The organism is Clostridium sp. NSJ-145 (assembly GCF_021044725.1).
GTDB lineage: Bacteria > Bacillota > Clostridia > Clostridiales > Clostridiaceae > Clostridium > Clostridium disporicum_B.
The window spans coordinates 288,356-403,698 of the sequence record NZ_JAJNOS010000001.1 but is presented as its reverse complement, the minus strand read 5'-3'; the positions used below and the strand labels follow the sequence as shown (position 1 = coordinate 403,698).

Genomic DNA, 115,343 nt, shown 5'->3' with positions numbered 1-115,343 from the left:
ATTATGATTACTTAGTTCAAGATATAAGAGGACAAATAGAAGAAAATATTAGGTTAATTGATAAGGGAAACTTACCGCGAGAAGAATTATTTAAGCTAATCGAATATATTCTTAATTATTCAATTAACTGTGAGTATTATGATTTAGCCTTTATAATTATTCATAAGTTATTTTCTATATATGAAGATAGTGATAATATTGAAAATATGCAACTTATAATAGCGAAATATTATGATATTTATCAAAAAAATGAAATTAAAGAAAATACTCTAATTTATTATAAAGACATGGCAACATTTTTTATGAAAATAAAGGAGTATTATGAGGCTATAAATTATTATGACAAAATATTAAAAATATTAGAAGAAAGTAATTTCAATGATAAAGATTTGTTCGTACGTTCATCTTTTAATAAAGGAATATGTTATATGGAGCTTGGAGAAATAGAAAAGTCCTATTCAATAGTTGAAAAAATTATTTCCGATATAGACTGTATAAAAGAAATCCAAATAAAAGGGTATATTTATCACATATTTGCTTGCCTTAGTATATTAGCGAATAAAGTTAATGCAGATAATTATATTCAAATGTCTTATGAATGCTTAAAAGATGATAAAAAATCACTAGCAAAGATTAAAGATAGAATAGGAAGATTTTTTTATCAGATTGGAGATGATGAAAAAGGAAAAGAAGAGACGCTAGCTGCAAAAAATATGGCATGTGGGTATGATACAATAGAATTCATAGACGTTTTAATAGATTGTATTGAAACTTTCTATATATACAAGGAATTTGAATTAGCAGATGAAATGATAGATAAGGTACTAAATCTTTCTATTTGTTCTGAAAATACCGCTTTAATTGAAAGGGCATATTATTTTAAAGGTATGCTTCTGCAAAAGCAGGGTCAATATAGGCAAGCGGAAACATATATGAATATTTCTACAGATTATTTTTTGAAATCTGCTAGTGTTGAAGATACATATAAAAGATATAATGAAATGGCAGAGCTATATTATAATCTAGGTGAGCAAAGAGAAGCTATAAAATATTTTACTTTAGCAATGAATTTAGATAAAAATTAATATAAAATAAGGGCTATTCAATTGAATAGCCCTTTTTATTTCAAAAAATATTAATCAATAACTTTAATGAAAAAGGTTATATATTTGAATCCATAAAGACCATTTACTTTTAGACTCGCTTAATAATATTGAATTAAAGAATAAACCTCTCATACAAAACATCCTTTCAAACATCTTTATATTTATAGTATATAGGAAGGGATAAAAATATAATATTCACATCAATGTTTAAGTTAAATGTACAATGAGGTTATTCTTACTTAATGGTTATATATAGAAAAGACAAAAATAACATAAAAATAAAGTTTTAATGTGTTATTTTATATTTTTTAATAATATAAGTTTAGCACCGTACCCCTTTAATTCTGTAATTATATTTAAAACTAAACTCTTTTTACTATATTTGAATTCAATTTTAGGATATGAAGCTTTATATAAAATCTCTTTTTCTTCTTTGTTTAGCCTATCTGGAGATCCCATAGATAACCAATAATTATAAGATGAACCTATTTTTTCGTTTATCTCATAGGTTGTAATTCTTGTATCGTTTTTTAAGTTTACTATGTTAAGAGAAAATTTCTTTTCAAATGATTTTTTTAAGCCCTTGCTTGAGTAAATATCCTCATAATTAGCTAAATCATCAACATCATTTCCGTGAGAATATAAAAGTATCGCGTATTCATCGTCATTCTTAGTTACAATATAACCATCATCAAATGATACAATCTCCTTGCCTAATTTGCTTAATAAGTAATATGCATAGTAAGATGGTTTTTTTATGGCCATATCATTAATAAGTCCTGGTGCACCAATAAATACCTCATTAGTTATATTCATAGCTTTTTCAAGAACATCAAAAGCTCTTAAAAAATCTAGGGATTTCTCTTTAATAACTGTATTATGAATAATATAAGGTAACATATATGCAGTATCATAAATAGGGTTTAAAGAGTTAACTGAAAAAAATGTTTCTTCTAAAATCTCAATATCAAAATTATCATTTATAAATGATTTCAAACTATCTTTAATTTCGCAGGATAAATCAGATGCAAATTGGAAACAAAAATCAGTTATATTAAAATAATCAATTTGAGAAAAATAATCAATAAAGCTTGTAAGTATATTTTGATATTTTTCTAGTGAATACTCTGTTGAATCTAAAAGTATTAGAGGTTTAAGCGAGATATCTGTTAAAAATTCTAATACTGCTTTAGCCTTATTCCAATTGTAAAATTCTGAATCTATGAATACGCCCATATCATTATGGAACATTTTTTCAAGTCTACCATAATCGAAATGTATTTCATCTTGTATTTCCTCTAAAATATCTTTATTATCTTCTATTAATAAATCAAAAGCTTCACCTATATTAATTATATGACCAAAGTCTGGATTAAAAGTTTTTAGAGTTTCATCCATATCAATATGAATATTCCATAGTTTGTTTTCAAAGTTATATCTATTATACTTCTCTAAAGTATGAGATAAAAATTCTAAAGATTCCTCTAATGGTAAAGGATAAAGAACCTTTTCAAGTTCAAATTCTTTTTCAGTAAGAGAGAATTTCTTTCTATATTGAAGAGGAGTGCAATTATAATATTCTTTGAAATTTTTATTGTAATATCGTACATGTGAGAATCCTACTTCATCAGAAATTTCTGAAATACTTATATCACTATCTAACAAAAGTTTTATGGACTCTTCAACACGAGTTTGATTAATTAAATCTGTAAAGCTAGACCCGGTTGCATACTTTATTTCATGAGAAAGATAGTGAGGACTTAAAAATTCTTTTTTTGCTATATCTTTTAATGTTATGTTGTTATTATAATTATTAAAAATATATTTTGAAATTCTATGATATCTATCAAGCTGTTCTGTTTTCTCTTTAAGCTCTTCTTTTTCAGTAGTTAGATAGTGAAAGTTATTTATTAAATGATATAGTAAATGAATTAAAATATCTTCAATTTCTTCATCATAATCTTCAAGTTTTTGAACGTACTCACATAGTAGTTTAGCTAAAAATGCTTTAAGATCATCATATTCTTCACCTACTTGAGTGGAGTTAGAGGTAGTATAGAAAAATACATTTTTAATATCTTTATAATATTTCTCAAAAAAACTTGGATCTATATTAAAGATTAAAATTTTATTGTCTTCTTTACTATAAAATTTATGTGCTTCATCTACGTTTATAATTTCTACTTCCTTTTCATTAAGAGTAAAGGAGTCAGAATCAATAGTTATATCTATGGAACCTTTTATCACATATACGATTTCGATAGAATTATGCCAATGTATTGGATAATTTCTAATATTAAAATATGATATTTTAATTGGTAAATCTAATGGATAATTTATAAATTCCCTTCTCAAATTCTCACCTCAGATTCTTATAAGTTTACGCCTATAATATTTATTATACCAATAAGTAGGTATAAAAACAAAAGGATAAGGAATATTAATGAAATAGTTGCAAAATTATATATTAATCAATATTAAGCTTTTATTTGGTAAATAATAAAATGAAAAAAATAATAAATTTACTTTGACTTTCTTTGACTTTTGTATTATTATTTTATTAAAGATAAAAACATTAAATGAGGTGAATAGAGTATGAACGTTGAAAAAATGACATTAAGAGTACAACAAGCATTAAATGATGCTAATTTAACAGCTGTTAAGCACAATCATCAACAAATTGAAATAATTCATCTGTTTTCTGCTCTAGTAGAACAAGAAGACGGATTAATACCAAACATCTTTACAAAGATGGGAATAAATATAAAAATGATGAAGTATGATATAGATCAGGCTTTAAACAATATGCCTAAAGTAACAGGTGAAGGGGCTAATAATTCATCAGTTTATATAACAAGACAACTAGAGGAAGTTTTGGTAAAAGCAGATTCAATAGCTAAAGATTTCAAGGATTCTTATATAAGTGTAGAACATTTAATGTTAGCTATTATGGACGTAGATAAAAATGGACCAACAAAGAAAATATTAGATAAATATAATGTAAACAAAGATAGTTTTATGAAGGTTCTATCGGGAGTAAGAGGAAGTCAAAGAGTAGATACACAAGATCCCGAGGGTACTTATGATGCATTAGCAAAGTATGGTACAAATTTGGTAGAACTTGCAAGAAAACATAAACTAGATCCTGTGATAGGAAGAGATGAAGAAATAAGAAGGGCAGTTAGAATACTTTCTAGAAGAACTAAGAATAATCCTGTATTAATTGGAGAACCTGGTGTAGGTAAAACTGCTATAGTTGAAGGGTTGGCTAATAGAATAGTAAATGGAGATGTACCTGATGGATTAAAAGATAAGATTATTTTCTCATTGGATATGGGTGCATTGATAGCAGGAGCAAAATATAGAGGTGAATTCGAAGAAAGACTAAAAGCTGTTCTTAAAGAAGTTCAAAGTAGTGAAGGAAGAATAATTCTATTTATAGATGAAATTCATACTATAGTTGGAGCAGGAAAAACTGATGGCGCAATGGATGCAGGTAACTTAATTAAGCCTTTACTTGCAAGAGGAGAATTACACTGTATAGGGGCAACAACTTTTGATGAGTATAGACAATATATTGAAAAAGATAAAGCGCTTGAAAGAAGATTCCAACCTGTTATAGTTAATGAACCAACTGTTGAAGATGCTATATCAATTTTAAGAGGATTAAAAGAGAGATTTGAAATTCATCATGGTGTAAGAATTCAAGATTCAGCTATAGTTGCAGCAGCAAAACTTTCAGATAGATATATTTCTGATAGATATTTACCAGATAAAGCTATAGACTTAATTGATGAAGCAGGAGCAATGATAAGAACTGAAATTGATTCCTTACCTGCTGAATTAGATGAGGTTAGAAGAAAGCTTATACAACTAGAAATAGAAAAAGAAGCATTATCAAAAGAGAAAGATGAGGGGTCAAAGAAAAAACTTAATGCATTAGAAAAAGAGTATGCAGAGCTTAAAGCTAAAAATGATGAAATGACTGCTAAGTTCGAAAGAGAAAAAGGAGCTATTGAAAAGTTAAAAGACTTAAAGTCTAAACTTGATACTGCTAGAGGTGAACTTGAAGCAGCTCAAAGGGCTTATGATTATAACAAAGCAGCTCAAATACAATATAGTGAAATTCCTTCATTAGAAGAATCTATTAAGCAAATGGAAATAGAAGTTAAGGAAAATTATGAAGGAGCATTATTAAAAGAAGAAGTTACTGAAGAGGAAGTATCACAAATACTTTCTAAATGGACTGGAATTCCTGTAACTAATCTATTAGAAGGTGAAAGAGAAAAACTTCTAAGATTAGAAGATGAGATGAGCAAGAGAGTAATAGGGCAAGAAGAAGCTGTAACTTCTGTAACATCTGCTATTTTAAGAGCAAGGGCAGGACTTAAAGATGAAAATAGACCAATAGGTTCATTTATATTCTTAGGACCAACTGGGGTTGGTAAGACAGAACTTGCAAAAACATTAGCTAGAAACCTATTTGATTCTGAAGATAATATTATAAGAATTGATATGTCTGAATATATGGAAAAGCATACTGTATCTAGATTAGTCGGAGCGCCTCCAGGATATGTAGGATATGATGAAGGTGGTCAATTAACAGAGGCTGTTAGAAGAAAACCATATAGTGTTATTCTGTTTGATGAGATTGAAAAAGCTCATGAAGATGTATTTAATATATTCTTACAAATCTTAGATGATGGTAGATTAACAGACAATAAAGGTAAAACTGTAGATTTTAAAAATACTATAATTATAATGACATCTAATATAGGAAGTAACTATCTTCTAGAAAATACATCAGAAGATTATATAGAACCTTCTATAAGAGATTCTGTAATGAATGAAATGAAGATGAGATTTAAACCAGAATTCTTAAACAGAGTTGATGATATAATTATGTTTAAGCCTTTAAGTGAAACTGGTATAACTAAAATTATTGATATATTCTTAAAAGAAGTGTCTACAAGATTAAAGGATAGAAATATTACTTTAGAAATTACACCGGAAGCTAAACATGTTATGGCTACAGAAGGATATGATCCTGTTTATGGTGCAAGACCACTTAAGAGATATATTCAAAATACTCTTGAAAATAAACTTGCTAGAAAGATAATAGCTGGTGAAATAACTTATGGTTCTAATGTTATTATAGATGGCGAGAATGAAGAGATTGTAATAAGAACGAATTAGTATTATGTAGGGAGCTGATGAATAAATCAGCTCCTTATTTATTTGCGATGAAATATATTTATGAAAAAGAGGTTGTTATTATATTCTAGAATAAAATCATGACAATAAATTAAAATAGAAATATGCAAAATTAGTATACACTGTAGAAATACTATATGTTAAAATGATTTTTAGATTAAATCACTTGAGAGGAATTATTAAGTTGGGGGATGCGATGGTTAAGAATGAAAAAGTAGAAAATTTAAAAAAATATGGAACTATAGTAGCAGGGGCATTTCTTTTTTGTTTAGGAATAAATTTGTTTGTTGTACCTGTAGGACTATATAATGGAGGAGTAGTAGGAATATCTCAAATTATACGTACTTTAGTTAATGATTATTTGTCATTACCAGCAAATTTTGATATATCAGGTATTATAAATTTCCTTTTAAATATACCACTATTATTGTTAGCTTATAAAAGTATATCAAGAAAGTTTTTTACTGGAACGGTAGTTAGTATAGTATTTCAGACTATATTCTTTTCTATTATAGCTATTCCTAATGTACCTATAATAGATGATAGATTAGCAGCTTGCTTAATCGGCGGTATTATTACTGGGACAGGTATAGGTATAACTCTAAAAGCTGGTGGTTCTGGTGGTGGAATAGATATATTAGGCGTATACTTTGCTAAAAAATATTCTGATTTTAGTGTTGGAAAATTAGGAATTATTATTAATGCATTTATTTATGGAGGATGTGCAATATTATTTGAATTACCAATAGCTATATACTCTATTATTTATACAGCATTTTTTGGTTTAATAGTGGACAGGATACATTATCAAAATATTAATACAACAGCTACGATTTTTACTAAGAAGCAAAACATAGAAAAAAGTATTATGTCTGAAATGGGAAGAGGGGTTACTTGCTGGAAGGGATATGGTGCTTATACTGGAGAGGATACATTAGTATTAGTTACTGTAATATCTAAATATGAAATAAACCAATTAAAGAAAATAGTATATGATATTGATGATAAGGCATTCGTTATATTTAATGAAGGGATGAATGTTACAGGAAATTTTGAAAAGAGATTATAGAGAAGAGTGATTTGATTACTTGTATAAGGCATTGTTAAGCTTGAATGTTTAACAATGCCTTATTTATATGAAAATATTTAAGAATTATTATGAAACTTATTAATATTATTGCATATTATGTACTGTGAAGTAACAGATGATGTGAACTTTTATGAAGAAATTTACAAAAGATTATTTTGATTAGTTATGAAGTGGCTTTGAAAGAAGTGTGCATCATCAATTAAAAATATAAAATACGGAGGATAAATTTATGAGTAATTCATGTAATGAATATTATAGTGAAGAGTATAATGAAAATACCAATGATAATTGTAACGAAAATTATAATGATAAACACGTACACGAATTCACAGGAAGTGTAAAATTGGCAGAAACAGGAGATGATAGGCATAATCATCGTACTGCAGGAATTACAAGTGAGCCTATATATTGTGAAAATGGACGTCACTATCACTTAATAAAAGCACAAACTGATTCAGCTCCAGATGATCATCATCATCCTATAATTATTAGAACAGGATTAGATATAAAAATTAGAGGAACTAATAAACACGTTCATGCTATAAAAGGAGCAACTAGGGTTGTGGATCAACATTGTCATAATTTTGAGTTTGCTACTTTAACTGAAAGACCTTTGAAATAGTAAAATTGGGAGTTATATCCACGTTGTTTTAATTACTGGTGGAGGTAACTCCTTTGAGTAAAAAGTCTAATATAGAGTTACATCTATATTAGACTTTTTTATATTAGCAGTTCAGTTATAGTTTTATAAATAAAAAAATATAAAAAATGTTGACAAATGATGATAAAGATAATATACTAAATGACGTGGTCGAGAGGTGGACAAATTTACTACACTTAATCACGATGAGGTTAGTATGTTAAGTAGATTGCTTAATTAGAATCTTATAACATTATTTATGCGGGTATCGTATATCGGTAATACTCCAGCCTTCCAAGCTGGAAAGGTGGGTTCGATTCCCACTACCCGCTCCATTATGCGTGTTTAGCTCAGCTGGATAGAGCAACGCCCTTCTAAGGCGTGGGCCAGGAGTTCGAATCTCTTAACACGCACCAGATGCAGGGATATCGCCAAGCGGTAAGGCACCGCACTTTGACTGCGGTATTCGTAGGTTCAAATCCTGCTATCCCTGCCACTTATGGTTTACTAGCTCAGTCGGTAGAGCACTTGACTTTTAATCAAGGTGTCCGGGGTTCGATTCCCCGGTAAGCCACCAAATATTTTGGAAAACTTAAAGGATGATATCATATGATATCATCCTTTAATTATTTTGAGAAACTATTTGTTATTTCATACCTTGTTCATATTGTTGAACCATTCTCTTAACCATTTCTCCGCCGACGCTTCCGTTTTGTTTTGCTGTTAAGTCGCCGTTATAATCGCTTAGTGGAACTCCTAGTTCACTTGCTACTTCTTTTTTGAATTGAGCTAATCCGTTTTTTGCTTCTGGAACTAATTTTTGTGCCATAATATTATCTCCTTTTATTTTTATTATTTGTAAAGTGTATCTTCACTTTACAGTATTATTTTACGTAGTTTAATTCTTAATAAACTATAATATTAAAGGGAAAAAAGGCAAAAGAAATAAGAAAGGGTACAATATGGCAATGAGTTATATTATAAAAAAATAAGATATCCTTTTTGGGGATATCTTATTTTTTTATTATTTAGTTTTTTTACTTCATGCCTTGTTCGTATTGTTCAACCATTCTCTTAACCATTTCTCCACCAACGCTACCGCATTGTTTTGAAGTAAGATCACCGTTGTAATCTGTAAAAGGAACGCCCATTTCATTTGCTACTTCGTTCTTAAATTTTGCTAATCCGTTTTTTGCTTCTGGAACTAATTTTTGTGCCATATTAGACCCTCCTTAATAAATTAAAAGTTTATTTATGTAAAGCTTCTTTGCTTTACAATAGTATTTTGCGTAGAAATGGTTTTAATAAACTATAAAAATGAGACCAAAATAGGAAAAATAAATATCGAAATGAATAAAATTACTTATAATCTAATTGTTCCAAGAAGAGGATAAGCTAGTAAATTTATTTTAGTTGTAAAAATAAATTTGTAGTATTTCGTTATTGAAAAAATATAAATGCTGTTATATATTTTATATAACAAATAAATTGAGAGGTGAAGTAATGCTACTTAAAATAGATTTCGATTCTGATATACCTATATATAATCAGATAAAGACAGAAATAATAAAAGGAATTGCTAGAGGAGAAATAGAAGAAGGTGAGATATTACCTTCGGTAAGAGGTTTAGCTTCAGATATAGAAGTTAATATGCATACTGTTAATAAGACTTATAGTATCTTAAAAGATGAGGGCTATATAAAGATTGATAGGAGAAAAGGAGCTTTTATAAGTTTAAATTTAGATGAATCAAATAATAAGTTTAGAAGAAGTTTTGAAGAAGAGTTAGAGTATTATATAGCGGAGTGCTGTAATAGAGGTATATCAAAAGATGAAGTGTATAAAATCATAGAGAAAAAATATAGTTTATTTAAGGAGAAAGAATAAAATGGAGGAATTAGTTAAATATTTTATATTCCCGTTTATTACAATTATATTATATATTCAAGTATTTAATTTAAATAGATTTTCTAATAATGGAATATATTTCGGTATTAGAGTGCCGTTAGAATATAAAGATGATAAAGATATATTAGAATTAGAAAAAATATATAAGAAGCAAAATATTATCTTAATATTGCCGATAATAATATTAGTAAATATAATATACTTTTTAAATATGAAGATGTGGCTATTTTTAACATACATATTTATATTGATTGGGATCATTAATATACTACCTATAATTTATTGGATAAAGATGAGAAATCTTAAAAATAAAAAAGGTTGGAAAGTTTTAAGTAAAAATGTTGTTATTGTAGAAACCGGGTTAAGACAACCACAGAAGAATTCAAGAGTTAAGGCTGTAGATACAAGATATTATTTAATTCTTTTGATTATACCATTAATTATATCTATATTAACGTTGATTAATTATAATAGTATACCACAATTAATTCCTGTTCATTATAATGTTTCAGGAGTTGTAGATAAAGTAGTAGAAAAAGGGACAATTGCTGCTTATATGAATTTAGCAGGGATACCTTTCATGCTTGTTTTAATGATATTTTTCTTTATGTTTATAAACAATATTACAGTAAAATCTAAATCAGATTTATTTAGTGGAAAGATTAAAGAAACAATTGAGAAGAAGTTGTTATTTAAAAAGTATGTTTCAATATTTACATGGATTTTAGCCTTAGAAACATTAATTATAATGGCTATTCCGCAAATTTGTATAATTTTTAATTTAAGTATAGAAATAATGACTATTCCGATGATAATATTGTTTATTAGCATAGTAATATTTTTAGTGATGAGCTATTATTTGGGTCAAGGTGGACGAAATATAAAAACAAATGAAGAGGGGGAAGAGAATTATAGAGATGATGATGATAAGTATATTCTTGGAGCATTATACTATAATAAAAAAGATCCTGCGTTGATGGTTGAAAAACGTATAGGAGTTGGATGGACAGTAAATTTAGCGCATCCGTTAGGCAAAATAGTAATGATATTACCATTTATAATAATAGTAGGTATGATAATATTTATGTACTTTTACGAGAAGACTAATCCGATATTTTAAAATATTAAGCTATGAGTATGCATAGCTTTTATTTATAGAGAAAAAACAAAAATATCTTGATGAAAAATAAGGAAATGATATACAATTAAAAAGAACAAAAGAGAAAAAGGAGAAATGAAGTATGGAATTGTTTAAAATTAAAGATTTAGAATTTAAAAGTGAGGAATTTTTAGATAATATTGACGAATATGAAGATTTAATACCTATAATACAAGATTTGCAAGAAAGTTTAAGTTATGAAGAGATTAATTGTGTAGGTGAAAATGATTGCTGTAATAGTACTGATAAAAATTATATTGTAGAAATTCAAGGGTACTTAGATAGCGAAGATGAATTTTACACAAAAGAAGAATTAATTCAACATGGGACTAATCTAGAAAATGGTAACCTAGATCCGTTTATAATAAGAATTTATAAATGTGTAGAATGTGGAAAGTGGATAATTGATATTTTAGAATAGGTGTAAAATAATGAGAGACAGGTTTATAGAGAAGATATCTATATTTAATGATAGTTTTAGAGAGAAAATAAATAAATTTATGAATTTGAGTATAGAGAAGAGAATAACCATTATTTCTATGCTTATATTGATACTTTCTATATTTGTTATGATATCCATGTCCAGTGGTATATCTACGAAGGAAGAAGTAATAAGCAATTTTAAGACAGCCATTGAAAATAAAGATGTAAAATTGTTATCAAAAACTTTAAAAGTTGGTAACAAAAGAGTAAATTATGAAAATTTAATACCGATTATGAATTATTATCATGATAAGATGGATACATTACTTGATGTAACTAAAAAATTAAGAGCTGATAATAAAAGTGGTATGTTACAGATTGAAAGCAAAAAAAATATATTAGCTGAAGAGTACTACCTAAATATTAACAAGGTATCTGTGGAAGTAAAGTCGAATTTTAATGACACTGAAGTAACTATAGATAATAAAACTATTAAATCAGGTGAAATATTGGAGAATATTATACCAGGAAATTATGTAGCTAGTTATAAATTAAAAACGGATTTTGGTTTTGTAACTGGAGAGAATGAAGTAACCATTACTGATCAGGATGTTATCAATATAAGTGTTGATGCTGGGAATATAACTATATATTCAGATTACAAAGATGCTGATGTTTTTATAGGTAATAAAAATATTGGTAAAAAGGTAGAAAGTGTAGTTAATTTTGGGCCTATTCCACTAAATAGAGATATTAGCATATATATAGAGAAGGAGTTTCCTTGGGGAAAAATAAAAAGCGAAACACTATATATAAATGATAGTGGAACTATTAAGTTAAATATTGATATGGTAAATGAAAAGCTAATGAGTGATATTGATATATTGTTAAATGATTTCTTTGACTCAGTTTTTAATGCACTCAATGAAGAAGATGAAAGTTTAATTATAAATGCGAATGAAGATACTAAAGATAAAATATATGATGATATTTTTAAGAAAACTTTATTTTTTACAAATAATTATAGAATTTCAGATATGAATTTAAATATAGAAAAAAGTGACTTTGAATATGAGGATAAGATTTATAAAGGTAATGTAGTTGTTAAAGTGAATTATGACATTTATAAGAAGTTATTACCCTTTATAAAAGAAAGTCATGAAGAGATGTTTTTAGTTAATTTACAATATGAAAATGATACTTGGATTGCTTGTGGCATTCAAAGATTTAACCTATATGAAGAAGATGATGAGAGTCTGTAAGTATTTGTATAGAAAAATAGGCTTTGAAGAATGACAAAATATTTATTCTTTAAAGTCTTTTTGTTACTTAAATTAAATAGATTTTGTTTGAGGGTAAAAAAAACCTGCACTATTGTGCAGGTTAAAGGGTTTATGTTCATTTAAGAAAGGGAATAAACGAACATATGTGGGGTTTTATTATAACTCTCTAATAAAATTATTAAAGAGTGGTATGGGCTTTTTTTATGTAATTTGTGTTACAATGACATTATATATCATATTTCAACAAATTCCAATAGTTTTTTGAAAAAAATTAATAAAATTCATATTTTTATGACAAAGATGTGTAAAAACACATATAAGTATATAATAGAAAGAAGAAAAGGGAGGCTAATTTATATGGATAAATATAAAGAAATTCTAAAAAATACACCAGATTATGAAGAGTATACAGCTAATGAAGCTAAGCTGTCAATTGATGAAATGAGGGAATTAGGGCTATTGAAATGTGGAGGGTGTTGTAGTTCAAAAAATGGATGTTCAAAGAAAACTAAGTGTTGTAAGGCAAAAAAATAAAATGTCGAAAAAACACGAGGTAAATAGTTACAGTGTAAATAAATAGAAATTATAAGTCGGATTTTGGAGGTGGATATGAGAAAGCCAAGTATATTTAGTAGAGATTACGAAAGAATAATGAGAAGACGTAAGAGGATATTTGTAACCTCAATTTCTTTAATAATTATATCTGTGGTTTTAACTGTTACTTTTATAAGCAGATATAAATTTACGAATATTGAAAGCTACTTAACAACTTGGATTAAAGATAAAGAAAAGAGTGAAAAAGAACAAAAAGAAGAAATCTTAAATGAAGAGAAAGAAATAGATATTTTAGAAACATACAAGAATATAAATATATTATTAAACGAAAATGAATTCGAATTAAAGTTATCTGATAATAATGGAGAAAAGTTTATTGAAGGTGTTGAAAATTTAGAAAAAGATAAATATTGTATAGATAGCTTAGGTAAAAAAGTTATTATATTAGATAAAAATCAAAATATATTTTTGGCTGATATAGAGGGAAATGTAATAAATTAACCTTAAATAAGTATGTATCTCCTTATGGTGAAGTTTTTGAGAAAGATGAAGTTTTATCTATTTATAATGATTATATATGGCATTCTCAAGTTAAATTTTTAGATAATAATAAGCTTGCTTATGTAAGTAATTTACCTTACTTTGGTTATGAGTTAAGTCAATATGTAAATTTGATAGATTTAGACACAAAGGAACATGTTACGATATGGGAACTTAAGGGTGGTAATATTATTTTAAAAGAAATTATAGATGGTGGATTAGAAGCTGTAATAGATGGAAATATTAAGTATGTAAAGTAAAATTAATATAATAACATTGGGAAATTTAATTTTGTGAAACAAATATTTGAAAATATTTAAATGTTTATGTTATAATAACTTAGTCGAAATAAGCATACAATAGCTTAGTTTTAGGAGGAATATATACAATGGAAGCTAAAATGGAAAAAAAAGACGTTAATGTTGTTAAGTTTGAAGTAAAAGTAGAAGCACAAAAATTCAACGAAGCTTTAACTAGATCTTATAAGAAGAACATGAATAAATTTAATGTACCAGGATTCAGAAAAGGTAAAGTGCCAATGGCAGTAGTTAAGAAGTACTACGGAATAGAAGTGCTTTTAGAAGATGCTATAAACTTTGCAATCGATAGTTCATATAAAGAAGTATTAAAAGAAAACAATATAATACCTGTAGACTATCCACAAATCGATGTTGTTGAAGTTGGAGAAGGTAAAGATTTCATATATACTGCTGAAGTTACTGTTTATCCAGAAGTTAAGCTAGGTGAATACAAAGGATTAAAAGTTGAAAAGAATTCTTATGAAGTAACTGAAGAAGAAGTAAATAAGAAGTTAGTAGAAATGCAAGAAAGAAATGCTAGAGTTGAAACTAAAGAAGAAGGTAGCGTTGAAAATGGAAACATAGCTGTTATCGACTTTAAAGGATTCATTGATGGTGAAGCATTCCAAGGTGGAGAAGGAACTGATTATGAATTAGAAATAGGTTCAGGAACTTTCATCGGAAACTTTGAAGAGCAATTAGTTGGAAAGAATGTTAATGACAATGTAGAAGTAAATGTAACATTCCCAGAAAACTATGGAAGAGAAGAATTAAATGGTAAGCCAGCTAAATTCGAAGTTACAATAAAAGGAATCAAGGTTAAAGAATTACCAGCATTAGATGACGAATTTGCTAAAGAAGTATCTGAATTTGATACATTAGCTGATTTAAAGGCTGATATTACTAAAAAATTAGAAGAAACAAATGCTTCAAGAATTGAAAGAGAATTTGAAGAAGCAGTTATTTTAGCAGCAACTGAAAATGCAAATGTTGAAATTCCAGCTGTAATGATTGAAAAAGAAATAGATAAAATGGTTCAAAATCTTGAGCAAAGATTACAATACCAAGGTTTAACTTTAGAACAATATTTCCAATTCACAGGTAGTGATGCTGAAAAAATGAGAGAATACATGAAAGAAAATGCTGAAAGAAAAGTTAAGACAGACTTAGTATTAGAAGCTATTGAAAAAGCAGAAAATATAGATGCTACTGAAGAAGAAATAAGAGCTAAAGCTGAAGAAGTTGCTAAAATGTATTCAGCAAACAGCGATGAAAAAATGGTTGATTTATTAATCAACAGCCAAAGAGAAGCTTTAAAGAGTGATGTTATCACAGCTAAAGCTGTTAAATTATTAATCGAAAATAATTAATAAGTATTAAGTTAATTGCCAGAAAAGTTTTTTCTGGCAATTATTTAAAATATTTCTTTAACAAAATAATGTAGATTAGATATAATTTAAGTATAATTACTTTTGTCTATTTGGATATATTATTAAAGAAGGGTTTAAAGAGAAAGAGGAGGGAGTTTTACATGAGTAATTACGTTCCAATGGTTGTCGAACAAACAGGAAGAGGAGAAAGATCTTATGACATCTTTTCTAGACTTTTAAAGGATAGAATTGTAATGTTAAGTGGTGAAGTAAATGATGTTACATCAAACTTAATAGTAGCTCAATTACTTTTCTTAGAAAGTGAAGACCCAGATAAGGATATATATTTATATATTAATAGTCCAGGTGGGTCAATTACTGCAGGAATGGCTATTTTTGATACTATGAATTATATAAAACCTGATGTTAGTACTATATGTATAGGTATGGCTGCATCTATGGGAGCATTTTTACTTTCTGCGGGAGCACCAGGAAAAAGATTTGCGTTACCAAATAGTGAAGTTATGATTCATCAACCACTAGGAGGATTCCAAGGGCAAGCAACAGATATTGATATACATGCAAGAAGAATTTTAAAAATTAAAGAAACATTAACTAGAGCTATGGCTGAATCAACAAATGGAAAAGTTGACTACGAAACTATGGTTAAAATGTGTGAAAGAGATAACTTTATGTCTGCACAAGAAGCTAAAGAAATAGGATTAATAGATGATGTTATAGTTAGAAATGATATAAAGAAAAGCTAAAAGAGTCCAGAGCTAAAGTGAGGTGAAGTTATGGCTAAATTTGATGATAAAAAACAGTTAAAATGCTCTTTCTGTGGTAAAAATCAAGACCAAGTAAAGAGATTAATTGCTGGGCCAGGTGTGTATATATGTGATGAATGTATAGATTTATGTTCAGAGATTATACAAGATGAATTTGAGGAAAGCGTAGAAATAGATACAACTTCATTACCAAAACCAGCAGAAATAAAAAATTATTTAGATCAATATGTAATAGGTCAAGATAAGGCTAAAAAGGCGTTATCTGTTGCTGTGTATAATCATTATAAAAGAATTCAATCAAATATGATTGAAGATGATGTAGAGCTACAAAAAAGTAATATTTTACTTTTAGGACCAACTGGTTCAGGAAAGACACTTTTAGCTCAAACTTTAGCAAAGTTTTTAAATGTTCCATTTGCTATTGCTGATGCTACTACATTAACTGAAGCTGGATATGTTGGAGAAGATGTAGAAAATATACTTTTAAAATTAATTCAAAATGCTGATTATGATGTTGAAAAGGCTGAAAAAGGAATAATTTATATTGATGAAATAGATAAAATTGCTAGAAAGTCAGAAAATCCTTCTATCACTAGAGATGTATCTGGTGAAGGCGTTCAACAAGCTTTATTAAAGATATTAGAGGGAACTACAGCCTCTGTACCACCACAAGGTGGAAGAAAACATCCACATCAAGAGTTTATTCAAATAAATACTTCAAATATATTATTTATATGTGGAGGAGCTTTTGATGGTGTTGATAAAATAATAGAAAAGAGAACTCAATCTAGCTCAATGGGATTTGGTGCTGATATTAAATCTAAAGCTAATAAAGATGTTGGAACTCTTTTAAAATCTATTTTACCTGGAGACTTATTAAAGTTTGGATTAATTCCTGAATTCGTAGGTAGATTACCTATAGTAGTTACTTTAGAATCTCTAGATCAAAATGCTTTAATCAATATATTAAGTAAGCCAAAAAATGCTTTAGTTAAGCAATATTCAAAATTATTTGAGATGGATAATGTTGAGTTAGAGTTTACTGAAGATGCACTTAAAGCTATTGCTGATGAAGCTATAGCAAGAAAAACTGGTGCTAGAGGTTTAAGATCTATAGTTGAAGATATGATGATAGAAATTATGTTTGATATACCTTCTGATGAAAATATATCAAAGATAATTATTAATGAGGATACTGTAAAGAATAAAGAATTGCCTGAAGTTGTTAGATTACCTGAAAATGAAAAGCGTTTGGTTTTAAAACCTAAAAAAGCTAAAAAGAAAAAGGGTATGGAAACAGCCTAAAAAAAATCACCCATGATTTAGGGTGATTTTTTTTGTTAAAAATATTAAAAATATAAATTACTTCTGGAATATAACTATTTGAATAAGTCAATAATACAAATAGTTTTATTAAAGGGAGGGATAGTCTTTTAGGTAGCTAAAAGGAATAAGATATGAATGAAATAATGATGATATTACAATTAATAATGATAGTTCTTTTTATTGTATATTTATTTAACAATAATAAGGCTAATAGGTCAAAAACTGTAGTAATAGATAAAGAGAATAAAAAAGAAATGGATAAATTATTAAAATTAAGATCAATAAAATTAACTGAACCATTAACTGAGAAAAGTAGACCAAAAGAGTTTGAGGAGATAATAGGTCAAGAAGAAGGAATTAAAGCATTACAGGCAGCTATATGTGGACCTAATCCTCAACATGTAATAATTTATGGACCTCCTGGTGTAGGGAAGACTGCAGCTGCTAGGTTGGTTTTAGACAAAGCAAAGAAACAAGCAAATTCACCATTTAGAAGTGAAGCTAAATTTGTAGAGATAGATGCAACTACAATACGTTTTGATGAAAGAGGCATAGCAGATCCTCTTATAGGTTCTGTACATGATCCGATATATCAAGGAGCAGGATCTTTAGGTATAGCAGGGATTCCACAACCTAAACCAGGTGCGGTTACTAAAGCGCATGGAGGAATACTTTTTATTGATGAAATTGGGGAGTTACATCCAATAGAATTAAATAAACTTTTAAAAGTTTTAGAAGATAGAAAAGTATTTTTAGACAGTGCATATTATAGTTCAGAAGATAGTAATATGCCAACCTATATCAGAGAAATTTTTGAAAATGGATTGCCTGCTGATTTTAGACTCATAGGGGCTACGACTAGAAGTCCTGAAGAAATTATTCCAGCTATAAGATCTAGATGTGTAGAAATATTTTTTAGATCACTTCATACAGATGAAATTAAGAAAATAGCTGAAAATTCAATTAATAAAATTGGCTTAACTGTTTCTGATAAAGGTTTAGATATAATAAGTAGATATTGCAGTAATGGAAGAGAAGTTGTAAATCTAATTCAATTATGCTCTGGAATAGCAATAAATGATAATAGAAGTGAAATTTCAGAAGATGATATAAAATGGGTAATTGAAAATGGGCAATATTCAGAGATTCCAGATGTAAAGTTAAAAGAAAACCATAATAGAATTGGAGTTGTAAATGGGTTAGCTGTATATGGAGCAAATATAGGAATGATTATGTCTTTAGAAGCAACTGCTAAAAAAATTACAAATAGAAAAGGTGAGATAAAGATATCTGGTATTATTGAAGAAGAAGAAATTACTTCTAATAATAGAAAGATAAAAAGAAAAAGTACAGCTTATTCTTCAGTGCATAATGTATTAACTGCATTAAATAATGTATTTAATATAAATAGTGATAGCTATGACCTTCATATTAATATACCAGGAGGTGTTCCTGTAGATGGTCCATCCGCTGGTATTACAATAGCTACAGCTATATATAGCTGTATAATGAAAGAACCAGTAGATAATATGATTGCCATGACAGGAGAGATAACACTATTAGGTGATGTTAAGCCTATTGGTGGAGTTAGTGCTAAAATATTAGCAGCGAAAAAAGCTGGAGCGACAAAAGTTATAATTCCAGAAGAAAATTGGAGTGATAGTTTCGAAAACTATGAAGGAATAGAGATAGTACCTGTAAAAAATATAAAAGAAGTAATAGAGTTAGCTATTATATCTCAAAAGCTAAATGGAAATATAGATGTTTTATCAGCGAAAGCAGAATAAATTTTTTAGACCACCCTTTGGGTGGTTTTGTATTTTTTACATAAATAGAAAAGTTGAAAAAATATATATTTATGTGTATACTAAATTGGTTAGATAAATTTTAACAGTAAAGAAGAATGGAGGGGGAAAATGGAAAGAAGTCAAATAACTTTAGCTGTTATTCCGTTAAGAGGCATTACGATTTTTCCCAATATGATTATACATTTTGATGTTGGTAGGGAAAAATCCATAGCAGCTTTAGAAGAAGCAATGAAAGAAAATGGGGAGATTTTTTTAGTATCACAAGTAGATCCTGAGATAGAAAATCCGACTAAGGATGATGTTTACTTCATTGGAACTATATCAAAAGTTAAGCAAATATTAAAAATGCCTAAAGGTATTACAAGAGTATTAGTTGAAGGTATTGAAAGAGCTGAAATTGTTGATATATTAGATGAAGAAAAATTTATGAAAGCTAATATTGTTAAAATAGAAAATGAATATGTTAAAGGAGACGATGCTAAGGAATCAGCATATAGAAACCTTTTAACAAAGTCATTTAATCAATATATAGAAGCGGCTGATGTTGAAGGGAATAAAGCACCATTAGCAATAACTAAAGAAGAAAGCTTAAGTAAAGTAACTGATTTAGTGGCATCTTTTATTGAACTTGAAGATGATAAAAAGCAAGAAATTCTTGAAACACTTGATGTTTACGAAAGAATTGAAAAGTTAATTCTTTATATTACAGAAGAAATAGAAATTATTAATATTGAAAAAGAAATAGGGAATAAGGTTAAGGATAAAGTTGACAAGGCTAATAAGGAGTACTTCTTACGAGAACAGGTTAAAGTAATTCAAGAAGAACTTGGTGAAGATGAAGAGAAAAATGAAATAGAAAACTATAAAGAAAAAATAGCCAAGTTAAAAATGCCTAAGGATGTAAAAGAAAAGGTTGAATATGAACTTTCTAGATTAAAAACATCTAATTCTGGAGATGGTAATAATATAAGAACTTATCTAGATTGGATTATAGCCCTTCCTTGGAATAAGAGTACAAGGGATACTTTTAATATAGAAAAGGCAGAAGAAGTGTTAAATGCAGAACATTATGGTTTAGATGAAGTAAAAGAGAGAATATTAGAATATCTTGCTATAAAACAATATACAAAAAGTATAAAAGGACCTATTTTATGTTTAGTTGGTCCACCAGGAGTTGGGAAAAGCTCTATAGCAAAATCAGTAGCAAATGCAGTAAATCGTAAATTTGCAAGAATTTCTCTTGGAGGAGTCAAAGACGAAGCAGAAGTTAGAGGGCATAGAAGAACTTATATTGGAGCAATTCCAGGTAGAATTGTATATGCTTTAAAAGAAGCTGGATCTAATAATCCATTAATTTTACTAGATGAGATAGATAAGTTAAGTTCAGATCATAAAGGAAGCCCTGCAGATGCTTTGTTAGAAGTATTAGATCCTAATCAAAATATGAACTTTAGAGATAGCTTTATGGAAGTAGATATTGATTTATCTAATGTATTGTTTATTACTACAGCGAACTCTTTAGACACTATACCTAGACCATTATTAGATAGAATGGAAATTATAGAGATATCAGGCTATACTTATGAAGAAAAGTTTAATATAGCTAAAAATCATCTTATACCTAAGACTTTAAAAGAGCATAACTTAGACAAAGATACCATCAAAATTTCTGATAATGTAATAAAAGAAATAGTAAATAGTTATACTATGGAGTCTGGAGTTAGAACACTTGAAAGACAAATAAATAAAATTGTTCGTAAAGCTATAACTGATCTTATAAAGAACAATAATAAGAGTATTACTATATCAGCTAATAAAGTTGAAAAGTATCTAGGTCCTAAAATATTTGAATATGAAAAAATAGATAGAGAAGATAAGGTTGGAGTTGTAACAGGTTTAGCATGGACAGCTTATGGTGGAGATACTTTACCGGTGGAAGTTAGTGTTATGAAAGGATCTGGTAAATTAGATCTTACAGGACAATTAGGTGATGTTATGAAAGAATCTGCAAAAGCATCATATAGTTATGTAAGAGCTAATGCAAAGAAATATGGAATACCAGAAGACTTTTATAAGGAAAATGATATTCATATACACGTTCCAGAAGGTGCAGTACCAAAAGATGGTCCTTCAGCTGGCGTTACTATGACTACAGCACTTGTTTCAGCTTTATCAAATAAAAAGGTTAAGAGCAATGTTGCTATGACTGGGGAGATAACATTAACTGGAAGAGTACTAGCTATTGGGGGAGTTAAGGAAAAATGCTTAGCTGCTCATAGAATAGGAATAGATACTATAATATTACCAAAAGAAAATGAAAAACATGTAGATAAAATACCTAAATCAGTTAAATCTAAATTAAACTTAGTTTTTGCTGATAGAATTGATAAGGTATTAGAGAATGCATTAATTGGAGTTGAAAATAATGATAATTAAAACATCAGAATTTATTACATCAGCAGTGAAAAGAAATCAATACCCTGTAGATGTAAGACCAGAAGTTGCCTTTGTTGGAAGATCAAACGTAGGTAAAAGTTCTATAATAAATGCCTTAACTAATAGAAGAAAGCTAGCTAAGGTTTCTCAAACGCCTGGTAAAACTAGACTTATAAATTTCTTTTTAATAAATGATGAAATGTATTTAGTTGATTTACCTGGATATGGATATGCGAAAGTATCTAAAAAGGAAAAAGAGAGTTGGGGAAAAACAATTGAAACTTATCTAATGGAAAGAGAACAATTGAAAAAAGTAGTTTTATTAGTTGACTCTAGGCATAAACCTACTGCAGACGATATTCTTATGCATGAATGGATAAAACATTTTGGATATAAGGTTATAGTAATTGCAACAAAAAGTGATAAACTATCTAATAATGAAATTGGGAAAAGTAAGAAATTAATTAAAGAAACGCTGAAGCTAGGACCTGAAGACGAGTTCTATTTATTCTCATCAGTAAAGAAAAATGGGAAAGAAGAGTTAATAGATAATATCTTTGGAGATTTAGTAGAAGAATAAATAAAAAAACTGCCAAAAAGGCAGTTTTTTTTGTTATAAAATTTTTTATCAAAAATAAAACTAGTGTCAAATTATAAAAATTAGAATAGTATATAGTATAAAAATAAAAAAACAAAATCCTTAGGAGGAAGTAAGTATGCAAATGAATGACATTATTGATGGATTAAATTCTTGTGATTGTCCAACAGGCTTACAAGGTACAAATTTCAATAGCGTATCAGGTTGTGGTTTTGGAAGCTGGATATGGATATTGTTAATTTTATTCTACACTAATCAAGGAGCTAATTATGGTGGCGGAGGATGCTGCTGTAAGCCACGTAAAAATGATTGCTGTTGCTGTGGAAATAGTGGATACAATAACGCTGGATATGGTAGCGGATGTGGAGGATATTTATTCTTATTAGTTATCTTATTCTTATGTGGCGGTTGTGGTAATAACTTTGGAGGATGTAATACTTTTGGAAGTGGATTCGATCAAGGCTTTGATGCTTTGGGCGGATGCTGCTAGGTTATAGGAAGGAGGAGAGTATAAATGTCAAAGAAAAAAAATAGATGTTGTTGTGAAGAAGTATGCTGTTGCCCAAGTAATAATGCTGGTTATGGCGGAAATGGATGCTGTGGAAGTCAATTTGCAGGATTAAACAGCTGTGTTTCTCCAATTATATTCCTATTGATAGCATGTGGATCAGGTCTTTTAAGAAACAATAGATCTTTCTTGATAATACTATTATTCTTACTATGCGGAGGCTGTTTCGGTAATTTATTTGGAACAAATAATGCCGGTGGAAACGGATGTTGCTGCGAAAGCGATTGTTGCTGCTAGTATAGAGGATGGAGGGCCTTATGGGCCCTCCAAAAAAATATCTAAAATTATAACATAAATAATTAAAATACATATAATGAAAGTAAAGAAATCTCTAGGAGGAGGGCTTATGTCTAAAAAAAGACATAGAAAGAGGCAAGAAGTAAGTAGCACAAATAATAGTAATAACAATAATAATAGGCAACAGCAGATGAATTATAATAATCCTTTTGGAATTAATCCAAATCAATTACTAAGTATGTTTGGTAATATAGATATGAATCAAATAAATAGCATGTTACAATCTATGGGAGCAGATGGGTTTGATTTCAATAATTTTAATTTAGGATCTTTACAAAATTTAATGAATGGTATGGGAAGAAGCCCAGCACAACAACAAGGTCAACAAAATAGTAAACAAAGTCAGACAAATGCGCAAAGCAATAATAGAGTTGATAACCAGAATCAAAGCTTTGATGATTTAAAAGATTTAGAGTATGAAGATGATAACATACAATTACTAAATTCCTTTAGAAATATAGTAGGGGAAGAGAAAAAAGAGTTTATAGATAAAATTATAAAACTATATAATGATGGTGCATTTGAAGATTAATTTATTTAAAATGTATAAAAGCAGGGAATAGGGTTAATAATATAATTGTACCGGAGAAGTATTCTCCTATAGCAAATGAAGATTACATCTTCATTAAAGCTAAACCCCCCCATCCCCCTTTTAGGCCGCGTTGAGCGGCCTTTTAATTTTCTTTCTTTATACTAGATATCTTATATTCTCCGTATTGATTAATATCTGTTTTTACATTAAAAATAATTTCTTCTTTAGGTTTCGTAGAATCAGAAGAATTGACTTTTTCGAAAGATAGTCGCCAAATAATAGAGGAAGGGAGAGCGTTTTTATCCCAATTTATATCATAGAAATACCCATTTTGGAATGAATACCTATAATTTTCTTTGCTTAGATTCCAAAGAATTCCTAGTTCATCAGAGTTTATATATTCGGTGAAAATTCCAGGAGCATCTTCAATTTCATAATCTAGTTGAATCAAATCAATGAATTTTTGTATAACTCCTAATCCAGGAATTTGAAGTTTTGAAAATGTTATATCTTTAATTGTTTTACCATTAAAAATAAAAGATTCTGTTGACTCATCTCCTTTTTCTGAAAGTGCATATAAAATTTTAGGTGTTCTAGAATTTTCAGAGTCTACAATTCCAAAAATATTTTTTGAACAAGAGAAAACTTCTTTAAACTCATCATCGCACCATTGATAAATATAAGTTATAGGTTTTTGATTTTTAAAGCCAGTTAAAATTATTTCTGGAATACCATCTCTAGATAGGTCTAAGGATGTAATTTTTATAGATACAGAATCATATAAATCGATTAAAGCATCTCCATATAAGTCATTTTTTAGCACATATTCATTTTTAGAGGTTTTTACTTTTATAATATAATGTGAATTTTTTTTATCAACTACTATACTATCTAAAATTCCATCACCGTTATAGTCCTTATCATTTGAATTATGTATAGTTGATGAGATAAAAGATTCGAGAGAATCATTTTTAAAGAAAATTGAAAAAAATATAATTAAGAAGAGTGCTAAAAGAATAATTATAAAAAGCCATCTAAAGATTTTCTTTTTTTCTAATACAATAAACTTTACCATAATATCACCTCAATAAATTATATGAGAGGATATAAATATAAATTCATAATAAAAAAACAGTAAGTATTAAATAATACTTACTGACAACTTTCACAAACACCGTAAAAGAAAAGTTTATTCCATTTTATTTCGTACTTAGAATTTTCGGCTGCTATCTGATTTAAATTTGGGAATGAATCAATTTCTAAATCATCAACTCTACTACATTTTAAGCATTGAATATGGGCATGATCATTTACTGTAGCATCGTATCTAAAATTACCTTCACCTACATTAATTTCTTGTACTAAACCAACTTCAACTAAAGTTTTAAGTGCCTTATAAACTGTAGCTAAGCTCATTGTAGGATATATAGGTTGAAGAGCTTTGTAAATCGCTTCTGCAGAAGGATGATCCTTAGTTCCCATTAAGTATTGATATACAGCAAGTCTTTGAGGTGTAAGTTTAAGCTTCTTTTCTTTAAATATAGAAGTAATATTATCCATGTATATACTTCCACCTTTCTATTTTATTTAATTATATTATATGTTGGGAAATAGATATTTGTCAATAATTAATATTAATAGAGAGTAGTTTATAGAGTAGAAAATAATTAAATAATATTTTAAAAATTATTAATTATACGAATATGTTTAAGTAAAAATAATATTTATTATTATATAGATATATTTATAGGAGGAAGTATTATGTCAAAGTATAAGGTCGGAGATGAATTAATAATAGTAAATGATCCAAATGAAGAAAGACAAAAACTTAAAAATATGACTAAGCTTGTTGTAGATGGTGAATATGCAGAAATATCTTGGGGATTAAGAATAGTAAGTGTAGATTATGATAAACCGTATGTTACATTAACTTATAGGAATATAGATGGAAAATTAAATAAAGTTTTTGCTGAATGCTTAGATGCAGATAATTTTGATGCTGAAATGGTATTAGAAAAGGCATTATTAAAGGCTTTTCAAAATGAAATTATAAATATATCAGTATCAAAAAATACATTTAGAGTTAATAAGTAATTATTAATAAATTGTAAAATGTTAAAAATTTTATATTTTTGCTAAAAAATGCTTTATTTTTGTTAAAAAATAGATTATAATGGCCTTGTGATTTCGATTACAATTATTGGGGGTGGGGTTTGTGAGTAAATGTCCATTTTGGTCTTCAAAAAAAGAGAAAGTAAACTGTTATAACGAGTGCCCAATGTACCCTGTATCTAAAGATGACGAGGTATGTCCGTTTATAGAGCACTTAAATCACAATAAAGTAAGTATAAATGATTTTGATGATTTTGAGTATTCTCAAAATAATATTTATGATTTGTCTTATATGGGTATTAAAAATTATGATTAATGGATAATTAAGGAGTTGCTGATAATAGCAACTCCTTTTTCTTATTTTGACTGATTTAATAATAGTTTTTGTTTTAAAGACCATAGCTTAGTTGAAAGATCTACATAATATGTATGAGGATTTTCAAATCTTAATATTTCAGGCCATAATTTATTAGTTTCTACTTTCGCAAATTCCTTTATTTCTAGAACAGAAGGAGAAGTATATACTAGTGTACCTTTATCAAAGATTTTAACTAATAAATCTTTAACATAGAAATTAGTAACTTTTTTTCTTTTCCAAGTATGGATAGGATCAAAGATTTCATACTCTTTACTGTCATCTATAACTTCATCACTTAATGCTAATACGTCAGCTATAGCTATATTAGTATCCCTATCAAATAATCTGTAAATCTTTTTAAAACCTGGATTTGTTATTTTTTCATTGTTTTCTGAAATTTTAATTTTAGGAATTATAACATCTTCTTTTTCAACAGCAACTAATTTATAAACACCACCAAAAACAGGCTCAGATTTTGCTGTTATAAGTCTTTCACCAACACCAAAAGAATCTATACAAGCGCCTTGATTTATAACATCTCTGATAATATGTTCATCAAGGGAGTTAGAAATAATTATTTTACAGTCAGAATATCCAGCCTCATCAAGAATTTTTCTACACTTTTTAGTTAAGTAAGTAATATCACCTGAATCTATTCTTATTCCCGTTGGTCTCTTACCAAGTGGTTTTAATACTTCATCAAATACTTTTATTGCATTTGGTAAACCAGATTTTAATACATTATAAGTATCGATAAGAAGAGAGCAATTATCTGGATAAGTTTCAGCCCAAGCTTTAAATGCTTCAAATTCTGTATCAAAAAGTTGTACCCAACTATGTGCCATAGTACCAACTGCAGGAACATTGAAGTATTTATCTGCAATTGTACAAGCAGTTGAATCACATCCACCTATTATTGAAGCTCTAGCACCATAGATAGCACCATCATAACCTTGAGCTCTTCTTGAACCAAACTCCATAACAGTTTTACCTTCAGCTGCTCTACATATTCTATTAGCTTTTGTAGCAATTAAAGTTTGGTGATTTATTGTTAAGAGAATCATTGTTTCCACAAATTGCGCTTGAACCACAGGACCTCTTACTATTACTAGAGGTTCATTTGGGAATACTGGATTACCTTCAGGAATTGCCCATACATCACAGCAGAACTTGAAATCCTCTAAATACTCTAAAAATTCTTCTGAAAAAATATTTTTACTTCTTAAATAATCTATATCAGATGATGTGAATTTTAGATTGCTTAAGTATTGAATTAATTGTTCAACACCAGCCATTATGCAGTATCCACCACCATCAGGAACTCTTCTAAAATACATATCGAAGTAGGCTATTCTGTTTTCAACACCTTTATTAAAGTAGCCATTTGCCATTGTTAGTTCATAGAAGTCAACTAGCATTGTTAGATTTCTTTCGTTCTGAACATCAAATTTAATTAAAGTTTCCATAATTAGTCTCCTTTTTGAATTCTTAAAAATATTGTACATCTATATAGAAATTATTACAATATAGTAGTTAATAGAAAAAAGATTAAAGGTAATACTTTAGATAAATATAATGTTAAGAAGGAGAATATATTTTGAAAATAACCTTAGATAAATATCAGCAAGAAGCTGTTTATACAAAATATAAAAATGCTTTAATAGTTGCGGCTCCAGGATCAGGAAAAACTACTGTAATTATAAATAGGGTAAATCATCTTATAGAAGTTAGAAAAGTTAAGGTTGGAAATATTATAGTTATAACTTTTACCAGAGCTGCAGCTGAAAATATGAAAAATAGATACAAAAATACGTTTAATAAAGATATTGCACCATTCTTTGGAACATTTCATGGATTGTTTTATAAGATACTTTTAAGAGAAGGCTATGAGATAAATATAATTAATGATAATAAATGTAGCAATATAGTTAAAGGTGTATTAGGAAAATATTTTGATGATGTAAATGAAGATAAGGTTAAAGAAGTAGTTAATAATATATCAGGATTTAAAACTTCAGGAAAAAGCATAGAAGAATTTAAGTGTAGTATTTCTAAAGATATATTTATGGAATGCTTTAATGCCTATGAAAATTATAAAAAAAGAGAAAATTTGTGGGATTTTGATGACTTATCTATTAATGCTCTTCAACTTTTAAAAGGTAATAAAGAAATATTGATGAAATATAAAAATATTTTTAAATATGTACTAGTAGACGAGTTCCAAGATTGTGATGAATTACAAATAGAGTTTTTAAGGTTAGTAAACGGGGAAAATGAATTATTTGCTGTTGGTGATGAGGACCAATGTATTTATTCTTTTAGAGGATCTAAGCCACAGTATATGGTTGATTTCTGTAATACTTTTATAGATGGAAAAAAACTTTATTTATCTATAAATTATAGAAGTAGTAAAAATATAGTTAATATTTCTAAAAAAATAATATTAAATAATGAGAATAGAAATATTAAAAAGATTGAAGAATTTCATAACAAAGATGGGATAGTAAGATATTTAACTCCATATAACGAATTTATGCAAGGCGAGGAAATTGCTAATATAATAAGCGGTTTTAAAGAAGGTCAATATATGGATAATGCAGTTTTATATAGAACTAATATGGAAGCTAGAAGCTTAATAGATACTTTTACGCGAAGAAAAATACCTTTTGTGCTCTTAGATAAAGGATATAACTTTTTCAATCATTTCATATCAAAAGATATAATAAATTATCTTAAGCTATCTATAGATATAAAAAATAAAGAGTTGTTTTTAAGTATTATAAATAAACCGTTTAGATATATAAGTAAAGCTAATGTAAGTTATATAAATAATTTTAAAGAACATATGGATCCATTTGAGATACTTATAAACAAAGAGGATACTCCACCTTTTCAGTGTAAAAAGTTAGATGAGTTAAGAAGAGAAATTTTATATTTAAATAAGATATCTTTAGGTAGTGCAATTCAATATGTAATTTCAAGCTTAGGATATATAGATTATTTAAGGGAGTATGCAAATAAATATGGGCAGAATTTTGAAGAACTTGAGGATATGTTAGAAGAGTTTAAAGGAGCAGCTGAAGGGTTTAAAACTATAACAGAGTTTTTAGTTCATGTAAAAAATGTTGAAGAAGAGATAGAAAAATCAAAGGGAGATAAAAATGGGGTAATTCTTAGTACCATTCATGGTGTAAAAGGTATGGAATTTAAAAATGTATTTATTATAAATTGTGATGAAGAAACTATACCACATAAATCATCAATTGATGAAAACCTTGAAGAGGAGCGTAGATTGTTCTACGTGGCGGTTACAAGAGCTATACATAATCTTTATATATTTTCTCCTAAAACTATTAGAGGGAAGTTTTACGAGGCTTCTAGGTTTATTGCAGAAGGAGGATTTACTGAAGAAAGTCTTAAAGTAGAATATGGAGTAAAAAAAGGAGATTCTATATACCATAGAGCTTACGGAGAGGGTATAGTTAAAAGTTTAAAAGATGATAAGATAAGTATAAAGTTTAAAGATGGAGAAGAGAGAGCATTTTCTATTAGAGTATTAATGGAAAATAATTTGATAATAATTATGAAATAGAAGACGTAAAAATTATTTAATCAAAAATATAATTATTTTATCAAAATTTAGACATACTAATAATAGTTACAGTATGTGTGGAGGTATACAATGATAAAAGGTATTATATTTTTAATAATGTTATTAAATTTTTGTAATGTTCCATATACTTCAGAATATGAGGAGAAAGTCGAAAGTAGTTTTAATATGAATGAATATTATTCTCCAAAAGAAGTAATAAAGATTGATGAGATATTAGAAGATAAATCTGGTTCGTTGTCTGAGCAAGAAAAAGAAGCCTTAATAGAGTTAAAGGATAAACTTAATAGTTATCAAGCCTTAAGTCAAGAGGATATAGATTTTATAAGAGATTGTGATTTGAAAATTATAAGAAGTAAGCTAGGGGATGCAAAATTTGAAGAATATTTTAAGCTTATAAGTAAGAGAGCTACAAAAGAAGAATTTAGTCAGGATGAAAGATTAAGACTATTTCAATTAGAAAAAGAAATAAAAGGAATAAATTAATGCTGAATATTATTATAGTATAGTAGGGCTTTTTGACCTGCTATACTATTTTTATTTGGAGGAAGTTATGGATTTTAAAAATGATATAATAGACATTAAAGACGAGATTGTAAGGTTGAGGAGAATGTTTCATATGAAGCCAGAGTTAGGATTTGAAGAATATGAAACATCAAAAGAAATTAAAAAGTATCTCAATCAAGAAGGAATAGCTTATGAGAGTTATGCGAAAACTGGAGTCTGTGGAATTATTAGAGGGAATTTAGAAATTAATAAAGAAAGAGTTATAGGATTAAGAAGTGATATAGACGCATTACCAATAGATGAAAATAATAAATGTAGCTATAAATCTACTGTAAAAGGGAAAATGCATGCATGTGGCCATGATGGACATATGGCAATACTTTTAGGTGTTGCAAAAATTTTAAATAAAAATAGAGATTTATTTGGAGGAACAGTAAAATTAATATTTGAACCAGCAGAAGAAACAAAAGGTGGCTCTAGATTTATGATAAAAGAAGGAGTTTTAAAAAATCCAGATGTAGATATTATGTGTGGCTTACATGTAGATGAAAATATAAATTCTGGCCAAATAGAAATAAAGCATGGAGCTGTAAATGCTGCATCGAATCCGTTTAAAATAGAGGTAATAGGCATAGGAGGGCATGGTGCTTATCCAGCTGCTTCTATAGACCCAATAGTAATTGCAAGTAATATAGTAACTGCGTTACAAAGTATAGTAAGTAGAGAAGTAAATCCGTTAAATCCAGCTGTAATTACAGTAGGTAGTATAAATGGTGGGACAGCTGCTAATATTATTCCAGAGAAGGTTACCTTAACAGGTATAATTAGGACTTTAAATAAGAATGATAGACAATTAGTTACAAGAAGAGTAAAAGAAATAGCAGAAGGTATAGGTTTAACATTAAGAGGAAAGGTAAATATAGAAATAGAAGAATCTTACCCTATGTTAATAAATGATAAAAATGCTGTAAGTAAGTTGAAGAATGCTGCCATAAAGATAATTGGAGAAGAAAATGTTTTAGAACAAGAATATCCTCATATGGGTGTTGAAAGTTTTGCTTACTTTGCAAATGAAGTGCCATCAGTATTTTATTTTTTAGGATGTAGAAATGAAAAAAAAGGAATAATACACCCTGCGCATAGTAGTCTCTTTGATATAGACGAAGATGCCTTAGTGATAGGGGTAGCTATTCAGTGTCAAATAGTATTAGATTATTTGACAAGTTGACGAAATAATATTAATCTAATAAGATGGGGAAATTAAATTAAACACAAAAGAAGGAGTTGTTTTTTTGAAGATAGAAATAGGTGCTAATGAAGCAGGGCAAAGATTAGATAAATTTTTAAGAAAGTATTTAAAAGATGTGCCACTAAGTGCAATATTTAAAGCTATGAGAAAAGGTGATATAAGAGTTAATGGATCAAAGAAAAAAGAAAATTATAAATTAGAGCTTGATGATGTTATCGAAATTAGATATATCCAAAGTAAAAAGGAAAAGAAAGATGATAGCTTCATAAAAGTTAATGCTGGATCATTAATGATTACTTATGAAGATGATAATATAGTTGTTGTTGAGAAGTGGCCAGGAGTATTGGTTCATCCAGATCAAAAGGGTGCAGAACCATCACTTACAGATTATGTACTTTCATACTTAAATGGAAAAGGAGACTATATTCCAGAAAAAGAAATTACATTTACACCAGCACCATGTAATAGATTAGATAGAAATACATCTGGTGTTGTAATATTTGGTAAGAACTTTGAAGCGCTAAGAGGCGTTAATGAGATGATAAGAGAAGGTAAAGTTAAAAAATATTACCAAGCTCTTGTAAAAGGCAGAATAAAAGATGGATTATATAAAGGTTATATTTCTAAGGATGAAAATGAAAATATATCTAAAGTATATGATAAACAAGTGCCTAATACTAAAGAAATATCTATGGAAGTTAAAACACTACAAAGTAATGGTGCATTCTCACTTTTAGAGATAGATTTAATTACTGGTAGAAGTCATCAGATAAGAGCTCATCTTTCACATTTAGGAAATCCTATTATAGGAGATTTTAAATATGGAGATAAGAAGATAAATTCATATTTTGATAATAAGTTCGGGTTAAATTATCAATTTTTATATGCATATAAACTTATATTTAGAGGCGGAGAAGGAAAACTTGAATATTTAAAGAATAAGACTATAGTTGAAGCACTTCCACCAATGTTTAAAAAGGTAAAGAACGAAGTATTTAAATTTACGATATAGTATAAAAGGGGAAAGTTATGGAAGAGAAGTCAGTGGGACGAAGTTTTTTAATCTTATCATTAGCAGGGGTGCTAGTGAAGGTATTATCAGCTGTATATATACCACTTTTAACTTTAATAATAGGTTCTGCAGGATATGGTATATATTCTAGTAGTTATAGTGCTTTTGTTTTCATATTAGCTGTAACTAGTATGGGAGCACAGCCAGCTATAACTAAGGTAGTTGCTGAATTAAAAGCTCTAGGATACCATAAGGATGCCTATAATGCTATGAAAATAGCTAGAAATTATCTAGCTATTTTTGGCTTTGCATTTATGGTTATTTTTATAGCCTTTGGAGATGGTATTGCTAATGGAATGAACTCACCTTCATCTGCACTATCACTAAAGTTTTTAGCACCGACTATATTATTATCTGCAATGCTTGCGGCATATCGTGGATATATGCAAGGTGTAGATTCAATGAAGGAAATAGCAATTTCTCAAGTTGTTGAACAGATTTTTAATGTAGTATTTAGTTTGATTTTTGCATTTTTATTAAAGAATATTAGTCTAGAATGGGGAAGTGCTGGAGGAACTGTTGGTACAACCATAGGGGCACTAATAGCAATAGTTTATATTATTTATATTTTTAATAAAAATAATTATTATGATGACGCGGTTAAAAACAATGAAGAAAATAAGAGAATAAGCAGAAAGAGGATTATTAAAAAGTTAATTCAGTATGGATTACCAATAACTATGGTTGCAGCAGTACAAAACTCTGCAGGATTATTAGATGCAATAATAGTAAAAGGTAGACTTTTAGCAGCTGGATTTGAACAAATGAGAGTAGATGAGTTATTTGGTACTTTAAATTATTTTAATACATTGATTTATGTACCATTAACTATTGTTACTGCATTATGTACAGCTATCTTCCCAAGAATAATTGCATCGTATGTTCAGAAGAATAGAAAAGAACTTAAAAACCAAATAAGTTATTCTTATAGATTAACTTATTTGATTACTATTCCTGCAGCTGTAGGTCTTGCTGTATTAAGTAGAGAAATCTTTCTATTCTTACTAAATGATTCTTATGGATATCAAATGCTTACATACGGATCGATAGTACTTATATTTATGTCAATTACATCAATACAAAATACTATACTACAAGGTGTTAATAAATTATACTTAGTATTAACTACAGCAAGTATAGGTATTTTAATAAAATTTGTAGTTAATTTTATTTTAGTAGGAATAAAAGATATAAATATCTTTGGAGCAGTAATAGGAACAGTATTTGCATTTTTAATACCTGCTATAATAAATCATAAAAGAATTCAAACGTTATTTAAGATAAGAATTCCTATAATTAGACAAGGGATGATTCCACTAATATCATCAATAATTATGGGAGTAGCAGTAGTTTTATGCAAAGGGCCACTTTTAAGATTAGTAAATATATTTGAAGGTGGAAGAATTGCTATAGGTTTAGTAGTTATTGTTTCTGTAGCAATAGGTGGATTAGTATATTTAATATCAATGATTCTTCTTCAAGGATTAAAAAAAGAAGACTTAGATTTAATATCACCAAGATTATATGAACTTATGCCAAGAATTTTACGTAAAAAAATTAAATAATTTTTAAAAAGACAACTAAAACTAAAGAGGATAAGTTGTCTTTTTTTTATTTACTAATTTTAGAGATTGTGAATAGAAAAGATAAAAAATAAACACCCTATTGTTATGGGTAAACGTAAGATGAGGTGAAAAAAATGGGAATCAAATTAGATAAACTTGTAGTGAAATTTGGTGATTTTACTGCTATAAATAATGTTACTTTGGAAATTCCAAAAGGAAAATTGGTTTCGCTATTAGGACCATCAGGATCAGGTAAATCAACAACTTTATTTACTATATCTGGAATTCATAAAGTGCATTCAGGGAAAATATATTTTGGAGATAGAGATGTAACGGGATTAGAACCAGAAAAATTGGGAATAGGACTTGTGTTTCAAAATTATGCATTATATCCACATATGACAGTAAGAGAAAATATAATGTTTCCACTGAAAAATTTAAAATGGGATAAGAAGAAGGCTGAAGATAGAGTAATAGAAGTGGCTAAGATAGTAAAAATAGATGCCCTTTTAGATAGAAAGCCAGCTCAATTATCAGGAGGTCAACAACAAAGAGTAGCTATTGCAAGAGCAATTGCTAAAAAACCAGATATATTGCTTTTAGATGAACCTTTATCTAATTTAGATACAAAGTTAAGAGTTGAAACTAGGCAAGAGATTAGAAGAATACAAAAGGAAACAGGAGTTACTGCAATATTTGTAACTCATGATCAAGAAGAAGCGATGAGTATATCAGATGAAATAGTACTTATGAAAGATGGAGCAATTCAGCAAGTATCTACTCCAAGTGAGATATACTTAAATCCGGTAAATAAATTTGTAGCTTCTTTTATAGGAAGTCCAGAGATGAATTTTATAGATGTTGATGTTATAGATGGAGAAGCATTTTTAGACAATCATAAAATAAGTAATTTGCCAGAAAATAAGAAAAAAGTTACTTTAGGTTTTAGGGCAGAGGATCTTGAATTATGTGATGATGGACTTGAAGTTGAAGTGATTACTGTAGAAATATTAGGAAGAGAAAGATTATTAACTTTAAAACATAGAGAGAATACGTATAAAATGCTGGTTGAAAACACTTGTGATATTGCAGAAGGAGAAAAGATAAGAATACGTCCTAAAGAGGGAAAAGCTTATGTTTTTGATTTAGATAGTGAGGAGTTTTTAAAGAAATGTTAAAGAAAAATTATAAGGGATATTTATATCTATTACCAGCATTAATAATACTAGGAGTTTTTGTGTTTTATCCAATAATAAATACTATAATTTTTAGTTTTGATGAAACTAAGGCAAGCGGTTTTAAGTTTGGATTTGGATCTTATAAATATCTATTTACAGATAAGAGATTTTTAACATCTTTATTTAACACTGTTATTTATGCTGCTATAGTACCAATAATATCTGTAGTTATTTCACTACTATTAGCCAATACACTAGTAAATTTGAAAAGTGAAAAGATAAGAGGAATGTTTCAAAGCATATATTTTTTACCATACGTAACATCTCTAGTTGCAATAGGAATAGTATGGTCATGGTTATTTAATAGTGAATATGGAGTAATAAACTACTTGTTAAGTTTTATAGGTATAAATCCTATAAATTGGTTAGGCAATCCTAAATGGGCTATGACAGCGCTTATAATATTTGCAGTATGGAAGAGCTTAGCTTTTAATACTTTGATACTAACAACAGGAATAGCATCCATAAATCCACAGTATTATCAAGCAGCTAAATTAGATCAGGCATCTAAGGGAACCATATTTAGAGAGATAACAGTTAAACTAGTATCGCCTATAATAGCATACACTTATATGATAAGCTTGATAGCTGGATTTAAAGTTTATACTGAAGTATATGTTTTATTTGGAGGACGAACTTTAGATGGGGCTGTATCTACAGTTGTAAGATATATAATAGATAGATTCTATGGAGATCAAGACTTTCCATTAGCTTTTGCAGCAGCAGTCGTATTATTGATAGTAATATTGACTGTAACAATGGTTCAAAGAGTTGTTTCCAGAAATAAAATTCATTATTAGGAGGTGAAATAATGAATAAGAATAGTTTAGGTTCAGTATTAAAGTATTTAGTGTTAATATTATTTGCTATAGTAACTTTATTTCCTTTTTATTGGATGATAGCATCATCATTAAAATCATCCTTTGAGGTAATTCAAACACCTCCTACATTATTTCCAAGTAAAATAATGTGGCATAATTATAGTGTTGCTTTAAAAATGGCACCTTTTGCAAGATATTTCTTTAATACAATTATAGTTACTATTTTAAGTATTATTAGCACAGTAATAATAGCTATTTTAACTGCATTTGCATTCTCGCACTTAGAGTTTCCTGGAAGAGATATGATTTTTTCAATCTTTTTAGCATCTATGATGATTCCAGGAGAAGTTTTAATAGTTACAAACTTTAAAACTATTTCTGCTCTAGGATGGATTGATACGTACCAAGCACTCTTTGTGCCATATATGGCAAATGTACTGTATATTTACATGCTTAGAGAGTTTTTCTTTAAAATACCAAAGCAATTATATTATGCAGCCAAAGTTGATGGAGCAAGTGATTGGAAGTTTCTATGGAAAATTGTAGTTCCTATGGCAAAACCATCAATTATAACTATTTGTATTTTAGTAGGTATTAATTCTTGGAATGCTTTTTTATGGCCACTACTTGTAACAAATAGTGAAAAAATGAGATTACTAGCAAATGGACTAACTGCCTTCCAGTCTGATGCAGGAAATCAATATGAGTTATTAATGGCTGCATCAACAATAATTACTATGCCAATAGTTATAGTATATATTTTCCTACATAAAAAAATTATGAGTGGAGTTTCTATTGGAGGTATTAAAGGATAAACTTTAATAAAAACTAAAGATAAATAAATTTTAAGAGGTGAAAATATGAACAAAAGAATTTTAGCTACAATTTTAACAGCTACTTTAGGAGTAGGTATGTTTGTTGGATGTGGTAAAAAAAATAATGCTACAGCTGAAATAGTAAAAGAATTAAATAATCCTGTTTCTATAGAAATGTGGCACTATTTAAATGGAAAACAAGCAGAGGTACTAGACTCAATAATACAAGATTTTAATAGCAACAATAATATGGGAATTACTGTTACTGCAGTAAATCAAGGTAATATTGGAGATTTGAATAAAAAGGTAATTACAGCATCACAATCAAATTCTTTACCTGCAATAATAAATGTATATCCAGATATAGCGACCGGCTTAATAAATCAAAATAAAATAATAGATTTATCACCATATGTTAACGATTCAACTGTAGGAATGAAAAGTGATATAGAAAATGATTTCTATAAAACTTTTATAGACGAAGTATCTCAATGGGGTAAAGATGCTGTTTATGGTATTCCTATGACTAAGTCTACTGAAGTTTTATATGTTAATAAAACTATGCTAGAAAAGTTAGGATATACTATGGATGATTTGAAAGATTTAACAGTAGAAAAGTTAGCTGAGATATCTAAAAAGTGTAAGGATGAATTAGGGGTTGTTGGATTTGGATTTGACTCAAGTTCCAATGCATTTATTTCTTCTTTAAAGATGGATGGTAAGGATTTCGTAACTATTGATGGAAAAATAAATGTTGATAATGATTGGGTAAAAACATTTATGAACTATTATAAAGACGAAGTAGGTTCAGGTTATTTCCGTATTCCTGGTGAAGATACATATCTTTCAGGACCATTTTCAAATCAAAAGTTATTAATGTACCAAGGTTCATCAGCAGGTGCAGCACATATTAAAACAGATGGAGCATTTGAAGTTGGTGTAGTAGAAGTTCCTGTATTCCAAGGAAAAGATAAAGCTGTAATTCAACAAGGGGCATCATTATTTGTAACAAGTGATGTTTCTCCAGAGGCACAATTTGCAGCTTATGAATTTATAAAATATGCAACAAATACAGAAAATACAGCTAAGTTTGCAGTAGCAACAGGATATTTACCAGTACGTAAATCAGCAGCAGATACTCAAATAATGAAGGATGCATTGAATGATCCAGAAGCATTATTTACAAAGATTTATCCAGTAGCTCAAAATAGTTTAGAATATGCATACTATACTCCAGCAGTTAATAATGCACAATCAGCTAGAACAATAATACAAGAAAAGTATGATGCATATGTAAGTGGAAGTATAAAAGATATAGATACATTCATTAAAGATACAACTTCTCAAGTTGAAACTTCAATACAACGTCAATAAAATAATGTAAATATAATTTAATATAAAAAATCAGAATAAACATAATGGTTTATTCTGATTTTTTATTTATCCAAATTAAATTAAATCAATTTTTTTAAGGAAATTTCCTATTATCTCATCGTATTTATCTGGATTTGATGTTAAAGCTTCTGCATGTTTAGCATTTTTAGCAATATATAGCTCCTTAAATCCAGTAGTTTTTGAATTGAATAAATCATATACCATATATGTAGGTACATAATCATCCATATCACCATGGATAAAGAGTATTGGAATATCAATATTTTTTATATATGTTAATGGAGAAGCGGATTTAAAACTCCATTTATACCTAACTTTCATAATTATATCAGCTATAAACAATAGAGGTAAAAAGTTTATTTTATAATCTTCTTTAAGTCGATGTTTAAATAATTCAAAAACATCAGAGTATCCGCAATCTTCAATACAAAAAGAAACTCTATTATCTATAGCACAATATTGAAGTACAGTAGCAGCTCCCATTGACTCGCCTAATACTCCTAAATTAATATCAGGTCCTAATTTATTGAAAAGAAAATTAGCACAAGTTTTAAGGTCATACTTTTCAAAATATCCCATGGAAGTATAGGTTCCACCACTTAATCCATGATTTCTATGGTCATACATAAAAACTGAGAATCCACGATTATAAAAAAGTTTTATATATTTAACAGAATAGTTTGTATTTACTGTAATCCCATGGCAAAGTATAATACATTTCTTTGAATTAGAGTTTGGAATAAATATTCCTTTAATATCATAACCATAATCTGATTTTAGTGTTATGTGTTCCTTTTCTAAGTTATTATAAAAGTCTTCAAGGTTTAATTTTTTTATTTGATTTTCATATCCATCTTCATAACTTTTTTTCTTAGGATAAATTACTATTTTACATAATTTGTTTGCATAAATAATTAAAATAAATAATGCAATAATAATTAAAACTATAAATATATAACCAAGCATAAAATCTCCTTTAAAATATTATTAATTATATTGTATCATATGAAATTTATATACGCTAAAGCTAATTAAAATGTTGTTTGATTATTATTTAAAATAGAAAATCCAGCTAGTGCTGGATTTGTTCTTAAGCTATTAACTTTTAATTAATTTACTCTTCCTCTATTCCAAAGCCACTAAAGTATGCAAATAATCCGAATGTTAGTATAATAATTATAATATTTTTAACTATAAATAAATCACTTAATATTGTGTTAGTTAATAATCTTAAAAGAAGGTAAGTTAGTAGACCAATAAGTGAAAAAATTATAATATTTATAGATGATAATGATATATCTATATGTTTTTTTATTTCATGTAGATTTATTATTAAACTTATAATAGATGTAATAAATAGAGTTATAGCAGTTGAAAATACATTTATACTTTTTATCCCTGTAAGTATATATAAAGAAATAAGTTCTATTGAAGAAGTTATAAGAGAGTTTCTTAATATTATGCTTTGTCTATTTAATCCATTTAGAATTCCAAACATAGTACTTGAAGTAAAAAATAATGGAGCAGATAAAGCACAAACTTTAATATACAAACCTAGGTCATCTCTACCGTAAAACATTTTCCCTAAAGAGTCAGGAATAAGTAGACAAATTATACAAGTAGCAATACCAAGTAAAAAAGCAATTTTCAAAACTTTACGTATTCTAACTGATGCACTATAATATTCACCTTTGCTTAAAGTTTCAGAAAGATCAGGCATTAAAAGCGTACTAATAGAATTAACAACTATAAGTGGAAAAGTAACTATTGTTAACGCCATACCATTAAACTTACCTATCATAGCAATTGCAGTTGAATATTCAAGTCCAATTGATACAAGCCTTCGTGGAACTACTAAAGTAGACATAGCTGAAAATATATTTCCCATAAATCCATTTAAACATAATGGGAATGATACTGCTAAAACATTAAAAAGTAATTGAGCTTTGCGCTCAGGCTTTTCATAAGAAGGAGGAATCTTTTTTACTATGTGCTTATAATAAGCGTAAAGTAATAAAAGGCTTTGAAGTTCTCCAATAGCTAATGAAACATAAGCAAGGGTAACTAAAGATGATAGTGTATTAGCTTTAAATATAAATATAAGTAAGGCAATTGTTATTATTCTCATAGCTTTTTCTAATATATCTATAAATGCAGGAACTGTGATTTTTGATGTACCATAAAAAAAGCCTTTTAGTATATTAGATAAGGCTATAAATACCATTGCAGGACAAGTTACTCTTATAGCATTTAATGTTCTCATATCTTTAACACCGTATTCACTTATGTATGGAGCTAATATAAAAACTAAAACACCTATTGCTACCGACCAGATAATATTAAAAAAAGCTACAGTATTTATAGTTTTAAAAAGGTTATTATATTCTCTTTTAGAAGTATATATGGCAGCTCTTTGAGAAATAGCAGCTATAATTCCAGCTGTCATAAGGCTTATAAATAAATTGTATATAGGCATTACTAGCCCATATAGTCCTATACCTTCTGGACCTATCAACTTGGATAAATATATGGAGAATATAAATCCTAAGATACCAGTTGTGATATTTGCTGCTGTTAAGAAAAACGAATTTTTAAAGAAATTATCTTTTTCCAATTAATTCACCTCTTCGATTTACATTAAACGAAACTCAAAATCTAAGATTTGTTTAAAGTGAAATTATGTCTATAAACAAATATGGTAGTGAGTTTCCTTAATACATATTCTGGAAAAATAATAATTATGTTATATATAGAGTTTCTTTAATAGAAAAAATAATAATATTATTCAAAATATTAAGAAAATTGTTACAATAACTGGAAAATATATACTGTATTGTGATAAAATTAACGTATATTAAATTTATAATAATGAAGGGAGGCAAAAAGTATGTGTATTTCTAATGTTAACAAAGAAAAATTTAATGAGTTAGGCGATTATATTGAAAAAAATGATTTAAAGGAGAATGACTTAATAGCAGTACTTCACAAAGCACAAGAATTGTTTGGATACTTAGGAGAAGAGGTACAGTTATTTGTATCAGAAAAGTTAGGGGTACCAGTATCAAAAGTTTATGGAGTAATTACGTTTTATTCATTTTTTACTACTGAACCAAAAGGTAAATATGTAATAAATGTATGTGCTGGAACAGCTTGCTTTGTTAGAGGCGCTGGAGAGATAATAGAGGAGTTTAAAAAGAACCTCAATATCGAAGTAGGTGAAACTACTGAAGATGGATTATTTACTCTAGATACATTAAGATGTGTAGGGGCTTGTGGACTTGCACCAGTAGTTATGGTAAATAATAGGGTTTATGGACATTTTACTAAGAAAAATGTTGAAGAAGTTATAAACGAACATAAACGTTTGGAGGTTTAATATGAGAAAAATTTCATCTTATGAGGAGTTATTAGATAAAGCTGAAAAATATAAAAAGTATATAAATTTAAGAGTAGATAAAAGTTGCGTAAATGATAACGGAGAAAAACATATACTTATTTGTGGAGGGACTGGATGTAAATCAGCTAATGCAGATAAAATTTTGAGTGAATTAAATAAGTTTATTGACAAATATAGTTTAAAAGATAAGGTAAAAGTTATTATGGCAGGATGCTTTGGATTTTGCGCTAAAGGCCCTATAGTCAAAATAGAACCAGATGATACTTTCTATGTTCAAGTAACTCCAGAAGATGCTGAAGATATAATTAAAAATCATATTATTGATGGAAATGTTGTAGAAAGATTATTATTTACTGATCCAAGTGAAAATATAAAAATAAAATCACAGCATAATATACCTTTTTATAAAAAGCAGATGAGAATAGCTTTAAGAAATTGTGGAGTTATAGATCCAGAAAATATAAAAGAGTATATTGCAGTAGAGGGATATAAGGCCTTAGGAAATGTCCTTAAGAATTATGAACCTATTGAAGTTATTAATGAAATAACTAAATCAGGATTAAGAGGAAGAGGGGGCGGAGGATTCCCAACAGGAGTTAAGTGGAAGTTTGCACGTGAAAGTAAGAGCGATGTTAAGTATATAATTTGTAATGCAGATGAGGGAGATCCAGGTGCATTTATGGATAGATCTATATTAGAAGGAGATCCTCACTCAGTTTTAGAAGCTATGGCAATAGCAGGATATTCTATAGGAGCTTCTAATGGATATATTTATATTAGAGCAGAATATCCTTTGGCAGTAAGTAGATTATTAATTGCTATAAAGCAAGCAAAAGAAGTTGGTCTTTTAGGTGAAAATATTTTAAATTCAGGGTTTAATTTTGATATAGAAATAAAATATGGGGCAGGAGCATTTGTATGTGGAGAAGAAACAGCTCTTATAAAATCAATAGAAGGGTCAAGAGGAGAGCCAACTAATAAACCACCATTCCCAGCAGTATCTGGACTATGGAGTAAGCCAACATCAGTTAATAACGTAGAGACATTTGCAAATATTCCAGCAATAATTAATAGAGGGGCTGATTGGTATAGTTCTATAGGAACAGAAAAATCAAAAGGGACTAAGGTTTTTGCTTTAGCAGGAAAGATTAATAATGTTGGGCTTGTAGAAGTTCCTATGGGAATTACATTAAGAGAAATCATTTATGAAATAGGTGAAGGTGTAAAAGATGGTAAAAAGCTAAAAGCAGTTCAAACAGGTGGACCATCTGGAGGATGTATTCCAGCTGAATTATTAGATGTTCCAATAGATTACGATTCATTGCTAAATATCGGATCTATGATGGGATCAGGTGGAATGATAGTAATGGATGAAGATAACTGTATGGTAGATATAGCTAAGTTCTATATGGAGTTTATAGTAGATGAGAGCTGTGGAAAATGTACACCTTGTAGAGTAGGATGTAAGAGATTACTTGAAATGTTGCAAAAGATAACTGAAGGAAAAGCTACACTAGTAGATTTGAAAAAACTTCAAGTTTTATCTGAATCAATAAAAGATACTGCACTTTGTGGCCTTGGTCAAACTGCAGCAAATCCAATAATATCGACTATGAAATATTTTATGGATGAATATGAAGCACACGTTAAAGAGCATAAATGCTATTCAGGAATTTGTAAGAAATTATTAAAATATAGAATTACTGATAAGTGCTTTGGCTGTACTAAATGTGCAAAAGGATGTCCAGCTGGCTGTATAAAAGGAAAACCAAGAGAAAAGCATGTTATAGATCAAAATAAATGTATTAAATGTGGTGCTTGTGAGGCTATATGTCCATTTAAAGCAATAGTTAGAGAATAGGAGGTGTTAGTATGAATATGGTATCAGTAAATATAAATGGTAAGAATATTTTAGTTGAAGATGGTTCTATGATATTAAAAGTTGCGGAGCAGATGAATATAGAAATACCAACACTTTGTCATATGTATATGCAAGATGGTAAAAGTGAGAATTGTAAAGGTACTTGTAGGGTTTGCGTTGTAGAGGTTGAAGGAAGAAAAAATTTAGCACCAGCATGTTCGACTCCTGTATTTGATGGGATGGTAATAAAGACAAATACACCAAGAGCGATTCAAGCAAGAAGAAATATTGTAGGATTATTACTTTCAAATCATCCTATGGATTGTTTAAAATGTGAAAAAAATTTAAAATGTGAGCTTCAAAAGATGGCTGCAGATTTAGGTGTATATGAAATAAAATATGAAGGTGAAAGAAATACCTATGGTAGAGATTATTCTTCACCAGCGATAGTAAAAGATATGGAGAAGTGCATATTATGTAGAAGGTGTGTAACTGTATGTAACGATATCCAAAAAGTTCATGCTTTAACTCCTATAGATAGAGGATTTGATACTACTATATCTACATTTTTCTCAAAACCATTAAGTGAAACTGAATGTACTTATTGTGGGCAATGTGTTTCAGTATGTCCAACAGGAGCTTTAAGGGAAGTTTATGACTATGATAGAGTATGGGATGCATTAAGTGATGCTGATAAATATGTTATAGTAAGTACAGCACCGGCAGTAAGAGCTGCATTAGGTGAAGAATTTGGAATGAAACAAGGAACATCTGTAACAAAACTTATGGTAGGAGCTTTAAAAGCTTTAGGATTTAAAAAGGTTTTTGATACAGATTTTGCAGCAGACTTAACTATAATGGAAGAGGCTAAAGAGTTTATTGATAGAGTGACTAAAGGTGAAAACTTACCTATGATTACTAGTTGTTGTCCAGGATGGATAAATTTTATAGAAAAGAATTACCCTGATCATCTAAGTTTACCATCAACGTGTAAATCACCACAACAAATGTTTGGTGCTATAGCTAAGACATATTTAGCAGAAAAATTAGGGATTCCAGTAGAAAAGATAGTAGTAGTATCAGTAATGCCGTGTACTGCTAAAAAATATGAAGCATCAAGAGAAGAGATGGGAAGAGATGGTATACAAGATATTGATATAGTTATCACTACTAGAGAATTAGCAAAGATGATAAAAGAAGCTGGAATGGATCTTAGAAATATGAAGGAAGAGGAATTTGATAATCCTTTAGGAGAATCTACAGGTGCAGGAGTTATTTTCGGAACATCAGGAGGAGTAATGGAGGCAGCATTAAGAACTGCTTATGAATGGATAACTGGTGAAGAGTTATATAGAATAGATTTTGATAATATTAGAGGGTTAGATGGTATTAAAGAAGCTAAAATAAAAATTGGAGATAAAAATGTTAGTATAGCTGTAGTTAATTCATTAGGTAATGCTAAAAAGATAATGGATGATATTGAAGAAGGTAAGAACAAGTATGATTTTATAGAAATAATGGCATGTCCTGGTGGTTGTATAGATGGTGGTGGGCAACCATTTATTAGAGCAAACAGAGATATATTGAAGAAGAGAATGGAAGCTTTATATAAAGAAGATAAAGATAAGAAGCTTAGAAAATCTCATAAAAACCACGAAATATTAAGACTTTATGATGAGTATTTAGGTGAACCAAATAGTGAAAAAGCTCATAAACTTTTGCATACTCATTATAAAGATAAAAGTAAATAAAAAATGAAGAAAAAAGAAACTGTTTTTTAGTAGGCAGTTTCTTTTATTATTTTAGAAATTTAGGTGATGCTTAAGAATTTTTTATTAAGTAAAATTAATTTAAAGTGAAATTTAAGTAATAATTTATATAGGTAACTAAATATAAATTAATTAGAGAGGGAGTGAGATATTATGAAAAGATTTTTGAAGTTTTTAGTATTTTCAACACTTGTTGTATCCATATCTTTTGGAATTTACGAAATAAATAATAAATATACTATAGACATAATAAATAAAAATATTGGATGGAGTATAAATAATAAAGGAATAAAAGATGCAAAAAGTTTTGACTTTGATGAAAATGGCAATTTATACATAGCATTTAGTGATTCTTTGAAAATTATAAAAGAAGATAATAAAGAAGAAACTTTAATAAAGAAAAAAGATTTTAATATTTACGATATGGTTATTTACAAAAATGAAATAATACTTGCTACAGGAAGAGATATAGTTAAGTACAATTATGAAAATGATAAAATAATCGAGCTAATAAAAGATCTGCCTAATTTAGGTGAAAATAAGTATACAAAATTATTAATAGAAGATGATATTCTTTATATAACTATAGGATCAAATACAAATTCAGGAATATTGGACAAAGATAGTACAGATTGTGATGTGCCATCTTTTGAATGGGTTTTATCAGGTGAAAATTATGGAGATAACAATACTGGAGCTTTTGTAGAATATGGAATACAAAATAAGAGTGGAGAAAAGGTAAAGGAAGGAACAATAAGTAATGGAACTATTTTATCGTATGATTTTACATCAGGAAAGATAAGTACCTTCGCTACCGGAATTAGAAACATTGAAGGATTAGATTTTAATAATGAGGGGAAGATAATAGCTATAGTAGGTGGAATGGAAGATGAAGGAAGTAGGGCTGTTAAAGATGATAAAGATTATATTTATGAAATAAAAGAAAATGCATGGTACGGATGGCCAGATTATAGTGGAGGAGATTCAATTACATCACCGAAATTTTCAGATGGTACAAATAAATTAGAACCAGTTATTAGCAATCCGCCAACAAAAACTCCTTATGGGCCAATATATCAGCATTATAATTTATCTTCTTTAAAAGGACTAGCAGTAGATAGGGAGGGTAATATATTAGGTCAAGATGTAATTGTTTTTGCTGATAATAAGGAAAATTATTTATACTCTTTAGGGAAAAATAATGTAGCAAATAAAATTGTTGATTTAGGCGATAATAGTAAGGTTGAAGTGATAAGGTGTTATAAAGATGGTATATATGTTTTAGATAGTAAAGTAGGTGTTTTATATAAGTTAGAAAGTACAGGTAATAAAACTATATTTAAATTACCAATAATAATATGGGGATTTATTATTGTTTTCATTGTAGCTTTAATAATAGCAGAAGTATTGAAATATAATAAGAAGTATAAAAAGAACTAGTAAATAAGGCTAGTTCTTTTCATTTAAAAAATATACAATAAACTAAATCCTAGATTTAGATTTTCACTTATAGTAAAATTGTTTTAAAGGGGATGAGAAATTATGGGTAAAACAATAATATTAAATTTATCTGATGTAATTCTTGAAGGAGATATTTTAGATGTTGGAGAAAGTTATGGAGTAATTTACAACCTATCTAAAGAGGTCTTTGATGAATTAGCAATAGATTATGTAGAAGATAATAATAAAGATATATTGTTATCAGAGGGATATGATACGTGTACAATATTCTTTTATCTAAGCGATATTTGGAGAGAAGGTGGTAGGGCTAAACTTATTGAGGATGTGACAAGGTTTGTTAAAAAGGGTGGTAATATTTATATATGGGATATTAATAAAGAGATAGGAAAAGTCTTTAATAATAAGATAAGAGCTGTATTACCATCAGAAAAGATTAAAGAATTTGAGTTTAAAAACTTAAATATAATGTCTAAGTCAAACTTAGAAGATACAAAAAAGCTATTAGAGCCCAACTATAAGATTACAGAAGAAAAAATATGGGAAGATATTTACTTTGTAAAAGGTAAAAAACTATAGCCCAAGAGAAAGGAAGAAGAAATATGAAGATTTTACTTACAGCTATAAACTCAAAGTTTATTCATAGCAATTTAGCTGTTAGATACCTAAAAGCATTTACGGAGGATTTATCTTATGAATGTTCTATAAGAGAATTCTCTATAAATGATAGAGATGAAAAGATACTAGAGGAGATAATTAAAGAAAAACCGAATGTTGTAGCATTTTCAACTTATATATGGAATATAGAGATGGTTACTAGACTATCTAACTTAATAAAATTAGTAGATAAGGATATAGAAATTCTATATGGAGGACCAGAAGTTTCTTATGATAGTCTAAATATTTTAAAGGAGTTAAATGGAGATTATATTATTCAAGGTGAAGGTGAAAAAACATTTAGAGAGTTTGTAGAGTATAAATTAGGTAATAAAGATTTAGAATCTATTAGAGGATTATACTTTAAAAAAGGTAATGAAGTTATATTTAATGGAAATAGACCTCTTATGAATATGGATGAAATAGTATTTCCGTATAAAGAAGATGAAAATTTAGATAATAAAATAGTATATTATGAAGCATCTAGAGGTTGTCCGTTTAATTGCAAATATTGTTTATCATCTACAACTCATGGAGTTAGATTCTTAGATATAGAAAGAGTAAAGAGAGAATTACAATTTTTTATAGATAAAAAAGTTAGACTAGTAAAGTTTGTTGATAGAACTTTTAACTGCAATTTTAAATTTTCTACAGCTATTTGGGAGTTTTTAATAAATAGTGATACTAAAACTCAATTCCACTTTGAAATTTCAGCAGATATATTAAAACCACAAGAATTAGAGATTTTAAGAAAGGCACCTAAAGATAGATTCCAATTTGAAGTTGGAGTTCAAACTACTAATGATGATGTCTTAAGACAAATTAATAGATTTGTAAATTTTAGTGATATAAAAGAAAAAGTATTAGAACTTTTAGCAATAAAAAATATAAAGCAGCATTTAGATTTAATTGCAGGGCTTCCAGGAGAGGACTATACATCTTTTAAAAAATCTTTTAATGACGTATATAGTATAGGGCCAGAAGAAATACAACTAGGTTTTCTAAAATTGCTTAGAGGCTCTTCGATGAGAGAAGAAGCAGAGCTTTATGCTATGAAATATTCACCATATCCACCTTATGAAATTCTTTCTACAAAAGATATTTCTTATGATGAATTATTAGTTCTTAAAAAAGTTGAGCATATGGTAGATAAATATTATAATTCACAAAAATTTAATAATATAATTAATTTCTTTGTAGATAAGTTTGAAACTCCTTTTGACTTCTTCTTAAAATTAGGAGAGTTTTTTGAAATGAAGGATTATTTTAATAGAAATATAGGAAATAGCGAATACTATAAAGTGTTCCTAGAATTTAATAACGAAGTATTAAAAGATGATAATACTATTTTAAGAGACATAATAAAATACGATTATCTTACTTTTAATAAAAGAAGAGGTATGCCAGAGTTTTTAGAAAATAGAATGACTAAGGAGGAAGAAAGAGAGATAAAAGATAAGCTAAGAGATGATTATTCGTTTAAAGAAAACTATATTGAAAATTTCTGTATAGACATAAAAGAGTTTATAAATAATAAAAAAATAATTAATAAAAATACTTATTATATTTTTGGATATAATGGTGGAAATTTAGATATAACGGATAAAATATAGCGGTTTATAGATAAAAAAGAGAGTATTAATCGTTTACTTGTTATATAATTTAAATTATTAGAATAATTTCTTTGGTAAAAGTTAGTTGATTAATAAAGAAAACAGTGTATAATTATAGATAATAAAAAGTAATTAATACTATATAAAGTATTAATATTTATATCATTAGAAGTTAATAAAAGGTGGTGAGATTTTGGCGTTAGAAGCAATTAAGGAAATAAAGAATGCAGAACAAAAAGCTGATGAGATGATCAATGAAGCAAAGAAAAATGCAGCAGAGATGATTCAAAAAGCTAAAAGTGAAGCTGATTCTAAGTATAATGAAATTCTAAAAGAAGCGAGAGCAAAAGCAGATGAGATAATAAATCTTGCTATTGAAGAAGGAAATTTTGAAGCTAAGCCTATATTAGAAAAAGGTGAAAAGGAAGTTTATGCTATTAAAAATGTAGCTAATGATGTTAAAGAAAATGCTGTAAATATAGTTGTTGAGAGGATAGTGAAGAGTTATGGCAATAGTTAAGATGAATAAATTCACTTTGCTAACTTTTAAATCTCATAAAGAAGAACTTCTTCGTAAACTACAGGAATTTTCAAAAGTTGAATTCATAAATTTACAAGATGAAAATATCTTGGAGAAAAATGAGGAGTTACAAGATCTTGCGAAAGATGAGATTAGTCCAGAAAGTGCAGAGCTAGAGGAAAATTTATCAAAAGCTAAATTCGCTCTTGAATTTTTAAATAGCTATATGCCTAAAAAGTCAGGAATTAAGGCTCTTGAAGATGATAAAGAGTATGTAACTATCGATGAATTAGATAAAAAGGTAGAATCATCTAATTGGCTTGATATTTATACTAAGGTGAAGAAAGAGGAAGAGAAGCTAACATCATTAGAAAATAAAATAGTTAAGCTTCAAGGTGAAATAGACATATTAACTCCATGGCAACCACTTGATATTCCATTCAAAGCTTTAGAAGAGTTAAAAAAGACTTCTTACTTTTTAGGTAGTATTGCTAAACAATATGAAGAAAAATTACTTGAAGAGTTACAAGATTCATATGTTGAGATTATATCAAGGAATTCAAATGGTACGAACATACTAGTAATAGCAAACAAAGAAAAAGAAGATGAAGTATTAAGTACTATTAGAGGGTATGGATTTAGCCCGTTTAAAACAGAACATAAAGATAGTCCACAAAAATTAGTTATGGACTATACAGCAGAAATTGAAGAGATAAAATCAGAAATATTCTTCGTAAAAGAAGAGATATCTTCTTTAGAAGATGAAAATAAAACCTTAAAGTTAGTATATGATTATTATTCTAACAAGTTAGGAAGAAAAACTGTATCTACTAATTTCTTAAAGACAAATAACACTATAACAATTCAGGGGTGGTGTCCTGTTGAAGATAACGAAAAATTAAAAGAAATATGTAATGAACAATTAAAAGATGATTATTATATAACTTTTGAGGATGTAAAAGAAGAAGAAATAGATGATGTGCCTATAAAACTTAGTAATCATAAGTTAAGTAGAACATTTGAATCTGTTACAGAAATGTATAGTTATCCAAAATATAATGAGGTAGACCCAACACCATTACTTGTACCTTTTTATCTAGTGTTTTTTGGAATGATGGTAGCAGATGCAGGATATGGAATTGTAATGCTTGTTGTAGCATTTTGCGCAATGAAATTTATAAAACTTACAAAGAAAAATGAAGATTTTGCAAGATTCTTTTTCTATTTAAGTTTTCCAACTATCTTTTTTGGATTAATCTATGGTTCGTTCTTTGGAGATGCAGTAAAAATACCAGGGCTTATAGATCCTTCAAGAGATATTAATACAATATTAGGAATGTCAATAGTTTTAGGAGTAATTCAAATATTCTTTGGACTTGGTATAAAGGCATATGTTCTTATAAAAGATGGTAAGAAAAAAGATGCATTTTATGATGTAGGAGCATGGATTATAACGTTAGTATCAATAGGATTATTAGCAGGAAGTATCATGCTAAAATGGCCACCGATTATGAAATATATAAGTATAGGTGGATTAATAGTTGGTGCTGTAATTATAGTTTTAACTGGTGGTAGAACTGAGAAAACTAAGGGAGCACAAATTGGCCAAGGCCTATATGCATTATATGGAATTACTGGGTATGTATCAGATTTAGTTTCATATACAAGACTTATGGCTTTAGGTTTAGCTGGTGGAAGTATTGCAGGAGCATTAAATATGCTTATTGCACAATTACCACAAGGCATAGTAGCTATAATAATAGGTCCAATAATTTTTGTTTTAGCTCACATATTTAATTTATTATTGGGATTATTAGGAGCATATGTTCATACAGCAAGATTACAATATGTAGAATATTTTTCAAAATTCTACGAAGGTGGAGGAAAGCCATTTACTCCATTTAAATCATCAGAAAGATATATTAATTTAAAGAATAATTAGGAGGAATAAAAAATGAATAATATGACATGGATACAATTTTTAATGGAAAATAGTGGGGGAATAATCTTCGCAGCTTTAGGTATTGCTTTAGCAGTTGGATTATCAGGAATAGGATCAGCAAAAGGTGTTGGATTAGTAGGGGAAGCAGCTACAGGACTTGTAACAGAAGAACCAGAAAAGTTTGGTAAAGCATTAGTTCTAGAACTATTACCAGGTACTCAAGGTTTATACGGTTTCGTTGTTGGATTTCTAGCATTTACTAAATTATCAAGTGGTATGACACTTTCTCAAGGATTATATATTTTTGGAGCTTGTCTTCCAATTGCTTTAGCAGGATATTTCTCAGCTATAGCTCAAGGTAGAGTTGCAGCAGCTGGTATTCAAATATTAGCTAAGAGACCAGAACATAATACTAAAGGTATTATATTATCAGCTATGGTTGAAACATATGCATTATTAGGATTCGTTATTTCATTTATGTTAGTTATGAAAACATTCTAGGATTGGAGATATAAAACTATGTCAGATGTGAAGAATATTACTTCTAAGATCCTAAAGGATGCTGAAGTAGAAAGGGATAGTATTTTAGCTGCTTCAGAGGATGAGAAGAATAAAATAATTTCTAAGAGAGTTAATAGTGCAAAAGCTTTAGAAGATGAAATATTATCTAAGGCTGAGCAAGAAGGAAAATCTAAAAAAGATAGAATAATTTCTTCAGCAAAATTAAAAGTAAGAAATGATAAGTTAGCTCAAAAACAATCAGTAATAGATGATGTTTTTGATGAAGCTTTAAATAAATTATGTACGTTATCTGCAGACGAATTAAGTAACTTTATTAGAAGAAGTATTCTCTCTATGGATATAGAAGGTGATGAGAACTTAGTTTTAAACCATGAGGGATTAAAGGTGATTGGATTAGAATTTATGGATTCATTAAATGCTGAATTAAAAGATAAAGGACTTAAGGGTGAAATAAGACTTCTTAAGAAAGAAGGAAGTTTTAGAGGTGGATTTATATTAGAAAAGAATGGTATAGAAATTAATAACACATATGAAGCTTTAATAAGCTCATTAAGAGATGAATTAGAATTTGAAGTTGCAAAGGTGTTATTTAGTTAAGGAGGGTAACTATGGATGTAATGCAGTTTACTCAAGCTCTTTCAAGAATTTGGGTATTTGAAACAAGACTCCTTGATAGAACTAAAATTGAAAGAATGATCGAAGCACCTTCAGCAGAAGAAGCTTTAAAAATTCTTAATGAAACGGAATATTCTAATATATTAAGTAAAGCAAAAAGAGTTAATGATTATGAAAATATTTTATCTTATGAATTAAAGAGAGTTTACGAATTAATGTATGAACTTTGTCCAGTTAAAGACGTAGTAGATTTAATGAGCGTAAAATATAGATATCATAACTTAAAAGTATTACTAAAAGGAAAGTTTCTTTCAAAGGATTTATCTAATCTTTTAATAGATTTAGGGATAGAAGATTTAAAGGAATTAAAAAGTATAATTGATTTAGATAACTTTGATGATTTAAAAGGATATACTAAAAAAGCTGTTATTGAAGTTGTAAAAGATTTTGAAGAAAATAAAGATCCACAAAAAATCGATATTATTGTAGACAGATATATGTTTGATGAAATGCAAGATATAAAGAAAAAATTAGACTATAAATTTACTGATAAACTTGTTTTGGCAACAATCGATCTAACTAATATTAGAACTTTAATTAGACTTAAGAAGCAAGGGCAAGGAAGAGAATTTGCATCAAAAGTATTAATTTCTGGTGGAGCTATTGATAAAGATACTTTAATATCAATTATAAATGAAACTCCTGAAAATATAATAACTAAGTTAAGCACTACAATATACTCAGATATTATAAAAGAAGGAATAGAAAACTTTAAGGAATCTAACTCTGCAAGTCTTTTAGAAAAATTAAGTGATAATTATATTATGGATTTAATGAAGGGTGCTAGATTAGTTACTTTTGGACCAGATAGAATATTATCATATATCTATGCAAAAGAAACAGAGATTAAAATTATTAGAATTATTATGGTAGGTAAGCTTAATAATATTTCTCAGGAAGTAATAAGAGAAAGGCTGCGTGATAGTTATGTATAAGAAAATTGGAGTAGTTGGAGATAAGGACTCGGTTTTAGCTTTTAAAGCATTAGGAATAGATGTATTTCCAGTTGTTGATGCAGATGAAGCTAGAATAGCAGTAGATAAGATGGCTATGAATGATTACGCAGTTATATTTATAACAGAACAAGTTGCAGTTACAATAGAAGAAACAATAGAGCGTTATAATAAACAAGTACTTCCTGCTGTAATATTAATTCCAAGCAATCAAGGAACTTTAAATATAGGTTCAAAGAGAATAAGTGATTCAGTGGAGAAAGCTGTAGGAGTCAATATATTATAGGAAGGCAGGTTAGAGTGTTGAAGACTGGAAAGATAATTAAAGTTTCAGGTCCTTTAGTTGTAGCTGAAGGAATGGATGAAGCTAATATATATGATATGGTTAAAGTTGGAGAAAAAGGTCTTATCGGAGAAATTATCGAGATGAGAGGAGATAAGGCATCTATCCAAGTTTACGAAGAAACAACAGGTATAGGTACTGGTGACCCAGTTGTAACAACTGGAGAGCCTTTAAGCTTAGAGTTAGGACCAGGACTTATTGAATCAATGTTTGATGGAATTCAAAGACCATTAGATGCTTTTGAAAAAGCTGCGAATTCACCTTTCTTATCAAAGGGAATTTCAGTTAATTCATTAAACAGAGAAAGAGTATGGGACTTTAAACCTACTGTTCAAATTGGAGATGAAGTATCAGCAGGAGATATAATTGGTACAGTTCAAGAAACTACAGTTGTATTACATAAGATAATGGTTCCATATGGAGTAAGTGGTAAAGTTAAAGAAATAAAATCAGGTGAGTTTACAGTTGTTGATACAGTTTGTGTATTAGAAACTGAAAAAGGGGATAAAGAACTTACTATGATGCAAAAATGGCCTGCAAGAAAAGGTAGACCATATGAAACAAAATTAAAACCAACAGTTCCAATGACAACAGGACAAAGAGTTATAGATACATTCTTCCCTGTAGCAAAGGGTGGAGCAGCTGCAGTACCAGGGCCTTTCGGAGCAGGTAAGACAGTTACTCAACACCAAATTGCAAAATGGGGAGATGCTGAAATTGTTGTTTATGTTGGATGTGGAGAACGTGGAAATGAGATGACAGACGTTCTTAATGAATTCCCAGAACTTATTGACCCTAAAACTGGGGAAAGCTTAATGAAAAGAACAGTTCTTATAGCTAATACTTCAAATATGCCAGTTGCAGCTAGAGAAGCTTCAATATATACAGGTATAACTATAGCTGAATACTTTAGAGATATGGGATATTCAGTATCAATAATGGCTGATTCAACATCAAGATGGGCAGAAGCATTAAGAGAAATGTCTGGTAGACTTGAAGAAATGCCAGGAGATGAAGGATACCCTGCATACTTAGGATCAAGACTTGCTGAATACTATGAAAGAGCTGGTAAGGTTATTTGCTTAGGTAAAGATGGAAGAGAAGGATCAGTAACTGCAATAGGAGCAGTATCACCTCCAGGTGGAGACCTTTCAGAACCAGTTACACAATCAACTTTAAGAATAGTTAAGGTATTCTGGGGATTAGATGCTCAATTAGCATATAAGAGACACTTCCCAGCAATAAACTGGTTATCATCTTATTCTTTATATGCAGATACTATAGATGCTTACTTTAATAAAGAAGTTGCTGAAGACTGGTCAGAATTAAGAATGGAAGCTATGGCTTTATTACAAGAAGAAGCTAGCCTTGATGAAATAGTTAGATTAGTAGGTATAGATGCTTTATCTGAAAAAGATAGATTAAAGTTAGAAGTTGCTAAGTCAATAAGAGAAGACTATTTACAACAAAATAGTTTCCATGAAATTGATACTTATACTTCACTAGAAAAGCAATATAGAATGTTAAAATTAGTTTTATTATTTAAGAAAGAAGCGGAAAGAGCCCTTGAAGCTGGAGTATACTTAAATAAAATTTTAGAATTAGAAGTAAGAGATAAAATAGCAAGAGCTAAGTATATTCATGAAGATGATATAAATAGAACAGATGAAATTGCAGAAGAGCTTAAGATTGCTATTGATGATTTGATACGCGAAGGAGGGGTTCTAAATGCTTAGAGAATACAGAACTGTAACCGAAGTTGTAGGGCCTTTGATGGTTGTTGAAGGAGTTAGTGGTGTAAAGTTTGATGAGCTAGTAGAAGTTGAAATACAAACTGGCGAAAAAAGAAGAGGTAAAGTTCTTGAGGTAAATGGATCTAGAGCTATGGTTCAGTTATTTGAAGGTTCTTCAGGGATAAACCTAAAGGGTACAAAAGTAAAATTCTTAGGAAAGCCTCTTCAACTAGGGGTATCTGAAGATATGTTAGGAAGAGTATTCGATGGTATGGGTAACCCTATAGATAAAGGACCAAAGATTATTCCAGAAGCTTATAAAGATATAAATGGTGAAGCTATAAATCCAGTATCAAGAGATTTTCCAGCTGAATTTATTCAAACAGGAATATCTGCTATAGATGGATTAAATACTCTTGTTAGAGGACAAAAGTTACCAGTGTTCTCAGCAGCAGGTCTTCCACATGCGCAATTAGCTGCTCAAATAGCAAGACAAGCGAAGGTTTTAAATTCAGATTCTAACTTTGCTGTTGTATTTGCAGCTATAGGTATAACTTTCGAAGAATCTCAATTCTTCGTAGATGAATTTAAAAAGACTGGTGCAATAGATAATGCAGTTCTATTTATGAACTTAGCATCTGACCCAGCTATCGAGAGAATAGCTACTCCAAGAATGGCATTAACAGCTGCTGAATTCTTAGCATATGAAAAAGACATGCACGTTCTTGTAATTATGACTGATATAACAAACTATGCAGAAGCTTTAAGAGAAGTATCAGCTGCAAGAAAAGAAGTACCAGGAAGAAGAGGATATCCAGGATATCTATATACTGACCTTTCTACATTATATGAAAGAGCAGGAAGAATTAGAGGTAGAAAAGGATCTATAACTCAAATTCCAATACTTACAATGCCAGAAGAAGATAAGACGCATCCAATTCCAGACTTAACTGGGTATATTACAGAGGGGCAAATAATTCTTACAAAAGAGTTATACAAAAAAGGTGTAATGCCTCCAATAGATGTATTACCTTCACTATCAAGACTTAAAGATAAAGGTATAGGTAAAGGAAAAACAAGAGAAGACCATGCAGATACAATGAATCAATTATTCTCAGCTTATGCGCAAGGTAAGCAAGCAAAAGAATTATCTGCTATCTTAGGAGAATCAGCTTTATCAGATACAGATAAGAAATTTGCTAAATTTGCTGAAGCTTTTGAAGAAGAATATGTTTCTCAAGGATTTGAAACTAATAGAACAATAGAAGAAACATTAAACTTAGGATGGAAATTACTTAAGATTCTTCCAAAGACAGAGCTTAAGAGAATTAGAGATGAATATCTTGAAAAGTATATGCTAAGAGAGGAAGAGTAGAATATGGCAAGATTAAATGTCAATCCTACTAGAATGGAACTCACAAAGCTGAAGAAAAGACTAACTACAGCTACAAGAGGACACAAACTTCTTAAGGATAAGCAAGATGAGCTAATGAGACAATTTATTAATCTTGTTAAATATAATAATGAACTTAGAAAGTCAGTAGAAAAAGAACTTGAAGGTTCATTTAAAGATTTCGTTATGGCAAGTGCTGTAATGAGCTCTGAATTCTTAGAGGAAGCAGTAGCTTATCCTAAGGAAAGTATATCTGTTGAAGTAGGAACTAAGAATATAATGAGTGTTAATGTTCCAGAAATGACTTTCCGTAGACAACTTCAAGATGATGAAGGAAGTATATTCCCATATGGATTTGCAAATACTTCAAGTGAATTAGATGATGCCATAACAAAGTTATATACAATATTACCTAAATTACTTGAACTTGCAGAAGTTGAAAAATCTACTCAGCTTATGGCTGATGAAATTGAAAAGACAAGAAGAAGAGTTAATGCTCTTGAATATATGACTATACCTCAACTTCAAGAAACTATTAAATATATAAGAATGAAGTTAGATGAAAATGAAAGAGGAGCCTTAACTAGATTAATGAAGGTTAAGGATATGATTCAATCAAGAGGATAATAAAAAGCTGTGGAAACACAGCTTTTTCCATTGTAACACTTTTGTAATTGCTAAAGATAGAAAACAATAGTATAATTCTTATATACAATAGACGATTGACAAAAGTTATATACTAAATTAATTAAGGAGTACTATTGATGAAATATTTACTAGCGATGATTATTGCATTTTCTGTAGTGTATTTTATTACACCTATGCTAATGAAAATGTCATTTAAATATAATTTTACAGATAAGCCGACAAAGAGAAAAATACATAGGGGAGAAACTCCATTATGTGGAGGTATAGCTATGTATATAGGATTCTTTATTACTTACTTTATTTCTTTTTGGAATCATCCCTTTGATGAAAAATATGGAATATTTATTGGAGCAACTTTAATTGTTGGAATAGGGCTTGTTGATGATTATTATAAAAGTGTAGGAAAAGAATTTGCAATTATGCCAAGACTTATAGTACAGTTACTTGCAGCTACAATAGTATTCTTTTCAGGAGTATCCTTTAATGGATTTACAAATCCTTTTACAGAGACATATATAGCATTACCTACAATTATACAATATGTACTAACTGTTACTTGGATATTTGGAGTGACAACTGTTATTAATTGGTCTGATGGTATGGACGGTTTAGCCGGAGGATTATCATTTATATCTGCAATGACATTTGCAGCTACTGCTATTGTTCTTGCACAACCTCCATCATTGATATTTTCACTTATAACTGGTGGATGTGTATTAGCATTTTTATTATACAATAAATATCCTGCTAAAATATTTATGGGAGATTCAGGGGCTAACTTTTTAGGATTTATTTTAAGTATTATTGCTTTAGATGGAGCATTTAAGCAAGCAACGATATTAAGTTTATTAATACCTATATTAGCTTTGGCCGTTCCTATTTTTGATAATATTTTTGTTATATTTAAGAGATTTTCAGAGGGTAAGCCTGTTTATCAAGCTGATAGAAGTCAAATACATTATAGATTGCAGGAAAAGGGATTAACTACAATTGAAGTAGTTACGTCAATAACACTAATAAGCTTAATATTTAGCATAATATCGATAATAATTTTGTTAGTTAAATTTTAAAATTATATTGCGGAATAAACTCATAGATATTTAAAGTATCTGTGAGTTTTTTTATGATTATTTATTTATATAAAGAATTATTAAATTTATAAATGGTAATATAAAAGTAATGAGATAGATTGGAGAGTAAAAATGAATTTTAAAGAGATTAAGAATAAAGGTATATTACTTTTTGATGGTGCAATGGGAACTATGATTAAAAGGTATGGATTAAATATAAATAATAATCCTGAAATATATAACTTTACTGAAGAGGATACTATAAAGAAAATACATAAAGAATATATAAAGGCAGGATCAAATGTTATAACAACAAATACATTTGGAGCAAATGATATTAGATTAAAAAATAGCAAATATTCTATAGAAGAAATAATAAGAAAAGGTATTATGATAGCAAAAGAAGTGAAAGGAGATAATGAAGATATATTAATAGCTTATGATATGGGACCAACAGGAGTAGGAGTAAATGCGACAGGAAAACTTACTTTTGATGAAGCTTATGAAATTTTCAAAAAACAGGTAATTATTGCGTCGAAAGGTGGAGTAGATTTAATTTTGATAGAGACAATACTTAGTTTAGATGAATGTAAAGCTGCAGTAAAAGCGGTTAAAGATTATAGTAATTTACCAGTGTTTTGTACATTTACATTAGATAATGATTGTAAGCTTTTTGATGGAAATACTATTGAGAAAGCTATAGAAGATATGAATAAGTTAGAAGTAGATGCCGTAGGAATTAACTGTTCTCCAGGGATAAATGGGATACACAAAATTGTTAAGAAAATAAATACGTTAACTACAAAGAATATTATTATTCAACCCAATACAAGATGTTATATGAACAATCTAAAGGAATTTATAGAAATATCAGAAAATGAGTTTTCAAAAGAAATATTAAAGTGTATTGAAGAGGGAGCAAAAATTGTTGGAGGATGTTGTGGTACTACTCCAGAATATATAAGAAGAATAAAAGAAGAGTTAAGCAAAGTATAGAAAAATATGTTAATCATCTATTTACAATAGCAACAATACCATATATACTAGTGTATATACACCAGTATATATGGTATGAATATTTTGTTTTTAGATGGGGGATTTAAAATGAATAACAGAGTTAAAAAAATGGTTCTAGCAGGATTATTAGTAGCACTCGCAATAATAATTCCAGTACAATTTGGTTTTTTAAAGATAGTTTTAGGGCCTTTTAGTGCAACATTATGTTCACATGTGCCTATGTTTTTATCCATGCTTATTTCACCGGTAGTTGCTATTGTTGTAGGAATAGGATCCGGATTAGGATTTTTTATTACTGGATTGCCACCTTATATTGCTGCAAGAGCATTAATGCATGCTCCTGTAGGATTTATTGGAGCAAAAATTGTTCAGAAAGAAAAGAATTTTAAAAAAGCTATGGTTATTACTGCTCCGCTACATGGTATTTTAGAAGCATTAATAGTAATTCCATTTGGTTTTAATTTATACGAGATGTTAGTAGTTGTAGCATTAGGTACAATAATACATCATGCTATGGATGCATCTATATCATTTGTATTATGTAAAGCAATGGCTAAAGCAAGAAGAAAAGATTTATATTCAGCATTTAATTAATAAAAATAGATGATTAAATAATTAAAGGCCTCCTGTCAAATTATGATAGGGGGCCTTTAATAGTATTTTATTTTTTACTAGATAGATTATTATGTACTTTTTCTAAATAATTATGTTGATTTACTATGTTTTCTTCAAAACTTTCTACTGCATGCTTAGTAAAGTTACCAATTTGGGATATAGGAATCGAAGTATTTTTTAAATTATTTTTTGTCATAGTAACACCATCCTCTATTTTTTAGTATGATTAATTGAAGAAAATATATTTTATGATATTATTGTTAATATAAGAAAATATACTATTTGATTATATTTTTAAGATAAAATGTTAAAAATAATAAGTATATGGTAAATCATAACAAATTGTAGTTACAATAGTTTTATATGATAACTTTATGAATGCTATAGGAAATAATAGTATTTATATTTAAATATTTATGTTTTTAATTTGTTACTATAAGTAATTAGTTGAGAGGGATAAGATAAAGATGGATGATTTAAGTCGTGCAAAGCAAGTATTAAAAGAAAAAAAAGAATTAATTTTATATGAAATAAATGAAAAGCTTAAATATGAGCAGGAAATAGAAACAAAACTTAAAGCTTTAACAAAAGCAGCAAAAGGAAATTACGATCAGGAGAAAGAAAATACAGAGAAAATTTATAACGTATTAAAGATGGATATAGAAAGTTATGAAGAAGCTATAAAGACTCCGTATTTTGCAAGAGTGGATTTTACTGAAAAGCTAGGAGCTTTAGAAAAAATATATATAGGAAAACAAGGAATATCATCTAGCAAGGATGGAGAGGAAATTGTTGTAGACTGGAGAGCACCAGTTGCTGATTTATATTATAGTGGGACAGGTGGAGAAGCGTATTATAAAGCTCCATCAGGAGTTATAGAAGGAGAATTATCTTTAAAAAGAAGATTTCTTTACAAAAATGATGATATTGAACGAATTTTTGATGAAGGTATTAATGAATTATTTATTTCAGGGGAAGAAGGAGTAGATTTAGTAGACGAATTTTTAAAGATAAACCTTGAAGAAAGCAAAGGAAAAAAGTTAAAAGAAGTAGTTGCAACTATACAAAAAGAGCAAAATGATATTATAAGATGGCCTAAAAATTTGCCTATTATAGTGCAAGGATCAGCTGGATCTGGAAAAACAACTATAGCATTACATAGACTAGCATATCTTTTATATAGATATAGGGAGTCAATGGAAGGTAAAGATATACTAGTGTTAGCACCTAATAAAATATTCTTAGATTATATATCAGAGATTTTACCTAGTCTTGGTAGTAAAGATGTTGCTCAAACTACTTTTCAAGATTTAGTAGTGAAAGAACTAAAATTAAAAGGAAAAATAAGATCAAAAGATGATAAGTTAAAGGATATTATTGAAACTGAAGATGAAACGTTAAGAAAATTTATGGTGAACTCATCTAAGGTAAAAGGGAATTTAATATTCAAAACTATAATAGATAGATATATAGCACTTCTAGATAGCAGTTCTTTAGAAATAGAAGATATAGTAATAAGTGGATACACGTTATTTTCTAAAAGGGAGATTACTAGATTATACTTAAAAGATTTAAAAGTATATCCAATAAATAAGCGTAAAGATGAAATTAAAAGATATCTTAATTTAAAGTTAAAAGAAAAAATACAAACTTTATTGTTAACTGTAGATAGAGAATGGGATTTAAAAATTAGAGAAGTTAAATCTAATTCTGAAGATAGTGAAGAGAGAAGAAGTGAGTTAAGAAAACTATACGATGAGCGAGATAGTATTAAAAATTATATAAAACAAGATTCTAAAAAGGTAATGAATGAATACTTTAAAAACTGGAGGGGTATAACTTCTAAAGATATATATTTAGATATGTTTAAAGATAAAGCTGTATTTGATATAGCTGTAGATAATAGAATACCATTTCAACTTTTAGAATATATGAAAGAGGAAGTTGTTGAGAACTTTGAAAAGGGGATAGTAGACGAAGATGATTTAGCAGCACTTTTATATATTCATATATTATTAGAAGGAATAGAAGAAAAATCGAAGTTTAAACATATAGTAATAGATGAAGCACAAGATTATAGTCCATTACAGATTGAAGTAATAACAAATTTAACAAGAGGAAACTCTTTAACTTTAGTAGGCGATTTAGCACAAGGAATTTACTATTACAAAGGTGTTAAGAGATGGGAAGATATAACGGAAAAAATATTCAATGGTAATGCAACGTATATATCTTTAACACAAAGTTATAGATCTACTGTGGAAATAATAGATTTTGCACAGAAAGCATTAGAAGCTCAAAATTTAGGGTTAACTCCAGCTAAACCTGTATTAAGACATGGTGATAAACCAATAATTAAAATGTCTAAAGATAAAAAAGAATCTGCTAAGTTTATAGAACAGATAATAGAGGAGATAGAAGGTAAAGGAAAAAGAAGTATAGGTATTATTACGAGAACCTTAGAGGAGGCTAAAGCTTTAGAAAAAAATATTAAGAAATATTGTAATAGAAAAATACAGCTTATAAAGGGAAATGAGAAAGATTCCCCAGAGGATGTGGTAATAATTCCATCCTATTTAACAAAAGGGTTAGAGTTTGATGGAACTATTATTTATAATCCATTAGAAAGTAATTATAATGATAATTTATTAAATCAAAGATTACTTTATGTTGCTTTAACGAGGGCATTACACTATCAGTATGTTATTGCTGAAGGTGAAATAAGTAGGAATATTGAGTATTAATTAATAACAACTATTAATTCAGAGTAAAATAGTCAATAATCTAACTTTTTGACTTATAATAGTTATAAATTATAGTTTAAGATTGAAATATAATTTGGTAAAATATAAAATAGAAATTAGTAATTTGGAGGTTGAATGAATGGCGGTAGAGCAGTTAAAAGAAAGTATATACTGGATTGGTGTAAAAGATCCTGAGTTAAGAATATTTGATATAATTATGGAAACGAAAAAAGGAACTACTTATAACTCTTATTTAATTAATGATGAAAAAGTAGCCATATTTGATATAGTTAAAAATGGGTTTTATAACGAGTTTAAAGAAAATATTAAAAGTATAATTGGTGAAAAGAAAATTGATTATGTTGTGGTACATCATACAGAATTAGACCATAGTGGAGCTTTAAAAGATTTAATAAAAGATTACCCAGAGGTAAAAATTGTTGGATCTAGAGCTACTTTAAAATATTTAAAAGATATTTTAAATTGTGAGTTTAACGCTAGAGAGGCTAATGAGGAAATTAATTTAGGAAATCACACACTAAGCTTTATAAGTGCTCCAAACTTACATTGGCCAGATACTATGTTTACTTATGTTAAAGAAAAGAATGTTTTATTTACTTGTGACTTTACAGGTTCTCACTTCTGTCCAGAAGGAAGTATGACATGTGAGCTTAATGATGAATATTTTTCAGAAATGAAATATTATTATGATTGTATAATGGGACCATTCCCTAAGTATGTTAATTTAGGATTAGAAAAAATTAAAGATTTAAAAATTGATATGATAGCTCCAAGTCATGGACCAATACATGTTAGAGAAATAGATAAAATATTAAATCTTTATAGAGAATGGAGTAAAGAGGTAGAAGTTGACGAAAATAAAGTTGAAATATTCTATATATCCGCTTATCATAATACAGAGATGATGGCTAATTTCTTTAAGAAAAAACTAGAAGATAAAGGGTTTAAGGCTGATGTTACAGAGATAACTACTATTCCTTTAGAAGAATCTATAGAAAAAATTTCAAAAGCAAAAGGATTCCTAATAGGATCACCAACAATAAATAAAGATGCAGTTAAACCAGCTTGGGATTTATTATCACTTGTAAGTGCTATTACAAATAGAGATAAAGTTGCAATGGCCTTTGGATCTTATGGATGGAGTGGTGAAGGAGTTCCTATGCTTACAGAAAGACTTAAAAGCTTAAAGATAAAAACAGCTCCAGGATATAAGTTCTGCTTTGTACCATCAGAAGAAAAGTATGAAGAAGCAGAAGATTATTTAGATGAATTTATAGAATTAATGAGATAATATAATAAGTTAAGAGTTAAAAGTGTAGGGTTAATGGCTTGTGAAGATAGTCAGTATAAGTGACATTTAAAAATTGCAAGCTTATAAATAGCAAAGCTGTTTATTTCAACCCAATTCACTTTTAACTCTTAATTTTTTACGCAAAAAAGTATTTATAATTTTATTATGATAACCATAAGGTATTGTATGTAATAATATGTTTAGTGTATTTGTATTTTTACTTTATATAATGTAAAATAATTAAAGGAACTTAAAGAAAAGGGGAAAATAAATGAACTACATATTATTAATTATAGGATTTTTTCTACTTATAAAAGGTGCGGATATTTTTGTAGATGGAGCTTCTGGAATATCTAAAAAGTTAGGGATTCCATCAGTAATAGTTGGATTAACTATAGTATCATTAGGGACGAGCGCTCCAGAACTTGCAGTAAGTATTGTTTCATCACTTCAAGGTAGCAATGAAATAGCAGTAGGTAATGTTTTAGGATCAAATATATTTAACACACTTATGGTATTTGGAGTAACTTTGATAATAATGCCACTTATAATAAAAAAGTCTACAATTAAGAAGGATTTTCTTATTAATATAGCAGTTACAACATTATTTTTACTTTTAACTTTCAATGGAATACTTCTTGGAAAAGAAAATTATATTTCTAGATTTGATGGATTTATATTATTGTCAGGATGTATATTATATATTCTATTTTTAATTTGGACAGTTAAGGGACAAAAAGTAGGTAAATCTAAGGATGTAGCAGCAGAAATGGCTATAGAAGATGAAGGAATAGAACATATAAATATACCTAAAAGTATAATTTCGTTAATTATAGGGGCTATATGTATAGTTATAGGTGGTAATATTGTTGTAGATTCAGCTTCAAGTATTGCAACAGCGTTGGGTATGAGCGATAAATTAGTAGGACTTACTATAGTAGCAATGGGAACATCTCTTCCAGAACTTGTTACATCAGCAATGGCAGCTTTAAAAGGTGAAGAAGATATGGCACTTGGAAATATATTGGGATCAAATATATTTAATATTTTATTAATAATAGGTGCATCTTCAATAATTACTCCAATGATAGTATCATCAACTTTAATAGTTGATTTTATATTCTTAATTTTAGTTACTATACTAATAGGTATTTTAATTTTTGCACATAAAGGCAAAGAAAAGAGATTAGGAAAACTTGAAGGAATATTATTTGTATCGTTATACATTGGATATATGGTTTATATAATATTTAGAAACTAATAAATCTCTAGGTGATAGAATTATTATTTTTTGTAATTCATATCACTTAGAGATTTTTAAATTTTATAATTGTTAACTAAAAGTTAATAAATAACTCATAATAAAATATAAGAAAACTTTAAAAAAGGTATTGTTATAAGTGGAGTTTAGAAGTATAATGATTTAATGGAGGGATGAAAATGAATTTTCAAAGTAAATTTTCGCAATATATAAAGTGGTTAGTACTTGCTTATATTGCTATAGGGGTATTTCTTTTATTTCAAAGTAAATTAATCTTAGATTTCACATTAAGTTCATTCTTATTAGTGGGACCATTTGTTTTATGTACAATAGCCTATGGAGCATTAACACTAAATAAGAAATATATAATTTCAGGTATTGGAGTAGCGGTATTATATGTGGTTTCATTAGTAGTATTTAGTCCATTAATAATGCCAAATGAACATAGAGATTTAATAGGAAGCGTTGAAGAGGTAGAGTTTTCAAGTCAAATAGAATATATAGATTTAAAACAATTACCTACTATTGATAAACAATTAGCTGCAAAATTAGCAGATAAAAAGTTAGGTGAAATACCAAGCTTAGGAAGCCAAGTTACTATTGGTGACTTAACATTACAAAGTATTGCAGGTCAATTATATTATGTTGCACCTTTAGAACATTCATCATTGTTTAAATGGTTAATTAATAATGAAGGTACAAAAGGTTATATTAAGGTAAGTGCAATAAATCAAAATGATGTACAATTAGTTACAGAACTAAATGGACAACCTATACATTTAAAATATCTTGAATCAGCATATCTTTTTAGTGATTTAGATAGAGCGGCGTATATAAGAGATATGAAAGCAGGCCATACTGACTATACATTTGAATTAGATGATGAAGGAAATCCTTATTGGGTAATAACTAGATATGATAATGCTATTGGATTAACTGAACAAAAAGCAATTGGAGTATTAATAATAGATGCTCAAACTGGAGAATCAAATATTTATGATATAGAAAACACTCCAAAATGGGTAGATAGAATTCAACCGTCAGGATATATAAATAACTATTTAAATAAATGGGGAGAATTAGTTCATGGTATTTTTAACTTTAGTGATAAAGATAAGTTAAAGACTACTCAAGGTATGAACATAATATTTAACAATGATAAATGTTATTATTATACTGGTATAACTTCAGTTGGTAATGATGAAGGATTAGTTGGATTTACATTAACAGATACTAGAACAGGGGAAACTACTATGTATAAAACATCTGGAGCTACTGAGGTTGCAAGTATGCAATCGGCAGAAGGTAAAGTTCAACAGTATGGATATAGTGCAACATTCCCATATTTAATTAACATTCAGTCAGAACCAACATATTTTATGACTTTAAAAGACTCAAATGGATTAGTTAAACAGTATGCAATGGTTAATGTTAAAAACTATAGTACTGTAGCCGTAGGGGATTCACTACAAACAACGTTAAATAGATATATTGAAGCTTTAACAAACACTAATATTTCATTAGAAGGTTCTAATAGTGAAGAAGTTCTAGAAGGTGAAGTTGAAAGAATAGGGTTAGTTATAAAAGAAGGTTCAAGCATATATGATATTAAAATTAAGGGATCAGATAATATATTCTCTGTTTCTACAGAAAGTTCTAGAGAGGTAGCCTTAACAAATGTAGGTGATAAAGTATCTCTTAAATTTATTAAAGTTGGAGATGGAAAATATATCATAACAAATTCTTTTGAGAACTTATCTTTAAAAGGTAGTAATATGGAAAGTTCACTAGAAGAAGGTAGTACGACCACAACAGAATAGATTTTATAAAAGACTACAGAATATTCTGTAGTCTTTTATTATTGATAATAATAATTTACAGAGGAATCTAGTGGAGAGTTATTTAATACCACTCCTATTACGTTTGTTTTTAATCCATCTAGTATTTCTTTAGTATTTAGTAAAGCAGATTTAGTTGTATAACCAAGCTTGGTTATTATTATTGTACCATCAACAAATGTTGATAAAGCTTGTGAATCTGCTACTAGCGGTAGTGGAGGTGAGTCTATCAGAATAAAATCAAAATTTGATGTAAGCCTATCTAAGAGAATTTTCATGCCATTAGAACTAATAAGCTCAGAAGGATTTGGTGGAATTACACCTGCTGTTAATATTGATAAGTTATTTATTCCTGATGATTGAAGACATTCTTCTAATTCGGCTTGATTTGACAGTATATGAGATAAGCCAATAATATTACTTAGTGAAAATATACGATGAATTTTAGGTTTTCGCATATCACAATCTATTATAATAACTTTTTTATTAGTTAAAGCCATAGAAATTCCTAAATTACTGATAATAGTACTCTTTCCTTCACTAGGTGATGAGGAGGTAATTAATATTTTTTTTAAGTTATAATTAACATTGCAAAATTGTAAGTTAGTTCTCAAAATATTTATTGCTTCTGACGGTAAAGATTTAGGAGATTCATTAACAAAAAGATAGTTACCTTTATTATTAATATTTACAGATGAGAAATCAGGAATTTCACCCAATATAGGAAAGGTAATTAATTCTTTTAACTCATCTTTATCCTTAATACGCTGGTCTAAGTAATTTATAAGAACAACTAAAGAAATTGAAAATATTAATCCAAGTATAAATGATAAACTTATATTTATTATTATATTAGGTTTTGTAGGCTTTTCAGGAATTGAAGCACTATCTACTAAGATAACATTATCTACTCCTCTAATCTCTGAAGAGATATTCTTTAATGAAAGTGTTAATTGATTTGCTACTAATGTTGTAACTTCTGGAACTTTACCTTCTACAGTAATATTTATAAATTCACTTTCAGTAGTAGTTTTGATTTTAATCATTGATTCCAAACTTTCTAAATTTAAATCTAATCCAGTGTTTTCTATAACATCTTGTAATACAATTTTTGAAGTGAGAAGTTCTGAATAGGTTTTAACCATCTTTTGATACATAACAACATCATAAGAACTTTGAGAAGAAGAATAATCACCTGATGTTGATTGATTTGGACCTATTATCACTGATATTTTAGATTCATATGTTGGTTCAATAAAAAAGAGCGTTGCAATTGTAGAGATGATTATTGAACTTATAGTAATTAATATAATAATTGATAGTTTTTCTTTAATAAGTTTAAAGTATTTAAATTTATTCATTATACCTCCAAAGACTATAAATAGTTATAAGATTTTAATAAGTAACAAAAGGATTTCTCTTATCATATTTATGGGAGTATAGCATGATATGTTCTAAGGAGAGAAAATATAGTTTATGGATTTGTTGAAAAAAGATAATGAAAAATACAAAATGAAAATATTGCTTGTTAATAAATTTTATTATATTAAGGGAGGATGTGAAACCTATTATTTTTCACTGAAAAAATTATTAGAAGAAAAAAATAATAAAGTAATACCTTTTTCAATGCATCATGAAAGAAATTTTTATAATGAATATGAAAATTATTTTATAAAAAATATTGATTATAATCATAGTAGTTTAGTACAGAAAATAGTAGGAGCATTTAAAATTATATATAATTTTGAAGCTAAAAGAAAAATAAGAAAATTAATAAAAGATACACGACCTGATATTGCACACTTAAATAATTTCAATCATCAATTATCACCTTCAATATTATCATCATTAAAAAAGATGAACATACCAATAATATATACAGCTCATGATTTAAAGTTAATATGTCCTAATTATAAAATGTTAAATAAAAATGGAATTTGTGAAAAATGCAAAGGTAATAGGTTTTATAATTGTACACTTAATAAGTGTGTAAAGGAATCAATGCCTTATAGCCTAATAAATACATTTGAAGCGTATATTCACTATATTTTTAATAGTTATAAAAATATAGATATGATAATTACTCCAAGTAAGTTTTTCAAAGAGAAATTTGTTGAGTTTGGATATGAAGAGGATAAAGTTAGATATCTTCCAAATTTTATAAACATAGAAGAGTATAAACCTAATTATAACTTTAAGAATTATTATATATATGTTGGAAGATTATCAGAGGAAAAAGGGATAATTAATTTAATTAAAGCAGCTGAGAAAAATAAAAAATATGTACTAAGGATAATTGGTACAGGCCCTATAGAGGGTGAATTAAAGAAGTATATAGAAGAAAGAAATATTCAGAATATAGTTTTTGATGGGTTTAAGACTGGGGATGAATTAAAAGCTTTAATTAGAAATGCTAGGTTTATGGTTATTCCTTCAATTTGGTATGAAAATAATCCTATGTCTGTAATTGAGAGTATGGCATTAGGAAAGGTGGTAGTAGGATCAAATATAGGAGGAATTCCAGAACTTATAAACAATGACAAACTATTATTTAAACATAATGATATTGATAGTATGGCTAATATAATAAGAGAAATTTTTGAGTTAACTGAAGATGAGGTTATAAAAATAGGACAGAAGAATAGGGCATTTATTGAAGAAAATTATAGTAAAGAAGTGCATTATAATAAGCTGATGGAAATTTATGAAGAAGTAATTAATAAATACGAAGGAGTTAAAAAGTAAATTAAATGCATTTTGAGAGGGAAATATGAAAAAGAAATTGTTAATTATAAACGGATATGAGCAGTTTGGATATCATACAGATACTTATAACTATTGTTTATATTTATATAAAGATTTTAGTATTACTTTTATTTCTCCATATTTAGGATTAGAAAAGATAGTCAATGAAGATATAAATATTAAATATATACCACAGATAAAAAATAGAGCTTTAAGATTTATTTTTAAAATAATATACATTATATTTTATACAATTGTAATAAATCCAGATATTATATTTTTGAAATATTTCACAGGGTGTTCTATCATTAAGAAGCTTTTTTTTAATAAGAAGTTCGTACTAGATATTAGAACATCTCAAGTTGTTGGAACTTTGAAGGAAATTAGAAGCTATAATAATAAAATCTTGAAGGAGTCTGAAGTATTTGAAAATATAACTATAATAACTGATGAAGTAAGAGAGTTACTAAAGATTCCCGAAGATAAGTGTAATATATTACCTTTAGGAGGTAAAACTTTAATTAAACTAGAAGATGATTTAAACTTAGATTTAGATAAGAAAATATCTTTAATATATGTTGGAACATTTACTAGGCGAAGGATTATAGACACAGTAAAAGCTTTTAATAAATTAAGCGAAAAGTATAATGGGGAAAACTTAGAATATAAATTAATAGGTTTTTTTGAAAATGATATAGATGAAAAGATGCTACTAGAAGAGATAAAGAAAAATCAATTTAATAATATTAAGTATTTAGGAAGAGTAAAAAATGAAGAGTTAGGAAAATACTTTTTAGAAAGTAATATAGGAGTGGCATTTATTCCTATAACAGAATACTTTACTAATCAACCTGCAACAAAGACGTATGAATATTTATTTAATGGATTGTTTGTTATAGCTACTTCTACCATTGAAAATCAAAAGGTAGTAAATAATAAAAATGGAATACTAATAGATGATACGGAAGAGGCCTTCTATGATGCTTTGGAGTATCTATATAATAATAAAGTATCATTTAGTAGAAGAGAAATAATTAATACTATTAATAATAATTCTTGGGAGAATATAAGTCTAGAATTAGATAAATATTTTAATAATATATTAGAAAATAATAAGAGATAAGTTTTACAGAATTCAAGTAAATTATGAAAAAAGTAAGTAGTTAAAGGGGGGATAGAGGTTAATAATAAGCAGAAAGTCATTATTAATATATCTATAATTACTATATTAATTGCTTGTATAGTATTAGCTAGTTATGTATTAAAAATAAATATAATAATATATTTACTGGGTATATTGATAATTAGTTTTATGGGAATATATGTATATATTAATGAAACAAGATTATTTATTATTACAATTTGGCTTGTTCTATTATCACCAAAGCTAGCAGAAATTAATGGGATATTTGCGTATATACCATATGCTCTATACATTTTACTAATTATTAAAATATTTGAGAAAAAGTTTATAGCAAAAGAAAAAATATTCATAAATAAGTATCTAGGCTTTACAACACTTGGATTATTATTAATAAATGCAGTATCCTTAATATATAACAATTACGACACCAATATAATACTTCTTACTTTTACTTTTCTAAAGAAGTTTTCATATATAATTTTTTATATATTTTTTACTAATATGAATGTAGAAAAGAAATATATAAATATAAACATGAAATTAATTTTAGTATATTCGCTTATACAGTTTCCACTTATTATTTTTCAGTTTATTTCAAATACAAATAGAGATAATATTTCAGGATTATTCGGTAAAAGTGGGACTGGAATATTAATTCAATTTTTTTTGTATATCCTTGTATTGATTATTGTTAATAAGGAAAATTTTATTAAGGTTAAAAATTTTCAATTTGTTTTTGTAAGTTTATTACTAATGTATTCTGCATTAGCTGAAGTAAAGATTGGTTTTATATTAATACCGTTAATTTATTTAATGACTATATTTTTGAAAAAAGGTTCATTTAGAACTATATTAGCGATATTAATAATAGGACTTTTAATTAGTGTATCTTATAAAAGCTTCATTAAATTCTATCCAGATCAGAATTTATTTGGAAGTAGTGAGGAATTTGTAGACTATGCAAAAAATGCCTATGGAGTAGATTCAGTTAATAGATTTGGATTTATGAATTTATTAAAAAGTACAGTATTAACTAATAAATTTAAGATATATTTTGGCACTGGACTAGGAACTACAAATCCTAGTAACATAAATGTTTTAGCAGGAGCAGTTGCAATAGAATATGATTATCTGAACCTACATTTTTTTACATTACCACTAAATATAGTTGAAAATGGAATAATTGGAACAATGATGTGGATATCAATATATATATATATACTAGCAAAAAATGTTTATATGTATTTTAAGAAAAGAACAGATAAATCAATAATTAATATTATGAGTATAGTAATAACTGTAATTTTTATTGTTTATAATAGTTCGATTATAAGTTCGAGTATAATAATATTAATTCTATGGCTTATATTAGTTGTTGATAATGGAATAGATAATTAAGGTATATGTTATAAATTAATTTGAAATTTTATAAAGATACAGAAAGTATAAAATTTCAATGATTTATAACATATTTTTTATGTATGAGTATTATATTATTATCAAGATTTATAGAGGGATATTTATATGAAAAAAAAAGTTGTGTTTTTCTTAGAACACCTTGAAGGGGGAGGGGCGGAAAAGGTAGCTGTAGATGTATTAAATAAAATTAATAAAAAAAAATATGATATTACCTTAGTGTTGTTATTTGGAGAAGGAGTAAATATAAAGAATTTAGATCGAGAAATAAATGTTAAAACTATTATTAAAAAGCCTTTTGGAAGAATTGGTAATAAGATAGTTTTTAACTTTATGAAATATATGCCAGGACTATTTTATAAGTTATTTATTCCTAAAGAATCTAATATTGAAGTTGCTTTTCTGGAAGGATTTGCGACTAAAATAATTAGTTACTCTACAAATAAGGAAAGTAAAAAAATTGCTTGGGTTCATACTGATTTATCACAGAATAGATGGACAAATTATGCGTATAAAAGAAATGAAGAAATAAGTTGCTATAGAAAATTTGATGATGTAGTATTTGTATCTAAAGATGCTTACTTAGGGTTTGATAAGGTATTTAATATTGATAATATAAACAAGCATATAGTATACAATCCTATTATTATTGAAAATATTATAGAAAAATCTAATGAAAGAGAAATATCATATAATGAATTCACAATAGTTTCAGTAGGTAGGTTAGTGAATATTAAGGGATTTGATAGATTAATTACGGCTCATGCTAAGTTAGTTAGAGAATTTCCTCACAGATTAGTAATTATAGGTGAAGGCGAAGAAAGAAGAAATTTAGAGCAATTGGTAAATACACTGGGGGTTAATGAGTCGGTTGACATTATGGGATTTATAGAAAATCCATATCCGTACATTAAAGCTGCTAATTTATTTGTGTCAGCATCTAAAACAGAGGGGTATGGGGTTGCAGTAGCAGAAGCTATTTTACTAGAAAAACCAGTGATGATAACTAATATTACTGGAACTGTAGAAGTATTGGGAGATAAAGAAAATGGAATCGTTTGTGAAAACTCTCAAGAAGGTATAGAGAAAGGCTTAGAGTATATATTGCAGAATAAGAATTTATTAGGATACTACAAAAAAAAGAGCATAGAGAGAAGAAGCTTTTTTCAATACAATATGAGAATTAATGAAATTGAGGAAATATTTGATAAATAAAGGTATAAGAGGTGAGTTAAAATTAATACATTAATTTTAATATCAGGGATAGTATTGATAATAATTGTAATGATTTTATGGGAGAAAATCATTAAAGTTAATAATCTATTAAATAAAGAAATAGAGATAAAAGAATATACAGATAAAAATTTCGAAGCAAATGGGATAGGATATCTTAAAATATCTCCATATATAGGAGCTGGATATCAAAATGTTCATCCATCCTTAATATATTTTGATAAAACATGGAATGGATATAAATACTGGTTAGCAATAACTCCTTACAGAAAGGGAAATGAGAGGCTAGAGAACCCTTGTGTTATGTGCTCTAATGATTTAGTTAACTGGAATAAACCTAAGGGTGGGACAAACCCATTGGTATCTACAGAAGATGTGAAAATGTATCATTATAGTGATCCACAGATTTTATTTAACAATAATAAGCTTGAGATATGGTACAGAAAAAGAACCAGAGGAATCTTAGGAGATAGTGAAGTTATTTTAAGAAAATTAAGTTGTGATGGAGTGAATTGGAGTAAGGAAGAAGTCTTATATAGTTCACAAGGAACATTTAATCAGTTTATGTCACCGGTAGTTATAATTGAGGATGATAAATATTGCATTTGGGTTGTAGATTGGAAAAATAAAAAGATAAAATATTATGTAAGTAAAAATGGGACAGAGTGGTGTTTTATAAGAGATATTATCATAAGTCCTATAGAAGGAAGATATGTATGGCATATGGACATTAAAAGACTAGAAATGGATTTGAGATGTACTTTTCAGCAGCTCTAGGTGAATATGATAATCAAAAGATTGCATATTGTTACTCAGAAGATAATGTAACATGGTCAAAGCCAGTAATAGTTATGGAAAAGGGTAAAGAAGGAGCTTTTGATGAAGATTTTTTATATAGACCCACATTTATAGATATAGATAATAACAGATATATAATGTATTCAGCTAGAGATAAAAAAGGCAATTGGCATTGTAGTATTACTACTTGCACTGTAAGTGAACCAACTAAGCTTAAAGGAATGATAGTAAGATAAAATTTAAAGGAGAAACTTTAATGAGATGAAGGGAAAAATTGAATTTAAGATAATCAATGAAATTAATGATTTTGAAAATTTAAAAGAAGCTTGGATTGAATTATTTAATAACCTTGAAAATAAAGAAATTTTTTATGAATGGATATGGATTGAAGAATATATAAAATATTTTAAGAATAATAATTTTAAACCTTTTGTGGTTGTAGGTGAAGAAAAGGGGAAAATAGTTACAATAGCGCCCTTATATATTGAAGAAAAGAAATTTGGAATAATAAAAAAAAGAATCTTAAAATTTATTGTAGATAGAACTGCAGATTACCAATGTATATTAATTAGAAAAGACTATAATCATTATTCAGTATTAAAGAAATTATTTAAGATAATATTTGAAGATGAAAGCTGGGATATGATTTCATTAAACAATATAAGTTATAGGGAAAAACAATCTATATTAATAGGTGAGGTAATAGGACGACTTAATGATGAAGCAATATGCTATAAAAAAGTAGAAAAAATTGCACCTTATATTAATCTTGAAGAGTTTGAAGAAAAAAGAAATTCAAAAAGATATAAAAATATAGAAAGAAAAGAAAGAGCTATTGATAAAAACGAGAGAATTAACATTAATATTGATAGTAAGTGGGATAAAGATATATGGTATCAACTAGTTAATATTCATAAAAATACTTGGAAAGATAGTATATTAAAAAATGAAAATTATGTGCATTTTTATGAAAGTTTATTTTATAAATTATATGAATGTGGAAAGCTAGAATTCTCTTATGTAACTTATGATAATCAGGTAATTTCAGGACATTTAGGATTTAAATGCTGTAATAAGGTATATGGATATAATTTATATAATGATGAAAGTTGGAAAAAGTTATCGATGGGGGATATATTGATTAAGAAAATAATAAATCACTATAAAAATAGCTATGATTTAATTGATATGCTATTAGGTGATGAAGAGTATAAGTTTTACTCTACTGATAGTGTAATTAATATTTGTGATTATACAATTATAAGAAAAAAACAAATATTATTAAGGTTAGGAAAGAAGATAAAATCATGTTTATGCAATTAGAATTCTAAATAAATTTGAAAGCAAGATATGATAAAAGTGAAGGAGAAGTTATCTATGCTAATAGATAATAAAATTTATAAAGCATGCAAGAAGTTTATTAAGAAGCATATTCATTGTGCATATAAATATTCAATTAATCTAGATAATTTAAATATAGATATTTCGTATGAGTTTAAACTGAAAAACCTAAATATTAATCATATAGATTTAATAAGAAATTTTTATCCTAGTGAGTCAGATAAAACTAATCATGATTTACTTCTAAAAAGAATTAATGATAAAAGTAAAGATATATTTTGTGTTATTGATAGTTTTGAAAATATATGTGGAATTTTTAGCTTGTCATATACTGATACTTTTATTTATGAGATGAATGAAATTATCCGTTTAAATAATGAGGAATGTTATTTATTTGATGATTATACTTTTATTGAGCACAGAAGAAGAGGGGTGCAGACATTCTCTGTTAAAGCAAGGTGTGATATGGCTCGGAAATCTGGATATAAAAAAGCTTTTGTAATAGTTGATAAGGATAATGAACCATCTAGAAAATCTATGGAAAAAGCAGGATTTAAGTGTGAGGAGAAATATTATTTTATGACAGTTAAAAATTTTAGAAAATTGATAATAAGATTATTAGTATAAAGATTTGATTAAAGGGATTGCTGAAGCAGTCCCTTTAATAATTATGTTTTAAATAATTATCGGTAAGCAAAGGGAATTATTTGTAACAATATAGAACATTAAATATTAATATGAATAATATGGTAGAGAACAGGGGTTTTTTGAAATATTATTCATATATATGGTGATAAAATGAAAATTGCTATGATTGGACAAAAGGGAATTCCATCACGAGCTGGAGGCGTGGAAGTTCATGTGGAAGAAATTGCAGCTGGTTTATGTGAAAAAGATGTACAGGTTGATGTTTATGCAAGAAAGTCATATTGTGATGAAATAAATGATAAATATAGAGGAATTAATATAAAGTATATTCCTTCGATTAATACTAAATCATTAGATGCAATTACGTATACATTTTTAGCAACAATATATGCTTTGTTTTTAGGTTATGATGTAATACATTATCATGCATTAGGTCCATCAAGTATGGCTTGGTTGCCGAGATTATTTGGTATAAAGGTAGTTTGTACAGTGCATGGATTAGACTGGCAAAGAGAAAAATGGGGTAGATTTGGAAAATTATATCTTAAATTTGGAGAATTTATAATTGCGAAATTCGCTAATGAAATTATTGTATTAACAAATTCTATGGAAAAGTATTTTAAAGAAAAATGGAACAGGGACAGCACTGTTATTTCAAATGGAGTTTATATAGGAAAAGATATTGATGCTAATATTATTACAGAAAAGTATAATCTAACTAAAGATTCGTATATACTATTTCTGGCAAGGTTAGTACCAGAAAAAGGAGCACATTATTTGATTAATGCATATAAAAAGCTAAAGACAGATAAGAAGTTAGTTATAGTAGGGGGATCTAGTTATACAGATGATTATGTGAACAGTTTATATAAATTAGCAGACTCAGATAATAATATAATTTTTACAGGTTTTGTAAAAGGTAAAGAATTAGAGGAGTTATACAGTAATGCTTATGTCTATGTATTACCTTCAGAAATAGAAGGATTGCCAATAAGTTTATTAGAAGCTTTAAGTTATGGAAATTGCTGTATAGCAAGTGATATAGATGAAATTTGTGAAACTATGAAGGAATATGGACTGTATTTCAAAAAAGGTTCGGAAGAGATGTTGAGTAAGGTATTATATGAAGTACTAAACAATAAGAGTTTAGTGGCTAGATATAAGGATACAAGCAAAGATTTTGTATTAAGTGAGTATAATTGGAAAGATAAAGTAGTAGATACGTTAGAAGTTTATAACAAGTGTGTGAGTATAGATAAAAGAAAATAGTAAAATAGAGTGCCATAAAATCTTTGATACTAGAGCTTTTGGCACTCTTTTTAAAATAATTTTATATTAATGGAGGTTTAATATGAATATTAAGGTAACTGTCTTTACACCTACATTTAATAGAGGAAATGTTCTATATAGAGTTTTTGAAAGCTTATGTGCACAGACATTTAAAGATTTTGAATGGGTCATAATAGATGATGGGTCAAATGATAATACCAAAGAATTAGTAAATTCGTATATTTTACAAAATAACTTTCCTATTGTATATAGATATCAAGAAAATTCAGGAAAGCATATTGCTATGAATAGAGCTGTAGAAATAGCAAGAGGAGAATTATTTGTTATCGCAGATTCAGATGATAGATTTTTACCTGAGGCATTAGAGATTTTAGTTAATGAGTGGGAAAAAATAGCTGTTAATAAAAGAGCAGGGTTTAAGGGCGTAACATGCAGATGTTTAGATGTATATAGTAATGAACCCATTGGAAAGAAGTTTATAAAAGACCCTTTAGAATCAAATGATTTAGAAATTATTTTTAAGTATAAATGTAAATATGATATGTGGGGAATATTGAACAAAAGTGTATTAAAAGAGTATCCATTTCCTGAGATTAAGGGATTAAGGTTTTTTCCAGAAGCAATTATATGGCAGAGGATGGCGAGAAAGTACAAAACAATATATATAAATAAACCACTTTTATATTATTATAAGGATCAATCTAATGCGACAACTGCCTCTAATAACAAAAGAGCGAAGGAGAACATTTATCTATGGAAACACTATATTAATGATGTTTTTGATTATTTAAGATATGACGTTATATTATTTCTAAAGTCTTTTATTGGACTAACTAGGGATGGACTATTATTAAGTATGAGTTATAAAAGTATTATAGGAGAATGTAATGGAGTTGGAAGAAAATTTTTATGTACAATCTTTATTCCTGCAGGAACCATATTATATTTCATGAAAAATATTTCATATAAAAATAGAAGCAATGAGAAGTAAATAAAAAAAATTAACATTAGATGAATATAGTGAGCTAGTAAAAAGTGCAATATGTAACAAATAAAAATAGTATGAATATTATGTATTAGCAGATAGAAGGATATATTTTACTAAGGAGAAGAAAAAGATGAAAAAAAAGAGATGGAATTACGATGTTATAAAGAGAATTATAGATATTACTATAAGTGGACTAGCTCTTATTATTCTAATACCTTTATTTTTAGTAGTTGCAATATTAATAAAAGTAGAAAGTCCAGGAAAAGTGATTTTTTCCCAAGATAGAGTTGGCAAGGATGGAGAAATATTCAGGATGTATAAATTTAGGTCTATGGTAGCTAATGCTGAAGAGTTAAAAAGAAAACTAATATTAGAAAATGAGGCTACGGGGCCAATGTTTAAAATAAAAAATGACCCAAGAATAACTAAAATAGGTAGGTTCTTGAGAAGGACATCTATAGATGAGTTACCACAATTATTTAATGTCTTAAAGGGAGATATGTCTTTAGTTGGGCCAAGACCATCTTTACCTGAAGAAGTTGAGAAGTTTGATCCATGGATGTTACGAAGATTAGATGTAAAGCCTGGATTAACATGTTATTGGCAAGTAATGGGGAGAAATAGTATTAGTTTCGAGGAATGGATGAAACTTGATGTTAAGTATGTAAATGAAAGAACATTATGGATAGATATAAGATTGATATTTAAGACATTTTTTGTACTTTTTGGAGATACAAATGCTTATTAAAGAAATATGTATTATGAAAGATTTGACTTTGCTAGTAGAGAGCATATAGGCAAAATAAAAATTTATTAACTTAGGAGGAAGCAATGGAAAATAGAATAAAAAAAGCAGTGATACCTGCAGCTGGTCTGGGTACTAGATTTTTACCAGCAACAAAAGCTCAGCCAAAAGAAATGCTACCAATAGTAGATAAACCTACACTTCAATATATTATCGAAGAATGTGTTGAAGCAGGAATAGAAGAAATCATAATAATAACAGGGAGAAATAAGAAAAGTATAGAAGATCATTTTGATAAATCAGTAGAACTAGAGCTTGAACTAGCTAGAACGGGTAAAGATGATTTGTTAACAATGGTTCAGAATATATCTAATATGGCTAATATTTACTATATAAGACAGAAAGAGCCTAAAGGATTGGGACATGCTATATATTGTGCAAGAGCTTTTGTTGGAAATGAACCTTTTGCAGTACTTTTGGGAGATGATGTAGTATATAGTGAAGAAAAGCCTTGTATAAAACAATTGATAGACTGTTTTAATAAGTACAATAAAGCTATTTTAGGGGTTCAAAAAGTACCAGCTAATGAAGTTTTTAAATATGGAATTATAAGTGGTGAAGAAATTGAAAAAAGGGTATATAAGGTAAATAGTATGGTCGAAAAACCAGATATTAATAAATCACCATCTGATATGGCGATATTAGGAAGATATATAATAACACCAGATATTTTTAATATTCTTGAAAATACTAAACCAGGAAAAGGTGGAGAGATACAGTTAACAGATGCTTTATCAATGTTAATAGAAAAAGATGGGGTATATGCTTATGATTTTATAGGAAAAAGATATGATATAGGTGATAAATTAGGGTTTCTACAAGCAACAGTAGAATATGCTTTAAGAAATTCTGAGTTGAAAGAAGAATTTATAAAGTTTTTATTGTCTATAGAATTGTAAATAGAGTCATTAGTTAGAAAAGTAAAAAACATTTTAAAAAGTTATGAGGATAAAATCAAATGAGAACAGAGAGTTCAATAAAAAACATCACGACAGGAATATTATTACAAATAGTAACAGTAGTTTTTGGATTTATTGCAAGGAAAATTTTTGTAAGCTACATGGGAATAGAGCTGCTTGGAATAAATGGTTTATTATCTAATGTAATATCAATGTTGAGTTTAGTAGAGTTAGGTGTTGGAACTGCTATATTTTATAGTTTATATAAGCCTTTAGCAGAAAAAGATTACAATCAAGTTCATGCAATAATGAATCTTTATGAAAAACTATATAGATATATTGCAATTGCTGTACTAATTTTAGGTATATTAATAATACCATTCTTAAAATATTTTGTTAATACAACTATTTCTATGTCCTATGTTAAGTTAATTTACTTTATTTTTGTAATTGATTCAGCTTTATCATATATCTTAACATACCGTAGAAATATATTATTAGCAGATCAAAAGATGCATATTTTCAATAGACTTTCTGTATTATATTCAATCGTATGCAGTATAGCGCAGATAGCAATAATAATAATTACAAAGAACTATATATTATATTTAGTGATAAAAATAGTATTAGTACTAATTCAAAACTTACAAGTTTATATAATAACTAATAAAAGATATCCGTACTTACAGGAAGCCTTGGAAGAACCTTTAAAAAAAGAAATTAAGAATGATATTATCAAAAACACTAAAGCGCTCTTAGTAATTAATATAGCGGCATATTTTGTTTTTGGCACTGACAATATACTGTTGTCTTACTTCTTAGGGGTAAGCATTGTAGGGATATATTCCAATTATAGTGTTATAGTAAGTACTATAGAAGGATTAATTTCGAGAATATTTCAGGGTATACAAGCTAGTTTTGGGAATTTTTTATTAGAAGAATCATTAGATAGAGCATATGAAATATTTAATGTATTATATTTTGTGAATTTTTGGATATCTACTTTTTGCTCAGTTTCATTAATTGTGTTATTAAATCCTTTTATAGAGATAGTGTTTGGCGAAGAGATGCTATTTTCAGTAGTAACGATATTTTTCATTGTATATAATTTTTATATAAAAAGTATGACAAGTTCAGTTGAAGTTGTGAAAAACGGTGCAGGATTATATAGTCCATATCCCTTTGCAAAATATTGGTCTATTGTTGAAGGAATATTAAATTTAGGTGCATCAATAATACTAGTGAAGTATTTTAGATTAGGTGCATTGGGAGTATTTGCAGGAACGACAATTAGTAGGATTGTAACTTTAATTATAGATCCATTTAACGTACATCATTATATATTTAAAACATCTATAAAGAATTATTTTTTTAAGTATATAGAGTACACATCTATTTTCTTTGCAATTACTGGATTAGTAATCTTTATAAGTGAAGTTATAACTTTTAATAATTTATTTGTAGAGTTCATTTTTAAAGGGATTTGCTGTATAATAATTCCAAACACAGTGATTTTATTATTATTTTTTAGAAGCAAAGAGTTTAAGTATCTTATAGATAAGTTTAATATACGAAATAAATTATTGAAAAAATTTAATAGATAAATTATGTCACCCTATTATGTAGAATTTTAATAAAAGTCAAAAATCTACATAATAGGGTATTTTATATGAAAATGTAACAACTTAATTTATGATACATATAGTATATTGAGCCTATGTACTTTAATAATAATATATTTATATGTAAATAAGTAATTATAGGAGATTTGCAGATTAGACTTTACTTAAGATGAGAGGAGAAAAGAGATGAAAGGAATAATTTTAGCTGGTGGTTCGGGAACAAGACTTTTTCCTATTACAAAAGCAATATCCAAGCAAATGGTTCCAATATATGATAAACCAATGATTTATTATCCTTTATCTGTACTAATGTTAGCAGGAATTAGAGAAATATTAATTATTTCAACAGAAAGAGATATAGGTTATTTTAAAGAGTTGTTTAAAGATTCATTAGAGATAGGTTTAACTATAGAATATGCTATACAGAAAGTACCTAATGGACTGGCAGATGCATTTATAATTGGGGAAGAGTTTATTGGAGATGATACTGTAGCTATGATTTTAGGTGATAATATTTTTTATGGACAAAATCTAACTGATTATTTATTAGAAGCATCAAGTTTAAAAAGTGGAGCAGTAATATTTGGATATTATATTCAAGATCCGAGAGAATTTGGAGTTATCGAGTTTGATGAAGATAATAAGGCAATTTCAATAGAGGAAAAACCGGCAATACCAAAATCAAAATACGCTGTTCCAGGATTATATTTTTATGATAATTCAGTTGTAAAAAAGGCAAAAGAATTAAAGCCATCTCCAAGAGGGGAGTTAGAAATAACAGATTTAAATAGATTATATATGGATGAGAGTAAATTAAAAGTAATAAGATTAGGACGAGGAATGGTTTGGTTAGATACAGGAACTCATAGTTCAATGTTGAAAGCAGCTAATTTTGTTGAAGTAATACAAGATACACATGGAATATATATAGCATGCTTAGAGGAAATAGCTTATAGGCAAGGATGGATTACTGCAGAAAAGTTAAGCGAATTAGCTAAACCATTGATGAAAACAGGGTATGGTAAATATCTTATAAGTATTATTGAAGAATAGATATAGGGTAAATCTAGTAGGTAGTTATTAAATAATAATAGCATATTTAGACGAAAAGGTGAGGAGATGGATAATATATTATTTAGTGTAATAATTCTTTCTTATAAAAATCTTGAGTATATAGAAGATACAATAAAATCAGTAATAGGTCAAGATTACAAAGATATTGAGCTAATTATAGCAGATGATTGTACTGATGGTATAGATTTAAACAAATTTAAGAAGTATATTGATATAAATAATAATGGAAATATAAAGAACGTTATTATTTATAAAAATAAAGTAAACTTAGGAATTGTAAAAAATATTAATAAAGCATTATCAGTGGCAAATGGTGATTATATTAAGATTATAGATTCAGATGATTGTTTTTACTCAAAAAGTGTTTTATCAGATGTAGCAGATTATTTTAATAATAATGACAGCATTATTATTACTACGAAGTTTTTACAATGTGATATTAATATGAAGCCATTAGTTAATGCAGAAAATATTATGGATTCTCTTAAAGCTAAACTAATAGAAGGTAGTGATTCTAAAAAGTTTTATAATAAATTATGTGCTGAAGGTACTTTAATAGATCCAGGTGTGTTTTTTAAAAAAGATTTTTTTAAGCAATATGGTATGTTAGATGAAAGTTATATTCATTTAAATGATTTACCATTGTGGCTTAGAGTAACTAGAAATGGATGTAAAATGGATTTTTTTGATATAGTAAGTGTCAAGTATAGGGTAGGTAGCGGAATTAGCAATCAAGATAAAAAAGACACTGTACTAATTGACGATATAATTAGATGTTACAATGAAGAGATATTTAAATATAAAAAGCAGCTAGACTATTACAGTTATAAGAAAGCAAGATATATTTATATTAAAAGTTTCGAATTAAATAATTATTCTATAATAAAAAAAATATCATTTCTAATTGGAAATTTAGATATTATCTTCATTAAGATAAAAAATAAAATATTAAGAAGTATAAAAAATTAAATTCTTTAATAAGGTAGAAAAATAAAATGTATAACGTTGCTTTAATTAAATTTAAGAATATTTCAAGTGAATGTGGACATTTAATTCCAATTGAAGGAAATATAGATATTCCATATGAAATAAAGAGAATTTTTTATATATATGGAGTACCTAAGGATAAAAAAAGAGGCAATCATAGTCATAGAAGCCTTTATGAAATATTGATATGCTTAAAGGGGTCTTTAAAGGTAAAAGTACAAAATGGTAGAGAAGAAGAAGTATATGTATTGAATAATGAGTATGAAGGATTGATGATAGGACCTTGGATTTGGAATGAAATGTTTGATTACTCTGATGATTGTGTATTATTAGTTCTTTGTTCAGATAAATATGATGAGTCTGAATATTTAAGAGATTATGATGTTTTTCTAAAAGAAGTCAATGAGATTTACAAGGAGAAATAAATTATGTTAGTACCATTTACAAGCTTTAAAGCAATGCATGGTGAGATTAGAGATGAATTAGTAAGAGGATTTGAGTCGGTATTAGATTCACAGTGGTTTATTATGGGAGAACAACTTAAGAGGTTTGAAGAAGAGTATGCAAAATTCTGCGGTACGAAATATTGTGTAGGAGTAGCTTCAGGATTAGATGCATTAAGGATTATACTGATGGCTTATGGAATAAAAGAAGATGATGAAGTTATTGTTCCAGCAAACACATATATTGCAACAGCTTTAGCAGTGAGCTTTGTAGGAGCAAAACCTATTTTTATTGAACCTGATATAAAAACATTAAATATAGATAGCACATTGATTGAAGAAAAAATAACTTCAAAAACTAAAGCTATAATAGTAGTGCATCTATATGGAAGAGTTGTTAATATGGATGATATTATAAAAATAGCTAATAAATATAATCTAAAAGTTATAGAAGATGCTGCTCAAGCTCATGGAGCGTATTTTAAAGAAAAGAGAGTTGGAAATTTAGGTGATGCTGCTGCTTTTAGTTTTTATCCAGGAAAAAATTTAGGAGCTTTAGGTGATGGTGGTGCAATTACCACAAATGATAAAGATGTTGCTAATAAAGCATACTCAATAAGAAATTATGGCTCAAATAAAAAATACTATAATGAAATAAAAGGATTAAACTCAAGATTAGATGAACTTCAAGCTGCATTGTTATTAGTTAAATTATCAAAATTAGATATATGGACAAGAGAAAGAAGAGAAATTGCTGAGAAATATTATAATGGTATACAAAATGATAGAATAAAATTACCATTAAAAGCTAAAAATGATGAAAATGTATATCATATTTTTCCGGTTTTTTGCGATAAGAGAGATAGATTAAAAGATTATTTAATATCAAATGGAATTGAAACATTAATACACTATCCAATACCAATACATCTACAAAAGGCATATAGTGAATTAAAGTATAAGGTTGGAGATTTTAAAATTGCAGAGAGTGTATCAAGTGAGGAGTTAAGTATTCCATTATTTATTGGTATGAAAGATGAAGAAATAGAATATGTAATAGGAATATTAAATAAATTTAGGTGATATGTTTTATATTTATCATTATTTAGTAAGAGGGACAATTAATTATGAAAACTTATTTAGTAACAGGTGGAGCTGGTTTTATTGGTTCTAACTTTATTTTATTTATGTTAAAGAAATATAGTGATATTAAAATTATAAATTTAGATAAATTAACTTATGCAGGAAATTTAGATAATCTCAAATCAGTTGATAATGATGAAAGATATACCTTTATAAAAGGTGATATATGTAATAAAAGATTAATTAAAGAAATCTTTGCAAAGTACGATATAGATTATATTGTTCATTTTGCAGCAGAATCCCATGTTGATAGAAGTATAAATAATCCAGAGGTTTTTGTGAAAACTAATGTTCTGGGAACAGTAACAGTATTAAATGGTGCAAAGGAAGTATGGGAAAAGGGTGGAAAGTGGAAAGATGGAGTAAAATTTGTTCATATTTCAACTGATGAAGTTTATGGATCTCTTGGAGATACAGGATATTTTACTGAAAATACTAATTTAGACCCACATAGTCCGTATTCTGCAAGTAAAGCTAGTGCTGATTTGCTAGTTAAATCATATTATGACACTTATAAGATGCCTGTAAATATTACTAGATGTTCTAATAACTATGGACCATTCCAATTTCCAGAAAAATTGATTCCACTGATAATTAACAATTGTATTGAGAAAAAAGAATTGCCTATATATGGGGATGGATTAAATATTAGGGATTGGATATATGTTGAAGATCATGTAAGGGCTATAGATATGGTTATAAATTCAGGAAGATTAGGAGAAATTTATAATATTGGTGGAAGAAATGAAAGAACTAATATTGATATCGTAAAAAGTATTATAGATTATTTCAAGAAAAATGTTGATTATACCATTGATGAAAGTTTAATAAAATTCATAGAAGATAGAAAAGGTCATGATAGAAGGTATGGAATTGATCCTACTAAGATAAATGAAGAGCTAAGCTGGTATCCCAAAATGGATTTTTATGTTGGAATGAAGAAAACAATACAATGGTATTTAAATAATCAGGATTGGATTAATAATATAAAGTTAGGGGAATATAAAAAGTATTATAATAAAATGTATAAATAATATAATTGACTGTTTTTATCTAAACAGCCAATTATATTATTTTAAATGCCGCTTAATAACTTAGAAGATTATACCTCGAGTTGGCTTAATTTTTTTATTTGATGGCAAGTTAGAGGAGGTACCAGGTTTATAATCTTGAGTTTGTGGATTAATACAGTTATTTTTATCTTTATTTTTAAGAGATAGAATATCGGAATTTATATCTATTATTTTTTCAGTTTCAGAGTGAAGTGATAAATCGTATGAGTTTATAGGATTACTAGTGCTAGTTAAATCTTCCTTAACAGGGAGAGTTATTAATTCTATTATTAATTTAGAGAGGCTGGGGCTAATATTACCTGAGATAATCTTAAATGTAGCTTCTATCTGCAAAAACCTTCCAGGGGGAATGCTTTTTAAAGAACTATTATTAGAGACTAGCTTCCAGTTTGACCAATTTATTTTATCTATTGAAGTTCTTGCTCTTACAGTGATTAATGTTCCTGTAGGTTCTTTAGAATCCCAAGATATTTTTTCATATAAGGTATTAATAGATTTACTATCATATATAACAGTCCATCTACCAATTTTGTTTGTAATTGTTCTTGATATAATACCTGTCATGTCAGAATAAGCATTATGACCATCACTATTCGGTATATCTTTAACTAGGCCTATAATGTTTGTTAAAGCATCAATCATATATATTTTTTCATCAGTCAGACCGCAAACCCATATATTGCCCATATTGTCAACAGATAATGCTGTAGGATTTTTTACAGCTGGAATGCTTATAATAAAATCACCATTATTAGAATAACGTGCAATTGTATTATTTCCACTATTAGCAATCCACACATCTCCATCAGATGTGCAAGTTATTCCTCTACTGTTATTAAGATTCTTACTATCAGAATATACCCAATCTAGATTATCATTTATTATATTAAGTCTTGCAAGTTTATTTGAAGTCCAGCCAGATAGAAATAAATGATCGAATTTATCAAGAGCTAAACAATAAGGTGTTAATTCTTGTAGATTAGATATTTTAGAAACTACAATTTCTTTAGTGGTATCAATTTTTATGAGGTTTTTTTCTTCTGAAGGACCACTAGATGACCAGAGAAAGCCGTATTTATCTACTACAGCGCCATAAGGATGATGATTCCAATCAGTTAGGTCAATAATAGATAAAATTGAACCAGTACTACAGTCTATTTTATAGTATTTTTTTGAGTCATAAGCTCCAACCCATAGATTATTATTTTTATCTATTGCAAGTGCTCTTGGAAAGATAGAGTTACTATATTCTTTAGAATAAGTACCAGGAGTATAAGCACAAGGATTATCTCCAAATAATAATATTTCTTTTAATACGCATTCATCTTCCCCCCAAGGTAAAATCTCATTATCATCAATAATACCATTGTTATTTAAATCTATGCAGGTATCGCAAATACCATTTTTATTTCTATCTTCAAATTGTAAATTTTCCTTAGAACCTATCTTGACAATTGTCCCCAATCCACGATTAGCAACCCAACAATTACCATCAAAATCTATAGCTGTTCTGGATGGACCATTATATAATGTTGCTTTATCTTTTGATGGCCATACAATATAACGGGCTATCTCTTCTCCAGTTAATGAATTAATTTTAGAAACAGTGCCATTATTATTGGGAATCCATATAAATGGAAAAGTTATATCTTTATTTAATAGATGTAGTTCATTTTCGGAATTTGAATAGTTTAGTTCAGGTGATAGTATCCCTTCGCTAAAATCATCTAAAGATGTATATATTTTTCTTATCAACATGTTGTTATCTCCTTTTTTAACATAAGATTACAAAATATCCATAATACAATATATGATGTAAGAATATTATTGTTCTATTAAGCGACTAAATAAGATTTTCTTATAAATTAATAGTTGATAAGTTACGTTTGGTAAAAATTTAAATATTATATATTAAAAATAATAGGAGGACTATAATGGAGAAAAATTATGAGAAATTTCTATTAGATGAGAATCTAATTAATTGTGAAAAATTATTAGAGAAGGTAATTTTAGAATTACAAGAAGTAAAGGATATTTTAAAAAAAATTGAATGTATGAAAGAGAAAATAAATTTAGAAACCTTAGATGATAAACAAACATTAGAGATAAGAGAGATAGAGTTAACAAAAAGTAATGTAATAGAAGTAAATGTTGAGATAGAAGATTAATTATCAAAAATATATAATATTATTTTCTAAAATATTATATATTCTTTGAAAATGTAACATTTATTGTTTAGATTAATATTATATTATAGAGAATAGAAAAGATATATATTATTTGGAGGAATATAATGTCATATGCATTAAAGTTTGTAGAAGTAGATTTAAGTAATGAATCAATAAAAGAAAAATCTGAAGTTCAAGTGCAAGATATTATTATTAAAGATGTAGAAGATATAATTATACATGGAAAAGTTTACGACAATAATAATAATCCAGTCGATCAAGCTGTAGTAAAAGTTTTTTATACAAATGATGATGGAAATGAAATAGGATATTGTCATGTGTTTACGGATAATGATGGAGAGTATATGGTTAATTTACCATATGAAATATTTAAGGATAAGAAGATTAAAATTAAAGCAGTTAAAGCTAATAAGCTAATAGATGAGTAGTTATAAGGATTATATAGACGTATATAAATTAGAAAGCAGAAACCCATAATAAGAATAGAAGCAAACTTATTATGGGATTTTCTTTATAAATAAAGTTGAATCATAAAAATGGAGAAGAGGTGAAAAAATGGGGAGGGAAATATTACTTAAACCAATATATCTAGAATTAAGTCAAGAACATACTATCAAGATAAAAAGAGATAGATATAAATATAATAGAGAGATTAATATTTATGGAAAAATATTTTATGATAATATACCAGTTAAAGGGGCTGTTGTAGTTCTTTTTCATATAATTAGAAATAAAAAGATACCGATAAGACGTTGTATTACAGATGAGAGTGGAAGTTATTATTTTAAATTTAATAATTGTAGTTATATAGACGAGATTATAGGGATAACCAGTTTTAAAGAGCTTAGAAAAATGAATAATAAGGGGTATGTACGTACTAAAAAATATAATATAGAAGTAAATGATATAAAAGATATAATATTATACGGAAAAGTTATAGATAATCATAAAAACCCTATTGAAGGAGCAATAGTAGCTGCTTTTTATGATGATGAAAATGAAATGCAAGCAATATGTCATACTTTTACTGATAAAGATGGAATTTATATATTAAATATAAAATATGATTTGTACAGAGATAAAAAAATTATAGTTAAAAGTGTTAATACAAGTAATTCTATAATTATGGATAGTAATAGTGAAGTTAATAAGGTAAGAAAAGATGAATATTGAGAGATGGACAATATTGATATATGCTAATGGTAATAATGAATTAGAGCCTGAAATAACTAAGGTTATAGAAAAACTTAAGATTGAAAATATAAAAGAAAATTTTAATATATTAGTACAATTGGCAAGAGCTGATGAAGAGTTAGTTGAAAAGTTAAGAGGAACTATAGATGAAAATCATAAGGATAGATGGCATGGAGTAAGAAGATATTTACTTAATGATAATGGAGCACATGAAGTAGAAGTTTTAGAAAATGTAAATATGGCTGATCCTACAACTCTTTATAATTTTCTTTTGTGGGGAATAAAAAATTATCCATCAGATTATGTGATGGTAGTATTATCAGGGCATGGGGCAGGATTTATTGGGGCGATGACTGATTTTACACATGGAAAACCATATTTAATGAGCTTAGATGGATTAGTAAATGTATTTTATAATTTATATAAAATGACAAATAAAAAAATTGAATTGTTACTTTTAGATAGTTGCTATATGAACTTAATAGAGGTTTGGTATGAGTTTGCCAATATTCCATTTAAACCAATTAAGTACCTACTAGTAGCTCCTGACAATGTAAAGCTTGAAGGGATTTCTTATGTAGATTTTATTAGATATTTACAAGAAAAACTAGAAATATATAAAGAAAGTAAAATGGTTTTAATTGATGTTATTAAAGAGTTTAATGAAGGTTCAAAAACTGAAGATGAGTTGATTTTGGTTAGTTTAGAAAAAGATAAATTTGAAAAATTAAAGAATTGTGTTAATAGTATTGCGAAAATTATTAATGAAAGTAATATAGATATTGAAAAAGAATTACAAAATAACTTAAAGTATGAAAAAATAAATCCATTTATCAGTGTGATGTGTTTAAGTAATATAATTAATTCACGGGTAGGATATAGTACTAATGAAATTAATAAAATGTTAGAAGTGCTTAAGAGGATAGTAATATATCCTAATATTGAAGAATTATCTAAGAATATTAATACAGGTCCAGTTATATATATGCCAGATAGTTTAGAGCAATTTAATGAGTTTAAACAAGCTTATACGAATTTATTATTTTTATCTCATAACAATTGGATAACAATTTTAGATAAAAATAGGGAAGAAGTAGTTAAGGAGAGTAAATATATAAAAAGATACGATATATTACCAAGACCAATAATTTTAAAACGAAAATATGTACTTTCTTCTATTTTAGAACAATGTAATGATATGTCAGTTAAAGAAGCTATAGCAATAGTAGAAATGTTAGGATGGGATTAACATTTCTAAATAGCTTTAAGTAAGAACTATTATTATAGTCTTTTTATAGCTTTTTATATATTATTAATTTAGTAATGAGAAAAAATTTTATTTTTAGCTATAGTTAATTTTATTAGAATTATTAACCTTAAGTATCTATAAGGTTAAACAGAAGTAAAAAATAATTTATTATAAAAGAAAAGTAGATTGTGAAATTAAAATCTACTTTTTTATGGTATTATTGAAAAATGAGTTATTATTTAAAAGTATTATATTGTGGAGAAATAAATGTATAAAAAGTGGACAATAAAAGAGATAAAAGAAGAATTAATTGATATAGGAATAAAATTAGAATATCCTACTAATTTAAAAGTTGAAATTTCAAATAGGGCAACTAAGAGAATGGGAGCTTTTTTTTATATAAAAGAAAAAGAATCAATAGTACCAATAAAATTTGTTTTTGCAAAGAGATTAATAGATGGAAACTATCCAGAGGAAGTTGTGAGGGAAGTAATAATACATGAATATCTTCATTATTATTGTGATACAAAAACAGGATTAAGCAATGGACATAATAAATTCTTTAAATCAATGTGTTTAAAATGTGGAATATCTAGTAAAGCAACATTTAGCTACAAAAGTATAAATGAAGAGATATATATTAAAAAGCATGTTAAGATATATAATATATATTGTAGAAAATGTGGTAGATTAGTATGTGTACATAGGCGAAGAGATGCAGCTGAAAGAAAAATAAAAGGCTATATTTCTAAATGTTGTAATTCAAGATTAGAATGTAAAATAAATAATATTTAATGAAGATTAGCTTTATGGTTGTAGTATTTTATGTTTTGTATTATTATAATACCATTAATTAAACTAAAGGAGAAAAAGAATGGAAAAAGAAAACTTAGAACAAGAAGAAAAGCAAATCATGACATTTTTAGATGAAGAAGGAAATAAGGTGGAGTTTGAAGCTATTGCAAGAATATTCTTAGAAGAGCAAGAATATTTATTATTAGCTCCTGCAGATGATGAAGAGTCAGAAGATGTTTATGTATTTAGAATTGATAATGTAGAAGGCAAAGAAGAATTGAATCTTGTTGAAGATGACAAAGAGTTCTTAGCGGTTAAGAAAGAATATAAAAAATTACTTTATTAATTGGAGGATTTAAATGAAAGTTAATGAAATAGTGAGTTTTTTACAGGAAAATGAGCTTGGTGATGTAGAAATATTAAAATCAGAAAAAGATTTATTATTAGTAAACTTCTATTATGATTTTGATGAGGATTTATTAGCAGCAGCTAAAGCGTATGCTAAAGAAGAATGTGAAGATGAATCAAGTGAATCATGGGAGAAAGAATATTACTTACCTTATTTATATGATTTTTGTAATGACGAAGTTTTATCTATAGTAGAAGATATAACAGAAGAGCTTAATATTGCAGGCGAGTTTATGGCATTCCAAATGAAGGATAGAACTGCTGAGTATGTACAGTTTATGGCTCTATTTACAAATGAAGATAGTGATATATCAATAGAAGAAGTGGTAAAGGATTACATTGGATAAAGTTTTCAATAATAAATTTTAAAATACCTATTGAACTTATAAATTTATTTGATATAATAAAATCATAATAAATCCTGAGATGTGCGCTTAGCTTATAATATTCAACCTACATTATATTTACGGGATTTGCAATAGATTTATAGATGTCGGGCTTCATTTAACATTAGAAGATGGCAGAAGTAAATTGCGCGAAACCCACCTGCGAGTTGCAGGTGTGAGTATATAAGTGACCGGCATGTCGGGACATGATTTGAGAATTAAACACCTCGTTAAGAGGTGTTTTTCTTTTTGTCTTATGGAATTTATTTAATTTAGATTAGCATAAGTAAATAATAGCATTTAAGCGGCTTTATATTTAGATATAGATTTCGAGGTTTTTTTCTTGTATTTAATATAGATTCGCTTTTGTTTTTTGCAAATTAATTTGTCCAAGTTTTGAGAAAGGTAAATAATAAGTATGTTACTTGGAGATAAATAATTAAGAAGAAAATTTAAGTAGATTTTATTTCTTTCGATTTTTCTATGTAACGACTTTGTTTTCATTTTTTCACATCCTTTTGATAAAATATTACATCTGTATAATAATTATAACAAATCTAGCTAAGATGTAAATTAAAACAATTATACAAAATTTTACAAAAACATACAAAATAAGGAAGAGTGAAGAGCTGGAAATTCTAAATATATAGTAGCTGAATAATAAAAATATAGAGAAAATAGTAGAGTAAAATAAAAATAACTAACTAAGTTGATAATATTGATAAATAAATGTAAAATAAGAGTAAATACACAAGAAGAAAGGAAGAAAATAGAATGGATTATACAAAAGCACCAATAGATGATGTTATAAAAAGAATAAATGAATTATATAAAAAAAGTAAAGAAGAAGGATTAAACGAAGAGGAAAAAGAAGAACAACAAAAGCTAAGAAGAAGATATATTGATAATGTCAAAGCAAATTTTAGAGTTCAATTAGAGGGTGTTGAATTAAAGAAAAAGCAATAGTTTAAGGAGAGTAAAATGTCAGTTGCAGTAGAGAAATTAATTAAGGACTTTGATTTAGAAGTTTTAGTCCAAGGTGATGAAAGTGTAGAAATTTCAGTAAACGATATTAATCGACCAGGATTACAATTGGCTGGATTTTATAACTATTTTGCCCCAGAAAGATTACAGGTAATAGGTAAAGCAGAATGGTTTTTTCTAGATGCTATGCAAACAGAGTTACGTAAGAAAAGAGTTGAAAAATATTTCAGCTTTAAATCAAATTGTATAGTAATAACTAGAGGATTAGAACCACACGAGGAATTTGTTAAGGCAGCTAAGAAAAATAAAACTTGGTTATTAAGAAGTAATATGGTTACTACTAATTTTATTAGTAAAATGACAATGTATTTAGCTGACAAATTTGCACCAGAAACTAGATTGCATGGTGTATTAGTAGACGTGTATGGTATTGGAATATTAATAACAGGAGAAAGTGGAATAGGCAAAAGTGAAACTGCTTTAGAGCTTATTAAGAGAGGTCATAGACTTGTTACAGATGATGCAGTAGATATAAGAGAGATAGATGGATCATTAATAGGGACATCACCAAGAATTACTATAGGGATGTTAGAGGTTAGAGGAATAGGAATAATTGATATTCCATCACTATATGGAGTAAGTTCAATACTTCAATCCAAAAGTATTAATCTTATAATGCACTTTGAACACTGGAAAGATGATGGAGATTATGATAGACTAGGAACTAACCAAGATGCTCAGGAAATTCTTGGGGTAAATGTGAGAAAATTGAGAATTCCTATAAGACCAGGAAGAAATATTGCTGTTATTATTGAAGCTGCAGCTGTTAACTATAGACATTCATTAATGTCTGATGTAACACCTGTAGATATAATAGAAAGTAGAATGGCTAAAGATAGCAATTAAAATTAAATGGGGGTATAAAAATGAGTGAAGAAAAAACTAAAAATGCATGGTTAAAATTTGATGAAAAAGGAAGACTAGACATTTTTAATTTCTGTGAGGGCTATAAAAATTATATGTCAGTATGTAAAACAGAAAGAGAATCAGTTTTGGAAGCTATAAGATTAGCAGAAGAAAAAGGTTATAAGGATTTAAATTTAGTAATTAAGAATGGTGAAACTTTAAAAAGTGGAGATAAGGTTTATTTGAATAATAAAGATAAGGCTTTAGTACTATTCTTAATCGGTAATGAACCAATAGAAAATGGTATGAGAATAATAGGTTCTCACGTAGATTCACCTAGATTAGATTTAAAACAACATACTTTATATGAAGATGGTCAAATGGCTTTAATGGATACTCACTATTATGGAGGTATCAAAAAGTATCAATGGATAGCTTTACCTTTAGCAATTCATGGAGTTGTAGTTAAAAAAGACGGAACAAAGATAGATGTAGTAATAGGAGAAGATGATAATGATCCTGTAGTAGGAATATCAGATCTTTTAGTTCATCTGTCTGGAGAACAACTTCAAAAGAAAGCAAATGAAGTTATTCATGGTGAAGATTTAAATGTTCTTGTAGGAAATATTCCTCTAGAAGGAAAAGAAAATGATGCTGTAAAAGCAAATATATTGAAACTACTTAAGGATAAATATGATTTTGAAGAAGAGGACTTTATATCTGCTGAAATAGAAGTAGTACCTGCTGGAAAAGCAAGAGATTTAGGTTTAGATAGAAGTATGGTAATGGCATATGGACAAGATGATAGAATATGTGCATATACTTCTCTTATGGCTTTATTAGATTTAGATAAAGTAGAAAAAACTTCTGTTATATTACTAGTTGATAAAGAAGAAGTAGGTAGTCAAGGGGCTACAGGAATGCATTCTAGATTTTTTGAAAATGCAGTAGCTGAAATAATGGATAGATTGGGACAATATTCAGAACTAAAACTAAGACGTGCTTTATCTAATTCAGCTATGTTATCAGCAGATGTAACAGCTGCTTTTGATCCTAATTACGCTTCTGCTTATGAAAGAAAAAATACTGCTTACTTTGGAAGAGGGCTAGTATTTAGCAAGTATACTGGAGCAAGAGGTAAATCAGGATGTAATGATGCAAATCCAGAGTTTATAGCTTGGCTTAGAAATATAATGGATAAAAATAATATAGCTTATCAAACAGCTGAACTTGGAAAAGTAGACCAAGGAGGCGGAGGTACTATTGCTTATATTTTAGCAGAGTACAATATGGAAGTTATTGATTGTGGAGTAGCACTTCAAAATATGCATGCACCATGGGAAGTTTCAAGCAAGGTAGATATCTACGAAACAATGAGAGGGTACAAAACTTTCTTAATTGAAAAATAAAGAAATCTTAAAACTACCTTCATAAACTTAGTGTTTTAGTAGAACTAGGAATATAAATTATCTCAATAACTAATACTAAAGCGTAGTTAGGTGATAAAGAGAGATTAAATAATAAAGATAAAAGCTAGAAGATTTTTCTCTTCTAGCTTTTATTTATTTTACTGAATTAATGAATTTTTCTAAGCTTTCCTCATCAAGTGACATAGAGCCTAATGAACCATGTCCATTATCCTCTTCCATACCATGAGAGTCAGAGCCACAAGAAATTAGTAAGTTATTTTTGTTTGCAAACTTTCTGAATTTTTTTTCTTCATCAGGAGTATTTAATGCATATACTGCTTCAAGACCATCTATACCAAGAGGTAAAATATCATTAACTGATATTTTTTTTAGTAAAACAGGATGTGCTAAGAATACTTTAGCATTATATTTTCTTAAAAGAGATATTCCTTCTTCTGTAGACATTTTATTAGCTGGAATATAGGCTGGGCAATCATCACCTATAAAGTTTTTAAATATATAGTCATAATCATAAGGATAACCAGCTTCGATAATAGTTTTAGCTATATGAGGTCTAGCAATAGTATCTTTTCCATTTTTTAAAACATCTTCTACTTTAATTTCGATGTTATTAAATTTTTTAAGTCTTGCTACTATTTCTTCTGCTCTTCTTATACGCTTATCTTTTAATTCTTGTAAAAAATTATTTAGTTCAGTATCTTTATAATCATCACCTTTAAAAAAGCCAAGAAGGTGAACAGTTTCTTTATTATGAGAAGTAGAAAGCTCTATTCCAGGAATAAAAGTCATTCCTAAACTCTCTGCCATATTTTTAGCCTCATCTATACCAGTTAATGTATCATGGTCTGTTAATGCTAAATATTTAACTCCCTTATCAAAAGATTTTTTTACTACTTCTGATGGAGAAAATGAGCCGTCTGAAGCTGTTGAATGAGTGTGAAAATCACATTTTACCATAATTACTGTAATCTCCTTTCAAGTAATTGTTTTTTGTCATAGAAAGCTATGATATAATTTATTCATTATTTATTTTAGCATAAAAGATAAAATAATGGCGAAGAATTTGGAGGAATTTATGTTTTTAATGATAGATAATTATGATTCTTTTGTTTATAATCTTATAAGATATTTTGAAGAACTTAACGAAGAAGTTGTAGTATATAGAAATGATAAAATAACATTAAAAGAAATAGAAGATATGGATTTAGAAGGAATAATAATTTCTCCGGGACCTAAAGCGCCTAAAGATGCAGGATTAAGCTTAAATATCATTGATAGGTTCAAAAGTGAAGTACCAATATTAGGGATATGCCTTGGACATCAATGTATAGGACATTATTTTGGAGGAAATATAATTAAAGGTAAAGAACCAGTACATGGGAAAATAAGCTATATAGTACATAGTGGGGAAAAGATTTTTAAAAATGTAAAAAGTCCATTAAGAGTTACTAGATATCACTCGCTTATTGTAGATAATGAAAGTTTTCCAAGTTGTTTAGAGATTACTAGTAAGACAGAAGATGATGTAATTATGGGGATTAGACATAGAGATTATCATATTTATGGGTTGCAGTTCCATCCAGAAGCAGAGATGACTGAAGATGGACACACTATGTTAAAAAATTTTATAGATATATGTAAAAACTATAAAAAGAGAGGTTAATAGATGAAGTTTAAGATAGAAGAGTTTTCAACGGATTTGAATGTATTTGAAGTTTATAATTGCGTTAAAGATAATAATAGTATATTACTTGATAGTTCAAAGGAAGATAAGGATTTATCAAAGTACTCATTTATAGGATTAAATTCATTTTTGACATTTGAAGCTTATGGTGAAAATTCCTATGTTAATGGAGAAAAAGTTAAAGGAGATCCTTTTTTAGTATTAGAAGAATTAATAAAAAAATATAGCTTTAAATACGATATAGAATTACCTTTAGTCGGTGGTACTATTGGTTATATTTCTTATGATGCGGGAAGAATAATTGAAGATATTCAAGATTTTTCAAAAGAAGATTTTAAAATTCCAGATATAAGATTCAAATTCTATGATAATATAATAATATTTGATCATATGAATAATAAAAAATATATAACTGCTTTAGGTATAAAAGAAGATTCTACTGAAAGTATTAATATTATAATAGACAAGATATATAAATTTGATAAGATATATAAATCAGAAGATTTATATAATGAGCAAGTTGTTGATAAAAAAATAGATAATAAATTTTACTCAAATTTTTCAAAAGAAGAATATATTGATAAAATTAAGAAACTAAAAGAGTATATAAGAAGTGGAGATGTATATATAGCGAATATGACTCAAAGATTTTTTTGTGAGTCTAATGAAGATGCTATTAATATTTATAAAAATTTGAGAGAGATAAATAAAGCACCGTTTTCGGTATTTGCAAATTATGATGATTTTCAAATAATATCGTCATCACCAGAGCGATTTATTCAAATTAAAGATAGAAAAGCCCATACTAGACCTATTAAAGGGACAAGACCTAGAGGGAAAGATAAAAAGGAAGACTTATTAAATAAGGAAGCATTAATTAATAGTGAAAAAGATAAAGCAGAGCTATTGATGGTAGTAGACTTAGAGAGAAATGATTTTAGTAAGGTGTGTAAGCCACATACGGTAAAGGTCACTAAGTTATTTAAATTAGAAGAATATGCTACAGTGTTTCATCTTGTTTCAACAATAGAAGGAGAATTGAAGGATCAAATATCGGAAGTTAAATTTATAAGAGAGTGTTTTCCAGGGGGATCTATTACAGGTACTCCTAAAATAAGAGCTATGGAAATAATTGAAGAGTTAGAGATGTTAAAGAGAAATATTTATACAGGATGTATAGGATATTTTGATTTTAGGGGAAATTCTGATTTTAATATTGCTATAAGAACTATTATAAAGAAAGAGAATAAAGCTTACTTTGGTGTTGGTGGAGGAATAACTTATGATTCTATTGAAGAGGACGAATATGAGGAAACACTAGATAAAGCAAAAGCATTAATGAAGGTGTTATAGTGAGAAAAATAATTTTTAATGATGATAAGGCTTTAATAGATACTGGAATATTCTTTGGAAGAGGAGTATTTGAAACGATATTATTAAAAGGTAAACCACATTTTTTGAATGAGCATATTGAAAGATTAAATGATGGAATTACAAAGTTGTCTTTAGGAGACCATATAACTTCAGATATGGTTTTAGAAAAAATAAATGAGTACAAACTAGACAACTTAGCGTTAAAAATAGTTGTTACTGAGAAAAATATAATTTTTTCTACTAGAGAGATTAAATATAAAGCTGAAAATTATGAACAAGGATTTAAAGTTAAATTATCAAATAATATAAGAAATAGCAAATCATGTTTAACTTATATTAAATCTATTAATTATCTGGATAATTTATTAGAATATGAAAAGGCACAAAAAGAAGAATATAATGAGGTGCTTTTTTTAAATGAAAATAATAAGCTATCAGAAGGATCTACTACAAATGTTTTTATAGTTAAAGATAATAAAATTTACACGCCTTCTGAAAAATGTGGTTTATTAAGTGGTATTATAAGAAAATATGTAATAGATAATTTTAAAGTTTATGAAAAGGAAATATCTAAAGAAGAATTGCTAAATGCTGATGAAGTATTTCTAACTAATTCACTTGTAGGAGTAATTAAAGTTTCAGAAATCGAAGGTTGTAAATTTAGAAATAGAGTTGCAGAAAAAGTTAGAAAAGCTTATGAAGAGTATATAGGTGTTAGGGAGGAAAATTAAATGGATAGAGAAAAGATATTAGAAGGTGCTAGGCTTATATTAGAAGGTATAGGTGAGGATGTAAATAGAGAAGGGCTTTTAGAAACTCCAGATAGAATAGCTAGAATGTATGAAGAAATATTTGGAGGACTAGGGAAAGATGCAAAGGAGATTTTATCAAAAACTTTTGAAGTTGATAACGATGATCTTGTAATAGAAAAAGATATTACTTTCTTTTCTATGTGTGAGCATCACTTAGTACCTTTTTATGGAAAGGCGCATATAGCATATATACCAAATGGAAGAGTTGCAGGACTTTCAAAGCTTGCAAGAACTGTTGAGCTTTATTCTAAAAAACCACAGTTACAAGAAAGATTAACATCAGAAATAGCAGATGCTATAATGAATAATTTAAATGCTAAAGGAGCTATGGTTGTAATTGAAGGTGAGCATATGTGTATGACTATGAGAGGTGTTAAAAAACCTGGAGCTAGAACTATTACAACAACATATAGAGGCGTATTTAAAGAAGATTTAAACTTAAGAAAAGAAACACTTGGATTAATTAAGAGTTAGGGAGGTTGTTTTGAAAAAGGTAAATGATATTTTAAATAATACTTTATATAAAGAAAACTTAGAAAGACTTTTGAAGTATGAAGAAAAGAGAGAGTTTTGTAGACATGATTTAAAACATTTTATTGATATGGCTAGAATTGCATATATTATGGTTTTAGAAAAAGGATTACCATACTCTAAAGAGTTAATATATGCTATAGGTTTATTACATGATATAGGAAGAGTGAAGCAATACGAGGAAGGAATTCCTCATCATATCGCAAGTGTTGAGTTGAGTAAAGAAATATTAAAAAAAATAGATTTTACAGAAGAAGAGAAAAATATAATAATAAAATCTATCCAAAATCACCGTAAAGAGGCTGATGATGAACTAAGCTTAATAATATACAGAAGTGATAAACTTTCAAGAGAATGCTTTAACTGCAAGGCAATAAATGACTGCTATTGGAGTGACGAAAAGAAAAACTTAAAAATCAATTACTAACTAGTAACTCTTAATCATTAACTGTCAACTAAAGTAAAGGGGTTGTATTATGAAAATAGGAAATAAAGAATTTAATCTAGGAGAAAGAACATATATTATGGGAATTCTTAATGTAACACCAGATTCTTTCTCAGATGGTGGTAAATATAATGAAGTGGAAGAGGCAGTAAAGCATGCTAAAGAACTTGTAGATGCTGGAGCTGATATAATAGATATAGGTGGAGAGTCCACTAGACCAGGAGCTTTATATGTAACTGAAGATGAAGAAATAGAAAGAGTAGTGCCTATAATAAAAGCTATAAAGGAAAATTTAGATATAACAATATCTATTGATACATATAAGAGTAAAACAGCAGAAGCTGCAATAAAAGCAGGTGCTGATATAATAAATGATGTATGGGGATTTAAAAAAGATAAAGACATGGCAAAAGTTGCTGCAAAGTATAAAGTACCTTGTATATTGATGCATAATAGAGAAGAGAAGCCTTATAAAAATCTTATGGAAGATGTTTTAGAAGATTTAAAGGAAAGTATAAATCTTGCATTAGAAGCTGGAGTTAAAAATGAAAATATAATTTTAGATCCAGGAATAGGATTTGCTAAGACTTATGAAGAGAATCTTTCTGTTATGAATAATGTTGATAAACTTAAGGAGTTAGGATATCCAGTTCTTTTAGGTACATCTAGAAAGTCAATGATAGGATTAACATTAAATCTTCCGGTAAATGAAAGAGTAGAAGGAACAATAGCCACAACTGTAATTGGAATAATGAAGGGCTGCGAATTTATTAGAGTACATGATGTTCTTGAAAATAAGAGAGCGGCAGTTATGACTGATAAAATTATTAAGGCAAAGTAGGGTAAGATGATGGATAAAGTATATTTAAAAGATATTGAAATTTTTGCAAATCATGGAGTATTTAAAGAAGAAAAAGTATTAGGACAGAAGTTTATTCTTTCATTAGAGTTATCTTTAGATTTTAAGGAAAGTGCTGTTAGTAATGATTTAACTAAGTCGGTTCATTATGGAGAGCTTTGTCATAAGGTAGAAAAGCTTTTTCAAGAAGAGAGCTGTGATTTGATTGAAACTGTAGTAGATAAAATTGCAAAGTTTGTTTTGGAAGAATATAAAATTGTAAATGAAGTTAAAGTATTATTAAAAAAGCCATGGGCACCTATAAATAGACATTTAGATTATGCAGCTGTAGAAACTACAAGAAAGAGAAGCGTTGCTTATATAGCATTAGGAAGCAATATAGGAGATAAAAAGAAGTATATAGAAGATGCTATAGTTAAAATAGCAGAAATTAAACATGTTGAAGTTATAAAAGAAGCTGAAATAATAGATACAAAGCCATGGGGTTATGAAGAACAAGATGATTTTTTAAATACTGCAATAGGAGTTGAAACACTTCTAACACCTAAAGAGTTGATGAAAGAACTTTTAAGAATTGAAAAAGAGTTAGATAGAGTTAGAGAGTTAAGATGGGGACCTAGAACAATTGATCTAGATATAATACTTTTTGATGACATAGTTAGTAATGATGAATTTATAATAATACCTCATCCACAAATGCATCTAAGAGAATTTGTTTTAGAGCCACTAAATGAAATTGCTCCATATGCAATACATCCTTTAAAAAATAAGAGGATTTTTGAATTATTAAATGACTTAAAAAATAAAAAATAGGTGATACTAATTTTCGTAGTATCACCTATTAATATAATAATATAAAAATTAAATAACATGGTTTAGTTATTATCTCTTTGATGTGATTTATTTACTATATAAGAGCAAAATGAATAAAGGTTATTATAAGTTGAAACACCTTTCATAGATATTTTATCCTCTTCAAAATTTCCATCCCAAGGATAAAGGGTAATGGAAGAGGTATCATATACATTTATTATAAATTTTTCATGTGCAAATTCTATACAGAGTTCATATTTTGCTTTGTCAGTTGTTTCTAAGTCAGTTAGGTAATTATCATTATTTAAAGATTCGAAAAAGTTTAGAAGAATATCTTTATCTTCTTCATCTACAGTATAATATTTGTAGAAATCTGTATCAAATACCTTTAATGTAAAAGGTTCATTGATTTTTAAGTTTTTATATATTAAGCTTGAATAATAATAATCATTAGGTTTAGATTTAAAATTTAAGTATCTTGGATTATCAAACATACATCCTTGTAATGATAAAATAAGAATAGTTATTATAATAAATTTAAAGTATTTCATTTTTACCTCCATAATAAGTAGACTTATTAAAACTTATTCTTATATGTATTTATTTAGAACATATACTATTATTAAGGTAAAATTAATTTTAAATATAATTATAATTATGATAAAGGTAAAGGGTAATAACAACTGCTTTAAAAAATAAAAAATAACTCATATCTTGCAAAGATATAAAAATAATAGTATAATAGCATAGAAAATAAAATTTAGGATTGAGGTTGATGTAATGAATAGTACGTTTAAATCTATAATATTTACTGGAATAGGATTAGCTATATTTTTTGCAATATCTTGGTTATTCATTAGTATAGTACCATATCTATTAGTAGGTGGGTTAATAATATATATAGTAGTAAAGTTTAGAAAATACTTTAATAATAAAAATAAAGGTTCAAATAATCAAAATGGAACTGAAACAGTTTATGAAAGTTCTAATGTACAAGCAGATTATTATAACGAAAATGAAAAAGTTATAGATGTAGATTATAAAGAAATGGATTAGTGAGAATAATATTCTCACTTTTTTTATATTAATAAAACTTTCTTTTGTTAAATAATTATAAAAAAATATATACTACATAAAATATTATGGAAATCTATTTTATAAAACAAAGGAGAAAGTTATGGCACACAAAAATAATAAAAATTCAAAAGATAATAAAAAAGCTGGGAAAAAGACTAAAGCAGAACTAAAAGAAATGAAAGTAGAAACTGCTAATGAGATAGGGTATTCAAAAGAATCAAGAAAACTTGGAAGAGATAAACCAAGAAAACCAGAGGCACAAGCTTAAGGGATATTATCAGAATGGCAAATAGTAAATTGATTTATATTTACTATTTGTCATTTGTAATTATTTACACTTTGTTTATAGATTTTTGTTGAATTTTCTGTCATAATACATTATGTAAAGATTTATAAGGTAGGTTGATTAAAATGAGCAAATTTACAGTAAGTACAGTTATAGCATATCCATTAGAAGAAGTTTTTGATAATTTTATACAATTAGCTAAAGAACCTTTTAATAAATTTAATGAAGAAAATCCAATAGGGGCAAAGAGTAAAAGAGTTGCAAGAAAAACAAAAAGCGGAGATATTTATATGGAAACATCCGTTACAGATTATATAAAAAATGAGGTTTATGAAACAAGAACTATGTTTCTTAGCTCTAAGTATACAGGAAGATATGAATTTAAAGATGCTGGAGATGATTGTACAGAGATAATATTAACTGAAAGTCAAGATCTTTATGGAATTATGAATAAGATTGGATTTGTATTTCAATCATTAACAGCTAAGAAAAAGATTAAAAAGAAGCTTGATAATACAATAAATGCGTTAGAAGATAAAATAATAAAAGAAAGAAATAAAAGCGAAAATAAAAAAGTAAAATAGAGTTAACTTATTAAAATACCCTGTCTAAATGTGAGACAGGGTATTTTATATTTAAGAAGCTGAAGAGTCATTTTTCGTTAATTCTTAATTTTTAACTATTAATTAACTGATTAAAACGCCCAATTTCCATTTTTAAAAACTTGTATAACTTCACCAGATTCAGTTAATCCTGTAATAGATAAATCTTCTGTTCCAATCATAAAATCAACGTGAATATTAGATTCATTAGTTCCTCTTTCTTCTAACTCTTCTTTAGTTAAAGTGTCAGCATCTTTAAAGCAAGGATATGCTTTACCAAAAGCAAGATGGCATGCTGCATTTTCATCAAATAATGTATTGTAGAATATTAGGTTAGAATTTGAAATAGGTGAATCATAAGGAACAAGGGCAACTTCACCTAAGTATTTAGCTCCTTCATCACTATCTAACATTTGTTTTAATACTTCATATCCCTCTTCGGCAGTAAAATCTATAACTTTACCATCTTTAAAAGTAATAGAGAAATTATCTATTAAATTACCACCATAGCTTAAAGGCTTAGAAGAGTAAACTATACCATTAACACCATCTTTCTTTGGAAGAGTAAAAGCTTCTTCTGTAGGTATGTTTGCATTAAAGCCAATTCCTGAAGCACTTTCTTCTAATCCGCCAGCCCATGTATGGTTATAAGGTAGTTCTACAGTTAAATTAGTTCCTTTAGAATTAGTTAAAGTAAGGCTTTTAAAATTCTTTGAATTTAAGAAATCAAGATTCTTTTTAAGTTCAGCATTATGTTCATCCCAAGCTTTTATTGGATCTTCAGTAGTTACTCTACTAGCATCTAATATAGCTTTAAATAATTTTTCAAAAGCTTCATCATCTGATAAGTTAGGGAATACTTTTTTAGCCCATGGCATTGTTGGGTAAGATAATACACACCAACGATTTTTATTACTCATAGAGTTTTCATAGTATTCCTTTAAAGCAAGACTTCTAGCTTTCTGATGAGCACCTATTTTATCTACAGAAATCCCTTTTAATCCATCAGGATCATTAGCAGAAATAGAAATAAAACAAGCACCAATTCTTGAATAGTAGTTATAGCTTTCACCAAACCATTCAGGAACATTAGAAATAGTTTCAATAGAGCTATTTTCAAGCTTAATCTTAGTAAGTTGTTGGTCGCCATAGTGAACTACTACATCTTTAGCACCTGATTTGTAAGCTTCTTCAGTTATCAGTCTAGCAAATTCAGCAGTTTCTATTGGTGAATTTATTACAAGGGTATCACCATTTTGAATATTTACTCCAGTTTTAACTGCAAGTTTTGCGTATTTTCTTAATAAATCATTATTCATAGTGTGTCCTCCTAAATTTTAGTAATTTATTTATTATTATATCATAGTTAAATAGAAATAATAAAATTTTACGAATTTACATAAAAAATTATTGTTAATCAGTTTATTACCTTGTAAGAATTGATTATTATAAATATAATAATTACTACAAGAATAGTAAAGAGGAGAAAGCAAATGAAAAATTTATTAGTGAATTTAGTTGATAAAAATAAAAAATATACAGAAGAAGGGCTAGTAGCTTCATATATACCAGCGCTTTTAAAGGCAAATAAGGATGATTTAGGAATATGTGTTGTAGATATTAAAAATAACGAGGAATACTGGGCTGGAGAAAGTAATGTGAAATTCACTATCCAAAGTATTTCTAAGGTTGTAGGACTTATCATAGCACTTAGTGATAATGGCAAAGATGCAGTATTTAAAAAAGTTAATGTTGAACCAACTGGGATGGGCTTTAATAGTATAGTAAATCTTGAAATTAGAGATGAAAAGCCGTATAATCCTATGATTAATGCAGGAGCTATTGTTACAACATCTTTAATATATGGTGAAACAGAGGAAAGAAAGCTTGAAAGAATTTTAAATTTTATTAGAAGAGCTACAAACAATGAAGATATAAATATAAATCAAGAAATTTATGAAAGTGAAAAGAAAACAGGAGATAGAAATAGATCTTTAGCCTACTTTATGAAGAGCAATGGAATATTAGAAGGTGACGTAGAGGAAGTATTAGATCTGTATTTCAAACAATGTTCTATAGAGGTTACAGCTAGGGATTTAGCAAGATTTGGAGCTGTTATAGCTAATGATGGTATAACTCCATGGAGCAATGAGGTTCTAATGTCTAGAGAAGTATGTAGAATAGTAAAAACTATTATGGTTACATGTGGTATGTATGATGCCTCAGGAGAGTTTGCAGTTCAAGTTGGAGTACCAGCTAAGTCAGGAGTTGGTGGAGGAATACTAGCTTCAGTTCCTAGAAGATTTGGAATAGGTATATATGGACCATCACTTGATAAAAAGGGTAACAGTATTGGTGGAATACGTATACTAAAAGAATTATCAGAAGAACTACAATTAAGTATATTTTAAAATATAGTTTTAAATTATTTGTTATGGATATCATTAGTAAATATAATAAAAAAATAGTATAATGAATCTTATAAATAAGAAACTACTGGAGGAAGATATGGAAAGATTACTGATTTTAGATTCAAACAGTTTAATGAATAGAGCATTTTATGCCATACCACCATTAACTACTACAGAAGGTGTTCATACCAATGCTGTTTACGGATTTACAAATATGTTATTTAAAATGAAAGAAGAGATAAAGCCTGATTATATAGTTGCTGCTTTTGATAGAAAAGCTCCAACATTTAGACATAAGGAATATGAAGAGTATAAAGCGGGTAGAAAGAAGATGCCTCCAGAGCTAGGGGAACAGTTCCCTATAATTAAAGAAGTACTTAATCTATTAGCAGTAAATATTTATGAGATAGATGGATTTGAAGCAGATGATATTATAGGAACTTTAGCAAAGTTTGCTGAGAAAAATAATATAGAAGTATTTATAGTAACAGGGGATAGAGATGCTCTTCAATTAGCTACTAATAACATAAAAGTTGTAATAACTAAGAAAGGTGTTACTGAAACAGCTGTATATGATGAAAAAGCTTTTATAGATGAATTTGGAGTAACGCCTACTCAATACATAGATGTTAAAGGTCTTATGGGTGATAAGTCAGATAATATACCAGGAGTACCAGGGGTAGGAGAGAAGACTGCTTTTAAGCTTATAGCAACTTATGGATCTATGGAAGGAGTACTTTCTAATATAGATGAAATTAGTGGTAAGAAGTTAAAGGAAAACTTAGAAACATATAGTGAGCAAGCGATTTTTAGTAAAAAGTTAGCTACTATAATGACAGAGGTTCCTATAGAGTTTGATTTAGATGATATAAAGAGTCAAGACTCATATAATAGGGAAGAACTTAAAAAAATGTTCTTTAAACTTCAAATGAAATCATTACTTGCTAAACTACCAGGTGATGATATTGAAGGTGAATCAGAAGAAGAAAAAATAGAGATAACTGAAGTAAATAATGTAGAATTATTAAAGAGTATTTTAAAGGAAGAAAAAGAGATTGCTTTTATTAGTTATAAATTAAATGACGGTAATATTTATTCTAAAATGGAATTAGATAAAATATATTTAAGTTATGGTGAAAAAACGTATCTTATTGATATGAAGTTGATTTCTATGGAGAATCCTGAAGAATCTACTAGGTTGTTAAAGAATTTTATGGAAAATGATAAGATAACTAAAGTAATACATGATGGTAAAAATCTTGTAACAACATTAACTAAACTTGGAATAGATATTAAAGAATATATCTTTGATACTGCAATAGCTGCATATTTAATAGATTCAGCTAGAAGTGAATATCCATTAGTAACTTTAATTAATGAGTATTTAGGGAAAGAAGTTAAAGGTGAAGGAGATACTTTAGTCTGTACTGCAGTATCTAATATGAAAGAACTATATTCTTATTTAAAAGAAAGAATTTCGAAAGAAGATATGGATGAGCTTTATTATGATGTTGAACATCCATTAATATTTATTCTTTCTAGTATGGAAGCTGTTGGATTTAAGGTTAATAGAGAAAAACTTGATGAACTTGCTATTAAATTTAAAGAGGAGATAGCAAGAACTGAAAAAGAGATATTTGAACTCTGTGAAGAGGAGTTTAATATTAACTCACCAAAGCAACTAGGTAAAATTCTTTTTGAAAAATTAGATTTACCTGTGATTAAGAAAACAAAAACTGGTTATTCAACTAATGCAGAAGTTTTAGAAAAGCTAATGGATAAGCATGAAGTTATTCCAAAGATAATTTACTATAGACAAATAACAAAGTTAAACTCTACATATGTAGAAGGCTTAAAAAATGTAATAGATCAAGATGGAGCTATACATTCAAGCTTCAATCAAACTGTTACAACAACAGGTAGACTTTCAAGTACAGAACCTAACCTTCAAAATATACCTGTTAAATATGAGATGGGAAGAGAGATAAGAAAGGTATTTATTCCTAAGGAAGATACAGATGTTTTATTATCTTGCGACTATTCTCAAATAGAACTTAGAGTACTTGCTCATATGTCTGGTGATCAAAATATGATAGATGCATTTAATCATCACTCAGATATTCATACAAAGACTGCATCAGAAGTATTTAAAGTACCAGTTGAGGAAGTTACATCACTTATGAGAAGTAGAGCTAAGGCTGTAAACTTTGGAATAGTTTATGGAATAAGTGATTTTAGTCTTTCACAAGATTTAAAAATAACTAAAAAAGAAGCATCAGAATATATGGAGATATATTTTGATAGATATCCAAAGATAAAAGGTTATTTAGAAAGTGCTAAAGAAGAAGCTAAAGAAAAAGGGTATGTTCTAACTATCTTAAATAGAAGAAGATTTATACCGGAAATTAAATCTTCTAATAAAATTGTTAAAGCTTTAGGTGAAAGATTAGCTATGAATGCTCCAATTCAAGGTAGTGCTGCAGATATTATAAAGCTAGCTATGGTTAAGGTTTATAATAGAATAAAGAAAGAGAATTTAGATAGTGAAATAATATTACAAGTACACGATGAACTTATTTTAAATGTTAAAGAAAATGAGTTAGAAGTAGTTAAAGCTTTAGTAAAAGAAGAGATGGAAAATGTACTTAAGATGGCTGTTACTTTAGAGGTAGATACTAATATAGGAAATACATGGTATGAAGCTAAATAGGGGGTAAATATGATTAAGATAGGATTAACAGGTGGTATTGGCTCTGGGAAGAGTACTGTATCTGCAATGCTAAAAGAAGCTGGTTTTCCTATAATTGATGCAGATATTATAGCTAAAAGCGTTTTAGAAAAATATCCTGAGATTTTAGAGAAAGTAAAGATAGACTTTGGAGTTGGGTTTTTCGATTGGAGAGGCCAATTCCGTCGTAAAGAATTTGGAAATCATATATTTAGATTTCCTAAACAAAGAATTAAGTATGAGGCTTTGATTCTACCTTATATAATAAGAGAAATAGAAGATGAATTAAAAGAATTAGAGAAAAAAGGCGAAAAAAAGGTAATAGTTGATGCACCTACTTTAATAGAAAATGATTTGCATAAAGAGATGGATTATGTTATTTTAGTTTGGGTAGATTCAAATACACAACTTCAAAGAGTGAGAAGTAGAGATTCTTTATCTAGAGAAGATGCTATAAATAGAATAAATGCACAAATGCCTTTAGAGAGAAAGAAAGATTTTGCTAATATTATTATTGAAAATAATGATACTTTACTGAAGACTAAGGTGCAGGTTGAATCACTTATAGAGTTTTTAAAAGCAATATAAAGTAGGGATATAAAATGGATTATAAAAAATTATTAGTGGTAGTTTTAGTTGCAGTAACGATGTTTTTTATAACAAGATGTGGAGTGAAGAATTTTTTCTTTCCATACAAATATAAAGAATATGTAGATAAATATAGTGTGGAATACGGTGTAGATCCGTTATTGGTGCTATCGGTAATTAAAGGAGAAAGTAATTTTGAGCCTAAAGCAGAATCGAATAGAGGAGCTAAAGGATTAATGCAGATTATGGATAGTACTGGTGAATGGGTTGCAGAAGAAATTGGGGTAGAAGATTTTACTCCGGATATGCTTTTTGATGAAGAAATAAATATAAGATTTGGATGTTGGTATCTTAAAAATCTTGAAGGTGAATTTGGGAGTTTAGACCTTATTTTAGCTGCATATAATGCAGGAAGCGGTCATGTAACTAAATGGCTTAAAGATGAAAGATATTCACCTGATGGGGATGTATTAACGTATATACCATTTGCTGAAACAAAAAAGTATGTTGATAAGGTTAAAATAAATTATAATGTCTACAAATATTTTTATAGAAAAAATAAATATTAACTAATATTTATTAAGGCAGACAACAGTCTGTCTTTTTCTTTTATGTAAAGCATAGATGGTTTTTATATATTATGAAATAGTTTTGTAGTAATAGCAAATAATGTTTTATAAAAAGTGGTTAATATTGACATATAGAATTTAAGGTGATAGCATTTTATTTAAAAGATATGTTAAATGGAGGTAAAAATGGATAATATAGGCGGAATAATTGTAGCGGCTGGAAATACAAGTTATAAAGTATCTCCTTTGCTTAAAATTGGTTCTATTTCAATAATAAAAAGGTTAGTTTTAACTTTTCAGCAAGCTGGTATTTCTCCTATTGTTGTTATAACAGGTTTTCAGTCTGTTGAAATTGAACAACATCTTGTAGATTATGGAGTAGTATTTTTGAGAAATGAAAAATTTGAGAATTCAGATAAATTATATTCTGCAAAGATTGGGCTTGATTTTTTAAAGGATAAGTGTAAAAAAGTTGTTTTTACACCTGTTACAGTTCCTATGTATAATTATAATACGATAAAAAATCTTATTGAAATGGACAAGGAGTTGGTTATTCCATCATACCAAGGTCGTACAGGGCATCCACTTCTTTTGGATTGCTCGCTTATACCTAAAATACTTGCATATGATGGTAAGGAGGGTATGAGAGGAGCAATAAAAGAGCTAATCACAGAAAAAGATTACTTAGAAGTAAATGATGAGGGAATTTTATTAGATGTAGAAAGAATTGAAAGGATAGATGAACTTGTACATTTACATAATGAAGAACTTTTACATCCGTTTATTAGGATAAGCATAGAAAAGGAATTTGCTTTTTTTAACTCTAGGGCAAAGCTTTTACTTATACTTATAGAAGAGACACAGTCAGTAAAAGGTGCATGTAAATATATGGCTCTTTCATGTGGCAAAGCTTGGAGTATGATTAATGAAATGGAAGAAGCATTAGGATATAGTGTTGTGGAAAGAAGACATGGTGGAAGACGTGGAGGAAAGACAGTCTTATCACAGAAAGGAAAAGAGTTTTTAAAGAAGTATGAAAAATATGAAAAAGATATAAAGGAATATGCAGTAAGTCATTTTTATAATATTTTTCAAGAATCTAGATAAAATTAAATGAAACAACATCAAGTTCTTTTAAGGAAGAATTTGATGTTGTTTTTTTATTTTTTTATAATAAAAATAAAGAAATGGAAAAACATGGGAGGGGAATATGTATACTATAAATGTAAATGGGAAAGATTATACAACCACTGAAGATAAGAAATTATTATCGTTTTTAAGAGATGATTTAAGATTTACTTCAGTAAAAGATGGGTGTAGTGAAGGAGCTTGTGGTACCTGTACAGTTTTGGTTGATGGTAAAAAATTTAAGGCATGTGTGCAAAAGGTTTCAAAATTTGAAGGCAAAAAGATAATAACAGTTGAAGGTCTCACAGAAAGAGAAAAAAGCGTTTATGAACATTGTTTTGCAGAGGCTGGTGCTGTTCAGTGTGGCTTCTGTATTCCTGGAATGGTTATTGCTGCAAAATCACTTTTAGATATCAATAACAATCCAAGTTTAGATGAAGTCAAAAAAGCTATAAGAGGAAATATATGTCGTTGTACAGGTTATAAAAAAATTGAAGAAGCAATTTTAATGGCTGCAAAATTTTTTAGAGAAAATCTTGAAATACCTGAAGAGCCAAAAGAATTACACATGAATCAAAGATATAAAAGACCTGATGTTGCTGAAAAAGTTAATGGAACAGGTAAATTTGTAGATGACCTTTATTTGCCGGGGATGATTTATGCTAAAGCTGTACGTTCAAAATATCCAAGAGCAATGGTAAATAAAATTGATATTAGTAAAGCTCTAGAACATCAAGATTGTGTAAGGATTTTATTAAAAAAAGATGTTCCAGATAATGTTATAGGGCATATGAAAAAAGATTGGGATGTTATGATTGGTGAAGGTGAAATAACAAGATATGTTGGTGATTGTATTGCTCTTGTTGCTACAAATCATAAGGAGACTTTAGATGAAGTATGTAGTTTAGTTGAAGTAGATTATACAGAACTTACACCTATTACTTCACCACAAGATGCACTTCGTGGAGATGCACCACTAATTCATAAAGATGGAAATATTATGGCAAGAGCTAGTCTTGTTAGAGGAAATGCAGATGAAGCAATAAAAAATTCTAAATATGTTGTAACTAGGAAGTATAAAACACCACATCAAGAGCATGGATTTATGGAGCCAGAGTGTGCTATTGCTGCACCAGAAGGTGATGATGGTATTCTTCTATATTCAGGGGGACAATCTGTATATGATGAACAACGAGAAATTGCTATGATGCTTAAAATTCCAAAAGAAAAAGTTCATTGCCATACACAACTTGTTGGTGGTGGATTCGGAGGTAAAGAAGATATGAGTGTTCAGCACTTAGCAGCACTTATGGCTTGGCATACAAAGAAACCTGTTAAGGTTAAATTTTCAAGACAAGAAAGTCTAGCATACCATACAAAACGACATCCGATGGAAATAGAATTTACAACAGCTTGTGATGAAAACGGTATATTAACAGGGATGAAAGCTGTTATTATTGCAGATACAGGTGCATATGCTTCACTTGGAGGTCCTGTATTGCAGAGAGCTTGTACTCATGCTGCTGGACCATATAATTATCAAAATGTTGATATTCTTGGAATGTCTGTATATACAAACAATATGGTTTCAGGTGCTTTCCGTGGTTTTGGTGCAGCACAAAGTTGCTTTGCGATGGAAAATAACTTAAATATCCTTGCAGAAGAAGTTGGTATTTCCCCTTGGGAAATTCGTTATCGTAATGCAATTCGTCCAGGACAAATATTGCCAAATGGACAAATTGCCGATGAAAGTGTTGGTCTTGTTGAATGCTTAGAAGCTGTAAAAGATATTTATGAATCAAATCCATATGCAGGTATTGCAGTAGGATGGAAAAATAGTGGTAAAGGGGTAGGGATTATAGATTCAGGTAGATGTAAGCTTCTTATTAAAGATGGGAAGGTGCACGTGCTAACTTCTGCTGCATGTATGGGGCAAGGAATTGCTATCATGTGTAAAACTATGCTTTGTGAGGCAACAGGTTTAGAACCACAGATAGTAATTCATGAATCAGCTGATACAATCAAAACTCCTGATTCTGGAACTAGTACAGCATCAAGACAAACTGTTGTTACTGGTGAAGCAGTTAAACGTGCTTCTATGAAACTAAAAGAAGATTTAGATAAAGGATTAACACTTAATGAGCTAGAAGGTAAAGAATATTTTGGTGAATACCATCCAATGACAGATGGATTAACATCAACAAAAGAATTCCCTGTTCGCCA

Annotated in this window: 111 protein-coding genes, 4 tRNA genes and 1 other RNA gene (2 of these 116 running past the window's edge); 102 read left to right on the top strand and 14 right to left on the bottom strand. The window is 28.0% G+C overall.

The window, feature by feature from the left end; genetic code table 11:
• Positions 1–1,085 carry the 3' portion of a helix-turn-helix domain-containing protein gene (locus LQE93_RS02060; protein ID WP_231071779.1) on the top strand. It extends 175 nt beyond the left edge of the window, so only the last 1,085 of its 1,260 coding nucleotides appear in the window; its start codon lies off the left edge, out of view; it ends in the stop codon at positions 1,083–1,085.
• A 315-nt stretch (positions 1,086–1,400) separates the two neighbouring features.
• Here the strand turns inward: LQE93_RS02060 and LQE93_RS02055 are convergent, their stop codons facing one another.
• Positions 1,401–3,461, bottom strand: coding sequence for a helix-turn-helix domain-containing protein (locus LQE93_RS02055; RefSeq protein ID WP_055267249.1), 2,061 nt, complete (start codon positions 3,459–3,461; stop codon positions 1,401–1,403).
• Positions 3,462–3,701: 240 nt separating this feature from the next.
• On the opposite strand from LQE93_RS02055, the gene clpB reads away from it, so the two are divergent.
• The 7 genes from clpB (at position 3,702) to LQE93_RS02020 (ending at position 8,627) form a co-directional block, all read left to right on the top strand.
• A complete protein-coding gene (gene clpB, locus LQE93_RS02050; protein WP_231071777.1) occupies positions 3,702–6,302 on the top strand; it encodes an ATP-dependent chaperone ClpB in 2,601 nt (866 codons plus the stop codon).
• A gap of 214 nt (positions 6,303–6,516) precedes the next feature.
• Entirely contained in the window at positions 6,517–7,389 is an 873-nt protein-coding gene (locus LQE93_RS02045) for a YitT family protein (protein WP_186839224.1), read from the top strand.
• A 250-nt stretch (positions 7,390–7,639) separates the two neighbouring features.
• On the top strand, positions 7,640–8,032 hold the full coding sequence (locus LQE93_RS02040; RefSeq protein WP_186839225.1) for a YmaF family protein: 393 nt from the start codon (positions 7,640–7,642) through the stop codon (positions 8,030–8,032).
• Positions 8,033–8,311: 279 nt separating this feature from the next.
• Positions 8,312–8,385, top strand: a tRNA-Gly gene (locus LQE93_RS02035).
• A 4-nt stretch (positions 8,386–8,389) separates the two neighbouring features.
• Positions 8,390–8,466: transfer RNA gene (locus LQE93_RS02030), tRNA-Arg, on the top strand.
• A 5-nt stretch (positions 8,467–8,471) separates the two neighbouring features.
• A tRNA-Gln gene (locus LQE93_RS02025) sits at positions 8,472–8,546 on the top strand.
• 5 nt (positions 8,547–8,551) lie between these two features.
• Positions 8,552–8,627: transfer RNA gene (locus tag LQE93_RS02020), tRNA-Lys, on the top strand.
• A gap of 69 nt (positions 8,628–8,696) precedes the next feature.
• Here the strand turns inward: LQE93_RS02020 and LQE93_RS02015 are convergent.
• The gene (locus LQE93_RS02015; RefSeq protein WP_055267257.1) at positions 8,697–8,879 is read right to left on the bottom strand and encodes an alpha/beta-type small acid-soluble spore protein; all 183 of its coding nucleotides are present in this window, start codon (positions 8,877–8,879) and stop codon (positions 8,697–8,699) included.
• Positions 8,880–9,087: 208 nt separating this feature from the next.
• Positions 9,088–9,270, bottom strand: coding sequence for an alpha/beta-type small acid-soluble spore protein (locus LQE93_RS02010; RefSeq protein ID WP_186839226.1), 183 nt, complete (start codon positions 9,268–9,270; stop codon positions 9,088–9,090).
• A 283-nt stretch (positions 9,271–9,553) separates the two neighbouring features.
• Between LQE93_RS02010 and LQE93_RS02005 the strand changes: the two genes are divergently transcribed.
• The 16 genes from LQE93_RS02005 (at position 9,554) to LQE93_RS01935 (ending at position 23,940) form a co-directional block, all read left to right on the top strand.
• On the top strand, positions 9,554–9,937 hold the full coding sequence (locus tag LQE93_RS02005; RefSeq protein WP_055267261.1) for a GntR family transcriptional regulator: 384 nt from the start codon (positions 9,554–9,556) through the stop codon (positions 9,935–9,937).
• 1 nt (position 9,938) lies between these two features.
• Positions 9,939–11,078, top strand: a complete 1,140-nt coding sequence (locus tag LQE93_RS02000) for a DUF5808 domain-containing protein (protein WP_186839227.1) — start codon at positions 9,939–9,941, stop codon at positions 11,076–11,078.
• Positions 11,079–11,199: 121 nt separating this feature from the next.
• Positions 11,200–11,538, top strand: a complete 339-nt coding sequence (locus LQE93_RS01995; RefSeq protein ID WP_055267265.1) for a hypothetical protein — start codon at positions 11,200–11,202, stop codon at positions 11,536–11,538.
• Positions 11,539–11,548: 10 nt separating this feature from the next.
• Positions 11,549–12,802, top strand: coding sequence for a TcaA 3rd/4th domain-containing protein (locus LQE93_RS01990; protein ID WP_231071776.1), 1,254 nt, complete (start codon positions 11,549–11,551; stop codon positions 12,800–12,802).
• Between the two features lie 378 nt (positions 12,803–13,180).
• On the top strand, positions 13,181–13,357 hold the full coding sequence (locus LQE93_RS01985) for a hypothetical protein (protein WP_172675770.1): 177 nt from the start codon (positions 13,181–13,183) through the stop codon (positions 13,355–13,357).
• 75 nt (positions 13,358–13,432) lie between these two features.
• A complete protein-coding gene (locus LQE93_RS01980) occupies positions 13,433–13,879 on the top strand; it encodes a hypothetical protein (RefSeq protein WP_231071774.1) in 447 nt (148 codons plus the stop codon).
• A gap of 170 nt (positions 13,880–14,049) precedes the next feature.
• Positions 14,050–14,178, top strand: coding sequence for a hypothetical protein (locus LQE93_RS16750; protein WP_269144309.1), 129 nt, complete (start codon positions 14,050–14,052; stop codon positions 14,176–14,178).
• 128 nt (positions 14,179–14,306) lie between these two features.
• Positions 14,307–15,587, top strand: coding sequence for a trigger factor (gene tig, locus LQE93_RS01975; RefSeq protein WP_186839230.1), 1,281 nt, complete (start codon positions 14,307–14,309; stop codon positions 15,585–15,587).
• A gap of 161 nt (positions 15,588–15,748) precedes the next feature.
• Complete coding sequence (gene clpP / locus LQE93_RS01970; protein WP_055267273.1) at positions 15,749–16,354, top strand: ATP-dependent Clp endopeptidase proteolytic subunit ClpP; 606 nt, start codon at positions 15,749–15,751, stop codon at positions 16,352–16,354.
• Between the two features lie 30 nt (positions 16,355–16,384).
• Complete coding sequence (clpX, locus tag LQE93_RS01965) at positions 16,385–17,680, top strand: ATP-dependent Clp protease ATP-binding subunit ClpX (protein WP_055267275.1); 1,296 nt, start codon at positions 16,385–16,387, stop codon at positions 17,678–17,680.
• A gap of 152 nt (positions 17,681–17,832) precedes the next feature.
• Positions 17,833–19,488: an ATP-dependent protease LonB gene (gene lonB / locus LQE93_RS01960; RefSeq protein WP_055267277.1), complete on the top strand. Its 1,656-nt coding sequence runs from the start codon at positions 17,833–17,835 to the stop codon at positions 19,486–19,488.
• Between the two features lie 129 nt (positions 19,489–19,617).
• Positions 19,618–21,945 (top strand): endopeptidase La, encoded by a 2,328-nt coding sequence (gene lon / locus LQE93_RS01955; protein ID WP_055267279.1) that lies wholly within the window; start codon positions 19,618–19,620, stop codon positions 21,943–21,945.
• Positions 21,935–22,525, top strand: a complete 591-nt coding sequence (gene yihA / locus LQE93_RS01950; RefSeq protein WP_055267281.1) for a ribosome biogenesis GTP-binding protein YihA/YsxC — start codon at positions 21,935–21,937, stop codon at positions 22,523–22,525. The genes lon and yihA overlap by 11 nt, the downstream gene beginning before the upstream one ends.
• A 136-nt stretch (positions 22,526–22,661) precedes the next feature.
• Positions 22,662–23,033: a hypothetical protein gene (locus LQE93_RS01945; RefSeq protein ID WP_055267282.1), complete on the top strand. Its 372-nt coding sequence runs from the start codon at positions 22,662–22,664 to the stop codon at positions 23,031–23,033.
• Between the two features lie 24 nt (positions 23,034–23,057).
• Positions 23,058–23,348 carry a hypothetical protein gene (locus tag LQE93_RS01940; protein WP_055267283.1) on the top strand — a complete coding sequence of 97 codons (291 nt, stop codon included), beginning with the start codon at positions 23,058–23,060 and terminating at the stop codon, positions 23,346–23,348.
• Positions 23,349–23,457: 109 nt separating this feature from the next.
• Positions 23,458–23,940: a hypothetical protein gene (locus tag LQE93_RS01935; protein ID WP_055267285.1), complete on the top strand. Its 483-nt coding sequence runs from the start codon at positions 23,458–23,460 to the stop codon at positions 23,938–23,940.
• Between the two features lie 142 nt (positions 23,941–24,082).
• Here LQE93_RS01935 and LQE93_RS01930 read toward each other — a convergent pair whose 3' ends face one another.
• Positions 24,083–25,015 carry a hypothetical protein gene (locus tag LQE93_RS01930; RefSeq protein WP_055267287.1) on the bottom strand — a complete coding sequence of 311 codons (933 nt, stop codon included), beginning with the start codon at positions 25,013–25,015 and terminating at the stop codon, positions 24,083–24,085.
• Between the two features lie 77 nt (positions 25,016–25,092).
• Positions 25,093–25,500 (bottom strand): Fur family transcriptional regulator, encoded by a 408-nt coding sequence (locus tag LQE93_RS01925; protein WP_055267289.1) that lies wholly within the window; start codon positions 25,498–25,500, stop codon positions 25,093–25,095.
• 201 nt (positions 25,501–25,701) lie between these two features.
• Between LQE93_RS01925 and LQE93_RS01920 the strand changes: the two genes are divergently transcribed.
• Positions 25,702–26,034: a hypothetical protein gene (locus LQE93_RS01920; RefSeq protein ID WP_055267291.1), complete on the top strand. Its 333-nt coding sequence runs from the start codon at positions 25,702–25,704 to the stop codon at positions 26,032–26,034.
• Positions 26,035–26,155: 121 nt separating this feature from the next.
• Positions 26,156–26,368, top strand: a complete 213-nt coding sequence (locus tag LQE93_RS01915) for a hypothetical protein (protein ID WP_055267293.1) — start codon at positions 26,156–26,158, stop codon at positions 26,366–26,368.
• A 41-nt stretch (positions 26,369–26,409) separates the two neighbouring features.
• Here LQE93_RS01915 and LQE93_RS01910 read toward each other — a convergent pair whose 3' ends face one another.
• Positions 26,410–27,876, bottom strand: a complete 1,467-nt coding sequence (locus LQE93_RS01910; protein WP_055267295.1) for a nicotinate phosphoribosyltransferase — start codon at positions 27,874–27,876, stop codon at positions 26,410–26,412.
• 131 nt (positions 27,877–28,007) lie between these two features.
• Between LQE93_RS01910 and LQE93_RS01905 the strand changes: the two genes are divergently transcribed.
• The 9 genes from LQE93_RS01905 (at position 28,008) to LQE93_RS01865 (ending at position 38,661) form a co-directional block, all read left to right on the top strand.
• Entirely contained in the window at positions 28,008–30,002 is a 1,995-nt protein-coding gene (locus tag LQE93_RS01905; protein ID WP_055267297.1) for an ATP-dependent helicase, read from the top strand.
• A gap of 90 nt (positions 30,003–30,092) precedes the next feature.
• Entirely contained in the window at positions 30,093–30,506 is a 414-nt protein-coding gene (locus LQE93_RS01900; protein WP_055267299.1) for a hypothetical protein, read from the top strand.
• A gap of 67 nt (positions 30,507–30,573) precedes the next feature.
• On the top strand, positions 30,574–31,755 hold the full coding sequence (locus LQE93_RS01895; RefSeq protein ID WP_231071772.1) for a M20 metallopeptidase family protein: 1,182 nt from the start codon (positions 30,574–30,576) through the stop codon (positions 31,753–31,755).
• A 64-nt stretch (positions 31,756–31,819) separates the two neighbouring features.
• Positions 31,820–32,788, top strand: a complete 969-nt coding sequence (locus tag LQE93_RS01890) for an RluA family pseudouridine synthase (protein WP_055267303.1) — start codon at positions 31,820–31,822, stop codon at positions 32,786–32,788.
• 17 nt (positions 32,789–32,805) lie between these two features.
• The gene (locus LQE93_RS01885) at positions 32,806–34,413 is read left to right on the top strand and encodes a putative polysaccharide biosynthesis protein (RefSeq protein ID WP_055267305.1); all 1,608 of its coding nucleotides are present in this window, start codon (positions 32,806–32,808) and stop codon (positions 34,411–34,413) included.
• A gap of 134 nt (positions 34,414–34,547) precedes the next feature.
• A complete protein-coding gene (locus LQE93_RS01880) occupies positions 34,548–35,591 on the top strand; it encodes an ABC transporter ATP-binding protein (RefSeq protein WP_055267307.1) in 1,044 nt (347 codons plus the stop codon).
• Positions 35,585–36,451, top strand: a complete 867-nt coding sequence (locus LQE93_RS01875; protein ID WP_055267309.1) for a carbohydrate ABC transporter permease — start codon at positions 35,585–35,587, stop codon at positions 36,449–36,451. The genes LQE93_RS01880 and LQE93_RS01875 overlap by 7 nt, the downstream gene beginning before the upstream one ends.
• Before the next feature lie 11 nt (positions 36,452–36,462).
• Positions 36,463–37,287 (top strand): carbohydrate ABC transporter permease, encoded by an 825-nt coding sequence (locus LQE93_RS01870; protein ID WP_055267311.1) that lies wholly within the window; start codon positions 36,463–36,465, stop codon positions 37,285–37,287.
• 45 nt (positions 37,288–37,332) lie between these two features.
• Positions 37,333–38,661 carry an extracellular solute-binding protein gene (locus LQE93_RS01865; protein WP_055267313.1) on the top strand — a complete coding sequence of 443 codons (1,329 nt, stop codon included), beginning with the start codon at positions 37,333–37,335 and terminating at the stop codon, positions 38,659–38,661.
• 75 nt (positions 38,662–38,736) lie between these two features.
• Here LQE93_RS01865 and LQE93_RS01860 read toward each other — a convergent pair whose 3' ends face one another.
• Positions 38,737–39,648 (bottom strand): alpha/beta hydrolase, encoded by a 912-nt coding sequence (locus tag LQE93_RS01860; protein WP_231071771.1) that lies wholly within the window; start codon positions 39,646–39,648, stop codon positions 38,737–38,739.
• 148 nt (positions 39,649–39,796) lie between these two features.
• Positions 39,797–41,296: a stage V sporulation protein B gene (spoVB, locus tag LQE93_RS01855; RefSeq protein ID WP_055267317.1), complete on the bottom strand. Its 1,500-nt coding sequence runs from the start codon at positions 41,294–41,296 to the stop codon at positions 39,797–39,799.
• Between the two features lie 273 nt (positions 41,297–41,569).
• On the opposite strand from spoVB, the gene LQE93_RS01850 reads away from it, so the two are divergent.
• The 18 genes from LQE93_RS01850 to LQE93_RS01765 all read left to right on the top strand — a co-directional run bounded on the left by LQE93_RS01850 (position 41,570) and on the right by LQE93_RS01765 (position 60,847).
• Entirely contained in the window at positions 41,570–42,058 is a 489-nt protein-coding gene (locus LQE93_RS01850; RefSeq protein WP_055267319.1) for an NADH-quinone oxidoreductase subunit NuoE family protein, read from the top strand.
• A 1-nt stretch (position 42,059) separates the two neighbouring features.
• Positions 42,060–43,940, top strand: coding sequence for an NADH-quinone oxidoreductase subunit NuoF (gene nuoF, locus LQE93_RS01845; protein WP_055267321.1), 1,881 nt, complete (start codon positions 42,060–42,062; stop codon positions 43,938–43,940).
• An 11-nt stretch (positions 43,941–43,951) separates the two neighbouring features.
• Positions 43,952–45,691 (top strand): NADH-dependent [FeFe] hydrogenase, group A6, encoded by a 1,740-nt coding sequence (locus LQE93_RS01840; RefSeq protein WP_231071769.1) that lies wholly within the window; start codon positions 43,952–43,954, stop codon positions 45,689–45,691.
• A 171-nt stretch (positions 45,692–45,862) separates the two neighbouring features.
• A complete protein-coding gene (locus tag LQE93_RS01835; RefSeq protein ID WP_231071767.1) occupies positions 45,863–47,149 on the top strand; it encodes a hypothetical protein in 1,287 nt (428 codons plus the stop codon).
• Positions 47,150–47,251: 102 nt separating this feature from the next.
• The gene (locus LQE93_RS01830) at positions 47,252–47,746 is read left to right on the top strand and encodes a hypothetical protein (RefSeq protein ID WP_055267327.1); all 495 of its coding nucleotides are present in this window, start codon (positions 47,252–47,254) and stop codon (positions 47,744–47,746) included.
• A 23-nt stretch (positions 47,747–47,769) separates the two neighbouring features.
• On the top strand, positions 47,770–49,437 hold the full coding sequence (locus LQE93_RS01825; RefSeq protein ID WP_231071765.1) for a B12-binding domain-containing radical SAM protein: 1,668 nt from the start codon (positions 47,770–47,772) through the stop codon (positions 49,435–49,437).
• 193 nt (positions 49,438–49,630) lie between these two features.
• A complete protein-coding gene (ahaH, locus tag LQE93_RS01820; RefSeq protein ID WP_055267332.1) occupies positions 49,631–49,957 on the top strand; it encodes an ATP synthase archaeal subunit H in 327 nt (108 codons plus the stop codon).
• Positions 49,944–51,899: a V-type ATP synthase subunit I gene (locus LQE93_RS01815; RefSeq protein ID WP_231071764.1), complete on the top strand. Its 1,956-nt coding sequence runs from the start codon at positions 49,944–49,946 to the stop codon at positions 51,897–51,899. The genes ahaH and LQE93_RS01815 overlap by 14 nt, the downstream gene beginning before the upstream one ends.
• Positions 51,900–51,911: 12 nt before the next feature.
• Positions 51,912–52,400 carry a V-type ATP synthase subunit K gene (locus LQE93_RS01810; protein WP_055267336.1) on the top strand — a complete coding sequence of 163 codons (489 nt, stop codon included), beginning with the start codon at positions 51,912–51,914 and terminating at the stop codon, positions 52,398–52,400.
• A gap of 18 nt (positions 52,401–52,418) precedes the next feature.
• Positions 52,419–53,018: a V-type ATP synthase subunit E gene (locus LQE93_RS01805; protein ID WP_055267338.1), complete on the top strand. Its 600-nt coding sequence runs from the start codon at positions 52,419–52,421 to the stop codon at positions 53,016–53,018.
• Positions 53,019–53,029: 11 nt separating this feature from the next.
• Positions 53,030–54,031, top strand: a complete 1,002-nt coding sequence (locus LQE93_RS01800) for a V-type ATP synthase subunit C (protein WP_055267340.1) — start codon at positions 53,030–53,032, stop codon at positions 54,029–54,031.
• Positions 54,024–54,335, top strand: a complete 312-nt coding sequence (locus LQE93_RS01795) for a V-type ATP synthase subunit F (RefSeq protein WP_055267360.1) — start codon at positions 54,024–54,026, stop codon at positions 54,333–54,335. The genes LQE93_RS01800 and LQE93_RS01795 overlap by 8 nt, the downstream gene beginning before the upstream one ends.
• A gap of 17 nt (positions 54,336–54,352) precedes the next feature.
• Entirely contained in the window at positions 54,353–56,128 is a 1,776-nt protein-coding gene (locus LQE93_RS01790) for a V-type ATP synthase subunit A (protein ID WP_055267361.1), read from the top strand.
• Complete coding sequence (locus LQE93_RS01785; protein ID WP_055267342.1) at positions 56,121–57,500, top strand: V-type ATP synthase subunit B; 1,380 nt, start codon at positions 56,121–56,123, stop codon at positions 57,498–57,500. Before LQE93_RS01790 ends, LQE93_RS01785 begins: the two co-directional genes overlap by 8 nt.
• Before the next feature lie 3 nt (positions 57,501–57,503).
• Positions 57,504–58,145, top strand: a complete 642-nt coding sequence (locus LQE93_RS01780; RefSeq protein WP_055267343.1) for a V-type ATP synthase subunit D — start codon at positions 57,504–57,506, stop codon at positions 58,143–58,145.
• 137 nt (positions 58,146–58,282) lie between these two features.
• Entirely contained in the window at positions 58,283–59,236 is a 954-nt protein-coding gene (locus tag LQE93_RS01775; RefSeq protein WP_231071762.1) for an MraY family glycosyltransferase, read from the top strand.
• Positions 59,237–59,368: 132 nt separating this feature from the next.
• On the top strand, positions 59,369–60,232 hold the full coding sequence (locus tag LQE93_RS01770) for a homocysteine S-methyltransferase family protein (protein WP_231071760.1): 864 nt from the start codon (positions 59,369–59,371) through the stop codon (positions 60,230–60,232).
• A gap of 108 nt (positions 60,233–60,340) precedes the next feature.
• Positions 60,341–60,847 carry an ECF transporter S component gene (locus tag LQE93_RS01765; protein ID WP_055267349.1) on the top strand — a complete coding sequence of 169 codons (507 nt, stop codon included), beginning with the start codon at positions 60,341–60,343 and terminating at the stop codon, positions 60,845–60,847.
• A gap of 67 nt (positions 60,848–60,914) precedes the next feature.
• On the opposite strand, the gene LQE93_RS01760 is transcribed toward LQE93_RS01765, so the two are convergent.
• Positions 60,915–61,064: a hypothetical protein gene (locus LQE93_RS01760; RefSeq protein WP_172675771.1), complete on the bottom strand. Its 150-nt coding sequence runs from the start codon at positions 61,062–61,064 to the stop codon at positions 60,915–60,917.
• 271 nt (positions 61,065–61,335) lie between these two features.
• Here LQE93_RS01760 and helD point away from each other — a divergent pair, with 271 nt between their 5' ends.
• The 4 genes from helD (at position 61,336) to LQE93_RS01740 (ending at position 68,005) form a co-directional block, all read left to right on the top strand.
• On the top strand, positions 61,336–63,612 hold the full coding sequence (helD, locus tag LQE93_RS01755; RefSeq protein ID WP_231071758.1) for an RNA polymerase recycling motor HelD: 2,277 nt from the start codon (positions 61,336–61,338) through the stop codon (positions 63,610–63,612).
• A 139-nt stretch (positions 63,613–63,751) separates the two neighbouring features.
• Positions 63,752–64,924 (top strand): FprA family A-type flavoprotein, encoded by a 1,173-nt coding sequence (locus tag LQE93_RS01750; RefSeq protein ID WP_231071756.1) that lies wholly within the window; start codon positions 63,752–63,754, stop codon positions 64,922–64,924.
• 271 nt (positions 64,925–65,195) lie between these two features.
• Positions 65,196–66,185, top strand: a complete 990-nt coding sequence (locus LQE93_RS01745) for a calcium/sodium antiporter (RefSeq protein WP_186838983.1) — start codon at positions 65,196–65,198, stop codon at positions 66,183–66,185.
• A gap of 179 nt (positions 66,186–66,364) precedes the next feature.
• Positions 66,365–68,005: a hypothetical protein gene (locus tag LQE93_RS01740; RefSeq protein ID WP_055267358.1), complete on the top strand. Its 1,641-nt coding sequence runs from the start codon at positions 66,365–66,367 to the stop codon at positions 68,003–68,005.
• A 38-nt stretch (positions 68,006–68,043) separates the two neighbouring features.
• Here the strand turns inward: LQE93_RS01740 and LQE93_RS01735 are convergent, their stop codons facing one another.
• On the bottom strand, positions 68,044–69,384 hold the full coding sequence (locus LQE93_RS01735) for a polysaccharide biosynthesis tyrosine autokinase (protein ID WP_055264722.1): 1,341 nt from the start codon (positions 69,382–69,384) through the stop codon (positions 68,044–68,046).
• A 115-nt stretch (positions 69,385–69,499) separates the two neighbouring features.
• On the opposite strand from LQE93_RS01735, the gene LQE93_RS01730 reads away from it, so the two are divergent.
• The 18 genes from LQE93_RS01730 to rfbB all read left to right on the top strand — a co-directional run bounded on the left by LQE93_RS01730 (position 69,500) and on the right by rfbB (position 87,633).
• The gene (locus LQE93_RS01730) at positions 69,500–70,768 is read left to right on the top strand and encodes a glycosyltransferase (RefSeq protein WP_231071755.1); all 1,269 of its coding nucleotides are present in this window, start codon (positions 69,500–69,502) and stop codon (positions 70,766–70,768) included.
• A 25-nt stretch (positions 70,769–70,793) separates the two neighbouring features.
• A complete protein-coding gene (locus tag LQE93_RS01725; RefSeq protein ID WP_231071753.1) occupies positions 70,794–71,891 on the top strand; it encodes a glycosyltransferase in 1,098 nt (365 codons plus the stop codon).
• 189 nt (positions 71,892–72,080) lie between these two features.
• A complete protein-coding gene (locus tag LQE93_RS01720; protein WP_231071751.1) occupies positions 72,081–73,310 on the top strand; it encodes a hypothetical protein in 1,230 nt (409 codons plus the stop codon).
• Between the two features lie 126 nt (positions 73,311–73,436).
• The gene (locus LQE93_RS01715) at positions 73,437–74,543 is read left to right on the top strand and encodes a glycosyltransferase (protein ID WP_231071749.1); all 1,107 of its coding nucleotides are present in this window, start codon (positions 73,437–73,439) and stop codon (positions 74,541–74,543) included.
• A 54-nt stretch (positions 74,544–74,597) separates the two neighbouring features.
• Positions 74,598–75,338, top strand: a complete 741-nt coding sequence (locus LQE93_RS01710) for a hypothetical protein (RefSeq protein ID WP_231071747.1) — start codon at positions 74,598–74,600, stop codon at positions 75,336–75,338.
• Entirely contained in the window at positions 75,317–75,595 is a 279-nt protein-coding gene (locus tag LQE93_RS01705) for a hypothetical protein (RefSeq protein ID WP_231071745.1), read from the top strand. Before LQE93_RS01710 ends, LQE93_RS01705 begins: the two co-directional genes overlap by 22 nt.
• Positions 75,596–75,620: 25 nt before the next feature.
• A complete protein-coding gene (locus LQE93_RS01700; protein WP_055264727.1) occupies positions 75,621–76,682 on the top strand; it encodes a GNAT family N-acetyltransferase in 1,062 nt (353 codons plus the stop codon).
• Between the two features lie 54 nt (positions 76,683–76,736).
• Positions 76,737–77,327 carry a GNAT family N-acetyltransferase gene (locus tag LQE93_RS01695; protein ID WP_055264728.1) on the top strand — a complete coding sequence of 197 codons (591 nt, stop codon included), beginning with the start codon at positions 76,737–76,739 and terminating at the stop codon, positions 77,325–77,327.
• 171 nt (positions 77,328–77,498) lie between these two features.
• Positions 77,499–78,617 (top strand): glycosyltransferase family 4 protein, encoded by a 1,119-nt coding sequence (locus LQE93_RS01690; protein WP_231071743.1) that lies wholly within the window; start codon positions 77,499–77,501, stop codon positions 78,615–78,617.
• Positions 78,618–78,699: 82 nt separating this feature from the next.
• Entirely contained in the window at positions 78,700–79,629 is a 930-nt protein-coding gene (locus LQE93_RS01685; protein WP_231071741.1) for a glycosyltransferase family 2 protein, read from the top strand.
• A 127-nt stretch (positions 79,630–79,756) separates the two neighbouring features.
• Positions 79,757–80,374: a sugar transferase gene (locus LQE93_RS01680; RefSeq protein WP_084758978.1), complete on the top strand. Its 618-nt coding sequence runs from the start codon at positions 79,757–79,759 to the stop codon at positions 80,372–80,374.
• Positions 80,375–80,457: 83 nt separating this feature from the next.
• A complete protein-coding gene (gene galU / locus LQE93_RS01675) occupies positions 80,458–81,330 on the top strand; it encodes a UTP--glucose-1-phosphate uridylyltransferase GalU (RefSeq protein ID WP_055264732.1) in 873 nt (290 codons plus the stop codon).
• Positions 81,331–81,389: 59 nt separating this feature from the next.
• Positions 81,390–82,934, top strand: coding sequence for a lipopolysaccharide biosynthesis protein (locus LQE93_RS01670; RefSeq protein WP_231071739.1), 1,545 nt, complete (start codon positions 81,390–81,392; stop codon positions 82,932–82,934).
• Between the two features lie 204 nt (positions 82,935–83,138).
• Positions 83,139–84,005 (top strand): glucose-1-phosphate thymidylyltransferase RfbA, encoded by an 867-nt coding sequence (gene rfbA / locus LQE93_RS01665; protein WP_231071731.1) that lies wholly within the window; start codon positions 83,139–83,141, stop codon positions 84,003–84,005.
• Positions 84,006–84,071: 66 nt separating this feature from the next.
• A complete protein-coding gene (locus LQE93_RS01660) occupies positions 84,072–84,995 on the top strand; it encodes a glycosyltransferase (RefSeq protein WP_055264735.1) in 924 nt (307 codons plus the stop codon).
• Between the two features lie 26 nt (positions 84,996–85,021).
• Positions 85,022–85,438: a sugar 3,4-ketoisomerase gene (locus LQE93_RS01655; RefSeq protein WP_055264736.1), complete on the top strand. Its 417-nt coding sequence runs from the start codon at positions 85,022–85,024 to the stop codon at positions 85,436–85,438.
• 3 nt (positions 85,439–85,441) lie between these two features.
• Positions 85,442–86,539, top strand: a complete 1,098-nt coding sequence (locus LQE93_RS01650; RefSeq protein ID WP_231071730.1) for a DegT/DnrJ/EryC1/StrS family aminotransferase — start codon at positions 85,442–85,444, stop codon at positions 86,537–86,539.
• A gap of 44 nt (positions 86,540–86,583) precedes the next feature.
• A complete protein-coding gene (gene rfbB / locus LQE93_RS01645; protein WP_231071728.1) occupies positions 86,584–87,633 on the top strand; it encodes a dTDP-glucose 4,6-dehydratase in 1,050 nt (349 codons plus the stop codon).
• A 60-nt stretch (positions 87,634–87,693) separates the two neighbouring features.
• On the opposite strand, the gene LQE93_RS01640 is transcribed toward rfbB, so the two are convergent.
• The gene (locus LQE93_RS01640) at positions 87,694–89,430 is read right to left on the bottom strand and encodes a hypothetical protein (protein WP_231071727.1); all 1,737 of its coding nucleotides are present in this window, start codon (positions 89,428–89,430) and stop codon (positions 87,694–87,696) included.
• A gap of 176 nt (positions 89,431–89,606) precedes the next feature.
• Between LQE93_RS01640 and LQE93_RS01635 the strand changes: the two genes are divergently transcribed.
• The 11 genes from LQE93_RS01635 to LQE93_RS01585 all read left to right on the top strand — a co-directional run bounded on the left by LQE93_RS01635 (position 89,607) and on the right by LQE93_RS01585 (position 97,192).
• A complete protein-coding gene (locus tag LQE93_RS01635; RefSeq protein ID WP_055264740.1) occupies positions 89,607–89,840 on the top strand; it encodes a hypothetical protein in 234 nt (77 codons plus the stop codon).
• A 125-nt stretch (positions 89,841–89,965) separates the two neighbouring features.
• Entirely contained in the window at positions 89,966–90,289 is a 324-nt protein-coding gene (locus LQE93_RS01630) for a hypothetical protein (RefSeq protein WP_055264741.1), read from the top strand.
• Positions 90,290–90,416: 127 nt separating this feature from the next.
• Complete coding sequence (locus tag LQE93_RS01625) at positions 90,417–91,034, top strand: hypothetical protein (protein WP_055264742.1); 618 nt, start codon at positions 90,417–90,419, stop codon at positions 91,032–91,034.
• Positions 91,024–92,304, top strand: a complete 1,281-nt coding sequence (locus tag LQE93_RS01620) for a clostripain-related cysteine peptidase (RefSeq protein ID WP_231071725.1) — start codon at positions 91,024–91,026, stop codon at positions 92,302–92,304. Before LQE93_RS01625 ends, LQE93_RS01620 begins: the two co-directional genes overlap by 11 nt.
• 267 nt (positions 92,305–92,571) lie before the next feature.
• Positions 92,572–93,099: a SprT-like domain-containing protein gene (locus LQE93_RS01615; protein WP_231071723.1), complete on the top strand. Its 528-nt coding sequence runs from the start codon at positions 92,572–92,574 to the stop codon at positions 93,097–93,099.
• A 79-nt stretch (positions 93,100–93,178) separates the two neighbouring features.
• Entirely contained in the window at positions 93,179–93,445 is a 267-nt protein-coding gene (locus LQE93_RS01610) for a DUF1292 domain-containing protein (RefSeq protein ID WP_055264745.1), read from the top strand.
• Between the two features lie 13 nt (positions 93,446–93,458).
• Positions 93,459–93,854: a hypothetical protein gene (locus tag LQE93_RS01605; RefSeq protein ID WP_231071721.1), complete on the top strand. Its 396-nt coding sequence runs from the start codon at positions 93,459–93,461 to the stop codon at positions 93,852–93,854.
• Positions 93,855–93,922: 68 nt separating this feature from the next.
• Positions 93,923–94,103: non-coding RNA, 6S RNA (gene ssrS, locus LQE93_RS01600), on the top strand.
• Between the two features lie 564 nt (positions 94,104–94,667).
• Entirely contained in the window at positions 94,668–94,859 is a 192-nt protein-coding gene (locus LQE93_RS01595; protein WP_055264747.1) for a DUF896 domain-containing protein, read from the top strand.
• A 15-nt stretch (positions 94,860–94,874) separates the two neighbouring features.
• Positions 94,875–95,783: an HPr(Ser) kinase/phosphatase gene (hprK, locus tag LQE93_RS01590; RefSeq protein WP_055264748.1), complete on the top strand. Its 909-nt coding sequence runs from the start codon at positions 94,875–94,877 to the stop codon at positions 95,781–95,783.
• A 20-nt stretch (positions 95,784–95,803) separates the two neighbouring features.
• Positions 95,804–97,192 (top strand): aminopeptidase, encoded by a 1,389-nt coding sequence (locus LQE93_RS01585; RefSeq protein WP_055264749.1) that lies wholly within the window; start codon positions 95,804–95,806, stop codon positions 97,190–97,192.
• Between the two features lie 153 nt (positions 97,193–97,345).
• Here the strand turns inward: LQE93_RS01585 and LQE93_RS01580 are convergent, their stop codons facing one another.
• Positions 97,346–98,170, bottom strand: coding sequence for a PHP domain-containing protein (locus tag LQE93_RS01580; protein WP_055264751.1), 825 nt, complete (start codon positions 98,168–98,170; stop codon positions 97,346–97,348).
• Positions 98,171–98,288: 118 nt separating this feature from the next.
• Between LQE93_RS01580 and LQE93_RS01575 the strand changes: the two genes are divergently transcribed.
• Genes LQE93_RS01575 through folK form a run of 7 tightly spaced genes read left to right on the top strand, consistent with a single transcriptional unit; the run spans position 98,289 to position 103,731 of the window.
• Positions 98,289–98,876, top strand: a complete 588-nt coding sequence (locus LQE93_RS01575; protein WP_186839239.1) for an anthranilate synthase component II — start codon at positions 98,289–98,291, stop codon at positions 98,874–98,876.
• Positions 98,877–98,879: 3 nt separating this feature from the next.
• Complete coding sequence (gene pabB, locus LQE93_RS01570) at positions 98,880–100,250, top strand: aminodeoxychorismate synthase component I (protein WP_231071720.1); 1,371 nt, start codon at positions 98,880–98,882, stop codon at positions 100,248–100,250.
• The gene (locus LQE93_RS01565; protein WP_231071718.1) at positions 100,250–101,002 is read left to right on the top strand and encodes an aminotransferase class IV; all 753 of its coding nucleotides are present in this window, start codon (positions 100,250–100,252) and stop codon (positions 101,000–101,002) included. Before pabB ends, LQE93_RS01565 begins: the two co-directional genes overlap by 1 nt.
• Complete coding sequence (gene folE, locus LQE93_RS01560) at positions 101,003–101,557, top strand: GTP cyclohydrolase I FolE (protein ID WP_231071716.1); 555 nt, start codon at positions 101,003–101,005, stop codon at positions 101,555–101,557. It abuts the gene before it with no gap.
• A 10-nt stretch (positions 101,558–101,567) separates the two neighbouring features.
• Positions 101,568–102,041, top strand: coding sequence for an HD domain-containing protein (locus LQE93_RS01555; protein WP_231071713.1), 474 nt, complete (start codon positions 101,568–101,570; stop codon positions 102,039–102,041).
• A gap of 49 nt (positions 102,042–102,090) precedes the next feature.
• A complete protein-coding gene (folP, locus tag LQE93_RS01550) occupies positions 102,091–102,900 on the top strand; it encodes a dihydropteroate synthase (protein ID WP_055264763.1) in 810 nt (269 codons plus the stop codon).
• A 9-nt stretch (positions 102,901–102,909) separates the two neighbouring features.
• Entirely contained in the window at positions 102,910–103,731 is an 822-nt protein-coding gene (gene folK / locus LQE93_RS01545) for a 2-amino-4-hydroxy-6-hydroxymethyldihydropteridine diphosphokinase (RefSeq protein ID WP_055264765.1), read from the top strand.
• A gap of 62 nt (positions 103,732–103,793) precedes the next feature.
• On the opposite strand, the gene LQE93_RS01540 is transcribed toward folK, so the two are convergent.
• Positions 103,794–104,282 (bottom strand): DUF4883 family protein, encoded by a 489-nt coding sequence (locus LQE93_RS01540; protein WP_055264767.1) that lies wholly within the window; start codon positions 104,280–104,282, stop codon positions 103,794–103,796.
• 229 nt (positions 104,283–104,511) lie between these two features.
• Here LQE93_RS01540 and LQE93_RS01535 point away from each other — a divergent pair, with 229 nt between their 5' ends.
• The 3 genes from LQE93_RS01535 (at position 104,512) to LQE93_RS01525 (ending at position 105,678) form a co-directional block, all read left to right on the top strand.
• Entirely contained in the window at positions 104,512–104,787 is a 276-nt protein-coding gene (locus LQE93_RS01535) for a hypothetical protein (protein WP_055264769.1), read from the top strand.
• Between the two features lie 121 nt (positions 104,788–104,908).
• On the top strand, positions 104,909–105,076 hold the full coding sequence (locus LQE93_RS01530; RefSeq protein WP_070205664.1) for a small, acid-soluble spore protein, alpha/beta type: 168 nt from the start codon (positions 104,909–104,911) through the stop codon (positions 105,074–105,076).
• A 143-nt stretch (positions 105,077–105,219) separates the two neighbouring features.
• The gene (locus tag LQE93_RS01525; protein WP_055264771.1) at positions 105,220–105,678 is read left to right on the top strand and encodes a DUF3284 domain-containing protein; all 459 of its coding nucleotides are present in this window, start codon (positions 105,220–105,222) and stop codon (positions 105,676–105,678) included.
• Positions 105,679–105,788: 110 nt separating this feature from the next.
• Here the strand turns inward: LQE93_RS01525 and LQE93_RS01520 are convergent, their stop codons facing one another.
• Positions 105,789–107,015 (bottom strand): aminopeptidase, encoded by a 1,227-nt coding sequence (locus tag LQE93_RS01520; protein ID WP_055264773.1) that lies wholly within the window; start codon positions 107,013–107,015, stop codon positions 105,789–105,791.
• Between the two features lie 174 nt (positions 107,016–107,189).
• Here LQE93_RS01520 and glsA point away from each other — a divergent pair, with 174 nt between their 5' ends.
• The 6 genes from glsA to xdh all read left to right on the top strand — a co-directional run.
• On the top strand, positions 107,190–108,107 hold the full coding sequence (glsA, locus tag LQE93_RS01515; protein WP_231071711.1) for a glutaminase A: 918 nt from the start codon (positions 107,190–107,192) through the stop codon (positions 108,105–108,107).
• Positions 108,108–108,204: 97 nt separating this feature from the next.
• Positions 108,205–110,817 (top strand): DNA polymerase I, encoded by a 2,613-nt coding sequence (gene polA, locus LQE93_RS01510; protein WP_055264777.1) that lies wholly within the window; start codon positions 108,205–108,207, stop codon positions 110,815–110,817.
• Positions 110,818–110,826: 9 nt separating this feature from the next.
• Positions 110,827–111,423: a dephospho-CoA kinase gene (gene coaE / locus LQE93_RS01505; protein WP_055264779.1), complete on the top strand. Its 597-nt coding sequence runs from the start codon at positions 110,827–110,829 to the stop codon at positions 111,421–111,423.
• Positions 111,424–111,437: 14 nt separating this feature from the next.
• Entirely contained in the window at positions 111,438–111,992 is a 555-nt protein-coding gene (locus tag LQE93_RS01500) for a lytic transglycosylase domain-containing protein (RefSeq protein ID WP_055264781.1), read from the top strand.
• Between the two features lie 186 nt (positions 111,993–112,178).
• The gene (locus tag LQE93_RS01495; RefSeq protein WP_231071709.1) at positions 112,179–113,099 is read left to right on the top strand and encodes an NTP transferase domain-containing protein; all 921 of its coding nucleotides are present in this window, start codon (positions 112,179–112,181) and stop codon (positions 113,097–113,099) included.
• A 103-nt stretch (positions 113,100–113,202) separates the two neighbouring features.
• Positions 113,203–115,343 carry the 5' portion of a selenium-dependent xanthine dehydrogenase gene (gene xdh, locus LQE93_RS01490; RefSeq protein ID WP_231071706.1) on the top strand. The gene runs 415 nt beyond the window's last position, so only the first 2,141 of its 2,556 coding nucleotides appear in the window; it begins with the start codon at positions 113,203–113,205; the stop codon falls past the right edge of the window.

Bases quoted from the DNA above. Each gene is read 5' to 3' on its own strand.
- clpB (WP_231071777.1), top strand. From the start codon at position 3,702: ATGAACGTTGAAAAAATGACATTAAGAGTACAACAAGCATTAAATGAT.
- LQE93_RS02045 (WP_186839224.1), top strand. From the start codon at position 6,517: ATGGTTAAGAATGAAAAAGTAGAAAATTTAAAAAAATATGGAACTATA.
- LQE93_RS02040 (WP_186839225.1), top strand. From the start codon at position 7,640: ATGAGTAATTCATGTAATGAATATTATAGTGAAGAGTATAATGAAAAT.
- LQE93_RS02015 (WP_055267257.1), bottom strand. From the start codon at position 8,879: ATGGCACAAAAATTAGTTCCAGAAGCAAAAAACGGATTAGCTCAATTC.
- LQE93_RS02010 (WP_186839226.1), bottom strand. From the start codon at position 9,270: ATGGCACAAAAATTAGTTCCAGAAGCAAAAAACGGATTAGCAAAATTT.
- LQE93_RS02005 (WP_055267261.1), top strand. From the start codon at position 9,554: ATGCTACTTAAAATAGATTTCGATTCTGATATACCTATATATAATCAG.
- LQE93_RS02000 (WP_186839227.1), top strand. From the start codon at position 9,939: ATGGAGGAATTAGTTAAATATTTTATATTCCCGTTTATTACAATTATA.
- LQE93_RS01995 (WP_055267265.1), top strand. From the start codon at position 11,200: ATGGAATTGTTTAAAATTAAAGATTTAGAATTTAAAAGTGAGGAATTT.
- LQE93_RS01990 (WP_231071776.1), top strand. From the start codon at position 11,549: ATGAGAGACAGGTTTATAGAGAAGATATCTATATTTAATGATAGTTTT.
- LQE93_RS01985 (WP_172675770.1), top strand. From the start codon at position 13,181: ATGGATAAATATAAAGAAATTCTAAAAAATACACCAGATTATGAAGAG.
- LQE93_RS01980 (WP_231071774.1), top strand. From the start codon at position 13,433: ATGAGAAAGCCAAGTATATTTAGTAGAGATTACGAAAGAATAATGAGA.
- tig (WP_186839230.1), top strand. From the start codon at position 14,307: ATGGAAGCTAAAATGGAAAAAAAAGACGTTAATGTTGTTAAGTTTGAA.
- clpP (WP_055267273.1), top strand. From the start codon at position 15,749: ATGAGTAATTACGTTCCAATGGTTGTCGAACAAACAGGAAGAGGAGAA.
- clpX (WP_055267275.1), top strand. From the start codon at position 16,385: ATGGCTAAATTTGATGATAAAAAACAGTTAAAATGCTCTTTCTGTGGT.
- lonB (WP_055267277.1), top strand. From the start codon at position 17,833: ATGAATGAAATAATGATGATATTACAATTAATAATGATAGTTCTTTTT.
- lon (WP_055267279.1), top strand. From the start codon at position 19,618: ATGGAAAGAAGTCAAATAACTTTAGCTGTTATTCCGTTAAGAGGCATT.
- yihA (WP_055267281.1), top strand. From the start codon at position 21,935: ATGATAATTAAAACATCAGAATTTATTACATCAGCAGTGAAAAGAAAT.
- LQE93_RS01945 (WP_055267282.1), top strand. From the start codon at position 22,662: ATGCAAATGAATGACATTATTGATGGATTAAATTCTTGTGATTGTCCA.
- LQE93_RS01940 (WP_055267283.1), top strand. From the start codon at position 23,058: ATGTCAAAGAAAAAAAATAGATGTTGTTGTGAAGAAGTATGCTGTTGC.
- LQE93_RS01935 (WP_055267285.1), top strand. From the start codon at position 23,458: ATGTCTAAAAAAAGACATAGAAAGAGGCAAGAAGTAAGTAGCACAAAT.
- LQE93_RS01930 (WP_055267287.1), bottom strand. From the start codon at position 25,015: ATGGTAAAGTTTATTGTATTAGAAAAAAAGAAAATCTTTAGATGGCTT.
- LQE93_RS01925 (WP_055267289.1), bottom strand. From the start codon at position 25,500: ATGGATAATATTACTTCTATATTTAAAGAAAAGAAGCTTAAACTTACA.
- LQE93_RS01920 (WP_055267291.1), top strand. From the start codon at position 25,702: ATGTCAAAGTATAAGGTCGGAGATGAATTAATAATAGTAAATGATCCA.
- LQE93_RS01910 (WP_055267295.1), bottom strand. From the start codon at position 27,876: ATGGAAACTTTAATTAAATTTGATGTTCAGAACGAAAGAAATCTAACA.
- LQE93_RS01900 (WP_055267299.1), top strand. From the start codon at position 30,093: ATGATAAAAGGTATTATATTTTTAATAATGTTATTAAATTTTTGTAAT.
- LQE93_RS01895 (WP_231071772.1), top strand. From the start codon at position 30,574: ATGGATTTTAAAAATGATATAATAGACATTAAAGACGAGATTGTAAGG.
- LQE93_RS01885 (WP_055267305.1), top strand. From the start codon at position 32,806: ATGGAAGAGAAGTCAGTGGGACGAAGTTTTTTAATCTTATCATTAGCA.
- LQE93_RS01880 (WP_055267307.1), top strand. From the start codon at position 34,548: ATGGGAATCAAATTAGATAAACTTGTAGTGAAATTTGGTGATTTTACT.
- LQE93_RS01875 (WP_055267309.1), top strand. From the start codon at position 35,585: ATGTTAAAGAAAAATTATAAGGGATATTTATATCTATTACCAGCATTA.
- LQE93_RS01870 (WP_055267311.1), top strand. From the start codon at position 36,463: ATGAATAAGAATAGTTTAGGTTCAGTATTAAAGTATTTAGTGTTAATA.
- LQE93_RS01865 (WP_055267313.1), top strand. From the start codon at position 37,333: ATGAACAAAAGAATTTTAGCTACAATTTTAACAGCTACTTTAGGAGTA.
- LQE93_RS01860 (WP_231071771.1), bottom strand. From the start codon at position 39,648: ATGCTTGGTTATATATTTATAGTTTTAATTATTATTGCATTATTTATT.
- LQE93_RS01850 (WP_055267319.1), top strand. From the start codon at position 41,570: ATGTGTATTTCTAATGTTAACAAAGAAAAATTTAATGAGTTAGGCGAT.
- nuoF (WP_055267321.1), top strand. From the start codon at position 42,060: ATGAGAAAAATTTCATCTTATGAGGAGTTATTAGATAAAGCTGAAAAA.
- LQE93_RS01840 (WP_231071769.1), top strand. From the start codon at position 43,952: ATGAATATGGTATCAGTAAATATAAATGGTAAGAATATTTTAGTTGAA.
- LQE93_RS01835 (WP_231071767.1), top strand. From the start codon at position 45,863: ATGAAAAGATTTTTGAAGTTTTTAGTATTTTCAACACTTGTTGTATCC.
- LQE93_RS01830 (WP_055267327.1), top strand. From the start codon at position 47,252: ATGGGTAAAACAATAATATTAAATTTATCTGATGTAATTCTTGAAGGA.
- LQE93_RS01825 (WP_231071765.1), top strand. From the start codon at position 47,770: ATGAAGATTTTACTTACAGCTATAAACTCAAAGTTTATTCATAGCAAT.
- LQE93_RS01815 (WP_231071764.1), top strand. From the start codon at position 49,944: ATGGCAATAGTTAAGATGAATAAATTCACTTTGCTAACTTTTAAATCT.
- LQE93_RS01810 (WP_055267336.1), top strand. From the start codon at position 51,912: ATGAATAATATGACATGGATACAATTTTTAATGGAAAATAGTGGGGGA.
- LQE93_RS01805 (WP_055267338.1), top strand. From the start codon at position 52,419: ATGTCAGATGTGAAGAATATTACTTCTAAGATCCTAAAGGATGCTGAA.
- LQE93_RS01800 (WP_055267340.1), top strand. From the start codon at position 53,030: ATGGATGTAATGCAGTTTACTCAAGCTCTTTCAAGAATTTGGGTATTT.
- LQE93_RS01795 (WP_055267360.1), top strand. From the start codon at position 54,024: ATGTATAAGAAAATTGGAGTAGTTGGAGATAAGGACTCGGTTTTAGCT.
- LQE93_RS01785 (WP_055267342.1), top strand. From the start codon at position 56,121: ATGCTTAGAGAATACAGAACTGTAACCGAAGTTGTAGGGCCTTTGATG.
- LQE93_RS01780 (WP_055267343.1), top strand. From the start codon at position 57,504: ATGGCAAGATTAAATGTCAATCCTACTAGAATGGAACTCACAAAGCTG.
- LQE93_RS01775 (WP_231071762.1), top strand. From the start codon at position 58,283: ATGAAATATTTACTAGCGATGATTATTGCATTTTCTGTAGTGTATTTT.
- LQE93_RS01770 (WP_231071760.1), top strand. From the start codon at position 59,369: ATGAATTTTAAAGAGATTAAGAATAAAGGTATATTACTTTTTGATGGT.
- LQE93_RS01765 (WP_055267349.1), top strand. From the start codon at position 60,341: ATGAATAACAGAGTTAAAAAAATGGTTCTAGCAGGATTATTAGTAGCA.
- LQE93_RS01760 (WP_172675771.1), bottom strand. From the start codon at position 61,064: ATGACAAAAAATAATTTAAAAAATACTTCGATTCCTATATCCCAAATT.
- helD (WP_231071758.1), top strand. From the start codon at position 61,336: ATGGATGATTTAAGTCGTGCAAAGCAAGTATTAAAAGAAAAAAAAGAA.
- LQE93_RS01750 (WP_231071756.1), top strand. From the start codon at position 63,752: ATGGCGGTAGAGCAGTTAAAAGAAAGTATATACTGGATTGGTGTAAAA.
- LQE93_RS01745 (WP_186838983.1), top strand. From the start codon at position 65,196: ATGAACTACATATTATTAATTATAGGATTTTTTCTACTTATAAAAGGT.
- LQE93_RS01740 (WP_055267358.1), top strand. From the start codon at position 66,365: ATGAATTTTCAAAGTAAATTTTCGCAATATATAAAGTGGTTAGTACTT.
- LQE93_RS01735 (WP_055264722.1), bottom strand. From the start codon at position 69,384: ATGAATAAATTTAAATACTTTAAACTTATTAAAGAAAAACTATCAATT.
- LQE93_RS01730 (WP_231071755.1), top strand. From the start codon at position 69,500: ATGGATTTGTTGAAAAAAGATAATGAAAAATACAAAATGAAAATATTG.
- LQE93_RS01725 (WP_231071753.1), top strand. From the start codon at position 70,794: ATGAAAAAGAAATTGTTAATTATAAACGGATATGAGCAGTTTGGATAT.
- LQE93_RS01720 (WP_231071751.1), top strand. From the start codon at position 72,081: ATGGGAATATATGTATATATTAATGAAACAAGATTATTTATTATTACA.
- LQE93_RS01715 (WP_231071749.1), top strand. From the start codon at position 73,437: ATGAAAAAAAAAGTTGTGTTTTTCTTAGAACACCTTGAAGGGGGAGGG.
- LQE93_RS01705 (WP_231071745.1), top strand. From the start codon at position 75,317: ATGTACTTTTCAGCAGCTCTAGGTGAATATGATAATCAAAAGATTGCA.
- LQE93_RS01700 (WP_055264727.1), top strand. From the start codon at position 75,621: ATGAAGGGAAAAATTGAATTTAAGATAATCAATGAAATTAATGATTTT.
- LQE93_RS01695 (WP_055264728.1), top strand. From the start codon at position 76,737: ATGCTAATAGATAATAAAATTTATAAAGCATGCAAGAAGTTTATTAAG.
- LQE93_RS01690 (WP_231071743.1), top strand. From the start codon at position 77,499: ATGAAAATTGCTATGATTGGACAAAAGGGAATTCCATCACGAGCTGGA.
- LQE93_RS01685 (WP_231071741.1), top strand. From the start codon at position 78,700: ATGAATATTAAGGTAACTGTCTTTACACCTACATTTAATAGAGGAAAT.
- LQE93_RS01680 (WP_084758978.1), top strand. From the start codon at position 79,757: ATGAAAAAAAAGAGATGGAATTACGATGTTATAAAGAGAATTATAGAT.
- galU (WP_055264732.1), top strand. From the start codon at position 80,458: ATGGAAAATAGAATAAAAAAAGCAGTGATACCTGCAGCTGGTCTGGGT.
- LQE93_RS01670 (WP_231071739.1), top strand. From the start codon at position 81,390: ATGAGAACAGAGAGTTCAATAAAAAACATCACGACAGGAATATTATTA.
- rfbA (WP_231071731.1), top strand. From the start codon at position 83,139: ATGAAAGGAATAATTTTAGCTGGTGGTTCGGGAACAAGACTTTTTCCT.
- LQE93_RS01660 (WP_055264735.1), top strand. From the start codon at position 84,072: ATGGATAATATATTATTTAGTGTAATAATTCTTTCTTATAAAAATCTT.
- LQE93_RS01655 (WP_055264736.1), top strand. From the start codon at position 85,022: ATGTATAACGTTGCTTTAATTAAATTTAAGAATATTTCAAGTGAATGT.
- LQE93_RS01650 (WP_231071730.1), top strand. From the start codon at position 85,442: ATGTTAGTACCATTTACAAGCTTTAAAGCAATGCATGGTGAGATTAGA.
- rfbB (WP_231071728.1), top strand. From the start codon at position 86,584: ATGAAAACTTATTTAGTAACAGGTGGAGCTGGTTTTATTGGTTCTAAC.
- LQE93_RS01640 (WP_231071727.1), bottom strand. From the start codon at position 89,430: ATGTTGATAAGAAAAATATATACATCTTTAGATGATTTTAGCGAAGGG.
- LQE93_RS01635 (WP_055264740.1), top strand. From the start codon at position 89,607: ATGGAGAAAAATTATGAGAAATTTCTATTAGATGAGAATCTAATTAAT.
- LQE93_RS01630 (WP_055264741.1), top strand. From the start codon at position 89,966: ATGTCATATGCATTAAAGTTTGTAGAAGTAGATTTAAGTAATGAATCA.
- LQE93_RS01625 (WP_055264742.1), top strand. From the start codon at position 90,417: ATGGGGAGGGAAATATTACTTAAACCAATATATCTAGAATTAAGTCAA.
- LQE93_RS01620 (WP_231071725.1), top strand. From the start codon at position 91,024: ATGAATATTGAGAGATGGACAATATTGATATATGCTAATGGTAATAAT.
- LQE93_RS01615 (WP_231071723.1), top strand. From the start codon at position 92,572: ATGTATAAAAAGTGGACAATAAAAGAGATAAAAGAAGAATTAATTGAT.
- LQE93_RS01610 (WP_055264745.1), top strand. From the start codon at position 93,179: ATGGAAAAAGAAAACTTAGAACAAGAAGAAAAGCAAATCATGACATTT.
- LQE93_RS01605 (WP_231071721.1), top strand. From the start codon at position 93,459: ATGAAAGTTAATGAAATAGTGAGTTTTTTACAGGAAAATGAGCTTGGT.
- LQE93_RS01595 (WP_055264747.1), top strand. From the start codon at position 94,668: ATGGATTATACAAAAGCACCAATAGATGATGTTATAAAAAGAATAAAT.
- hprK (WP_055264748.1), top strand. From the start codon at position 94,875: ATGTCAGTTGCAGTAGAGAAATTAATTAAGGACTTTGATTTAGAAGTT.
- LQE93_RS01585 (WP_055264749.1), top strand. From the start codon at position 95,804: ATGAGTGAAGAAAAAACTAAAAATGCATGGTTAAAATTTGATGAAAAA.
- LQE93_RS01580 (WP_055264751.1), bottom strand. From the start codon at position 98,170: ATGGTAAAATGTGATTTTCACACTCATTCAACAGCTTCAGACGGCTCA.
- LQE93_RS01575 (WP_186839239.1), top strand. From the start codon at position 98,289: ATGTTTTTAATGATAGATAATTATGATTCTTTTGTTTATAATCTTATA.
- pabB (WP_231071720.1), top strand. From the start codon at position 98,880: ATGAAGTTTAAGATAGAAGAGTTTTCAACGGATTTGAATGTATTTGAA.
- folE (WP_231071716.1), top strand. From the start codon at position 101,003: ATGGATAGAGAAAAGATATTAGAAGGTGCTAGGCTTATATTAGAAGGT.
- folP (WP_055264763.1), top strand. From the start codon at position 102,091: ATGAAAATAGGAAATAAAGAATTTAATCTAGGAGAAAGAACATATATT.
- folK (WP_055264765.1), top strand. From the start codon at position 102,910: ATGGATAAAGTATATTTAAAAGATATTGAAATTTTTGCAAATCATGGA.
- LQE93_RS01540 (WP_055264767.1), bottom strand. From the start codon at position 104,282: ATGAAATACTTTAAATTTATTATAATAACTATTCTTATTTTATCATTA.
- LQE93_RS01535 (WP_055264769.1), top strand. From the start codon at position 104,512: ATGAATAGTACGTTTAAATCTATAATATTTACTGGAATAGGATTAGCT.
- LQE93_RS01530 (WP_070205664.1), top strand. From the start codon at position 104,909: ATGGCACACAAAAATAATAAAAATTCAAAAGATAATAAAAAAGCTGGG.
- LQE93_RS01525 (WP_055264771.1), top strand. From the start codon at position 105,220: ATGAGCAAATTTACAGTAAGTACAGTTATAGCATATCCATTAGAAGAA.
- LQE93_RS01520 (WP_055264773.1), bottom strand. From the start codon at position 107,015: ATGAATAATGATTTATTAAGAAAATACGCAAAACTTGCAGTTAAAACT.
- glsA (WP_231071711.1), top strand. From the start codon at position 107,190: ATGAAAAATTTATTAGTGAATTTAGTTGATAAAAATAAAAAATATACA.
- polA (WP_055264777.1), top strand. From the start codon at position 108,205: ATGGAAAGATTACTGATTTTAGATTCAAACAGTTTAATGAATAGAGCA.
- coaE (WP_055264779.1), top strand. From the start codon at position 110,827: ATGATTAAGATAGGATTAACAGGTGGTATTGGCTCTGGGAAGAGTACT.
- LQE93_RS01500 (WP_055264781.1), top strand. From the start codon at position 111,438: ATGGATTATAAAAAATTATTAGTGGTAGTTTTAGTTGCAGTAACGATG.
- LQE93_RS01495 (WP_231071709.1), top strand. From the start codon at position 112,179: ATGGATAATATAGGCGGAATAATTGTAGCGGCTGGAAATACAAGTTAT.